Origin of the sequence: Pseudanabaena sp. BC1403 (assembly GCF_002914585.1) — a bacterium.
In the GTDB taxonomy this organism is placed as follows: domain Bacteria; phylum Cyanobacteriota; class Cyanobacteriia; order Pseudanabaenales; family Pseudanabaenaceae; genus Pseudanabaena.
In genome coordinates, this window is record NZ_PDDM01000012.1 from 1 (window position 1) to 115,343 (window position 115,343).

103 protein-coding genes, 1 tRNA gene, 3 pseudogenes and 1 other annotated feature are annotated in these 115,343 nt (G+C 42.5%); of the genes and pseudogenes, 47 read left to right on the forward strand and 60 right to left on the reverse strand.

Annotated elements, in window-relative coordinates; translation table 11 throughout:
- Positions 1–225: 225 nt before the first annotated feature.
- From CQ839_RS12120 to CQ839_RS12140, 5 genes are all read right to left on the reverse strand, one after another.
- On the reverse strand, positions 226–1,053 hold the full coding sequence (locus tag CQ839_RS12120; protein WP_103668547.1) for an A24 family peptidase: 828 nt from the start codon (positions 1,051–1,053) through the stop codon (positions 226–228).
- A gap of 195 nt (positions 1,054–1,248) precedes the next feature.
- On the reverse strand, positions 1,249–1,647 hold the full coding sequence (locus tag CQ839_RS12125; protein WP_103668548.1) for a DUF4189 domain-containing protein: 399 nt from the start codon (positions 1,645–1,647) through the stop codon (positions 1,249–1,251).
- A gap of 327 nt (positions 1,648–1,974) precedes the next feature.
- Positions 1,975–4,575 carry a bifunctional aconitate hydratase 2/2-methylisocitrate dehydratase gene (acnB, locus tag CQ839_RS12130; protein ID WP_103668549.1) on the reverse strand — a complete coding sequence of 867 codons (2,601 nt, stop codon included), beginning with the start codon at positions 4,573–4,575 and terminating at the stop codon, positions 1,975–1,977.
- A gap of 237 nt (positions 4,576–4,812) precedes the next feature.
- The gene (locus tag CQ839_RS12135; protein WP_181016186.1) at positions 4,813–6,441 is read right to left on the reverse strand and encodes a sensor histidine kinase; all 1,629 of its coding nucleotides are present in this window, start codon (positions 6,439–6,441) and stop codon (positions 4,813–4,815) included.
- A complete protein-coding gene (locus tag CQ839_RS12140; RefSeq protein ID WP_103668551.1) occupies positions 6,434–7,822 on the reverse strand; it encodes a TldD/PmbA family protein in 1,389 nt (462 codons plus the stop codon). The genes CQ839_RS12135 and CQ839_RS12140 overlap by 8 nt, the downstream gene beginning before the upstream one ends.
- A 207-nt stretch (positions 7,823–8,029) precedes the next feature.
- Here CQ839_RS12140 and CQ839_RS12145 point away from each other — a divergent pair, with 207 nt between their 5' ends.
- Positions 8,030–8,218 (forward strand): hypothetical protein, encoded by a 189-nt coding sequence (locus CQ839_RS12145; RefSeq protein ID WP_103668552.1) that lies wholly within the window; start codon positions 8,030–8,032, stop codon positions 8,216–8,218.
- The gene (locus tag CQ839_RS12150) at positions 8,215–8,766 is read left to right on the forward strand and encodes an Npun_F5560 family protein (protein ID WP_103668553.1); all 552 of its coding nucleotides are present in this window, start codon (positions 8,215–8,217) and stop codon (positions 8,764–8,766) included. Before CQ839_RS12145 ends, CQ839_RS12150 begins: the two co-directional genes overlap by 4 nt.
- A gap of 173 nt (positions 8,767–8,939) precedes the next feature.
- Here CQ839_RS12150 and CQ839_RS12155 read toward each other — a convergent pair whose 3' ends face one another.
- Positions 8,940–9,902 carry a hypothetical protein gene (locus CQ839_RS12155; RefSeq protein WP_103668554.1) on the reverse strand — a complete coding sequence of 321 codons (963 nt, stop codon included), beginning with the start codon at positions 9,900–9,902 and terminating at the stop codon, positions 8,940–8,942.
- A gap of 204 nt (positions 9,903–10,106) precedes the next feature.
- On the opposite strand from CQ839_RS12155, the gene clpB reads away from it, so the two are divergent.
- Both clpB and CQ839_RS12165 read left to right on the forward strand, forming a co-directional pair.
- Positions 10,107–12,779: an ATP-dependent chaperone ClpB gene (gene clpB / locus CQ839_RS12160; protein ID WP_103668555.1), complete on the forward strand. Its 2,673-nt coding sequence runs from the start codon at positions 10,107–10,109 to the stop codon at positions 12,777–12,779.
- A 152-nt stretch (positions 12,780–12,931) separates the two neighbouring features.
- Positions 12,932–13,285, forward strand: coding sequence for a DUF565 domain-containing protein (locus tag CQ839_RS12165; RefSeq protein WP_103668556.1), 354 nt, complete (start codon positions 12,932–12,934; stop codon positions 13,283–13,285).
- A 77-nt stretch (positions 13,286–13,362) separates the two neighbouring features.
- On the opposite strand, the gene CQ839_RS12170 is transcribed toward CQ839_RS12165, so the two are convergent.
- The 5 genes from CQ839_RS12170 to CQ839_RS24825 form a co-directional block, all read right to left on the reverse strand.
- Entirely contained in the window at positions 13,363–13,845 is a 483-nt protein-coding gene (locus CQ839_RS12170; RefSeq protein ID WP_181016187.1) for a cob(I)yrinic acid a,c-diamide adenosyltransferase, read from the reverse strand.
- A 401-nt stretch (positions 13,846–14,246) separates the two neighbouring features.
- Positions 14,247–15,638 carry a hypothetical protein gene (locus CQ839_RS12175; protein ID WP_103668558.1) on the reverse strand — a complete coding sequence of 464 codons (1,392 nt, stop codon included), beginning with the start codon at positions 15,636–15,638 and terminating at the stop codon, positions 14,247–14,249.
- Between the two features lie 7 nt (positions 15,639–15,645).
- Positions 15,646–16,089 carry a hypothetical protein gene (locus tag CQ839_RS12180; protein ID WP_103668559.1) on the reverse strand — a complete coding sequence of 148 codons (444 nt, stop codon included), beginning with the start codon at positions 16,087–16,089 and terminating at the stop codon, positions 15,646–15,648.
- Positions 16,086–19,058, reverse strand: a complete 2,973-nt coding sequence (locus CQ839_RS12185; protein ID WP_181016188.1) for a tetratricopeptide repeat protein — start codon at positions 19,056–19,058, stop codon at positions 16,086–16,088. The genes CQ839_RS12180 and CQ839_RS12185 overlap by 4 nt, the downstream gene beginning before the upstream one ends.
- Complete coding sequence (locus tag CQ839_RS24825) at positions 19,051–19,191, reverse strand: hypothetical protein (RefSeq protein WP_181016189.1); 141 nt, start codon at positions 19,189–19,191, stop codon at positions 19,051–19,053. Before CQ839_RS24825 ends, CQ839_RS12185 begins: the two co-directional genes overlap by 8 nt.
- 254 nt (positions 19,192–19,445) lie before the next feature.
- Between CQ839_RS24825 and CQ839_RS12190 the strand changes: the two genes are divergently transcribed.
- Together CQ839_RS12190 and CQ839_RS12195 are read left to right on the forward strand one after the other, a co-directional pair.
- Positions 19,446–19,868 carry a putative toxin-antitoxin system toxin component, PIN family gene (locus CQ839_RS12190; RefSeq protein ID WP_103668561.1) on the forward strand — a complete coding sequence of 141 codons (423 nt, stop codon included), beginning with the start codon at positions 19,446–19,448 and terminating at the stop codon, positions 19,866–19,868.
- Between the two features lie 5 nt (positions 19,869–19,873).
- Positions 19,874–20,089: a toxin-antitoxin system HicB family antitoxin gene (locus CQ839_RS12195; protein ID WP_103668562.1), complete on the forward strand. Its 216-nt coding sequence runs from the start codon at positions 19,874–19,876 to the stop codon at positions 20,087–20,089.
- A gap of 136 nt (positions 20,090–20,225) precedes the next feature.
- On the opposite strand, the pseudogene CQ839_RS12200 reads toward CQ839_RS12195, so the two are convergent.
- From CQ839_RS12200 to CQ839_RS12215, 4 genes and pseudogenes are all read right to left on the reverse strand, one after another.
- Positions 20,226–20,354: pseudogene (locus CQ839_RS12200) on the reverse strand (Txe/YoeB family addiction module toxin); the annotation flags it as partial.
- Positions 20,335–20,598 carry a hypothetical protein gene (locus CQ839_RS12205; protein ID WP_103668563.1) on the reverse strand — a complete coding sequence of 88 codons (264 nt, stop codon included), beginning with the start codon at positions 20,596–20,598 and terminating at the stop codon, positions 20,335–20,337. The pseudogene CQ839_RS12200 and the gene CQ839_RS12205, both read right to left, overlap by 20 nt.
- Before the next feature lie 68 nt (positions 20,599–20,666).
- Positions 20,667–20,981: a helix-turn-helix transcriptional regulator gene (locus tag CQ839_RS12210; protein WP_103668681.1), complete on the reverse strand. Its 315-nt coding sequence runs from the start codon at positions 20,979–20,981 to the stop codon at positions 20,667–20,669.
- A gap of 13 nt (positions 20,982–20,994) precedes the next feature.
- Positions 20,995–21,327: a type II toxin-antitoxin system RelE/ParE family toxin gene (locus tag CQ839_RS12215; RefSeq protein ID WP_103668564.1), complete on the reverse strand. Its 333-nt coding sequence runs from the start codon at positions 21,325–21,327 to the stop codon at positions 20,995–20,997.
- A 121-nt stretch (positions 21,328–21,448) separates the two neighbouring features.
- Between CQ839_RS12215 and CQ839_RS12220 the strand changes: the two genes are divergently transcribed.
- Positions 21,449–21,964, forward strand: coding sequence for a molybdenum cofactor biosynthesis protein B (locus CQ839_RS12220; protein ID WP_103668565.1), 516 nt, complete (start codon positions 21,449–21,451; stop codon positions 21,962–21,964).
- Between the two features lie 146 nt (positions 21,965–22,110).
- On the opposite strand, the gene CQ839_RS12225 is transcribed toward CQ839_RS12220, so the two are convergent.
- Both CQ839_RS12225 and CQ839_RS12230 read right to left on the reverse strand, forming a co-directional pair.
- Positions 22,111–22,887: a RibD family protein gene (locus CQ839_RS12225; protein WP_103668566.1), complete on the reverse strand. Its 777-nt coding sequence runs from the start codon at positions 22,885–22,887 to the stop codon at positions 22,111–22,113.
- A 145-nt stretch (positions 22,888–23,032) separates the two neighbouring features.
- Entirely contained in the window at positions 23,033–23,599 is a 567-nt protein-coding gene (locus CQ839_RS12230; RefSeq protein WP_146048737.1) for a hypothetical protein, read from the reverse strand.
- 417 nt (positions 23,600–24,016) lie between these two features.
- On the opposite strand from CQ839_RS12230, the gene CQ839_RS12235 reads away from it, so the two are divergent.
- Positions 24,017–24,574, forward strand: a complete 558-nt coding sequence (locus CQ839_RS12235) for a photosystem I assembly protein Ycf4 (RefSeq protein ID WP_258040714.1) — start codon at positions 24,017–24,019, stop codon at positions 24,572–24,574.
- Positions 24,575–24,778: 204 nt separating this feature from the next.
- Positions 24,779–25,561 (forward strand): peptidylprolyl isomerase, encoded by a 783-nt coding sequence (locus CQ839_RS12240; RefSeq protein ID WP_103668569.1) that lies wholly within the window; start codon positions 24,779–24,781, stop codon positions 25,559–25,561.
- Positions 25,562–25,602: 41 nt separating this feature from the next.
- On the opposite strand, the gene CQ839_RS12245 is transcribed toward CQ839_RS12240, so the two are convergent.
- Positions 25,603–26,061 carry a hypothetical protein gene (locus tag CQ839_RS12245; protein ID WP_103668570.1) on the reverse strand — a complete coding sequence of 153 codons (459 nt, stop codon included), beginning with the start codon at positions 26,059–26,061 and terminating at the stop codon, positions 25,603–25,605.
- A gap of 112 nt (positions 26,062–26,173) precedes the next feature.
- Between CQ839_RS12245 and CQ839_RS12250 the strand changes: the two genes are divergently transcribed.
- The 3 genes from CQ839_RS12250 to CQ839_RS12260 all read left to right on the forward strand — a co-directional run bounded on the left by CQ839_RS12250 (position 26,174) and on the right by CQ839_RS12260 (position 32,445).
- Positions 26,174–27,781 carry an Hsp70 family protein gene (locus tag CQ839_RS12250; RefSeq protein WP_103668571.1) on the forward strand — a complete coding sequence of 536 codons (1,608 nt, stop codon included), beginning with the start codon at positions 26,174–26,176 and terminating at the stop codon, positions 27,779–27,781.
- Between the two features lie 101 nt (positions 27,782–27,882).
- Positions 27,883–28,392 (forward strand): hypothetical protein, encoded by a 510-nt coding sequence (locus CQ839_RS12255; protein ID WP_258040715.1) that lies wholly within the window; start codon positions 27,883–27,885, stop codon positions 28,390–28,392.
- Positions 28,393–28,452: 60 nt separating this feature from the next.
- Entirely contained in the window at positions 28,453–32,445 is a 3,993-nt protein-coding gene (locus CQ839_RS12260; protein WP_103668573.1) for a response regulator, read from the forward strand.
- A gap of 40 nt (positions 32,446–32,485) precedes the next feature.
- Here the strand turns inward: CQ839_RS12260 and CQ839_RS12265 are convergent, their stop codons facing one another.
- The 7 genes from CQ839_RS12265 to ispF form a co-directional block, all read right to left on the reverse strand.
- Complete coding sequence (locus tag CQ839_RS12265; RefSeq protein WP_103668574.1) at positions 32,486–33,451, reverse strand: ABC transporter permease; 966 nt, start codon at positions 33,449–33,451, stop codon at positions 32,486–32,488.
- Positions 33,452–33,597: 146 nt separating this feature from the next.
- The gene (locus CQ839_RS12270) at positions 33,598–34,677 is read right to left on the reverse strand and encodes an ABC transporter permease (protein ID WP_258040716.1); all 1,080 of its coding nucleotides are present in this window, start codon (positions 34,675–34,677) and stop codon (positions 33,598–33,600) included.
- Positions 34,670–36,172, reverse strand: a complete 1,503-nt coding sequence (locus CQ839_RS12275; RefSeq protein ID WP_103668575.1) for an ABC transporter ATP-binding protein — start codon at positions 36,170–36,172, stop codon at positions 34,670–34,672. The genes CQ839_RS12270 and CQ839_RS12275 overlap by 8 nt, the downstream gene beginning before the upstream one ends.
- 128 nt (positions 36,173–36,300) lie before the next feature.
- Positions 36,301–37,518 carry a BMP family protein gene (locus CQ839_RS12280; protein WP_258040717.1) on the reverse strand — a complete coding sequence of 406 codons (1,218 nt, stop codon included), beginning with the start codon at positions 37,516–37,518 and terminating at the stop codon, positions 36,301–36,303.
- 371 nt (positions 37,519–37,889) lie between these two features.
- Complete coding sequence (locus tag CQ839_RS12285; RefSeq protein WP_258040718.1) at positions 37,890–38,588, reverse strand: hypothetical protein; 699 nt, start codon at positions 38,586–38,588, stop codon at positions 37,890–37,892.
- Positions 38,589–38,866: 278 nt separating this feature from the next.
- A complete protein-coding gene (locus CQ839_RS12290; protein ID WP_103668683.1) occupies positions 38,867–40,663 on the reverse strand; it encodes an ABC transporter substrate-binding protein in 1,797 nt (598 codons plus the stop codon).
- Positions 40,664–40,759: 96 nt separating this feature from the next.
- Positions 40,760–41,239, reverse strand: coding sequence for a 2-C-methyl-D-erythritol 2,4-cyclodiphosphate synthase (gene ispF, locus CQ839_RS12295; RefSeq protein WP_103668577.1), 480 nt, complete (start codon positions 41,237–41,239; stop codon positions 40,760–40,762).
- 199 nt (positions 41,240–41,438) lie between these two features.
- Here ispF and xdhA point away from each other — a divergent pair, with 199 nt between their 5' ends.
- The 4 genes from xdhA (at position 41,439) to CQ839_RS12315 (ending at position 47,668) form a co-directional block, all read left to right on the forward strand.
- Entirely contained in the window at positions 41,439–42,857 is a 1,419-nt protein-coding gene (gene xdhA / locus CQ839_RS12300) for a xanthine dehydrogenase small subunit (protein WP_258040719.1), read from the forward strand.
- 69 nt (positions 42,858–42,926) lie between these two features.
- Positions 42,927–45,257, forward strand: a complete 2,331-nt coding sequence (gene xdhB / locus CQ839_RS12305) for a xanthine dehydrogenase molybdopterin binding subunit (RefSeq protein ID WP_103668578.1) — start codon at positions 42,927–42,929, stop codon at positions 45,255–45,257.
- Positions 45,254–46,249, forward strand: a complete 996-nt coding sequence (locus CQ839_RS12310) for an XdhC family protein (protein WP_103668579.1) — start codon at positions 45,254–45,256, stop codon at positions 46,247–46,249. Before xdhB ends, CQ839_RS12310 begins: the two co-directional genes overlap by 4 nt.
- A gap of 204 nt (positions 46,250–46,453) precedes the next feature.
- Positions 46,454–47,668 (forward strand): hybrid sensor histidine kinase/response regulator, encoded by a 1,215-nt coding sequence (locus CQ839_RS12315; protein WP_103668580.1) that lies wholly within the window; start codon positions 46,454–46,456, stop codon positions 47,666–47,668.
- 57 nt (positions 47,669–47,725) lie between these two features.
- On the opposite strand, the gene CQ839_RS12320 is transcribed toward CQ839_RS12315, so the two are convergent.
- From CQ839_RS12320 to CQ839_RS12345, 6 genes and pseudogenes are all read right to left on the reverse strand, one after another.
- The gene (locus CQ839_RS12320; protein ID WP_103668581.1) at positions 47,726–50,296 is read right to left on the reverse strand and encodes a TIGR03960 family B12-binding radical SAM protein; all 2,571 of its coding nucleotides are present in this window, start codon (positions 50,294–50,296) and stop codon (positions 47,726–47,728) included.
- A gap of 15 nt (positions 50,297–50,311) precedes the next feature.
- A complete protein-coding gene (brnA, locus tag CQ839_RS12325) occupies positions 50,312–50,542 on the reverse strand; it encodes a type II toxin-antitoxin system BrnA family antitoxin (RefSeq protein ID WP_103668582.1) in 231 nt (76 codons plus the stop codon).
- Entirely contained in the window at positions 50,523–50,795 is a 273-nt protein-coding gene (locus CQ839_RS12330; RefSeq protein ID WP_103668583.1) for a BrnT family toxin, read from the reverse strand. The genes brnA and CQ839_RS12330 overlap by 20 nt, the downstream gene beginning before the upstream one ends.
- Before the next feature lie 216 nt (positions 50,796–51,011).
- On the reverse strand, positions 51,012–51,818 hold the full coding sequence (locus tag CQ839_RS12335) for an endonuclease domain-containing protein (protein ID WP_103668584.1): 807 nt from the start codon (positions 51,816–51,818) through the stop codon (positions 51,012–51,014).
- Between the two features lie 219 nt (positions 51,819–52,037).
- Positions 52,038–52,337: pseudogene (locus CQ839_RS12340) on the reverse strand (B12-binding domain-containing radical SAM protein); the annotation flags it as partial.
- 66 nt (positions 52,338–52,403) lie between these two features.
- The gene (locus tag CQ839_RS12345; protein WP_103668585.1) at positions 52,404–53,111 is read right to left on the reverse strand and encodes a Uma2 family endonuclease; all 708 of its coding nucleotides are present in this window, start codon (positions 53,109–53,111) and stop codon (positions 52,404–52,406) included.
- A gap of 168 nt (positions 53,112–53,279) precedes the next feature.
- Between CQ839_RS12345 and CQ839_RS12350 the strand changes: the two genes are divergently transcribed.
- On the forward strand, positions 53,280–53,852 hold the full coding sequence (locus CQ839_RS12350) for a Uma2 family endonuclease (RefSeq protein ID WP_103668586.1): 573 nt from the start codon (positions 53,280–53,282) through the stop codon (positions 53,850–53,852).
- Between the two features lie 40 nt (positions 53,853–53,892).
- Positions 53,893–55,101, forward strand: coding sequence for a bifunctional phosphopantothenoylcysteine decarboxylase/phosphopantothenate--cysteine ligase CoaBC (gene coaBC / locus CQ839_RS12355; protein WP_103668587.1), 1,209 nt, complete (start codon positions 53,893–53,895; stop codon positions 55,099–55,101).
- 40 nt (positions 55,102–55,141) lie between these two features.
- Here the strand turns inward: coaBC and CQ839_RS12360 are convergent, their stop codons facing one another.
- A complete protein-coding gene (locus tag CQ839_RS12360; RefSeq protein ID WP_103668588.1) occupies positions 55,142–56,737 on the reverse strand; it encodes a hypothetical protein in 1,596 nt (531 codons plus the stop codon).
- Positions 56,738–56,869: 132 nt separating this feature from the next.
- On the opposite strand from CQ839_RS12360, the gene corA reads away from it, so the two are divergent.
- The 6 genes from corA to CQ839_RS12390 all read left to right on the forward strand — a co-directional run bounded on the left by corA (position 56,870) and on the right by CQ839_RS12390 (position 62,470).
- Positions 56,870–58,021 carry a magnesium/cobalt transporter CorA gene (gene corA / locus CQ839_RS12365; RefSeq protein ID WP_103668589.1) on the forward strand — a complete coding sequence of 384 codons (1,152 nt, stop codon included), beginning with the start codon at positions 56,870–56,872 and terminating at the stop codon, positions 58,019–58,021.
- Between the two features lie 196 nt (positions 58,022–58,217).
- Positions 58,218–58,982, forward strand: coding sequence for a 16S rRNA (uracil(1498)-N(3))-methyltransferase (locus tag CQ839_RS12370; RefSeq protein WP_103668590.1), 765 nt, complete (start codon positions 58,218–58,220; stop codon positions 58,980–58,982).
- A 294-nt stretch (positions 58,983–59,276) separates the two neighbouring features.
- Positions 59,277–60,050, forward strand: a complete 774-nt coding sequence (locus CQ839_RS12375; protein WP_219817774.1) for a 2OG-Fe dioxygenase family protein — start codon at positions 59,277–59,279, stop codon at positions 60,048–60,050.
- Between the two features lie 124 nt (positions 60,051–60,174).
- A complete protein-coding gene (locus CQ839_RS12380) occupies positions 60,175–60,603 on the forward strand; it encodes a secondary thiamine-phosphate synthase enzyme YjbQ (RefSeq protein WP_181016192.1) in 429 nt (142 codons plus the stop codon).
- Positions 60,604–61,947: a gluconeogenesis factor YvcK family protein gene (gene yvcK / locus CQ839_RS12385; protein ID WP_103668592.1), complete on the forward strand. Its 1,344-nt coding sequence runs from the start codon at positions 60,604–60,606 to the stop codon at positions 61,945–61,947.
- Between the two features lie 67 nt (positions 61,948–62,014).
- Positions 62,015–62,470, forward strand: coding sequence for an ATP-binding protein (locus CQ839_RS12390; protein WP_103668593.1), 456 nt, complete (start codon positions 62,015–62,017; stop codon positions 62,468–62,470).
- Positions 62,471–62,541: 71 nt separating this feature from the next.
- On the opposite strand, the gene CQ839_RS12395 is transcribed toward CQ839_RS12390, so the two are convergent.
- The 11 genes and pseudogenes from CQ839_RS12395 to rplS all read right to left on the reverse strand — a co-directional run bounded on the left by CQ839_RS12395 (position 62,542) and on the right by rplS (position 69,375).
- Positions 62,542–62,736, reverse strand: a complete 195-nt coding sequence (locus tag CQ839_RS12395) for a hypothetical protein (protein WP_103668594.1) — start codon at positions 62,734–62,736, stop codon at positions 62,542–62,544.
- A 59-nt stretch (positions 62,737–62,795) separates the two neighbouring features.
- Positions 62,796–64,727, reverse strand: coding sequence for a transglycosylase domain-containing protein (locus tag CQ839_RS12400; RefSeq protein ID WP_103668595.1), 1,932 nt, complete (start codon positions 64,725–64,727; stop codon positions 62,796–62,798).
- Between the two features lie 105 nt (positions 64,728–64,832).
- A pseudogene (hisE, locus tag CQ839_RS12405) lies at positions 64,833–65,105 on the reverse strand (phosphoribosyl-ATP diphosphatase); the annotation flags it as partial.
- Positions 65,106–65,253: 148 nt separating this feature from the next.
- The gene (gene rplL / locus CQ839_RS12410; RefSeq protein ID WP_103668596.1) at positions 65,254–65,643 is read right to left on the reverse strand and encodes a 50S ribosomal protein L7/L12; all 390 of its coding nucleotides are present in this window, start codon (positions 65,641–65,643) and stop codon (positions 65,254–65,256) included.
- Positions 65,644–65,726: 83 nt separating this feature from the next.
- A complete protein-coding gene (gene rplJ, locus CQ839_RS12415) occupies positions 65,727–66,254 on the reverse strand; it encodes a 50S ribosomal protein L10 (protein ID WP_103668597.1) in 528 nt (175 codons plus the stop codon).
- A gap of 74 nt (positions 66,255–66,328) precedes the next feature.
- Positions 66,329–66,463 (reverse strand) — a sequence feature (ribosomal protein L10 leader region).
- Positions 66,464–66,571: 108 nt separating this feature from the next.
- A complete protein-coding gene (rplA, locus tag CQ839_RS12420) occupies positions 66,572–67,285 on the reverse strand; it encodes a 50S ribosomal protein L1 (RefSeq protein WP_103668598.1) in 714 nt (237 codons plus the stop codon).
- Positions 67,286–67,384: 99 nt separating this feature from the next.
- Positions 67,385–67,810: a 50S ribosomal protein L11 gene (gene rplK / locus CQ839_RS12425; RefSeq protein ID WP_103668599.1), complete on the reverse strand. Its 426-nt coding sequence runs from the start codon at positions 67,808–67,810 to the stop codon at positions 67,385–67,387.
- A 57-nt stretch (positions 67,811–67,867) separates the two neighbouring features.
- Positions 67,868–68,515: a transcription termination/antitermination protein NusG gene (nusG, locus tag CQ839_RS12430; protein WP_374101377.1), complete on the reverse strand. Its 648-nt coding sequence runs from the start codon at positions 68,513–68,515 to the stop codon at positions 67,868–67,870.
- Entirely contained in the window at positions 68,512–68,763 is a 252-nt protein-coding gene (gene secE, locus CQ839_RS12435; RefSeq protein ID WP_103668601.1) for a preprotein translocase subunit SecE, read from the reverse strand. Before secE ends, nusG begins: the two co-directional genes overlap by 4 nt.
- 76 nt (positions 68,764–68,839) lie before the next feature.
- A tRNA-Trp gene (locus tag CQ839_RS12440) sits at positions 68,840–68,912 on the reverse strand.
- Positions 68,913–69,012: 100 nt separating this feature from the next.
- A complete protein-coding gene (rplS, locus tag CQ839_RS12445; protein WP_103668686.1) occupies positions 69,013–69,375 on the reverse strand; it encodes a 50S ribosomal protein L19 in 363 nt (120 codons plus the stop codon).
- A gap of 283 nt (positions 69,376–69,658) precedes the next feature.
- On the opposite strand from rplS, the gene CQ839_RS12450 reads away from it, so the two are divergent.
- On the forward strand, positions 69,659–69,931 hold the full coding sequence (locus tag CQ839_RS12450; RefSeq protein ID WP_103668602.1) for a hypothetical protein: 273 nt from the start codon (positions 69,659–69,661) through the stop codon (positions 69,929–69,931).
- Between the two features lie 143 nt (positions 69,932–70,074).
- Here the strand turns inward: CQ839_RS12450 and CQ839_RS12455 are convergent, their stop codons facing one another.
- From CQ839_RS12455 to CQ839_RS12465, 3 genes are all read right to left on the reverse strand, one after another.
- Entirely contained in the window at positions 70,075–70,929 is an 855-nt protein-coding gene (locus CQ839_RS12455; protein WP_103668603.1) for a tRNA (5-methylaminomethyl-2-thiouridine)(34)-methyltransferase MnmD, read from the reverse strand.
- Positions 70,929–71,711 carry a rhodanese-related sulfurtransferase gene (locus tag CQ839_RS12460; RefSeq protein WP_103668604.1) on the reverse strand — a complete coding sequence of 261 codons (783 nt, stop codon included), beginning with the start codon at positions 71,709–71,711 and terminating at the stop codon, positions 70,929–70,931. The genes CQ839_RS12455 and CQ839_RS12460 overlap by 1 nt, the downstream gene beginning before the upstream one ends.
- A gap of 162 nt (positions 71,712–71,873) precedes the next feature.
- Complete coding sequence (locus tag CQ839_RS12465; protein WP_103668605.1) at positions 71,874–72,425, reverse strand: TetR/AcrR family transcriptional regulator; 552 nt, start codon at positions 72,423–72,425, stop codon at positions 71,874–71,876.
- A 252-nt stretch (positions 72,426–72,677) separates the two neighbouring features.
- On the opposite strand from CQ839_RS12465, the gene CQ839_RS12470 reads away from it, so the two are divergent.
- From CQ839_RS12470 to CQ839_RS12500, 7 genes are all read left to right on the forward strand, one after another.
- Positions 72,678–73,280 carry a glutathione S-transferase family protein gene (locus CQ839_RS12470; protein ID WP_103668606.1) on the forward strand — a complete coding sequence of 201 codons (603 nt, stop codon included), beginning with the start codon at positions 72,678–72,680 and terminating at the stop codon, positions 73,278–73,280.
- 4 nt (positions 73,281–73,284) lie between these two features.
- Positions 73,285–73,878, forward strand: a complete 594-nt coding sequence (locus CQ839_RS12475) for a pyridoxamine 5'-phosphate oxidase family protein (protein ID WP_103668607.1) — start codon at positions 73,285–73,287, stop codon at positions 73,876–73,878.
- A gap of 2 nt (positions 73,879–73,880) precedes the next feature.
- Complete coding sequence (locus CQ839_RS12480) at positions 73,881–74,534, forward strand: cupin domain-containing protein (RefSeq protein ID WP_103668608.1); 654 nt, start codon at positions 73,881–73,883, stop codon at positions 74,532–74,534.
- 34 nt (positions 74,535–74,568) lie between these two features.
- On the forward strand, positions 74,569–75,099 hold the full coding sequence (locus tag CQ839_RS12485; RefSeq protein WP_181016190.1) for a protein tyrosine phosphatase family protein: 531 nt from the start codon (positions 74,569–74,571) through the stop codon (positions 75,097–75,099).
- Between the two features lie 36 nt (positions 75,100–75,135).
- Positions 75,136–75,558, forward strand: coding sequence for a nuclear transport factor 2 family protein (locus CQ839_RS12490; RefSeq protein ID WP_103668609.1), 423 nt, complete (start codon positions 75,136–75,138; stop codon positions 75,556–75,558).
- Positions 75,559–75,722: 164 nt separating this feature from the next.
- Positions 75,723–76,919, forward strand: coding sequence for an SMI1/KNR4 family protein (locus CQ839_RS12495; RefSeq protein WP_103668610.1), 1,197 nt, complete (start codon positions 75,723–75,725; stop codon positions 76,917–76,919).
- Between the two features lie 300 nt (positions 76,920–77,219).
- Positions 77,220–78,062, forward strand: coding sequence for an Rpn family recombination-promoting nuclease/putative transposase (locus CQ839_RS12500; RefSeq protein WP_103668611.1), 843 nt, complete (start codon positions 77,220–77,222; stop codon positions 78,060–78,062).
- Between the two features lie 104 nt (positions 78,063–78,166).
- Here the strand turns inward: CQ839_RS12500 and CQ839_RS12505 are convergent, their stop codons facing one another.
- Positions 78,167–80,440 (reverse strand): DUF1796 family putative cysteine peptidase, encoded by a 2,274-nt coding sequence (locus CQ839_RS12505; RefSeq protein ID WP_103668612.1) that lies wholly within the window; start codon positions 80,438–80,440, stop codon positions 78,167–78,169.
- 390 nt (positions 80,441–80,830) lie between these two features.
- Between CQ839_RS12505 and CQ839_RS12510 the strand changes: the two genes are divergently transcribed.
- Positions 80,831–82,033 (forward strand): phosphoglycerate kinase, encoded by a 1,203-nt coding sequence (locus tag CQ839_RS12510; protein WP_103668613.1) that lies wholly within the window; start codon positions 80,831–80,833, stop codon positions 82,031–82,033.
- 51 nt (positions 82,034–82,084) lie between these two features.
- On the opposite strand, the gene CQ839_RS12515 is transcribed toward CQ839_RS12510, so the two are convergent.
- Both CQ839_RS12515 and CQ839_RS12520 read right to left on the reverse strand, forming a co-directional pair.
- Positions 82,085–82,891, reverse strand: coding sequence for a COP23 domain-containing protein (locus CQ839_RS12515; RefSeq protein ID WP_103668614.1), 807 nt, complete (start codon positions 82,889–82,891; stop codon positions 82,085–82,087).
- Between the two features lie 346 nt (positions 82,892–83,237).
- Positions 83,238–84,059: a fumarylacetoacetate hydrolase family protein gene (locus tag CQ839_RS12520; RefSeq protein ID WP_103668615.1), complete on the reverse strand. Its 822-nt coding sequence runs from the start codon at positions 84,057–84,059 to the stop codon at positions 83,238–83,240.
- A 188-nt stretch (positions 84,060–84,247) separates the two neighbouring features.
- On the opposite strand from CQ839_RS12520, the gene CQ839_RS12525 reads away from it, so the two are divergent.
- The 4 genes from CQ839_RS12525 (at position 84,248) to purD (ending at position 91,696) form a co-directional block, all read left to right on the forward strand.
- Positions 84,248–85,480, forward strand: a complete 1,233-nt coding sequence (locus CQ839_RS12525; RefSeq protein ID WP_103668688.1) for a dicarboxylate/amino acid:cation symporter — start codon at positions 84,248–84,250, stop codon at positions 85,478–85,480.
- A gap of 61 nt (positions 85,481–85,541) precedes the next feature.
- Positions 85,542–89,297 (forward strand): PAS domain S-box protein, encoded by a 3,756-nt coding sequence (locus CQ839_RS12530; RefSeq protein ID WP_103668616.1) that lies wholly within the window; start codon positions 85,542–85,544, stop codon positions 89,295–89,297.
- Positions 89,298–89,554: 257 nt separating this feature from the next.
- Complete coding sequence (locus CQ839_RS12535; protein WP_103668617.1) at positions 89,555–90,172, forward strand: chromophore lyase CpcT/CpeT; 618 nt, start codon at positions 89,555–89,557, stop codon at positions 90,170–90,172.
- Positions 90,173–90,424: 252 nt separating this feature from the next.
- The gene (gene purD, locus CQ839_RS12540) at positions 90,425–91,696 is read left to right on the forward strand and encodes a phosphoribosylamine--glycine ligase (protein ID WP_103668618.1); all 1,272 of its coding nucleotides are present in this window, start codon (positions 90,425–90,427) and stop codon (positions 91,694–91,696) included.
- A gap of 98 nt (positions 91,697–91,794) precedes the next feature.
- Here the strand turns inward: purD and CQ839_RS12545 are convergent, their stop codons facing one another.
- Positions 91,795–92,328: a hypothetical protein gene (locus CQ839_RS12545; protein ID WP_103668619.1), complete on the reverse strand. Its 534-nt coding sequence runs from the start codon at positions 92,326–92,328 to the stop codon at positions 91,795–91,797.
- An 883-nt stretch (positions 92,329–93,211) separates the two neighbouring features.
- Here CQ839_RS12545 and CQ839_RS12550 point away from each other — a divergent pair.
- Positions 93,212–93,601: a Rieske (2Fe-2S) protein gene (locus CQ839_RS12550; RefSeq protein WP_258040721.1), complete on the forward strand. Its 390-nt coding sequence runs from the start codon at positions 93,212–93,214 to the stop codon at positions 93,599–93,601.
- Positions 93,602–93,806: 205 nt separating this feature from the next.
- On the opposite strand, the gene fabF is transcribed toward CQ839_RS12550, so the two are convergent.
- The 4 genes from fabF to CQ839_RS12570 form a co-directional block, all read right to left on the reverse strand.
- A complete protein-coding gene (fabF, locus tag CQ839_RS12555; RefSeq protein ID WP_103668620.1) occupies positions 93,807–95,060 on the reverse strand; it encodes a beta-ketoacyl-ACP synthase II in 1,254 nt (417 codons plus the stop codon).
- A gap of 84 nt (positions 95,061–95,144) precedes the next feature.
- The gene (gene acpP, locus CQ839_RS12560; protein ID WP_103668621.1) at positions 95,145–95,381 is read right to left on the reverse strand and encodes an acyl carrier protein; all 237 of its coding nucleotides are present in this window, start codon (positions 95,379–95,381) and stop codon (positions 95,145–95,147) included.
- A 193-nt stretch (positions 95,382–95,574) separates the two neighbouring features.
- Positions 95,575–96,450: a glutaminase gene (locus tag CQ839_RS12565; protein ID WP_103668622.1), complete on the reverse strand. Its 876-nt coding sequence runs from the start codon at positions 96,448–96,450 to the stop codon at positions 95,575–95,577.
- A 221-nt stretch (positions 96,451–96,671) separates the two neighbouring features.
- Positions 96,672–97,241, reverse strand: a complete 570-nt coding sequence (locus CQ839_RS12570) for a phycobiliprotein lyase (RefSeq protein WP_219817775.1) — start codon at positions 97,239–97,241, stop codon at positions 96,672–96,674.
- 288 nt (positions 97,242–97,529) lie between these two features.
- On the opposite strand from CQ839_RS12570, the gene CQ839_RS12575 reads away from it, so the two are divergent.
- From CQ839_RS12575 to CQ839_RS12615, 9 genes are all read left to right on the forward strand, one after another.
- Positions 97,530–98,318, forward strand: coding sequence for a pentapeptide repeat-containing protein (locus CQ839_RS12575; RefSeq protein ID WP_103668623.1), 789 nt, complete (start codon positions 97,530–97,532; stop codon positions 98,316–98,318).
- Between the two features lie 154 nt (positions 98,319–98,472).
- On the forward strand, positions 98,473–100,125 hold the full coding sequence (locus CQ839_RS12580) for an iron uptake porin (RefSeq protein WP_103668624.1): 1,653 nt from the start codon (positions 98,473–98,475) through the stop codon (positions 100,123–100,125).
- 168 nt (positions 100,126–100,293) lie between these two features.
- Positions 100,294–100,743: a cupin domain-containing protein gene (locus tag CQ839_RS12585; RefSeq protein WP_103668625.1), complete on the forward strand. Its 450-nt coding sequence runs from the start codon at positions 100,294–100,296 to the stop codon at positions 100,741–100,743.
- A 73-nt stretch (positions 100,744–100,816) separates the two neighbouring features.
- A complete protein-coding gene (locus CQ839_RS12590; protein ID WP_103668626.1) occupies positions 100,817–101,578 on the forward strand; it encodes an SDR family NAD(P)-dependent oxidoreductase in 762 nt (253 codons plus the stop codon).
- Between the two features lie 173 nt (positions 101,579–101,751).
- Positions 101,752–102,774, forward strand: a complete 1,023-nt coding sequence (locus CQ839_RS12595) for an AEC family transporter (protein ID WP_103668627.1) — start codon at positions 101,752–101,754, stop codon at positions 102,772–102,774.
- Positions 102,775–102,948: 174 nt separating this feature from the next.
- On the forward strand, positions 102,949–103,887 hold the full coding sequence (locus CQ839_RS12600; protein ID WP_103668628.1) for a phosphoglycerate dehydrogenase: 939 nt from the start codon (positions 102,949–102,951) through the stop codon (positions 103,885–103,887).
- 21 nt (positions 103,888–103,908) lie between these two features.
- Positions 103,909–104,559: an HAD family hydrolase gene (locus CQ839_RS12605; RefSeq protein WP_103668629.1), complete on the forward strand. Its 651-nt coding sequence runs from the start codon at positions 103,909–103,911 to the stop codon at positions 104,557–104,559.
- Between the two features lie 84 nt (positions 104,560–104,643).
- Positions 104,644–106,053 (forward strand): ABC transporter substrate-binding protein, encoded by a 1,410-nt coding sequence (locus CQ839_RS12610; protein ID WP_103668630.1) that lies wholly within the window; start codon positions 104,644–104,646, stop codon positions 106,051–106,053.
- Positions 106,054–106,126: 73 nt separating this feature from the next.
- Positions 106,127–109,108, forward strand: coding sequence for an ATP-binding protein (locus CQ839_RS12615; RefSeq protein WP_103668631.1), 2,982 nt, complete (start codon positions 106,127–106,129; stop codon positions 109,106–109,108).
- 66 nt (positions 109,109–109,174) lie between these two features.
- On the opposite strand, the gene purH is transcribed toward CQ839_RS12615, so the two are convergent.
- The 6 genes from purH to CQ839_RS12645 all read right to left on the reverse strand — a co-directional run bounded on the left by purH (position 109,175) and on the right by CQ839_RS12645 (position 115,260).
- Positions 109,175–110,734: a bifunctional phosphoribosylaminoimidazolecarboxamide formyltransferase/IMP cyclohydrolase gene (gene purH / locus CQ839_RS12620; RefSeq protein WP_103668632.1), complete on the reverse strand. Its 1,560-nt coding sequence runs from the start codon at positions 110,732–110,734 to the stop codon at positions 109,175–109,177.
- A gap of 128 nt (positions 110,735–110,862) precedes the next feature.
- Positions 110,863–111,555, reverse strand: a complete 693-nt coding sequence (locus tag CQ839_RS12625; RefSeq protein WP_103668633.1) for a glutathione S-transferase — start codon at positions 111,553–111,555, stop codon at positions 110,863–110,865.
- A 264-nt stretch (positions 111,556–111,819) separates the two neighbouring features.
- Positions 111,820–114,201 (reverse strand): TrkA family potassium uptake protein, encoded by a 2,382-nt coding sequence (locus tag CQ839_RS12630; protein WP_103668634.1) that lies wholly within the window; start codon positions 114,199–114,201, stop codon positions 111,820–111,822.
- Between the two features lie 76 nt (positions 114,202–114,277).
- Positions 114,278–114,520 carry a type II toxin-antitoxin system HicB family antitoxin gene (locus CQ839_RS12635; protein WP_103668635.1) on the reverse strand — a complete coding sequence of 81 codons (243 nt, stop codon included), beginning with the start codon at positions 114,518–114,520 and terminating at the stop codon, positions 114,278–114,280.
- Between the two features lie 10 nt (positions 114,521–114,530).
- Positions 114,531–114,968 carry an HNH endonuclease gene (locus tag CQ839_RS12640; RefSeq protein WP_103668636.1) on the reverse strand — a complete coding sequence of 146 codons (438 nt, stop codon included), beginning with the start codon at positions 114,966–114,968 and terminating at the stop codon, positions 114,531–114,533.
- Positions 114,958–115,260: a hypothetical protein gene (locus CQ839_RS12645; protein ID WP_103668637.1), complete on the reverse strand. Its 303-nt coding sequence runs from the start codon at positions 115,258–115,260 to the stop codon at positions 114,958–114,960. Before CQ839_RS12645 ends, CQ839_RS12640 begins: the two co-directional genes overlap by 11 nt.
- Positions 115,261–115,343: the final 83 nt, after the last annotated feature.

Sequence of the window (115,343 nt, forward strand, 5' to 3'; positions counted from 1 at the left end):
CTTTCCCTCCGCTTGTCGTCGCTATTATCTTCTCCCTCTCCCTGATTCCTAATTGTTTTTTTACTTATTTTGAGAGCGGAATGTGGGCTCGAAGAATCACAAGAAATTAAAAAAGAGTGCTGCGCAGCACTCTTTTTTAATTTCTTGTGATTCTTTATGATCAAAACCTGACAATAAAAATACGGCGTTAAAAAAGTCAGCGTTTCGCGTCGCCTTTTTTTATTGTCAGGTCAGTCCAAACCAACCAAGATAAGCTGAAAGAATCGACTTACCAAAGAACAGAGAAATTGCACCACCTAGAGCTAAAAAGGGGCCAAATGGGATTGGTTGCTGTTTTCCTAAATCTTTAGTAATTATGGCGATCGCCCCAACAAGAGTACCGATCGCTGAAGCAATCAAGAGCGTCAGCAAAACATTTTGCCAACCTAACCACATGCCGATCATGGCAGCTAGTTTGGGATCACCTCCACCCATTGCTTCTTTTTGCAGAAAAATTTTGCCTGCAATTCGCATGATATCTAAAAGCCATATACCGAGTACAGCTCCACCAATACCAAATAGCAACAATCTAGGAAATGCTAGGCGATCGCCATTACTAAGCGAGGCGATACTAACTTGATAAATTAGCCCTAAGAACAATCCTGATTGCGTTAAGGAATTAGGTAATGTCATCGTATCAATGTCGATCATTGCAAGCGCTAACAGCCAACTGAGAAACGCGGCATAAAAACATAAGGTCAGAATTGGTATAGAAGTTCCGAAATATGCAGCCACACACCAAAACAGAAACGCTGTTAGAGCCTCGATCGCAGGATATCGCCATGACACAGGCGTATGACAATAACGACATTTGCCCTTAATCAGAAACCAGCCAATAATCGGAATATTGTCGCGTGGCGCAAGCTGGCGCAGACAATGGGGACAACGAGAGGGCGGATGCAGAATTGATAAGCCCGCAGGAACGCGATAAATTACCACGTTTAAGAAGCTCCCAATACAAGCCCCAAGCGCGATCGCAAAACATTGTAAAACAAGAGATTCGATTAATATCAAAAAATTTAAAACAGGTTGTTAAATCAATAATATATATGTTGCCATCTGATTTAAAGCAATTTTCGAGCAGCCGAACCAATAAATTTTTGGAAAGTGTTGCAAAGCGACACTTTTAAAAAATTTATTGGTTCGGTTTGAGCACAAAGCGCTGTCTAAATAAATAGAATAGGTCAAGCGTCGCTTTTCTTATTCTATTTATTTAGGCAAGCATATCGTGCGGGTTACCCTGCAATCTACGCCATCATAATCACGGCAGACTTGGCGAGCTTTAGATTCTGCTTGTCTACTACTAGTTGACCAAGCTGTCCCTGCTGCTCCATTACTACCCTCTGCGATCGACATACAGGCATTACGAGTCCACATCAGTACTTCACAATCTCCTGGAGCAGAGCTAGCTTCACATTCTTGCAAAGCTCTATTTTCAGCAGCAGCACGAGTTGTATAATTCCAAGAATAGCCTTTGTCTTGAGTGGAAGGAGAGCGGGCAATCGCTCCATAGCTATTTTGAGCTAATGCCTCTAGCGCGCCTGCCGAAATTGTCGGAATGATAACGGCAGCAGCTAGTACTATAGAATTCCAGAATTTTTTAGACATACTCAATCCTCTCTAGACTATTGTTGAAGCTTTATATTTTGTATATTACCCCGCAAGTTATATTTCGCTTAACTCCGTTAGTATATTTGTAACACATCAGCCGAGAATTAAAAGCAGAGAATGTTTTCCTAGAAAGCATTTCAGCCATTTCTAAATCAAACAATATTCTCAATAAAGCCGCAAAAATAGCTCTTATTGAGAATACTCTTTAGCCTATCTGCTATAGCAATGTAAGTTTTGCTTAGGACATAAAACCCAAATTAATAAAGGCGGAGCTTTGCTCCGCCTTTATTAATTTGGGTTTTGATTTGTTCTAGGCAAAACAAACTACTTCGCCGCGACAGGCATACCCAAAATGTCCTCAATACGAGGCATATCCTCTAATGCAATTACCCGACCTTGATCTTCAAAATTGGAGATTTGATCGAAATTTAGATAGCGATAGAGTTCACTGGCGAAAGGATCGATCTTACGAGTCACGATCGCTTGATACTCCTCCACTGTCGGAATCTTACCTAGCAAGGCACAAACTGCTGCTAGCTCAGCAGAGCCGAGATAGACTTGAGCATCCTTACCCATGCGGTTATTAAAGTTGCGAGTGGAAGTAGAGAAGACTGTCGCGCCATCGGCAACACGGGCTTGATTACCCATACAGAGAGAGCAACCAGGGACTTCTGTTCTGGCTCCAGCCACACCAAAAGTGCTGTAAATCCCTTCTTCTTTAAGTTGGAACTCATCCATGCGTGTCGGTGGTGCTATCCAGAGACGTGCTTTCACGGCGGCTTCCTTTTCGAGAACCTTAGCGGCGGCACGATAGTGACCAATGTTGGTCATACAGGAACCGATAAACACTTCATCCACGCGATCGCCTGCTACTTCCGAGAGTAACTTCACATTGTCAGGATCGTTGGGTGCAGCCACAATTGGCTCCTTGATTTCATTGAGATCGATCTCGATGATTTCCGCATATTCCGCATCGGGATCAGCTTCCATAAGCACAGGATTAGCCAGCCATTCTTCCATTTTGGCGATACGGCGCAAGAGCGTTTTCGCATCGCTGTAGCCGCGAGCGATCATGTTCTTCATCAAAGCAACATTCGATCGCAAGTATTCGGCAACTGTCTCGGTACTGAGCTTAATCGTGCTGCCAGAGCAGGAACGCTCGGCTGTGGCATCGGTGAGTTCAAAGGCTTGCTCTACTTTGAGATCTGGCAAACCTTCAATTTCCATGATTCGACCAGCGAAGACATTTTTTTTATTCTTCTTCTCAACGGTCAGCAACCCTTTTTGAATGGCAATATAGGGAATCGCATTCACGACATCGCGCAGGGTAACACCAGGTTGCAACTCACCTGTGAAGCGCACTAATACGGATTCAGGCATGTCGAGGGGCATAATGCCCAAGGCGGCGGCGAAGGCGACTAGTCCTGAACCTGCGGGGAAGGAAATACCCAAGGGAAAACGAGTATGGGAATCGCCACCAGTGCCGACTGTATCGGGCAAGAGCATTCTATTTAACCAAGAATGGATAATGCCATCATTGGGACGCAGCGCCACACCTGCACGGGTTGCAAAGAAATCAGGAAGTTCTTTATGGGTTTTGATGTCGGTGGGTTTAGGATAGGCGGCTGTGTGGCAAAAGCTCTGAAGCACTAAGTCAGCGCTAAATCCTAAACAGGCGAGTTCCTGCAACTCGTCACGGGTCATTGGGCCAGTTGTATCTTGAGAACCAACGGTCGTCATCAACGGTTCACAGGAAGTATAGGGGCGGACACCAGCGACACCACAAGCTTTGCCCACCATTTTTTGAGCGAGGGTGTAACCTTTACCTGTGTCGGTAGGTGTGGAGGGAAGAATGAAAATATCGCTGGCGGGTAAACCGATCGCTTGACGAGTTTTGGCAGTGAGGCTGCGACCGATCAATAGAGGAATTCTGCCACCAGCACGAACTTCGTCGGCGATCGTGTCAGGAGTGAGGCTAAATGTGGAAATCGTTTCGCCTGCGGAGTTAGTGATTTTGCCTGCACGAGTATGGATCGTGATCACATCGCCTGTTTCTAATTTAGAGACATCGCATTGAATCGGCAAAGCCCCAGCATCTTCAGCAGTATTAAAGAAAATCGGAGCGATCGTGCTTCCGAGAATCACACCGCCCGATCGCTTATTGGGGATAAAGGGAATATCGTTGCCAATGTGCCACAACACCGAGTTAATCGCTGATTTGCGAGAAGAACCTGTTCCCACAACATCGCCGACAAAGGCGACAGGATGACCTTTTTCTTTGAGTTCAGCAATGGTTTTCAGACCAGTGGGCATCATTGATTCCAACATGCAGAGCGCATGGAGGGGAATGTCAGGACGTGAGAAGGCTTGAGATGCAGGTGAAAAGTCATCGGTATTGATTTCGCCTGTGACTTTAAATACGGTCACGGTCACAGTTTCAGGCAAGGCAGGGCGACTGGTAAACCATTCTGCTGCTGCCCATGACTCGATTACGCTTCTGGCTCTAGCATTAGTCTTGGATAATTCCAAAACTTGATTGAAGGCATCAAATACCAGCAAAGTCTTTTTGAGAGCAGTTGCGGCAAGATCTCCTAAATCATCATTCTCTAGCAAATTGATGAGGGTATGCACGTTATAGCCGCCGACCATAGTGCCGAGCAATTCCACAGCTCTTGACGGTGTAACTAAAGGTGATGTCAATTCACCTTTAGCGATCGCAGTTAGCCATCCTGCTTTGACATAGGCAGCCTGATCGACTCCTGGGGGAATGCGATCGCGCAGTAACGATAGTAAAAACTCCTCTTCACCTGCTGGAGGCTTTTGCAATAAATCACAAAGTGCCGAAGCTTGCTGGGCATTCAAGGGCAGAGGGGGAATCCCTTGCTGGGCGCGTTCGGCAACATGGTCACGGTAGGCTGATAACATACGTCGTTATTTCTGATTCTGTAATTTGAGATATGGCAGATTGCGAGAGTTAAGTACCTCGGCACAATTAAAAAGTCAGAGCCAAAAATCTACACCGCCCGCACAGCGGGCGGTGCAGATTTTTGGGTTCTAGCTATTTATGACCATTTGGGGCACACTCTCATAATCTGCTGAGGATAGCTATATTATTGATCCTATTAAACTTTGGCGCGGAAATTATGTTTACGTTGACATGTTTTAGGTTTTGCAGAGATTGGGATTCAAAGTAAAATGAAAACTTGTGCCAGATGAACAAGATAAATCTAAGCTAGCTCGCAATTGTTGAGTCATAATACGTACCAGTCTTAAACCAAGAGAAGCAGTTGCTTTAAAGTCAATATTCTCAGGAATCCCAACTCCATTATCACGAATGATTAAATGCAAGTTGTCATCATCCAGCGATTTATATAAAATCACTTCAATTAAGCCTGTATTATTATTTGGGAATGCATATTTAAAAGCATTTGTTAATATTTCATTGACTATTAATCCTATGGAAATTGCCGTATCAATATTCAATTGAGTTGGCTTAATATCTAGCTTTAATTCAACTTGGCTAGTATTAAAACTTGTAGAACTATAGAGATTACCAACTAGACGCTGTAGATATTCACAAAAATCAACCTTATCCACATCATGAGATTGATATAATTGCTCATGAATTAACGACATTGTATGAATACGTCGTTGGCTATCGGAAATTGCTCTCAAAGCTTCTGCATCATTTATATAACGAGCTTGCATTGATAGCAAGCTATCAACTACACTAAGATTGTTTTTAACCCGATGATGTACTTCTCTTAATAGTACCTCTTTGTCCGCAAGTGAAGATTGCAAACTTGATTCAACTTCTTTTAACTTCGTGATATCAGATGCCGCACCAATTGTTTGTTTAACAGTACCATCTGCATTACGAAAAAAAACAGTTTCTTGACTATAAAACCATTTCCACTTGCCATGAATATCTCGCATTCGATATTCAAAGAGAAACAAATCTTCAGGATTTTCTTCCAGTCTTCTATTCTGAATAAGTTCGTAATGCTCTTTTACTCTTTTTAAATCATCAGGATGAATAACTTTATTTAGTAGTAAGTTACCCATTGACTGAATCTCTGAGGGAGTATATCCCAAAAGGTGAGTAATAGCTTGATTGCAGTATATATTGCGATGTTCTTCGATATCGTAAATATAGAGAATGTTAGGAGTGGTATCGGCAATTCGTTGAATAAATTGTTGACTGCTTTTAAGAGCGAGTTCTGCTTGCTTGCGGGTTAGCGCGATCGCAACATAAGTAACAATTGTCTGTGTTAACTGGACTTCTTCTTCTGTAAATTGCCTTGGTACATCAAAATACGCGACAATATCCCCCAAATGACGACGTTCGTATTCTAGTGGAAATACTGCTATGGCTCCAATACTCTCAGCTTGGCATATACTTTGTAAGATGCGATCGCTAGGAAGTATTGCGCAGTAAGGAAAAGGTCTGAATGTGAGTTCAATTTGATGAGATAAAGCTCCAAAGAATGCTTCAATAGATTGCTTGTAGTCTTGACTAATTCCTACTGATTCCAGATATTTTAAACAATGATTAGAGTCTTTAGCAATTACGGCCGAACGCGAAGTTCGTAGAGCGGTACAGATTCCATTTATCGCAATTTGATAAATTTCATTAACTGATTGCGCAGAATTTAAGGCTGATACAAAGTCGTACATCAGTCTTAAGCGATTGAGCTGCAAATTCAAGCGATCTTCTGTCAGTTGTTGATCTGCGATCGTTTGGACTAATTGAAGATTAACTTCTTTGAGTTCTGTCCCTACTTTAGCCATGAGCATTACCTCCGACGATCGCATTCTTAATTCTTAAGCTTGGCGAACCACAACCAACCGCTAAGCCACTTTGCCCTCCTTTGCCACAACCGCCTGACTCGTCCCATGCAAAGTCATTGCCAATCGCCTCAATATCTTGCAATGTCTCAAAAGCATTTCCTGAAAGCGTAACATCTTTGACAGGCTCAGCGATTTTACCATTGCGAATCATCCACGCTTCACCTGCGGTAAAGGTAAACATCTCTCCATTAGTCATCCCGCCTTGCCAGTTTTTGGCATATACACCAAGCGGAATATCGTTAAACAAATCGACGACAGATGTTTGACCTCGCCCAATCCAAGTATTCGTCATTCTCACGATTGGTGGATAATGATAATCCAAACATCGCGCATTACCAGTTACTGTTTCACCCAATTTACCTGCCGTCTCCCGCGAGTGTAATCTTCCAACTAATACACCATCTGCGATTAACTGGGTTGTCGTCGCAGGCACACCTTCATCGTCATAAATATAACTACCGCGATGGTCAGCAGTAGCAGCTCCGTCAAAAATTTGTAAATCAGTCGAGCCAAATCTTCTCCCAATGCTCATGGTTTCTAACATGTCAGGATTTTCATAGAGCATATCCGCTTCTGAGAGATGCCCAAATGCTTCATGCACAAACAATCCTGCCAAAATCGGATCAATCACTACTGTGTAAGTATTACCTTGCACAGTAGGTAAATCTAGCGCACTGACAGCGCGTTGAGCCGCACCAATTACTTGTTGATCCAAATTGAGCAAATCCCTATAAGCCATTCTTGAGCCGAAAGTTTCGCGACCAGTTTGGATTGTTTCCCCATCCCTTGCGATCGCGGAGCATCGTAATTCCCAGTCAGCCCATTCTTGCTCGATCATCGTACCTTCGGATGTAGCAAAGACTACCTGCTGCGTGCAGTCTCCATAGCGGACGGCGGTACTAACTACGCGATCAGAAACCGATCGCAAAATATCTGTGTAGTGAGCGCACAAATTCTTTTTATCAATGAGTTCAATTTGATGCGGATTTTCTTTAATTAGCGATACCTTCGCTTGTACAGGCTCGACGACCGCAAGCTCTGTTTCTTCATTGCCAACCCATTTTGCCGCTGCGATCGCTTCTTGTAGTTTAGCTTCTAAACTATGTAGATCATTAAAACTTGCAAATCCCCACCCACCTCGATGGCAAGCTCTCACTTGACCACCAATCGAAATACCCGTACTCAAAGTTTCAACTTTACCACTGCGTAAAAAAATATCCACCCCTTGCGATCGCTCTAACCGAATCGCAAAAAAATCGACATGGGGTTTATATTTTTGTACTAAGCTCGAAATTTCCTCTTTAAATTGCCATATGTTCATATATCAAGCTCACAAGAAAAGCTTTTTATGCATTTTAATTGAAATTATCGCACAAAAAAATCATTTTAGTGGATAAATAATGTTTGCCCTATGCAATTCTAAATTATGCAACCGATTTTGTTTTTTAGCACCTACGGTGCTAAAAAACAAAATCGGCTTTGAGGGAAGTTTGCCGATGGAGAACTTCCCTCAAAGCCGATTTTAAAAATGAGAATTGTTAATTTGCTATACAGTAATCCTGCTTATGAAACTAATCCTGAGTTTTCTCGCGCCGCAGGTACTGGCAAACTAATTTTTAAAGTGAGAATTGCTGTCGGCAACAAATATAAATTGCCAATTGAGTACTTCTATGATATATATCTTAGCCTAAATTCCCTAAATGAATTGCACCTATGAATGCCACAGTAAATGCACTCGCGAATGCCTCAGAAGACATGACAGCCAACCTTCAGAAGGAAATTAATTTACTTAAGGTTGATCTAGAACAAAAGGATCTGTTAGTACAGCAGCTTTCTGAAGAGCTTTTTCGTTTGGTAAAGGGAAATACAGCCTTTTTGCCAAATGCGGAGGTACATGAGCATCATTCAGAAGAGATGCGCTGTTTGGCAGAAAAGCTGGCAATGGTCGAAAATCAATTAGTTTTGTCTCAAGCCCTAATCCAAGATCGAGATCGCGAAACCTTAGAATTGCGTCACACCATCCAAGAAATGAGCGATCGCAATCGGATGCTAGAGCAAGTAGTACAGGAGTTACCAAATATTTATCGCGCAAAGTTTGCCGAACGGATTGTTCCAATCAAACAAAAGATTGAAGCACTGCAAAAAGAAAACCGCCAATTGCATATTGAGCTGCAAAGCCTCAGTTTCCGTCTCTCAGGTCGTACCCGCCGTCCTGCGGCTCAACAACGCCTTGAACTACCCAGAGTTATACCTGCACTAGGCTAAAGAGAACCCAAATAAAGAAAGGCGGCGCTTCGCGCCGCCTTTCTTTATTTGGGTTTTAGGCAATACTTTGGTTAAAAACTTTAGTTTGGAATAATTGGCAAGTAGGAGAGAGCACCCAAAAACCTCGGTGGTTTCTTGAAAAAGAAAAGGGGCGACGATGCGCCCCTTTTTCTTTAAAGCAGCTCTTTGAGCTTCACTTGATATTCTTCAGGAGTAATACTTCCTGCTTTCAGTTCCTCATTTAGCAACTGAACTTGAGGCTCGATCGCTTGTTTTTTCGCCGCAATTTCATCAGCTTTGGTTTTGTAAACAGCTTCACCCTCTTTCTTCGCTTGCTTAAAAGCTTGGCGGAGACTAAAGGTATCCATCTCGCCACCAGATGCATAGTATTCGTTGGCAACTTTGCCAAGCGCCCATGTACTTGCATAAGCAGTAGTTGCACCAACTACCATGCCAAAAACAGGAACAAGTTTAGCGAGATTACTAACTGCGATCCTTGTACCCGTAATTCCTAAACTCCCGAATAGAGCTTTACGAAGATTTTCGTTGGCGCGATCGTAACCCCAGCTTTGACCGATCGCTTGAGCGAGATCAAGTTGATTCCAATAGATCAACATATCGAAGGCGATCGCGATCCCAGGAATGGGGAAAGCACCTAAAACTGCGTTCAAAAAACAAGCATCAGTAGTTGCACTCTCAACCTCAGTAGCCCGTTTATCAGGATCATCGATTTGACGCACCTGTTCCGAGATAGAAGATTTGGTGGAGCGACGCTCTAGGGTCTCCAGCCATTCTTGTTTGCCCCAAAGCCTAGAACTCGTGAAAGTTGCACCAATTTTATCTAAAAGCTCTTTTTCTTCTGAACTGCACTCACCATCGATATTTGCCATCGCATAGGCAGACTGATAAACCATCTCCTGCGCGATCTCGCTGGTGATTTGGGTCAATAATGTATCGATTGGCTCATCTTCTTCATTCAAGAGGCGATCAACGGTAACGCCTTCAGGTAGATGGATTTCTTCAAAAGTATCGGCAAGACTGGAAAACTCTTCTTCAAGCAGTTTACCGTCGGCTTTTGCCATGCTTACCAAAACCTTAAAGCTTGCCAAAACTTCTTGCTGATTGACTACGGACATCGAAGGCTTTCTCCTTTCCAGAAATTATCAATGATGGTAACAGCGATCGCGATCTAAGTTTGTATAAAGCTAGTCTAAGAGAGTACGCCCTTTCGTCGCATAGTCTCACAAACTATTTAGGTTTGCTATAGACAAGAAACTATATTGTAAACTTATTTTAACTAACGTTAGCAATCACACTTAAGCCTGCTGTAACCAAAGTCAATGCAACCAACCGATCCGAAAAAATTTACCGAAAAAGCATGGGAAGCGATCGTCAAGTCGCAAGAGGTCGCAAGGCGATCGCAGCATCAACAACTTGAAGTCGAGCATTTGCTGATGGCGCTCTTGGAGCAAGAAGATGGCTTAACCACAAATGTATTTGCGGCGATGTCTGTACCAATGGCGCGGGCGCGGCGACAGGTTGAAGAATTTTTGCGACGACAGGCTCGTGTGGCGAGTCCAGAGCAGTTGTATTTGGGGCGCAGCTTGGAGGTATGGCTCGATCGTGCTGAGGAGAGTCGCAAGGGCTTTGGTGATGACTTTATGGCAGTTGAGCATATGCTGCTGGGCTTAGCCGATGACGATCGCATCGGTAAGCGGCTATATCGGGATTTAAGCATTGATCGCAAAAAATTAGAAGAAACAATCAAATCACTACGGGGTAGCCAGACCATCACCGATCAAAATCCTGAAGCAAAGTATGCGGCTTTGGAAAAATATGGTCGCGATCTTACAGAACAGGCGAAGCAAGGCAAACTCGATCCTGTGATTGGTCGTGACGATGAGATTCGGCGGGTGGTGCAGGTATTATCGCGGCGGACTAAAAACAATCCTGTGTTGATTGGTGAACCAGGGGTTGGTAAAACAGCGATCGCAGAAGGACTTGCCCAGCGTATTATTCGTGGCGACGTACCAGAATCTCTCAAAGACCGCACAATTATTAGCATGGACATGGGGTCGCTGATTGCAGGGGCAAAATATCGGGGGGAATTTGAAGATCGCCTGAAAGCAGTTCTAAAAGAAGTTCTCAATTCCGATGGTAAAATAGTGCTATTCATTGATGAATTGCATACTGTGGTGGGTGCAGGAGCCACACAGCAGGGCGCAATGGATGCAGGAAATATTCTCAAGCCGATGTTAGCACGGGGTGAATTGCGCTGTATTGGAGCAACGACCTTAGATGAATATCGTCAATACATAGAGAAAGATGCAGCTCTAGAGCGTCGTTTTCAGCAAGTTTTAATCGAGCAGCCGACAGTCGAAGATACAATTTCGATTTTGCGTGGTTTAAAAGAGCGCTACGAATTACACCATGGCGTAACTATTTCTGATTCAGCGCTAGTAGCAGCGGCGACTCTCTCTAATCGCTATATTACCGATCGTTTTTTGCCAGATAAAGCGATCGATCTTGTGGATGAATCAGCAGCCAAATTAAAAATGGAAATGGATTCCCGACCACTAGAGCTAGATGAAATTGATCGTCGGATCAGACAGCTAGAGATGGAAAGATTTTCTTTGCAAAAAGAAAAAGATGCCACCGCAGTCGAACGAATGGAAGCAGATGGCAAAGTAGTCTATAAGAACAAGAGCAGCAAAGCCGTACAGGATCGACTAGAACGCCTTGACAATGAGATGAATGAATTAAGCGATCGCTTTACCAGTCTCAATGATCGTTGGCAACTTGAAAAAGATGCCGTGACGAATTTACGTTCACTAAAAGAACAAATCGATCAAACCAAGCAGCAAATCGATCAGATGGAGCGCGAGTTCAATCTTAACAAAGCCGCCGAACTCAAATATGGAAAATTAACTGAGTTAGAGAAAAATCTTGATGAAGCTGAGTTAGAAATTAGCCTTGCGGGTTCTGAAGGTTCTCTGTCTCGTGAGCAAGTTACTGAAGATGATATTGCCGAAATTGTAGCGCGTTGGACTGGAATTCCTCTTAACAAATTATTACTGTCAGAACGGCAGAAATTACTGACTCTAGAAAAACACCTCCATGATCGCGTTATTGGTCAAGAAGAAGCGGTAACTTCGGTGGCTTCAGCCATCCGTCGAGCCCGTGCGGGGATGAACGATCCCAATCGCCCGATTGGTTCATTCCTATTTTTGGGCCCCACAGGCGTGGGCAAAACTGAGCTGGCTCGCACCCTTGCCGAATTTCTATTTGATTCCGATGCCTCGATGGTGCGGATCGACATGTCGGAATATATGGAGAAACATTCGGTTTCGCGATTAATCGGTGCGCCTCCTGGATATGTCGGCTATGAGGAAGGCGGACAATTCTCTGAAGCCGTGCGTCGCCATCCTTACTCAGTAGTACTATTTGATGAGGTCGAGAAGGCGCATCCTGATGTATTTAATATTCTCTTACAAGTTCTCGATGATGGGAGGATTACCGATAGTCAAGGGCGCTTGGTGGATTGCAAAAACACGGTGATCATCATGACCAGTAATATCGGTAGCGATCGCATTCTTGAAGTATCAAAGGATTTATCCAGCGATCTTGATGGCGACTCTCGCTATGATGAAATGCGCGATAAAGTCCTTGATGTCCTTCGCAATCACTTCCGTCCTGAATTTCTCAATCGTATCGATGAGACAGTGATCTTCCATGCTTTACGGCGCAATGAAATTCGCTCGATTGCCGCGTTGCAAATTAAACGTATTGAGAATCGACTTAGCGATCGCAAGATTTCTTTAAAACTAAGCGAAGAAGCGAAAGACTATATTGCTGCGGTTGGCTATGATCCTTCCTATGGTGCGCGTCCTTTAAAACGAGCGATTCAAAGGGAAATCGAAAATCCGATCGCCAATAAAATTCTAGAAGGAACTTTTGCGGAAGGTCATCAGATTTCGATCACGGTTGAGGATGACAAACTAGTTTTTAGCTAGTATAGAACTTACGTAAAACGACTTGAAAGCCTCATTCATTCGTAGGGGCAATTCATGAATTGCCCCTACGAATCGTGATTGATGCAAGCATCTAGGACTAGCGGCGCGAAATGCCGCTAATCGTTACCATATAACGAAGTTGAGAGATTTTTATGCAAAATACTCGTCTTAGTACAATTGTCAGTGTTAGCGCTACGAGACTATCGCAATGGTCACGGAATCCTTGGCGGCGCACATCTTTTATCTTGATTAGTCTATTGCTAGGCTTCTTTTTAGCATCGGTTATCTCCACTGTGTCTGGAGCAAAATCTGAGCAAGATATCGTGAGCGCAGCCATTGTAGTTTTGATTGTGGAGCTTACTAATCGCTATGTTTATAGTACTAAAAGAGTAACTTCTGTTGATGGAAGCTTAGCCCCAAGACTACTGACTACTGAAATATTGAATTCTATTAAGTTAGGCTTGGTATATGGACTATTTCTAGAAGCCTTCAAGCTTGGCTCATGATTAAGAAAGAGAGATTTCTTAACAAAAAAACTTTAAAAAGTGCTGCTTCGCAGCACTTTTTAAAGTTTTTTTGTAGTCTAACTGCGTCGGTGGGTGACTTGATCAGCGTAGTCGGCAATGCGAGAAGGCATTGATGCGCCTGTCAAGATGATATTGACCTTGGGCGATCGCGTTTCTAGCACCTCTAGCAATTCTTCCTCTGTAATTAGCGATCGCGCCACAAGCAAATTCGCTTCGTCTAAAATAACTAAACTTGCATGTTCTAACTTAATCGCAACTTTGGCATATTCCCATAGCTCCAGTACCGCCAATTTCTCGACATCCGTCAATTCGATATCATCTTGTGACAAGTCGCGCTGAGCTTCACAACGGAGCCATTCCAAGTTTTCGACCAGCCGCCGAGGATTTTTCAAGCCTTGATTAATCCCTGTTTGAAATAGTTGTACTAGTAATACCTGTGTGCCTTGACCCGCTACCCGCAAGCCTTGCGCGATGATATCAGCGTAGAGATTACGATGGGGCGCGATAAACACCTGCACATTGCCTTTAATTGGGGTCACGATAGATGCGCTTTTAGGCGATTTGAGATCTGTTGGATTAGTTTTGGTCTGATTCTGGTTGTTTTTTGTTGGATTCGTCTTAATCTGAGCCGTCTTAATTTGAGCCACCATAAACAAATCTAGTGTTTAAATTTCCACTATGCATCATAGCAGACACTAGATGTAGAAATTGTTCCCCCTGAGCTGCAATGGCGTTGGGATGGTCTAGATCTATGTCTAGGGCAAAGTTTTCGCGATCGCAAATTTTTGATAAGTAATGCGATCGCCATAAACACCTTGACGCAAGCGAAAAAAAGCAATCGGATTCTAGTTCTGAAAAAAAGATTTGTGTAGCGATCGCTTCAAGCTCTCTGGGATGTGACGATCATTTTAATTTGGGAATGGGTTAGCTTAAAACTGATTTAAGGATTTTTAGAGTTGCGCGATCGCAACTTCAGCCAAATGACACCGCCAAAAAATATGCCAATTATTATGCTCCCAAAAAAGACTGCACCCATGTAAATTAAAAAATGTGTATCGGATTTTGTCGGAATGAGATTGGCGGGGAACTGAGCAACAATGATGCTTGCGGCGACTTGGCTTGTGCCTAAGCCTGTACCAACAGCAAAGATGGTTTGATTGAGGTTGCGATCGCTTTTGGCTTGTTCGATGTTGATGATGCCTTCGATATTGCGAACGGAGTTTTCGAGGGATTTTTGGGCTGGGCTGAGACTGGCGAGATCGGCGGTAATTTGCGGGAGATATTTGTCGGTGACGATCACGGTGAATTTCTCTAGGAATGGCTGATCGATATCTTGCTTGGGCTCTTCAAATTGTTGAAGCTGCTTTTGATAGTTTTTGAGATTGGTCTCGATGGTGTTTTTTTGATCCTCTAAATAGATCAATTCTTCGGCATAGGTGGTCATCAAGTTTAAGGTGGATTTTAAATCTTGTTGGAGTGCAACTAAATCAGTTTTGGTGCTGTCATCAGTGATCGCGATTTGGATATGTTTCGCATCTTTTTTGAGCCTAGCTTTGGATTGGCGACTAAGATCGTATGCCCAGATGATTTTGTGGCGATATAAAAATAGGCGCATTAAGCTGGGATAGAGATTGGAAATTTTAGAATCAATTGTGTCAAGACTGAGTTCATGGGGAAAGAGGCTAATGAGGAGATGTTTGCTTTGGCTGAGATCCCCGCGATCGGATGGTAGTTGCCATAGTTCATAACAGTTTGCGCCTAAGAGTTTAACTTCAGTAGTTTTGAGTTCCGTTTTTAAATCTTTTTCCCAATCGGGATGATCGAATATTTGTAGTTGTGTGTAGATTTGTTTGGCTGTTGTCGTTGGATCTTGAGTGACTGAAGTTAGTTGCGCCCAAGCAAACCAAGTTTGACCGATGTGATTAGACGCTTTGTTCTGACAGTGGAGATTGGAGAGGATATTTTGTTGGATTTGTGAGAAATTTTTGATGTCACGAGGTTCGTCTTCTAAGACAGTATCTTCGCGATCGCTTGAACAGTTAACTTGTAGAGCATAGGTGTCACCAAGTTTGACGGGATAATAATAACCATCAAGAGGATTTATAAAGTCTTGGCAACGCTCTGTAGCTAAGAGTTCTATGCAATCAGAATTTTCTAATTCTATTTGACTAGCAGCTTCTAGTTGTTGGACTGTCAGTTTCTTGCCATAGATTCTTCGCCAAAAATTCTCGCGGTTTTGCTCGACTCTTTCGTCACTCTGTCCTAGTCCTTCGGCAAGGTCATAGACAAATAGATCGATTGTTGGATAAATAAGTCTGTTGGTTTCTGTCATCAGAGTATCAGGAGGGCAGATTAAATATAAACCAAGGCGCAGCTTCTACTGAGTTGGCAGATTCTAAAATAGATGTGGTGACTTTGGAAAGTGTTTGATCGTCAGTTTTGATTAGCTGTTTTACATATGATTCTAGGGGTGTTTCATCGCGAAAATGGCTGATGTTGTCGAGCGTTAAGCTTTCAGGATTTTGTAGTTCATCGACGGCATTTGGTTTAACTCTTGTTCCTTTGTTTCGTTCTTGTGGAGAATCTAGCAATTTACGGGCAGTTAAGTATGGTTCTTTAAGGTCGGGATTTTGACGAGCGATCGCATCAAGCTGTGCGATATGCTGATCGTGATTTGCGCTGCTCTGATTGAGTTGGGTTTGGATTTCAGCAGGGAGGGGAGCAGATTGATTGGCTAAGGCTGCTAAAAATGCTTTGAGGGTAACGGCTTCGTAGTCTTTCATAGTCCTGTGATGGTGAATGCTGACCAATGATAGAGGTGGCTGTAGGGGTGCGAGTCCGTTGATGCAGACATATCATCAAGGCGATCATACAACCAAGGAATCAAACTATGGTTAGGTGGTAGATGTTTAATTTCTTGGTGATACCAGTTGCTTAGGTCTTCGCAAGTTGCATTGCGTAACCAATGTTTTGCAGTGGCGAGGGCTGTGGCGGCAGAATTTCCTGCTAAGTAATAGCGGTGGAATTCGATCATGAGTAGAGCGCTAGATATAGATTCGACTGTCCAGAGGGTGCTGACGACATTGGCAACACCGCTATACATGAAGGCGCTTGCAATTCCAACGTATTCTGCTACCTTGGGAATATTGGTTAAATCTTCTTCACCATTACTATATTGGATGGGATTAATGTAACTGATAAGAACTTGGTTGCCAGTAATAGCAGTTTCACAGGCAGAAAGACAAGCAAGTTTATATGTGCTGAGGTCAAGGGTTGCAATTTCTCGAAGGGTTAGGCGATCATTTTTGCTAAGAGCAAGGGCGGATTCGATTGAATTGAGAGAATCATAATAACCATGTCCCGTAAAGTGCAAGACAGTATGGGGGGTGGGATTTTTGGAAGTAATTTGTGCAACTACTTCTTTGAAGGTAGTTTCAGCTTTAGCTCTGCGAGTTGGCTGGGAAAATTTAGCATACATCTGATAGATAAGTTCTGATTCTGCTTCGGCAGCAGTGAGTTGTGGCAGGTTTTGCTCTGCGCCATTGTCAAGTTTGACTGTACTATCAGGATTTTCTATGCTGAGCAAGTGATTATGGCTTGGGTTGCTTCGGTTACTAAAGTTGATGCCAACTTTGATACTGGGTAAATATGAGATAGTGTATTTTGGATTGAAGAGACTGTCTAGGGGGAATAAGTGTAAGTCTCCGTGAGGGATAAGAAGTAAATGAGTGCAGTGAGAATAGCTTTTTAATGATTCTTCAATAGCTGTAATGCATAGTATGGTTTTGAGGTTATTAAAGCGATCGCACATCTGGATACGCCAAGGATGATTTTTGTCTTTTCGTTTGGACTCTTGGTCAGATTTCCTTGCTTTGCCACCATAGTTAGCATAGTCCTTTTGCCATACGGTAATCCAGTTTTTGAGTTCGTTGACTCGGACAGCATTTGGTTCTATGGGGATTGCAGGTAAAGTGAGGACGATTTCAGATGAATCATTAAGAGCAAGCAAAAAAGTGGTGATGGTGTTGTCTCCGTAATGCCAGTAGATAATTGCAGTGGTAGGATGTTGATGGAGGAAGGCACACATTTTTGCGTAGGTGGGACTTGGCTCATTGCTATTTGCCAAGAGTAAAGCACTCAAGAAATCATTTTTGTTTTTTTCCGCAATTTCTAAGGCTTCAATTAATTTGCCTTGTTGTACATACAGTTCGACAGTTAAATCATTAAATCGTGGTCTAAATTTCTGCTCAAATTGTTCTTTATGACATCCTGATTTTTGTATCAATCTTGCATTCAGAAAACTAGTTCCTTCTCTCAACAGACTTTCTGCTTTTTCAGACTCACACAATCCTAAAAAGACGCGAATTAAGTCCTGCAAAGTTTCTAGATGGACACTTTCCAATTCTTCTGTGGCTGTAAGGCTTCCTATTGCTATTTCGTAGCTAGAAATTGACTTCCTCCAAAAAATGAAAGTATCTTTCTGCTGTCGCCCATAAAAATAATGAGCATTTCCTATTGCCCGATGTAGTTGTCCACAACCTTCTAAATCAATTTCTTGAATAACGTATTTAAAACCTTCATTAATACAAGCAATCTGTCCTTGAAAACCACGCTGATTTAAGTTGAGATTTTGCATTGCTAGTGGTAATAAACAAGCACCTATTGACTTGTCAATCTGATGTAGCGCAGCAGTGCCGCGATTAATCCAAGCCATCCAATTTTTGGGATTTATCGTTAGGGAATTATCATATGCTTGGATAGACTCTTCGTATTGCCCTAATTGAGCTAGAGCAATTCCTTTGCCATTCCAAGATTGATGATTAGGTACAATCTTAATAGCACTTTCATATGCTTCGATAGCTTCTTCCTCATCTCCTAAGGAGGATAATGAGCTACCTTTACCGTGCCAAGCCCAATAGACATAATCTGGATTGAGAGCTATAACTTTATTAAATGCCTCTATCGCCTTTCTATAATACTTAAAGTTATAAAGATGAACGCCTTGGTTATACAAAGCCTCATGGTAGTCAGGTTTAATTTCAATGGCTCGATTATAAGCTTTGAGCGATTCTTCGTAACGCTCTAGCTTAGCTAGAGAAATTCCTTTACAATTCCACGCTCTATAGTTATTGCTATCAAATTTAATGACTTCATTATAAGCTTCAAGAGAATCTTCATGACGATTTAATTTGTCCAAAGAAATTCCTTTGTTAAGCCAAGCTTGATAATAGTTAGGATTGATATCAGTAGCTCGATCATAGGCTTCAATTGACTTCTCATACTGTCCTAGATCAGTATAAGAAAAACCCATCCCATTCCAATATTTTGGTCTTTCATCTGGATTTGAAGGTATTTTGATAGCAGTATGATAAGCTAATATTGCTTGTTCATGCTCTCCTAATTTAGCTAAAGAATATGCTTTATTTGCCCATAAACCAGAAATATTAGGATTAATTTTGATAGCTTTCTCGTAAGCAGTAATTGAATCCTTATATCTTTTAAATTTATAACATAGACAGTTACCTTTACTATTCCAAGCATTATAGTTTTTAGGGTTGCATCGAATAGCATGGTCAAAAGCTATGATGGCTTCTTCATATTTTTTTGAATCTACTAGAGAACGCCCTTTTGTATACCAAAAAGAATCATCTTTATGATGCCAAGAGTGATTATCTATATGCCTTTCCCCTGAAGCTTTAGACTTTTTTTTAGGAGTTGATTTTTGACCGCCAAATCCAAAATTCTTAGACATTCTGTTTATCCCAATTAGCCGCCACACCTTGCAGGACTTGCAGAGATAACTGCTCATATCCGCGATCGGTTAACGGCACAAGAGACGGCGATCCGTCCGACTTACCACCAAACAAACCCTTCAACCAACTCATCACGCACCCAGCCTCACTATAAGCTCCTAAAATTTTAGCAATTTTTTCCGTAGGGGCTAAGCATTCCCGCAAATGTTTATAAATTTTTAGATGCCCTCAAATTGGGAATGCTTAGCCCAAAGCCTCACACATTAACCCAAAATCCCCAACCGCAGGAATAATTTATCGGTAAAAGCAAAGAAGGTAGAGCATTTGTGTATAGAGATAATGCTTATCAAGTATTAGTATGGCGGCATATATGCTATCATGTCACCATGAAATCCCGAATTGTCGTTGATACTAGCGTTTTAATCAGCGCTCTAATAGGCTCCACTGGAGCAAGTCGAGAGTTGATTAGGCTCTGCCTTCAAGGAGAATATCAACCACTGATGGGAAACAACTTATTTTTAGAATATGAGTCAGTAGTTCTGCGAGAAGAAATCATTACCCAATGTACTTTGACAAAACAGGAGATTTTTGCCTTACTTGATGCTTTCATGAGTGTCTGTCAATGGATTGATATTTACTATTTGTGGAGACCTAACTTGAGAGACGAAGCAGATAACCATTTAATAGAACTAGCGATCGCAGGTAATGCTCAAATTATTGCCACAAAAAATATCAAAGATTTCTTAAACAGTGATCTCATCTTCCCCAACTTATCCATTCTCAAGCCAGAACAAATCGTTAGGAGATAACACTTATGGCAACTTTAACAATTCGGCTTCCCGATGATAAACATACAAGATTAAAGGAACTAGCTCAGTCACGAGGAATTAGCGTCAATAAGCTTATGGAAGAATTATCAACTATTGTTCTGGCTGAATTCGATACCTACAACAGGTTTAAAGTAATGGCTGCAAGAGGTAATGTCCAAGAAGGTTTACGCATCCTAGATAAATTAGATGCAAAAACATGAGTAAGTTTCAAATATTTGATTCCGTTACCTTAAATCAAGACATTTAGCTTCACTCTGGTGGAATTGCCCCACAAAGGACTGATGGTGCGATCGCATATATATTTTTAGCGGAAGAAAGTTAAGCATTTACACGATTCCCCTTAGCAGGATCGTCCCGCAGTAACTCTTTGATAATTTTACAAAGATTCTTATGCAGGTTCTTATCTTTCTGTCTGAGATCCTCATAAGCCTCCCATGTATTACCCTCAAAAACTAAGTATCTCATCCATCTCTTCCTTACTAGGCTGATAACCTTGCCGTTGCTCATGGGTTGCCATAGAACGAGATATCTGTTTCATAAGAGCATCATTTTGTAAAACAAACAAAGTTTCCTGATGTTGTTCCCAATCCTCAGAACTAATTGCTGTAAAACCTGACTGCTTAGCAAACTGCCAAATTTGCATAAATTTAATCAACGAGGCTTCAGGTGCTTGCTCAATTTCGCGAATTAATTGCTCTTTGATCGTCATACATTTGTCCTCCTTGCCTTTTAAGCATAGCTTATAAATTTTTCTAGAGCTATACATCTAGCGATCGCTTAACCTACACCAGCAATAACCTGTCCAATATCTTGAGGAGTCGCGCCAGTCGCCAACATTGCCCTAATCAATAACTCAATAGAAACAGAAGCATCACCACTTTCAGCTTTAGCAATCCGAGGCTGACTAGAACTCATCTTAGAAGCAAGTTCACTTTGAGTCATCAGCTTTTGCCGACGCTCCTTTAAGCTTTGACTAAGAGCCAACTTAATCTCTACCAAAACAGACTCTTCAGGCGTTAACTCCAAAAAATCTGAAACTGTGCCAACCTTCCAACCCTTAGCCTCTAAACGCGCTCTTTTATCTAAATCCATCGTATTAATCCTGTTAGTCAGCATCGTATTTACTAAGGCGTTTCTTGCAAACTTCAATCACATTCTTGGGAGTCGTTCTCGTTGATTTATTAAAGACCTCCACAATTACAATTGCATCATCATCAATTCGATAAATGATTCTCCAGTTTTTATCAACATCTCTAATGCGTAACTCATGACAACCCTCTCCGATACTTGGCATAGGACGAGAATGAGGTAATCCAAGAGAAACTCCTTGCTGCAATTGCCTGAGTAGAACACCTGTTTCTACCCGAATTTCTTGACTGAAAGGCGGAGTTTTAACTTCTCCATGTAGCCAAACTAAAGGTTTACTTTGATTTCCCATATCGCTTTATATCACATTTGATATATTAGCATGGGTTAGCCTTGTTCTAAATTTTTGTAGTGAGTTTAGAGATAGTGGCGCAAATGCTAAAACATTACAAGGTTATACTTAACTAAAAACTATGAAGCCTTCTCAAAATCCATGTCCCGATCCACCGTCCTATCAAGTCCATTTTGCAGTAATTACCGTCAGCGATACCCGCACACCAGAAACCGACAAAAGCGGTAACTTTATCAAACAGTCGATGATTAATGCTGGGCATCTGCTGGACTACTACACCCTAGTCAAAGACGAACCTGACGAGATTCGCGAGCAAATGTATAAGCTAGCCGCGATCGCAGATCTTGATGCGATTATTCTCAATGGCGGGACAGGGATTGCGCCACGAGATACAACTTACGATGCGATCGCTGCTTTACTCGAAAAGACACTCCCAGGATTTGGCGAGATGTTTCGTTATTTGAGTTGGCAAGAAGTCGGCTCTAGAGCGATCGCCTCGCGATCGGAGGCAGGAATCTATCAAGGTAAGCTAGTCTTTTCGCTCCCTGGTTCGAGTAATGCTGTAAAACTAGCGATCGAGCAGCTAATTTTGCCAGAAATTATTCATCTTGTGCGCCAACTTAAAGGTTTGCATTAACAAATTGATAGCGTAGCCCTGCACGCAAGTGCGGGCTACAAGTTCAAACCCGTTGAAACGGGTTAATTGGAATTATTCTTTAGTCTGCTTCAGCAGACTTGAGCTTTTAGCCAAGAACTTGAGTTCTTGGGTTGCTTGCGTAAGCCCTAAAATTGATAGCGCAAAAACAACTCTGATTCATGGTGGTATAGAGATCGCAACTTGAGATTGGGCAAATCAGTACCACCAAGCCCATAACCAGAACCGCCAACAACAGTCATATTGTCAGCTCCGCCAACTATATGAGGAGATAACGTCAAAAACAACTCATCAGCTAAACCTTGAGAGATTAGCGAATAATTTAGGGCGGGGCCACCTTCCACTAAAAGACGCTTAATCCCAAGTTTCTCAAAAAGCATTGCCAATACTTGTTTTATATCGATTTGGTGATCATTGGTTGGGAATCGAAAAATTTGCGCTTTCTCTTCGAGCCAAGGTTCGACGGAAGTGTCTTGTCCCAGCAAAGCAATTCGCAAATCTTTCCCAGCATTCCAAAACCGATGATCGCTAGGCAGATTACCCGAATTACTAATCACGATGCCGAGAGGCTGAGGCTGCGAAAAGTTCTTTTGACGTTCCTCTAATAGTTCAGGAGGTACTGTAGGGATAAAGGCATCTTGGCGTAGCGTCGTGCCTCCAGCTAAAACAGCATCAAATTGCGATCGCAGTCTTTGCATTAATAGGCGATCGGGACGCGAGCCTAAGCCTGTAAGTTTCCCTTGATAGGTTGTCGCTTTTCCATCGACACTAGACACCATATTGAAGGCAATATATGGACGTTTAGCGGGGCGATCATTCAGTTCAAATTCCACACCTTCCGTTGGGAAAGCTAGTTCTTCAAAGTTATAAATGCGATCGTGAGATGAGTAGAAGCTGTTATACATTTTGTAGCGAGTTTGATTCGGTATTTGCTAAACCAAAAAGAGAGTTGCGGTGCAAAGCGCCGCAACTCTCTTTTTGGTTTTAATTTTGTCCACAGTCTTAAAAGAACAAGCAAAATCGCAGTGCGATCTTGCTTGCCTAAAAAGATTATTGTTTGACCAATTTTACAGGCTGACCATCAGCTTGCAATTCCTTGCCATCTGCGGACAAGGTGTAAGGCTGTTCGGGAGGAGCTTGGGGTGGTTTTTCTCCATTAACGGATTCAACTTGAGAAACAACCTTGCCATCTTTGATTGAAATTTTGCCAGCAGTCTTGATTTCTTGGACTTCATCTTTAGTAGAGACTGCTTTGAGGGTAGCTTCAAAAGTACCTTCGGGTTTAATTGTCCATTTACCTGTAACGGATTTAACACCCTCTTTTTCAGCATCCGCTAAAACTTTAGGGTCTAAAACGACTGTATATTCACCTGCGACCTTGTCAAGACTAGCAGCGGTTGCAGGGCTTTTATCTGGTGCAGATTCAGGAGTCTTTGTGGTGGGAGATGCTGATGCGGTAGTGGTAGGACTTGCCGTTGCTGCGGCTGTAGGTTTAGTGGTTGCCGCAGTTTCTGTTGGTGCTGGTGGTTGCTGGCAAGCTGACATAACCGCAACACAACTAACGGCGATCGCTGCGAGTAGGCTTTGCTTTAAGGAATAATTGAGTGATTTTTTCACGATTAATTTGGAAAGGTAATTGTCGGTAAGTAACGGTTGGAAATTAGTCTTGAGTCACTTGTCTAATCAAGATACTCTACGCATCATTTCTTAGCAAATCTTTTGGTATACAACTGATTGCGATCGCGATCAGCCTGAAGCATAGATATATCCAGCAACTCTCCGTATTAAGGCTATTGGTCATTGATCCCAAATCTCAAAATTGGTTTTGAGAACGAGAATTGCTGCTTGAGTAGCTAATCAAAATTAAATATAAAGCCCCAAAATCTGCACTGCCCGCGTAGCGGGCGGTGCAGATTTTGGCTCTGGGTTTTTAATTTTGATTAGCTACTTACGAGTAGTTTACACATACTAGAGACTGCAAGCCGCTATATACTGTTCCTTGGCATAGTAATTTTTTTAATATTGTTTCAACCGATGGTAACTACAAAATCTCAATCCAATGTTCTGCGATATGACATTGTCGGGTCACGGCGCTTTAGTAACTATTGCTTTGCGGTTATTGTTGCCATAGGTGCGTCGGGCTTTTTGCTAGCAGGAATATCGAGTTTCTTAAAGATTAATTTGCTACCGTTTTCTGATCCCCTACAGTTGGAATTTGTGCCTCAAGGTTTGGCACTTTCCTTTTATGGAGTAGCTGGCACATTGCTAGAGCTATACCTGCTATATGTGATGGCGATCGATTATGGTAGTGGCTACAACGAGTTCGATCGCAACAGTGGCAAGGTGACACTTTATCGACAAGGACGCAGTAAGAGCAAAAATATTGAATTGACTTACAAGATTGCTGATGTACAGGCGGTTCGTGTCGAAATTCGCAATGGTCTGAGTCCTAAGAGAGCCTTATATTTGCGAGTTAAGGGCAAAGGCGATCTACCTCTATCAGAGGTGGGTCAGCCGATCGCTTTAACCGCTCTCGAAGATCGGGCAGCAGAAATTGCCAAGTTTTTGGCAGTGCCCTTGGAAGGGCTATAACTAGATGAGATGCGCCGCATCTCATCAAAGTAGCTAGACATGATTAAATATAAAACCGAAGAATCTGGACTTCCCGCGCAGCGGTCGGTACAGATTCTTCAGTTTTATGAAATGAATAACTAGTTGTGATCGGCAAAGCCGATCACAACTAGTTATTCATTGGAAAGGGAGTATACAATTTACATACGTTATCAAGGGTTAAACATGTTGCGTTGGATTCTTAGTTGTTTTTTAGCAGTGAGTTTTTTGCTCACAAGTTGCACAAATGGCGGTAGTGTCTCGGCAAGCGCTTCGCCAACTGCCTCAGCAAGTGCATCAGCAAAAGCTTCTCCTACAGCAAGCAGCAAGCCTACAGCGATCGCTACGATCCCAGCATCGCCAAAACCTAGTGAAAGTCCTGAAAACTCTCTAGAGGCGGCGCTTGCTAAATTTGTGCAGCTTAAAGGCTCAGCAACGGTGGAATTAAAACTAAAATCTGGAACCGTTAAAATCGAGCTTGATGGTGCTAGTGCACCACTTACCGCAGGGAATTTTGCCGATTTAGTCAAACGTGGACTTTATAACGGCTTAACTTTTCATCGTGTGGTTAAGGAGCCAACCCCATTTGTCGCGCAGGGTGGAGATCCCCTTGGCAATGGTACGGGTAATTTCACAGACCCCGTAACTTCACAGCCTCGTTATATCCCGCTCGAAATTTTGCCTGATGGGGAAAAGCAGCCTGTCTATGGCGAAATTTTACCACCCACCAAAAAGCCAAAGTTACGGCACAACAAGGGCGCGATCGCCATGGCTCGATCGCAGTCTCCTAATTCTGCGTCTTGCCAGTTTTATTTAGCTCTTGATGATATCTACTTTCTTGATGGTTCCTATGCTGTATTTGGCTATGTAACCGAAGGTATGGATTTAGTCGAAAAAATTCAGGGCGGCGATCGCATTGAATCAATAACGATCACTAAAGGTGAAGAAAATCTTAAGCAACCTGCTTAAAAAATCATAAAAAAAGAGCCTGCATTTGCAGGCTCTTTTTTTTAGCGAATACGAATGATTCGTTGCTCGACAATATAGCGATCTCCAAGGTTAACGTTATGGGGGTTATAAATCATCGATGGATTCGCTGTAGGATAGTTGTTATATCCTCCAAGGTTGGCATTATATGGGTTATATACCGATTGATTTGCCGCAGGAAAATTAGGAGAATAGATCACTGTAGGAGCAGAAGGATGGTTCCATGTTTTGCCGTAATTATGGCTAGGGACTATCTCCCGAACAATCACTCCAGAGTTAACATTTCGATGCTGTCTGTAGTTTTGGTAGTAAGGATTGCTATAAGTACGCTGATAATTAGAGCGATAGGAATCGTAGGTGCGATAGGTATTGGTTGAGGGACTTGATCCAAACCTGATGCTAATTGAGACATCTGCAAGTGCCGAGCCTGCAAATGTAGTCATCGCCCCAAGCGTAGCGATCGCGGTCATGATTACTTTCATGGATTTTATGCTCCTTGATATTTCAGAACACAACATAGAGCCGTATCTATAGTGTGTTCGGACGAACACACTATTTAAGATTGCCATATATCTACTTTAACTCAAGCTAAACATGACTGTTGTTGCGATTGATTTTGGAACTAGTAATACTGCGATCTCGATTCTTACAACGGACAGCGATCGCGATACTGCCGCACCAAAAACTTTGCATTTCGATAATATCTCTCATGGTTTTGAGACAAACGAGGGAACGGCTTGGCTAGTGCCGAGTTTAGTCTATGCGCATGGTTCTGAGACGAATTATGGGGAATTTCTATTTGGAGAACAAGCGCGATCGCAATATTTATTAGAAAATCAATCGAAGCGATTGTTCCAAGGATTTAAGCGAGATATTGTTGCTAGTTTTCGATCGCCTGCGCGTGAGATTGATGGCAAGCTTTATGATGCCGAAGCGATCGCGGAAATCTTCTTGACGGAATTATGGCAGCGCTTACTATTACAAGATATCCAACCAACGCAATTAATCTTTACAGTTCCCGTTGGCGCATTTGAGGCATATCTCAACTGGTTTAGTAACTTTGCTGAACGACTAAAAGTTCCTAACTTCCAAATTATCGATGAATCTACTGCTGCCGCTTTGGGCTACGCGATTACTCGACCAAATGCTCTGGTATTAGTGATTGATTTTGGTGGTGGTACGTTAGATTTGAGTTTAGTGCGGACTGCGCCGATCTCTAATGCCACCACTCATAAACAAGTTGCTAAAGCTGAAGCGATCGCCAAATCTGATGCTTATATTGGTGGGATTGACATTGATCGATGGATTGCTGAGCATTTTTTGCGGCAATTAGGAATGACGCGATCGCAGGTTGGCGAAACTAGTTGGCTAAGTATTTTAGAAATAGCGGAACAAATCAAAATTAAATTGTCACTAGTTCAGGAAGTCAGGGCAATTTGGCTAGATACGAACATGATTTCTCACGAACTGCGGCTTAATCAAGATGAATTGACGGAAATCCTCGAACAAAATCAGATGCTTGAGCAGTTGCGCGAAGCTATTGATGAAGTTCTCACCATTGGTCTAAATCGGGGCATTAGCAAGGCGGCGATCGAGCAGATTCTATTAGTCGGTGGCAGTTGCCAGATTGTGGCAATTCAGCAATTGATCACTTCGTATTTCGGCAAATCTAAAGTCAAGTTTGGCAAACCATTTGAAGCAGTTGTTCATGGGGCTTTAGTTTTAGGTCAGGCGATCGCGATCGTAGATCATTTACGTCATAGCTATGCGATTCGCCTTTGGGAACCTTATCTGCATCAATATTCTTTCTATACATTGTTTGAGAAAGGCACAAAATATCCTTGTCAACGCAATGAGCCATTAATTTTGCAAGCCGCGATCGCAGGACAAACCGAAATTTGGCTGGATATCGGTGAGGTTGCTGATATTTCACAGGCTGAGGTTACCTATGATAACTTTGGACGTATGACTAGTAGCCAATTGCTGAAACAATCGGATTTTCGCTCACTAGCGGCAAGTAGTAAAAAATCGGATGGGGATCAAGTTTGTATTGCCAGACTAGATCCTTCAGGACAGTTAGGGGATGATCGCATTGCCGTTAATTTTGAAATCGATGATCGGCGTGTTTTGATGGCGAAAGTAAGAGATTTGCTGACGGATCAGGTACTGATTGATCATCAGGCGATCGCCAAACTAGAATGAATCTTTAAAAAATGACTTTAACCCTCTGAAATTTTGTAGAATCTAGAAAGGCATATTTATCCGTTCTGACTCAAACATTCAGTTGATAGTAGGCATCACTTGTGACTCACACACGCTCAAAACATTCTCGACTGATGATTGCTGTATTACCTGACGAATCTTCAGCTTTTGAAGCTTATCGCTTGCTTCAATGTCATGGCATCTCGCCAGAGCATCTTGCTCTGGTCGGCAAAGGTTACAGCAGCCCCGATAGTGTGGGCTTATTTAATCCCACTTATACCGCATGGCGCTATGCCAAACGAGGCATGTTTTGGGTAGGCGTAATTAGTACTGTCATGGGTGTGATCTTATATCTGATCTTCAGTATCAAATTGCCCAATCTTGAATGGCATCAGGCATTATTGACGATCGCCTCAACCTCTGGACTGATTGGGATTGTAATTGGTGGTTTGATTGGTACTTTATATGGATGGTTTTTTAAAAGCAGCTTGTCGATTTCCTGTCGAAGTTGTTTGGATCGTGGACAATACTTGCTCATGCTAGAAGGCTCCGAAACACTGACTCGGCGAGGGAGAGAAATTCTTGATGACTATACGGTGAAACCACGTTAATTTTTCTTGAAAGCTTAGCAATTTTCATGGTAAACTCTTGCGGAAATGAGTTTTTAAGCCATGTCTAATGCGAAAACTATTTTGATAGTGGATGACGATAAAAATGATCGTTTACTATTTCGTCAATATATTGAGTGTGATCTCGATAATAGCTATCGTATTTTAGAAGCTGAAACTCTTACGCAAGGATTAGAGTTATGGCGATCGCAAAAGCCTGATGCTACATTGGTTGATATTGGTTTGCCTGATGGCAATGGCATAGTCTTAGTTGAGACTATGCGAGACCATGCTCAGAGTAATAACATTGAACAGGCGTTAGATCTCAAACTTCCAGTCATCATGCTTACTGGAAGTGAAGACGCAAGAAATGCTGTGAGCAAGATGCGTTTGGGAGCGTATGAATATTTGATTAAAAATGATATTACCCAATATTCATTACAACAGAGTATCCGTAGTTTACTTGAATACTTTACTCTAGCTCGTCAACTAGAGCGGGTTTGCAGAGGTAAAGAGCTAGTTTCGCAAATAGCTCTAAATATTCGTCAGTTTATTAATCTAGAAGACATTTGTCAGTCTGTAGTTCAGGAAATCAGTAAATTTCTCCAAACCGATCGCACGCTTATTTATAAATTTGATGAGGATATGAGCCGTAGAATTATTGCTGAAGCAGTAGTTCCGCCTTTTCCTGCTTGTTTAGACTTTGGGGGTGAGGATCTCTGTGCCCATCTTTCTGAAGAGCAGTTGAACGAATGTCTAGATGGCAAGATTTTTGCCAATTCTGATATACATAGTGCTGATTTTTTAGAATGCCATGTGCAAATGTTGGATGGCTTTCAGGTTCAGGCAAATGTAATTGCACCAATTCTATTAGCTGTGCCTCTAAGTAATAGCTCAGCTTCTAATAACCAATCAAATAATCAACTCAATAATCGCCAGAACACTCAAACTTTATGGGGATTGCTAATTGTTCATCAATGTTCTAGAACCCGTGATTGGGAAGAAGATGAAATTAAGTTGCTACAGCAATTATCGGTGCAATTAGCGATCGCAATTCAGCAAGCTGAAGTCTATCAAAATCCAAGTGGTTCTCTAGCACTACAAGTCCAAAATAAGACTTCCGAGCTTCAAGCTAGTGAACATAAGTTGCGTTCAATATTAAATGGGATTCCAGACATTATCAACTTAATCAGTATAGATGGAACTTATCTTGAGTCAAAACAGGATAAACCTTCTTATGATTTCATTCCCGCTCATATTCATTCGATAGGGAAGAATATTGTCGATCTCCTACCATTAGAACTTGCGACAACTCAAATCCAAGCAATTCAGCAGGCAGTCTCTTCTGGAGAAATGCTAACTATCGATCAAACTTATCAGACTAGCGACGGGCAGCACTATGAGGAAGTTCGAGTAGTCCCCATAGATAATAACGCCGCTGTTGTCGTTATCCGTGATAATACCGATCACCGTCGTGCTGAAGAGTCATTACGAGTAAGTGAGGAGAAACTCCAAAAAATAGCATTGTCATCACCAGTAATCATCGAAATTTTTGTACAACGCGCAGATGGCTCTGCTTATTTTGAATATTTAAGTCCAGCACATGAGGAGATTCATGAGTTGAAAGTTACCCAAATTCTTCAAAATCCTCAACTTTTTTTCGAGCAGATTCACCCTGACGACATGGCAAATTTTTGGGAAGTTGTTGGCACTAGTTTTGAGACATCATCAATCTTACGGCATGAATGGCGAATCATTACCCCATCAGGCAAGCTTAAATGGCTACGGTCTAATCTGCGCCCAGAGCGTCGTACAAATGGCGATACGGCTTGGTATGGGATTATCTCAGATATCAGCGATCGCAAACAGATAGAAATTAATCTTGAAAAAGAACTAATCCGTAATAAGGCACTTTTGACTAATTCTTTTGATGGAATTCTGATCTTAGATGGTGAGGGAAATCTTGTTGAGTGCAATTCAAGTTTCGCAGCGATGCTTGGTTATTCTCTAGAAGAAACAACTAATCTCAGCATTTATGATATAGATGTGAAATGGACAAGAGAAGAATTAGAAAGGGGAATTCAAGAATTTAACCTTCAGTCAAAAAAAGTGCTGTTTGAAACTCAACATCGTAAAAAAGATGGATCGATATGTGACGTTGAGATTAGTGCCAATTCTGTTGATTGGGATAATAATATTTTCCAATTTTGCATTTGCCGAGATATTACACAACGCAAACTAGCTGAAAAATCATTATTGGCCAGTATGCAGAGGGAGCAAACGCTCAACCAGTTTATTCAATTAATACGTAGTTCACTTGATTTAGAATTTGTATTTAACACTGCTACCAATGCGATCGCGAGTTTATTGAATTTAGAACAGGCAGCTATTATCCAATACATTGACGAGAAAAAAGTTTGGAAATATATTGCCATTTTTCAAGATAGACCAGAAACCAGTGACAGAATTGGATTTGAAATACCTGATCAAGACAACTCTTTTGCAACAAGACTTAAAAACAAAGAGATTATCCAAATCAATGATACTGATGAGATCGAAGATGAGATCAATAGTGAATTAGCCAAAAACAAACCTGGTGCTTGGCTATTAATCCCTATAATTGCAAACGAAAAAATTTGGGGGAGCTTTACGATCCGCAAAGTTCAGAAGCCATATATTTGGGGAGATGATGAGATTGTACTCGCCCAGACGATCGCAAATCAACTTGCGATCGCAATCCAACATGTAAGTCTCTATCAACAATTACAACTAGAGCTAGCTGAACACAAACAAACAGAAATCGCTTTAGAGAAAGCTAAAGAACTAGCCGAAGCCGCCAATAAAGCTAAGAGTGAATTTCTTGCCAATATGAGTCATGAAATCCGTACCCCGATGAATGGAGTTCTCGGCATGGCGCAACTGCTGGCTTCTACACCACTAAGAGATGAACAAAAGGATTTGGTGCAGATTATTTTGGATAGTGGAGATGCGCTGTTAACTGTAATCAATGACATTCTGGATTTCTCAAAAATTGAATCTGGAAATCTCCAGCTAGAGCAGAAAGAATTTAACTTTGAAGATACGATCAATGCCGTTTGTAACCTCTTAAATAAACAGGCTTTTGACAAAAATACTAATCTGCAATGTCACGTTAATAGTATGACCCCAACTACAGTAGTAGGCGATAGCTCACGACTGCGACAAATACTAATTAACCTAATTGGTAATGCGATTAAGTTTACCGAACAAGGCTATATTTCCATCAGCTATGACCGTAAATTTATTACCGCTAATACCTACGAATTTAGATTCTCGATCACAGATACAGGGATTGGCATCGATCGCAATTGCATTGATAAACTGTTTAAACCCTTTACTCAAGCCGATGTCTCGATCAATCGTCAGTTTGGTGGGACTGGACTGGGATTAGCAATCTCGAAAAGACTTGTAGAACTCATGGGTGGAACGATCTGGGTAGAAAGCCGAGGTAATGTCGGTGGTAATCCTCCGTCAGATTGGGTAATCAGATCTAACGAGAATACTCAAGGCTCCACCTTCCATTTCACGATCGCTGTGCCAGTAATTGCCGCAATTTCAACAGTTAAAGCAATTGATAATCTTGGTTCTGCTCTATCCAATGCAAATAAAATCAGCTTTGAGAAGTTCCCGATCAAAATTTTGATCGTGGAAGATAATATTCTCAATCAAAAAATAGTTATCCTTATGTTGAAAAGACTAGGATGTAAAGCTGATACTGTTAACAATGGCAGTGAATGCATGGAGGTTATTGCCGATCAAGATTTTAATCTAGCCTATGACATCATATTCATGGATGTGCAGATGCCTGTAATGGATGGACTAACCGCAACTAGAGCAATTCGTCAAAGTTCATCGTTACGAACACAACCTTGGATTATTGCCCTGACGGCTGACGCTCTACCTGAAGATTATAAAGCTTGTATGAGCGCAGGAATGAATGACTATATGAGTAAACCCATCAATACCAAAGATATCGAGCGATCGCTATTAAAATATCTCAAAAATAATAAAAGCTAAAACCCCAAAGAGGAAAAAGCCCACTTTTCCTCTTTGGGGTTTAGTCCTGATCAAACACTTTTCCTAATGATGCAGGTGGCGTAGTTCTGACTGTATTTAATATCCCTTGTTTAAGCGATCGCGGCAATGCCGATATTAAGCGATCGAGCCATTCTCCTGAAGTCAGCGCCAACATCAAAATCATCAATACAAATGGAGCAGTATTAAATACCTGTGTCGGCACTTCAGGAATTGCACTCTGAGCGACGCTGGCTAAAGATTGCAAAATTCCAAATAGATAAGCTCCTAACGCTACACGCAGAGGATTCCAACCACCAAAAATGACGATCGCCAAGGCAATCCAGCCATAGCCTGCTGTGTGGCGGTGGCTCCATCCCGCTTTAAAATCTAACGAGAAAGCGGCTCCTGCGATCCCCATTAATGCACCACCAAGGAGAGTATAGATATAACGCATTTTAATTACATTAGTGCCTCTCGCGAAGGCAGCAGCTGGTTGTTCGCCCACTGTACGTAAGATTAAGCCACCTTGGGTACGATAGAAATAAAACCATGAACCAAGAATTAAAATATAGCTGCTATAAACTAACAGATCGCTCTGAAATAGAAGTTTCCCCAAAACAGGAATGTTCTCTAAAATAGGGATTTTAAAACTCGGAACCGTAATTCCCTCGACTCTGACAACGGGATTGCCTAAAAAAGAAGATAAATCACTACACATCAGTGCCAATACAAATCCAATTGATACTTGAGATTGCTTGAGGGTAATTGCGCCAACTGCTACGACTAAAGCGATCGCAGCGCCAACTAGCGCCGCCGCCGCAAATCCTAAGAGCAGGCTATTCGAGAACTTCGCTACCGCAAAGCCTGTCATCGCTGACATTAAGATCGTCCCTTCGGCAGATAGGTTAATCACGCCAGCCCGTTCAGTAATAGTTTCGCCAATGCTGGCAAAAATCAGAGGTGTAGAAGTTGCGATCGCTGTAGCCAGAATTGTGATTATATCCATAGTTTTTATAGCGATAGTGACTAAGAGAACCCCCTCTAACTCCCCCTTGCAAAGGGGGAGGATTTAAGTCTCCCCCCTTTGCAAGGGGGGATTAAGGGGGGTAAGAACAGAAATTCATGCTAGATAGGAATCTTCTCGAACACGCACTAAGAATGAGCGGGTTCTTTAGATAACTTTGCTAAACCTTCGCCAAGAATAGCGAATAGTAGCAATGCGCCTTGAATAATTCCAGAAAGTGAAGAATCTAAATTTAGAGATAGAGGTAACTCTAGACTACCAACATTGAGAGAGCTAAATAGAAACGCGATCGGCAAAACCAAAAAGGGATTGTAATTAATCAGCATGACTACTAGCAGCGCTAAAAATCCTAAATTGCTAGAAACATTGGGAATGAGCCGATGGAATACAGCGACTACCTGCAAAGAGCCAGCGATACCAGCTAATGCACCACAGATGACAAAACTGCTCAGCATTTGCGCGATCGCAGGAATTCCCAATACATAGGCAGCTCGTAGATTATTACCCACCGCCTTTAGTTTTAAGCCAAAGTAAGTGGCTCTAATCACGATCGCAGTCACAATCAAGGCAACTATAGCGATCGCTAAGGCGATCGGACTAAAATCCGTATTGCCCACAGTAGGTAAAGCTAAAGCATCGCTAAATGGCTCAGTGCCACTCATCGAGGCAACTCCCGATCGCTTCCACGGGCCAAAGACTAGATAAAGAGCTAATCCCTGTGCGGTGAAGTTCATGCCCAAACCAGCAAAAATCTCGCTGACTTTGCCATAGATATTTAATAATCCTGTTAGTAAGCCCCATAAGCCACCGCCAACAATGCCAAATAATATGGCAAGCGTAATCGCGATCGCAGGGGAAAACCCTTCGGGAATAAGTCTGAGCAATAATGTCGAGGCGATCGCGCCTGCTGTAATTTGCCCTTCGATACCTAAGTTATATAAACCTGCGGTAAAGGTAAAAATCAAGCCACAGGAAGCAAGTAATAAAGGGCAAAGAGTAGAAATAACCCTAGCAAAGCGATCGCTACTGCCAAAAGCTCCATTCCACATACCCATCGCAACCTGAGGTGGTGAGCCACTTGATAGCAAGATCACCGCCGCAATGAACAATAGCGCCGCCACAAAAGCCCCAATCCGAAAGTAGACAACTTTAGGGAATTTTTTGAGAATTTGAAAGTTTTGTGAGAAATTTTGTAAGGGACTATGCAAACTTTCCTCCGATCGCTTGACCTAGTTTATCGACTGTTAAAGTTTTCGCATCAATGAGCTGTGAGACCTTGCCGCCGCAAAATACGAGAATGCGATCGCTATATTGCAAAATCTCATCGAGATCAGAAGATGTGAATAAAATCATCATTCCTTTTTCGCAACGCGCCATCATCTGTTTCCAAATCCATAGGGTCGATTCGATGTCTAATCCTCTGGTTAGCTGTTCCATTAATAGTAGATTTAAATGATCTGGCAAAAGTGATATTTGGGTGCGCTGCTGATTACCTCCCGATAATCTTTCAACCTTAGTAGAGGGTTTCCCACGAATATTAAAAGTCTCAATCGCCTCATGTGCAAACTTGCGTGTATCCCGCCAATTGATTAAAAAGCCTGAATGCGATTGGCGCAACATGAAATGCTCATGGATCGATAGACCTCGAATCAATCCATCCTGTAAGCGATCGGCTGGCAAATAGCCAATTCCTGCCTTCAGGAAATTACTATAGGCGCGATTAGTCATATCCACATCACTAATGCGAATCTTGCCAGCGTTCGGCTTCAGTAAACCAGCACAGGCTAGCAATAGCAATTGCTGTCCATTGCCTTCCAAGCCCGCCAGCCCGATCACCTCGCCCGATTTAATCGTTAATTTGTCAATCTGCAAACTTAAGCGATCGCCATCAATCTGCAAGTCCTGAATTACTAAAGCGGGTTCCGTTTGCTGAATGTTGATCTCATGTTTTGCGGGTATGGCTAGCTCACGACCAAACATCATATCCACTAAAGACGATGCTAACTCATTAGATTCTCGACCTTTGACCTCAGCTTCACCAATCACCTTGCCCTGACGCATCACCATCAGGCGATCGCATAGCTCTTCTACATCTTCTAATTTATGCGAGACAAAAATGATGGATTTCCCGTCCGCAGCTAGTTGCTTGACCGCTGTAAATAAAGCAGTTTTTTGGGATGCCGAAATACCTGTAGTTGGCTCATCAAGGATTAAAGTCTTGACTCCAAGAGACAAAAGCCGAAGTATTTCTAACTGCTGACGCTCTCCTACTGTGAGATTAGCTAGGCGATCGTTAGGAGGTAAGTCAAAGCCAAAAGTTGCGGATAGCTGCCGAAGTTCTCTAATTAAATCATTACGATTGCTGCTAGTTTTAGATCTTTTTTTGCCTAAAGTACTTCTCCCAGCCATGAAATTATCAAGTACCGACAGAGAAGGAAAGTCTAAAGGATCTTGATGCAGCATCCCAATTCCTGCGCAGATTGCATCCGCAGGAGTTTTAATGTCAACTTCCATTCCATCTAATACAATCTTGCCAGAGTCCTTAGTAATAAATCCACTCAGGACTTTAGATAAAGTGCTTTTCCCAGCACCATTTTCACCCAAGATGCCATAGACTGTTCCAGCCTCAACAGTCATGGAAATGTCATGATTTGCCTTGACATTCCCAAAGGATTTATAAATATGGCTTAGTTCAACTTTCATGTTTATCCCATAAGGCATTTTCTCTTGTAAAATTTACCCCACCCTAGCCCTCCCCTTGCAAAGGGGAGGGAACAAGATTTCTAGTTTTCCCCCTTTGCAAGGGGGGAATTAAAGGGGGTGGTTTACATTTATTTACTAGCACCCTCAATACCTTGTATCAAGCTGGTAAAGTACCAAATCTGCTGTGGGGTAGCAGTTTCGCCTTCCTTGAGAAAAGGAGTCCCATCTTGATAGTTCAGAGGTCCCTTAAAAAGACTAATCTTGCCATCGCCCAAACCAGTAATAAATTCCGTCAAGAACTTGTCACCTTCTGGAGTCAAAGCCTTGCCTTTCTCAAATCCCACTCCTGAAGTATCAGGATTATTCAAGTCTTTCCAATTAGGCGCTGCGGCAATAAATTCTCCCGTAAATTTCCCATCCTTAGCCTTTTTGACTTGATCGAGATATGCTGGGCCCCAGTTGTAATAGGGAACTCCAATACAAATTTCTGGAGCAGCATTACAGCCAGTTTTGAGCCCGTAGTGTAGATATTTGACCTTCTTGCCAGCTTCAGCAGCTTTCTTTCCTTGCACCGCCACTTCAGGTGTATCAATACCACTCATCACCACATCAAACCCACTGTTATAAAAATCATCAGAGACCTTGGTCGGGTCAAGTGTCTGTCCAGGAATATTAAACCAGAAGCCAATCCAAACCACCTTAAACTTCAAATCTTCGGGATTTTTTTTGCGATAGGTTTGCCAGCAATACTTAGCCCCCAAATAACTTGCTGATACTAGTCTGCGGGTTTCATCATTGATTAATGGCCCCACAAAACCGATTTTGCCTGTCTCTGAGTTGAGAGCCGCTGCGCATCCAGAGATCATTCTGCCATACTCAATTTGAGGCATGACGTTGCTAATGTTTTTCTGGTTTTTGAAATTTTTGCCTTCTTTCCAAGCATAGTCACCGCTTGCATGAATTATGGACACATTAGGATGCTTTTTCGCAGTTTCGAGAGCATCATCTTTAAAGTCATCAGAGTTGAAAACTACTAGCTTTGCACCCTTAGCAATAAGATCGTCAGCCACCTGAGAAGCTTTGACGTTTGGACGATCGCCTGGATTGACTTTGTCTACATAGTCAAACTGGATGCCCGATTGTTTTTCCATTACATATTTTGAGGCTTCGTAATGACCTTGGTTCCAACCAGAATCATTTTTCGGCCCAACAAAAATCATCGCTGCTTTAAATTCTTTCGCATCGGTCGCAGTTGTAGTTGCCGCAGTAGTTGCTGAAGTTGGCGCAGTGGTTGAAACTGTAGGAGCTGTGGGAGTACTGTTACAAGCTCCAGCAAATATTCCCACTAGTATGGGAGCCCATAAGTGCTTTATAGAAACTATAGAAGAAACCTTATTAGTGAGTATTCCCATAAATTAATGTAATTATTTAGATGTTTCATACCTTTTTACTATTTTATTTAAGGCGATCGCCTATTAGACAAAGGTATTACAGCTTACAGTTTACAGTTTTCACGTTGCTTCTCACTGAAACCAAACTTAATATCAATCCCCAAAAGTGTCGCCACACTTTTGGGGATTGGAAACTAGACCCAGTCAGGTTTTTGAAAATACAAAATGGCGTAGCCATTTTGTATTTTGGGATCAATCATTGCTATATTTTTGAACTCTCAAAACATCAAAGCCATAGCAAGGTTTTAATGTTTTGATGGCTAGTATTAGGGGTTTAGAGAAATCGCAATCTGCTGTTTTTCGTCTATGTTTGTAGATTGCAAATTAGTTAGTGGAATCGCTTGGGAATTGCCAGCGAGCACTGGGACGACGACATCCTTTGTCGGTAGAGTCATTTCTGTGGAAGGATATAGCCACCAAGCAAATAACCTTGTCATCTGGGGCATCAGCAGATAGGTCATCGTTGGCACTGCGATCGCAGTTACGACTGCCACACGCAGAACTAGAGGCAACATCCCCAAAAACTGTTGAAAAACCGCAGAAATTATCGTAATCAACGGGAATACAGCTAGCCAAGTTACCAAAGCCATCTTATGGCGAGGCGGTGGTGCGATCGCGGGTTTCCCAGGTAGCGTAAACCAAGTTTCTAAACCAGTTAACACCTGAATCTGCGGTGGACTCACGGTGAGAAGTTCTGCGATCGCAAACCATTGTTCGCGTTCTGTCGAGGCTTCCCACAGTCGTAAATTGCTTAAGCGATCGAACTTAAAAATGATGCGATATTCTGGGTCATCAGCATTGACTGAACGAAATACATTGCTGCCCAGATAGCCAGAGAATTGTCCACAAGCATTGGTAACTCCAGTCAAAAAGGCTTCAAATTCATCTTTGCATTCTGGTTTAACTCGTCTAGCGATCGTTACCGTAACAGAAGGATCATTAAGTTTTGGCTGAGTTTCCGACATACAGTTTCAATTGGGTTGAGCGTTTAGCCTTTAGTTGCAAGGCTACCTTGTAATAAGTCTCTCTGTCTTCGTTTCAATTTATCTAAGCCCCCTAAATCCCCCAATTCTGGGGGACTTTGAAGGAATGTTATTTTCTTGTTCCCCCAGAATTGGGGGCTAGGGGGCGATTAATTAATGTTCAATCAATCAAACCACAACAAAAATTTTAAAAGTGTTGCAAAGCAACACTTTTAAAATTTTTGTTGTTTCGGGTTGGAGCGCAAAGCACTGTTATTTTTCTAGGACTTCAATTTCAATTGTTCTAGATTCCACAATGCTCCCGTCACGCCAGTGCTCCCAGCTAATGCCGATGGTTGGGCATTCTCAACGCGATCGCGTACAGCAACTAAGTACAGAGGCATTGTTAGATGGATTAGTGGTAATTGCTCCTGTACTAATTGTTGATATTCCGCATAGATAGCTTTGCGTTTAGTTTCATCTAGTTCCTGCGCACCTTGGATCATCAAAGAATGAATTTTCTTTTCCCAGTCAGCAACTTCACGCCCTGGGAAAGGTGGCTCGTCACCAACTGGCCCCTTGTTAAACATATGGGAATCACCATCAGTTGCCCAAAGATTAATCGCGCTATTTGGTTCCGCACCTCCAGTAAAGCCAAGAATTGTCGCATCCCATTGCTTTGAGTTGTCAAGCTTATCGGAGATAATCCGAAAATCAACTGGAGTAAAGTCAATCTTCATGCCAATTTTTTCTAAATCACTCTTAATTTGCGCTCCCATCGCAACCCTACCACCCGCAGGAGCAAGCAAAGTAAAGCGCACTAGATTACCTTGAGCATCGAGAAGTTGTTGTTCAGAATTATATTTATATCCTGCTTGCAAAAGGATTTCTCTAGACTTTTCAGGCTGATAATCATAAACCTTGAGTCCTTTTTCGGGAGGGAAGAAATAGGGACTAGGGATAGAAACTGGTGAATTTTGAGTCTGGGCTAAGCCTCTCGACAGATTGGTAATTATCGCTTCTCGATTGATAGCATAGGCAACAGCGCGACGGAAGATAACATCGTTAAACCATTTTGATTTTTTCGGATCAACAAAGGGTTCATTAGTTTTAGGATTTTTGCCCTTATTGAGGTTGAACATGATGAATGCCTGACCTGTAGAGGGGCCAGCATTATAGATTTTGTAGCGATCGCGCTGTTCAAAACGCTTTAGCAATTGATAGTCTTCGCCGCGTAAGCGATACATATCGAGGTCTTGCGATCTGAAGCGCAGTAGGGCGGTATCTGGAGATTCCACAATCTGCATGACAAATTGTTTGATATAGGGAAATCCCTTTTTCCAGTAATAGGGATTGGGCTTATAGATGATGCGTTCAGAAGGTCGATATTCTTGGATTATATATGGGCCACTGCCAACTAGTTGATTGACAGGTGTTGTAAGAGTCCATGTTTCTAAAAACTTTAGCTTCTGATTAGGAACTTTCGGATCTTCCTTGAGGGTCGGTTCAAAAACATGTTTAGGTAAAATACCAATTCCACCGATGGTGCGTAAAGCAGGTGCAAAGGGTTCGCTCAGAAAGAAGGAAATACGGCGATCGTCGAGCTTTTCAACTTTGGGAAGAGTTTGTGATTGTCCAACTCGCAGGACATCACGAGTGCCAGTGGGAATCTTCTCATTGAAGATCACATTTTGATAGGTAAATAAAACATCATCAACGGTAAGGGGTTGACCATCTGACCATTTCAAATCAGGACGCATCGTGAAAATTAGTTGCTTACCTTCCTGTTGGATTTCCCATTTTTCGGCTAATTCAGGTTCTAAATCTTTGGTCAGTGGATTTTCGGAGATCATCCCAGTGAGCGTATAGCCGATCGCAATGCCACTGTAAGCTTCTTGGATTAAGACAGGATTAAAAGTTTTGATGTCGCCATCAATGGGAACTACTAAGCGATTCTTGATAGTTTCTGGTGCGATCGCACAACCCCAAAGCAGTAGGGAACAGATACTAATCAGTAGTAGTAATACCAATGCCTTCCATTGCTTGACCTTTGCTCGTTTCTGAATACTTTTTCTCACGATCGCCATCTTCCCTAAAAATTCAACAAAACAAAGTAATTTTTTAGTAATTGTGTTGCGGGCGCTTTGCGACCGCAACACAATTACATTTAGCCATTAGCTTTTAACTAATAAAACTACAGCGTGAACTGCGATCGCTTCTTTTTGCCCGATCGCATCCATGCCTTCGTTAGTGGTAGCCTTAACGCTGACACAATCAATCGACAAATTCATTGCTTGAGCTAGGCGATCGCGCATTGCTTTAATATGTGGTTTGAGTTTGGGCGCTTCGGCAATCACCATTGAGTCAAGATTATTCACGCGCCAACCCTGTGCTCCAATTAGCTCCTGTACTTGTTGCAATAGCATGATGCTATCGGCTCCTGCCCATTTAGGGTCAGTGGGTGGAAAATAATGTCCAATATCACCAAGGGCAAGCGCTCCCAGCATGGCATCCATGATCGCATGGGTCAGCACATCGGCATCGCTATGTCCTAGCAGTCCTTTTTCATAGGGAATTTCGACACCACCAAGGATCAGCTTGCGATCGCTAACGAGTCGATGTAGGTCATAACCATTGCCAATGCGGATATTCATAGATGAGTAGCTGAGTTTAACTATTCATAATATAAACCCAATTTCATGCGGTGTTAGTTTTGTCTTTAGTGTGGCGCGGCGTAGCCGCGTCACACTAATTATTCTTTTTTGTATCTTGGCGCACTTTAAGCAAAGTCTATTCGTTAATTAATTGATTTATATCAGCCTGTCAATTTGTTGCTCCAGCAGAGAGATTCCCGTGACTCAACAGGTAAGCCCTATTTCCGTAACTGACTTTACGTTCACCCTCAACGGTGCAATCTCGCGCGTTAACAATCTTGCACCTACGACTACCCTGCTACACTATTTACGCCAAAATGGCCATGTGGGAACCAAAGAAGGATGTGGTGATGGTGACTGCGGTGCTTGTACTGTAACTATCGTTGGTAAAGATAGTCATGGTAAGCCCCAGTATCAAGCTGTAAATAGTTGCTTAGTTCCCATCGGCGCGATCGCAGGACGGGAGGTGATTACTGCCGAGGGTATCGCCAATGGGCAACTGCACCCAGTCCAAGCCGCGATGGTAGAAACGGCAGGATCGCAATGTGGCTATTGCACGCCTGGCTTCATCATGAGTATGTTTGCGGCTTACTACAATGGCAGCCTGAGCAATGACATCTGTATTGAGGGCAATCTCTGTCGCTGCACAGGCTATGTACCGATTCGCAAAGCTGCGCAGCAATTAGCAGCAACAATTCCCGATGATCAATTCAGCTCTGAGCTAGCTCAAAAAACTTGCGATTTGGTTGCGATCTCCTATACAAATGCGCAGCAGCAATTTTATCGCCCCACAAAGCTGTCAGAAGCACTGCAACTACTTCAACAATATCCCGAAGCGACCTTGGTAGCAGGTGCAACTGATTTGGGCTTAGAAATGAGTTGGCATCGGCGGACTTATCCTGTGCTGATTTCCTTGGAAGCTATTGAAGAACTAAAGCAGATTAATCAAACCGATGACCATGTAGAAATTGGCGCGGCGGTTCCCCTCAGTCATATTGAAGATTTGCTGCATGGTGTTTTCCCTAGCCTTGATGAAATGCTGCATTGGTTTGCGGCAAGGCAGATCCGCAATCGGGCGACCTTAGGCGGCAATATTGGCACGGCTTCTCCCATTGGCGATTTGCCACCTGTGTTACTAGCCCTTGATGCGACCTTAAAGTTAGCAAGTGTTGAAGGCGATCGCAGTTTGCCATTAGCTGACTTCTTTAAGGGCTATCGGCAAACGGAACTGAAGCAAGGCGAAATCATCTATTCAGTGACAATTCCCAAAGCGATCGCCTCTGGAGCAACTAAGCGCCTGAGCCAGTCCTACAAAATCGGCAAACGCGGCACTGACGATATCAGTATCGTGGCAGCGGCTTTTGTAATCGATCTAGATGCTGACCAAAAAATTCTCCATGCGCGTCTTGCCTATGGTGGTGTTGCGGCAACTCCAATTAGAGCGATCGCTGTCGAATCGATGCTAGTCGGTCAACCTTGGACAATGGAAACTGTGCGATCGGTAAAGCCTGCTTTGCGTGAAGTATTTACACCTCTTAGCGATCTGCGCGGAAGTGCTGACTATCGCAAGATGCTAGTAGGGAATCTATTTGAGAAGTTTTTTGTTGAACATAGTTGAAGATACCAGTTGAGGCAAAGCCTCAACTGGTATGTGATGGATTTTTTGTAGATATGGAAGGAATACAAAATGACGATTACAGATCAAAAACCCAGTAATAAAAAAAGCCATGAAAGCGCCGCAGGTCACGTTAGCGGCAGTGCTATCTATACAGACGATCAACGTCTCCCCGCAGGAATGCTTTCCCTTTATCCTGTGCTGTCACCCCATGCCCATGCCAAAATCACCAAGCTTGACTGCGCCGCCGCCTACGAAGTTGAAGGTTTGGTGACGATACTGACGGCAGATGATGTAATAGGTGAAAATAATACGGGTGTAATCATTCACGATGAGGTATTGCTGCCCAGAGATGAGGTGAGCTATTGGGGGCAGGTGGTAGTTTGGGCAGTCGGTGAAACTGAAGATGCGGCTCGTCAAGCTGCTGCCAAAGTGATTGTCGAATATGAGCCTCTGCCAGCAATTATTACTATTCAAGAGGCGATCGCGGCGGAGAGTTACCATCTTAAAAAACAGGCGATTAAGCGCGGTGAACCTGAATCGGCTCTTCAAAATTGCGATCGCACCCTTGAAGGTGAACTAGAAGTCGGCGGACAGGATCATTTCTATTTGGAAACCCATACCAGTTGGGCAATTCCTGATGGAGAGAATGGCTATAAAGTCTATAGCTCAACCCAACATCCTAGTGAAACTCAAGTAATCGTAGCGCGGGTATTGGGCTTGCCCAGTAGTCATATTGTCGTCACCTGTCTGCGGATGGGCGGCGCATTTGGCGGGAAAGAATCTCAAGCTAACCCCTTTGCGGCAGCGGCAGCTTTGGCAGCATATAAAACGGGTCGTCCTGCCAGAGTCAGTTTACGCCGACATCAGGACATGATTGTTACAGGCAAGCGGCATAACTTTTTAGGCAAATACCAAGTTGGCTTTACTAACGATGGACTAATTACAGCGCTCAAAGCTGAGCTATACGCAGATGGAGGCTGGAGCCTTGACCTGTCACCACCGATCATCATGCGAGCGATGATGCATATCGATAACGCCTACTACATTCCCAATTTAGAAGTACAAGGATGGATTGCCAAAACCCATCGAGTTTCTAATACAGCCTATCGCGGTTTTGGTGGACCACAGGGCATGGTAGTTTGCGAGGAAGTAATTGATCGCATAGCACGTAACCTTGGTTTGTCGCCCGAAGTCGTGCGCGAACGGAACTTCTATCATGGTACTGGCGAAACTAGAACCACTCACTATGGGCAGGATATAGTTGATAACCGCATCGATCTGGTCTGGACTGAAGCTAAGGAAAAATCTAATTTTAGCGATCGGCAAGCCCAAATCGCCCAATTCAATCAAACTAGCCCCTACAAAAAACGTGGCATTGCGATTACGCCTGTTAAGTTCGGGATTTCCTTCACCAAAACCGAGTACAACCAAGCAGGTGCACTAGTTCTCATTTATACCGATGGCAGCATTCAGGTAAATCACGGGGGTACAGAAATGGGGCAAGGGCTGCATACTAAAATGCTCCAAGTCGCTGCCAAGTCCCTTGGTGTCAAACTCGATCGCTTTCGGATCATGCCCACAAGTACCGATAAAGTCCCGAATACTTCCGCAACAGCAGCTTCCAGTGGCTCCGATCTCAATGGTCAAGCAGTCAAAGATGCCTGTGAAATCCTGCGGAAACGTATGTCAACTGTGGCTGTAAAAATGCTCAATCTCGATGCCCCCGAAGATCTTGTTTTCGAGGATGATTGGATCTATTGCCGCACCTATCCCAGCGCAAGAATCGCGTTTGAAGAAGTCGTAAAGCAAACCTACAACGAGCGGATTAGCCTCTCGGCAAATGGCTTCTATCGCACCCCAAATATTTTTTGGGATGCCAAGCTGAATAAGGGTCGTCCGTTCTATTACTTCTCTTACGGTGCGGCGGTGAGTGAAGTGGAAGTAGATGGATTTACGGGTACATTTAAACTGCGACAGGTGGATCTTGTCCAAGATGTCGGAGAATCAATTAATCCATTAATCGATAAAGGTCAGATCGAAGGTGGCTTTGTGCAGGGGATGGGTTGGCTGACTATGGAAGAATTAGTCTGGGATAAAATCGGTCGATTGCTGACCTGTGCGCCAAGTACATACAAAATCCCCACCGTTAGCGAAATCCCTGAACAGTTCAATGTCAATCTCTTAGAACGCGCCGCTCAAGATGGTGTGATTTTTGGTAGTAAAGCGGTTGGGGAGCCTCCATTTATGCTAGCTATATCCGTAAGAGAAGCCATTCGCAATGCTGTCGCCGCTTTTGGTAATGCTGACTATGTGCCCTTGGCGCTTCCTGCTACACCTGAGGCGACCCTCTGGGCGATCGAGTCGGTGAAGGCGGCTTCTCTATCTGCTTTGCAAGTATGATCTACGCAGAGCTTCTATCATTACTTAGTCAAGGCGCTGTGGTCGTGGCAACGGTAATTAGCACTAAGGGTTCTGTCCCGCGAGAGGTGGGCGCGAAAATGCTAATTACCTGCGATCGCTGCATTGATACGATCGGTGGTGGTGCAGGAGAGGCAAAGGTAATCGTTCAAGCAAGGGAAGTCCTACAAACGGGGGAGAAAAGGCGGATAGAAATTGACCTAACTGGATCGCCCAAGCGTCAGACTGAGGGAGTTTGCGGTGGTTGGATGGAGATCCTTTTGGAGCGATGGCAGGGAGATGCGGCGATCGCGATCGCGCAGCAGATACTGACAGAATTAAAATTAGGGCGAGCTCTTACTTTGGTTACTCCTTTTGGTGATGGATATCCTTCCTTGATTGAGGAAAAAGGAGAAAGGAAAAAGGAAAAAGATTCGGAGGCTTTTATCAAGGAAAAAGATTTGGAGGTTCTTATTGAGGTTTTGGAGCCTGAGCCGATGTTGCTGATTGTGGGGGCGGGGCATGTGGGGGAGCAGCTTGCGCGGGTCGCGCATTTGATCGGTTTTCAGATTGCGATTCAGGATGATCGTCCTGAATGGGCAAACTCAGAGAGATATCCACAAGCTGCTTTTATCTATTCCAATATTGAGCAAGCTTTGGAGGAACTCTCAAACCATTCAAGTCTTCATGTAGCTTTGGTAACGCGAGGCTATCGTTATGATTTGGATGCTTTAATGGCTTTACTAAATCGCGATTTACCCTGTGCCTATATCGGTATGATTGGTAGTGAGAGAAGGGTGATGCAGGTATACGAGCAAACTAAGTTAATGGGAATCTCTGAGGATAAACTTAAATCTATCTATGCGCCGATTGGTCTAGATATCGGTGCTTTAACTCCTGCGGAGATTGCGATTAGCATTGGCGCGGAGTTAATCATGCGGCGGCGTGGTGGTAATGGGCGATCGTTATCGGCAAGTTTGCGTAACCCCAAATAAGAGTGGCGGCGCTTTGCGCCGCCACTCTTATTTGGGGTTTTATGTCCTGATTAAACCTTTTACACCAATTCACATAAGTGTTGTCACACTTATGTGAATTAAAAACCAAACCCCGTAAGGGTTTTAAAAGCACAAAATGGCTATGCCATTTTGTGCTTTGGGATAAAAAGCTGCCATAATTGAGCTTAACTACAGCCTAACTTTATGAGCGATCGCCTTCCAACCGATTCCATTAAAAGCACAGATAAATCTCTTGAAATATCAAGTTTATGTCATTCCTTAGATGGTTGTGTTTTGGTTGTCGATGACAATCCCACCAACTTGAGTGTATTGGTGAACTTGCTGCGAGATGTGGGGCTGCGAGTATTGGTGGCAACTGATGGCGAAAGTGCGATCGAGCAGACTGAATATGTCAAGCCCGATCTGATCTTGTTAGATGTGATGATGCCAGGTATCGATGGCTTCGAGACTTGCGAACGCCTCAAGGCAAATCCTGATACTGTCAAGATTCCGATTATTTTTATGACCGCGCTCTCAGAAACAGTAGATAAAGTACGCGGTTTATCTTTGGGGGCTGTGGACTATGTGACCAAGCCATTCGATCATGAAGAAGTATTAGTCAGAATTCGTACCCATTTAACAATTACCAAACAGCGACAGACGATCGAGTCCCAAAATCTGGAATTACAAACAGAAATTTGCGATCGCAAACGGGCTGAAGAATCATTAACAATTTTTCTCCACGCAGTTTCCCATGACTTGCGAAATCCTGTAACAGGTTTATTGATGGTTTTGGATAATTTAGCGAAGACAGCAAGCAGCGCTGACACAAATATTCTGTTACCAAAATCTACGCTTGAGAGAATGCAACAAAGTGGCAATCGACAGTTAGCATTAATCAACTCCTTGCTGGAGTCCCATGTGAACGATGTCCATGGAATTATCATTCATCCTCAATCTGTGGCGATCATGGAGGTCATCCAAGCTGCGATCGATGATCTGCAACCTCTTTTAGATAAGGAAGAAGCAAAAGTTATTGTGCAAATCGCCCCTGAATTACCACTTGTTTTCGCTGATGCTGCTCATGTTTGTCGAGTCTTTCAAAATCTGATTGCTAATGCGATTAAACATAATCCACCAAATCTCAAACTCACAATTTCGGCAAAGATAAATCCTGAGAATAATCTCCTTTGCGAGGTTTCTGATGATGGCGTAGGTATGACAAATGAACAAAGTGAACATCTATTTGAACTTTACGCTCAGGGTAAGCATCAAACTAAACTTAATCGGCGATCGCTCAGTCTTGGCTTAGGGCTGTACATCTGTCGCCAAATTGTCCAAGCTCATGGTGGTGCGATCGGGGTAACTGGTGAGATTAATATCGGTTCCCGCTTTTGGTTTACATTACCAATGTCATAAAAAACCAATTTTAGTTGGCGTGGCTTTGCCATGCCAACTAAAATTGTTACTAGTTCCTTAACGCATCGACTCGCGATGGACTTTGACTAATTTAACTTCATCTTCTTCAGCAAGATACTTATTCATCATGTAAACAACATACTCAGGTTTGAGATTGCTGTCTGGCTTGCAACTACCCATGAAATGAATTTTCGGAAACTCAGGATCGGGATTAGTGACATTAATTGCAAAAATGCGATCGCGTAATTCCAACATTTGATTTCGTCCCGATTTTGAGACTTTCGGCATTTGGATCGAAGTTGCGGCGAGGACACAGTAACCTGCGCCTTCGAGCAAATCCATAATGTCGGCAGCATTACGCTCTTTGGGCGTAATAAAAGCAAGCGTTAACGTATATTCCGCAACTTCGAGAATGGAATCTAAGGATGGTGAATGGACTTCCACTTCTTCGATCGCATAAATTGGTAAATCATCATCAAGTTCCGCACTAAAGCGTTGTTGAAACTCGGTAATGGGAATATGCGCCGTTAATTCAAAATCCACAAATTCGGCATTGCTGGTTTGACCGAGAGGCAAAGCCTTAGCAATGGAAATACGCGGTAATGGGTTAAAACCCTCAGTATGGGCGACAGGTATCGCCGCACGACGGGCGGCACGTTGGAAGAAACGATGTAAATCCAGATGGGAAATCAGGCTCATGTCGCCGAGCTTGCCAAACTTGAGACGGACGCGCTGTACTCTGGGCGGAACAATCGGCTTCTCCAAAGAAATCGTAGGGATTTCTGGCGGTGGAATCACGATGTTATGTCCAAACTCAGGGCCACAGACTCCACATTCCGAGCAGCCACCAAAGGAGCAATCTGGAATGGTTTGTGCAGCGATCGCCCTTTCCCAGTCTTCGATCAGCCATTGCTTATCGATACCCGTATCAACGTGATCCCAAGGCAAATCATCTTGCATTTTTAACGATGGCGCATCCCATACGAGATCCGCCTCTGCGATCGCCTGCGTCCATGCTCCAAAAGCTTTCTCGGTATTCTCAAACCATGAATCCATACCCGCGCCCAGTTGCCATGCCCGATACACGACTTTACCTAAGCGGCGATCGCCTCGTCCGACAAAATCTTCCATCGCGCTGATGCGAATATCGGTATAGTTGACTTTGACATTAGATAAACGACGAAACTCTTGGCGCAATAATTTCTGCTTCTGCACAAAGTCGCCACTAGACACAGTATGCCATTGGAAAGGGGTATGGGGCTTGGGAGTGAAATTAGAAATGGTGATATTCACCGATAGTTTCTTGCGCCCTTTTTCCGAACATTCATTCTGCAACCATGCCACCGTATCGACAATCCCAATTACATCTTCATCGGTTTCCGTCGGCAAGCCAATCATGAAATAGAGCTTCACCTTGTCCCAACCTTGGGTATAGGCAGTTTTAATCCCTTGCAGCAGTTCCTCATCGGTCAAGCCCTTATTAATCACATCGCGCAAACGCTGCGTACCTGCTTCGGGCGCAAAGGTCAGCCCCTGCTGTTGACGACCATCACCACTGCGTAGCATATGCGCGATATTCTCATCAAAGCGATCGACTCTCTGGCTCGGCAATGAGAGAGTTATATGCTCATCTTTAAAGCGATTTTTAATCTGTACGCCCACCGATGGCAACGCCAGATAATCGGAACAAGAGAGAGAAAGTAAAGAGAACTCGTTATAGCCTGTTTCGCGCAGTGCTTTCTCAATCGTATCCACAACCTTCTCAGGATCGACATCACGGGCAGGACGAGTGAGCATCCCTGGTTGGCAAAAACGACAGCCACGAGTGCATCCGCGCCGAATTTCGATAGTCAAGCGATCGTGAACTGTCTCGACTAAGGGAACTAAACCAATACTATGCTCTGGCATCGGTGTGGCAACCCTACGCAAGGCGCGAGGCGAGACATCACTGCGATTGGGTGCGATCGCGCCAGTCTTGATATCCATGTCATAAAATTCAGGCACATATACGCCATCAACTTCATTAGCCAGCGCTAACAGGGTTTCACGGCGAGTTTTGCCTGCTAATTTGGAATCTTTAAGAACTTCGCCAATTTCAGGTAATAATTCTTCCCCATCACCGAGTGCAAAGAAATCAAAGAAGTCGGCATAAGGCTCAGGATTAGAGGTCGCAGTCTGTCCCCCAGCAAAGATTAAAGGACATTCTTCAATACTCAATTCACTACGTTCTTGCCATGTCATCGGAATATTTGCCAGATCCAACATTTCTAAAACATTAGTTGCGCCTAGCTCATAACTGAGGCTAAAGCCTAAAACATCAAATTCCCGTAGCGATCGCTTTGACTCAACGGCAAATAAATCAGTGTTAGTTTCGCGTAATTTTACCGAGAGGTCGGGTGCGGGGAGATAGGCGCGATCGCATAGCTGCCCATCCTTAGAATTAATAATGCTGTAGAGGATGATATGCCCTAAGTTGGACGCGCCCACCTCATAAATCTCAGGATAAGTTAGTGACCAGCGCACGATCGCATTTTCCCAAGGTTTTCGCACTGCACCAAACTCGTTGCCTAAATAACGGGCTGGTTTAAGGATTTCGGAATTTAGTAACTGTTCGACGGGTACGGGCATAACTAATAATTAATTTTAGGGTTTGATAGTAGCTAAGTGTTCGGTTAAGGAGGTTTGAATAATAGTTTGGGGAGTTACGCCTAAGCGGTTGGCTTCGCGATCTATTAGCTCAATCATCCAGATAGGCAGATCGATAGTAAGTCTTTTTTGAGTACTGAAAGGACGCTTGGCTTTAGATAGATCGAGCATTTCGATAATATCTTCTTCTCCATCGTCAAATTTCTGGTCAAATTCCTTGGCGTTCATATAGGGCAACCTCTTGTATGCGCGATCTGCGGACAGAAATAATCCGAATATTTTGATCTCGGTAGGCAATAACTCCAGACCAATGTTTGTTATTTATTTTACCAATAATTACAAAGCGTGTTTCACCTTGGATTTTGCTGGGAATTTCTAGCAAATCGAGATCGTTCCATAATTCTTGAGCCTTAACAAAATCAATTCCATGTTTAACAAGATTAGATTGACTTTTACTCTCATCATATTCAAAGTTCCTCATGGTAGATCTCTACACTAGTTTCTATCAAAAGCTATCCTATGTTTTATTATTCACTTTTGTTGCCAAATTTTGAACATCATTGACCTGCAATTCTAAATTCAGAACGATTTTGTTCCATTTCAGCGACGAGCAAAAAAATATCAAGAATTATAAACTTCTCTTAGAGTAAGGGTTTTAGAACTGTCAAATTTGGAATTGCTAATGCAATATATACTCCTAAAATAGAGTCAACTGTTCCGAACCATCCAAGCCAATCTTGCGGGGCATTCTTTTTTTGTCGTCTTTCAATCCGCCTAGATTTTTGATGTTTTCTAGAATTTTTGGGATGCAGTATTCAGTCATTTCCTCTCTAATCTTTTGCGAATCAAAGCGAATAGTTCGCCAGCCTACAGTTTCAAGATCATTGTCTCTAAGATTATCTTCTCTAATGCGTTCTTTGGATGAATGCCAAGTGTCACCATCAGTTTCTGCATCTATTTTCCCTTTTTCGCAGTAAATAGCAAAGTCAAGGAGATAGGTTTTATCTTTGATTTTCTCTTCCTGTTGACGCTCCGCATCTATCGAATAACGCTTGAATTCAGCCCAAAGTTTATCTTCTAATGGACTTTCGTCCCAAAGATCATTAATTTCGGCTGCGTTTACTAGCTTTTCCCAAGTTGTAGGAATGAACAATATGCGTCTGAGCCTACGGCTATAGATTGGCTGCGGTAGCTTTTCCATAGGATGTATATTTATTTTGTAATACTGCTTTTGACTTTTGGGGTTTTGCGGTTCATCAGGAAAAAGCTCATATCTGAAAACTGACCGAATTGACTTTATGGAAGCATAGTAATTGATAGCAAATGCCTCATCACGAAAAATCTTTGGCTGATAAATGGCTAACCATTTTGGTTCCCATACATTTCGTTGTTTAAGACGCTCCACTTGATCGGAGGGAATTCGATACCAATTTTGCTCACAGGCAATTTTCATGTCTGATTTTGTTGGCATAATCACTACAAGCACTTCGCCACGCTTTGCCATTTTCTGTCTAGCCCCAATTGTTAAATAATCATAATTTACTAATCACTCATCATCAATACCAATTGATCGTAACTTTGCCAATAATAAATTTACCTGTTTCTCAGCATCGTCAGCCCGTTTTCGCTCGAAATTAGCACGCTGGTTTTCTAAATCAGCCTGTTCATCTGTAGTGAGATAGTGATCGCCTTTCTCATTAAACCAACTTAAACTTCACGCCCGAAGCGATCGCTTTGACTCAACGGCAAATAAATCAGTTTTAGTTTCGCGTAATTTTGCCGAGAGGTCGGGTGCGGGTAAATAGGCGCGATCGCATAGCTGTCTATCCTTAGAATTAATAATGCTATAAAGGATGATATGCCCCAAGTTTGATGCGCCAACCTCATAAATTTCAGGATAAGTAAGCGACCAACGCACGATCGCATTGTCCCAAGGTTTACGAACTGCACCAAACTCGTTGCCTAAATAACGGGATGGTTTGAGGATTTCGGAATTCAGTAACTGTTCTACGGGTACGGGCATGATTTCACGACAATATGAGCTAAACCTATTTTACATTTAGCGCGATCGCGATTTCGTAGTGACGTTTTACTCTTCAGAAATACCGAGCGATCGCAATTTTGCTAATAACAGATCAATTTGTTCTTGTGCAGTATTTGCCCGTTGCCGCTCAATATCAGCCTGTTCATCAGTAGTGAGATAACGCTGTCCACGCGCATCGAACCAGCTTAAAACTTCACGACTAAAGCGATCGCTGGGCAACACACAGCGCCCAATCCCTAAACCAATCTCTGGCATCCACAATGGTTCACCAATCTGTAATTGATAACCGCCATCAACTAATTTGTAAACCTCAAATGGCAAATGTCCATCACGCCGCCAGAATTGAGGATTGTAAATTACATAATATTTAACACCTAATTTTCGGTAAATATCTAATTTCTTCTCATATTCACCACCATAGGTATGAGATACAACTTCTAGCGTCAAAATCGGTGCAGTATCAAATTCTTCCCACATCACATAGCTACTCCGCGAGCCGCCATTTTTACGCCGCTCCACACCTAAGCTCAAAAAGCCATCAGGAACTACTGGCACTCTCGGACTTGCGCCAGTGGTGTGATAGATACCCATATCGACACCAAAGTACCAATCGTCGCGATTTTTCCAAATATACTCCAGTAAGAATAATAGTAAATTCGGTAAAAAATTCTGGTCTTCGTTATCCACAGGCGTATCGTCAGAATCGGGTAATTCGTCACTGGTGGGGAGATGTTTGAGATCGATTTGTAGCATCGGAATAACCTCAAAAGTATCTTAGCTATCTGGTTGGTATTATAGGCGATCGCAAAATGAGTAAAATGAGACCATCACCAAAAATGCGGTTTTTTATGGCATACAGTTCTTGTGTAATCAGTTGCTAATCTTGTCATAATTTGTAATTTGTATAGGAGGCGATCACATATGGTTTTAGCAGCTACTAAGCGATATACCGCGTCAGAATATATAGCTCTAGAGGACAAAGCCGAATTTAAAAGCGAATTTATTAACGGAGAAATTATCCCAATGGCAGGAGCTTCCGCAAATCACAATAAAATCGCCTTAAATGTGTGTCGGCTATTACCTCTAGCAATTGGCGAGCAAACCTATGAGATATTCATGAGTGATATGCGGCTATGGCTTCCTGAATATAATCGTTATACCTATCCTGATGTGATGGTGGTTTCTGGTGAGCCAGCTTTTGTTGATCAAAGACAGATGGAAGTTACTAATCCCTGTTTGATTATTGAGATTCTATCTAGCTCCACCCAAGCCTATGATCATGACAGTAAATTTCGTCAATATCGCTCTATTCCTAGTTTTCGGGAATATGTTTTGGTTTATCAAAATGGCTATGAAGTTGATCACTATGTCAAGGAGTCGGAAGATCGATGGGTATTGATGACCTATAAGGGAGAAGAATCTGTGATTGAGTTGGTATCAATGCGGATGGGAATCAGATTAAGAGATTTGTATAAGCGAGTGAAGTTTGACTGATCAACCGCTTTGTAAATCCGTAGAATAGCTGTAAGGAAGTATGAGTCATGTATTAATTGGAATATCAGGAGGCATTGCCGCCTACAAGGTTTGCGAAGTTGTTTCAAGCTTGGCAAAACACGGCATTGAAGTGCGCGTGATCTTAACGAAATCAGCGACAGAATTTGTCACGCCGCTTACTTTTGCCACACTCTCTCGCAAACCTGCTTATACCGATGCTGACTTTTGGCAGCCTAGCAATGGTAGACCATTACATATTGAGTTAGCAGAATGGGCTGACATATTTTTGCTAGCACCAGTAACTGCCAACACCTTGGCGAAACTCTCTTATGGCATGGCAGACAACCTGCTCACAAATACAGTCTTAGCTTCTACTTGTCCGATTCTATTTGCGCCTGCGATGAATACGACTATGTGGCTCCAACCCTCTGTCCAAGAGAATTGGCATAAATTATTACAAGATAATCGATATACAGCGATCGCACCGACGGATGGGATTCTCGCCTGTGATGCAGTTGGCACTGGAAGAATGGCGGAGCCAGAAATAATTTTGGAATATTTAGAATCTTTTCTATTTACCAAGGGAAAACAAGATTTAAAAGGGAAGAAGATTTTAGTGAATGCTGGCGGAACTCGCGAATTTATCGATCCTGTGCGCTTTATCGGCAATCCATCTACTGGTAAGCAGGGAATTGCGATCGCTAAAGCAGCCATGCATCGTGGCGCAAATGTTACGCTCATAACTGCCTCTAGTGTGTCTCTCTCTATGGGAGAGAGGCTAGGCATGAGGGTAGTTCGCACTGCCGCAGAAATGCACAAAGCCATGCTCGAAGAATTCCCCTTAGCTGACATCACGATCGCAGCAGCAGCCATAGGTGATGTGCGATCGCAATTTCAGAGCGATCACAAGTTACCCAAATCAGAACTTCCTTTAAATCTAGAGCTAGAATATATTCCCGATATTGTTGCCGATCTTGCCAGTCGTAAACGTCCTGATCAATTGCTAGTGGGATTTGCGGCTCAAACTGGGAATGAGTTAGAGGTCTTGTCGGCGGCAAAAGAGAAGTTAGCGCGAAAAGGGCTAGATGCGATCGCGGCTAATGCGGTTAATAGTTCTCAAACTGGGTTTGGCACTGATACCAATCAAGCCACATTTATCCATAAGAATGGCAACACCCAATCCACGCCCCTCTGCTCAAAATTAGAACTTGCCAATCGTCTATTCGATTTTTTGTTAACCAGTGATTAGAAAGAGTAGGGTCAATTCATGAATTGCCCCTACTCTTTCTCTAGTTGGGTATAGTTGCTGGCTCTAGCCCTGTAGCTTTACCAAATTTACGAAGGCGATCGCTTTCGGGTTCCATCCAAGCATAGACAAAATGACTAATGCAATTAATCTTTGGCTGTCTAGCCAATATAGCCCTCGTTTGGATTTCAAAACTAGGATGCCCATCAAATCCCTGTCCCCAAGTTCCTGCCAAAACTGGACAAACTAAAGTCTCAGGCGCTGATTGGCGGACAACTTCAGCGACCTGATCGGCAACACAGCTACCATCACTACAAAGTGCATAGGTCATCGGATGACGCTCCATGTTCTTGGGAAAACGATCCCAAGGCTGCATTCTTGCCTCAAAACGACCTGATTCAGTGCGATTACCATTGGGAAAGAAAACAGTGCCAATGGGAATATTATTTTGCTGAAGAGGAGCTGTGATTGTGTTTACAAAATTAATCACGCCTTTATAGGCATGGTTCGTGGCGATATTCCAGAGTAAACCTTCCGCGATCGCAGCAGTTTCTCTAGGATTTTTAATATTTGTCGGTCTCACCTTAATGTTATCTGTTAGTTTCTTCTCAGTCTGAACCACATCATCAGCCGTCAGATCACCATTTTGGAGATAGATATCCATGAGTTCTCGAACAGTTTTATTGTCAATACTATTCAGCAAAGCTGTTCGCGAAGCTTTTCCATGAATCCATAGCTGCTTGACGTTATCAATCAACTCGCCAGTGGAATTGGTGGGATAGCGAACATAATCAAATACCATTCCGTCGGGATTGCGTTGCATCAGCGCTTTGACTACCGATGTCAGATCAGCTTTGGCGATCACATTGTACGGATCGGCAAATAGATGATCAGCTTCATAGGCATCTTCATAAAAAGCTCGTCCATTACTAACTAAGCTGCGATCAAAATTGGTATTGGCAATACTATTTTCCCCTTTGCCATTAAGTGCTACAGCTCCCGAACGCCCCTTAATTTCGCTATAGCCATAGCCGAAATTCATCGCAAATGACCATCCATAAACTTTGATGCCCCTTGCTCTGCCGATCTCGATCGCTTGTTTCCACAGATCATAGTCCGCAGGTACTTCCCCAGCCTTGACCGACTCTTCCATCACCGATCGCCAAGGCGTAGGATTATCGGCAACAGGCAGTAACACCCGCCCATCATAAAAAACTTCGATAAAAACTTGGTTATAGCCACGATTAGCCATTTTGTCGAAAACATCTTCTAATACACCTGCTTTGACATCATTGGGATATAGCCGCAACCAAGTAGCTTGAGTTTGGGGTGTATTGCGATCGCGACAGGCTTGTAATTCTGATTTGTGTTTTTGAATAATCGCCTGATACTGAGCTTGGGCATTTGGATCACGAGGATTTGTGACTAAAGCCGATTTTCGTAGTTCATGTTTTCGCAAAATTTCCGCAGTACCCACATCACAGGTGGGCTTGCCCCATAAAATCTTGTCAGGTAATGCACCCGCGATCGCATTCCCAGTAAAGACTGTACTTAAACAACAAGTAAAAGAAGCGATCGAAAGCAAATTAAATTTATTAAGCGTTTTATTAATCTCTTTCTGGTTTATTTTATATTTCATAGACTTGAGAAATAGTAAGGTTCGGGATCAGGAAATCGTATAGAAACAAATCCTATCCCATCTAAGTTTTTATAGACGAACTAGGCTTAACAATGTGGCAAACTGACAAGTATATTTCAGACTCTCCTCAACATGCTCCATAACCCTGCCAGATTTAAACCTAGTCCCATCGAAGATGATTCTGAAGAGAATGATGATGAATTAGAGTTTTATGACTTCAATGAACCCGAACCAGGCAGCCCACCTGGAACGCTAATCATTGATGAAGATGCCACTATTCCCAATATTTTCTTAATTGATTACAATGCCGAGGAAGCCCTAGGGGTTCAGCTTGCTACGCCTGAAGAATGTTTCCCTTATCTAGATAGCCACTCAGTTTCATGGGTAGATGTCCAAGGGCTAGGGTCTGAAGATGTCTTGCAACGACTAGGCAAAGTGTTTAACCTCCATGCACTTGTGCTTGAAGATATTGTCAATATTCCTCAACGTCCTAAGGTCGAGAGTTTTGAGGATCAGGAGTTGATCATCCTGCATATGGTGACTAGCCGTGAAGATGGTAGGGGTTTTTATGATGAGCAGGTAAGTTTGATCTTAGGCAAAAACTATATTCTCACCGTCCAAGAGGAACCTGAAAATGATGTATTTGAGCCAATTCGCCAGCGCATTCATCGCAATCGTGGTGTAATTCGATCGCAGAAGTCTGATTACCTTGCCTATGCACTGATTGATGCGATCGTGGATGGATTTTTCCCTGTGCTAGAGGACTACGGCGAACGTCTCGAAGATTTGCAGGACGAAGTAGTGGATAAGCCTACTCGCCAAACCCTCGATAAAATCCATAAAATCAAACGCGAACTATTGTTATTAAGGCGTGCAATTTGGCCGCAGCGCGACGCAATTAATTCGCTAATTCGGGAAGAAAGTCCTTTGATTGATCGTGAGGTACGGGTGTTCTTGCGTGATTGTTATGACCACACTGTACAGGTTATGGATATGGTTGAGACCTATCGCGAACTTGCTGCTAACTTGATGGATATTTATCTGTCATCGTTGAGCAATAGCACCAACGAGATCATGCGCTTTTTAACTGTGATTTCCACGGTGTTTATTCCGCTTACCTTTGTGGCAGGTGTATATGGCATGAATTTTGATACTGAATTAGGAAATATGCCCGAATTGAAATTACCGTATGGTTATGCTCTCTGTTGGCTACTAATGCTATCGATGTCTGGGGGATTGTTATTTTTCTTTTGGAAAAAAGGCTGGCTATTTAGCCCAAAATAAAGTTACTTCAAAACATAAAATGGCTACGCCATTTTATGTTTTACAAACCCTTACAGGGTTTGTTTTTTAATCAACAAAAGTGTCGCCGCATTTTTGTTGATTTGCATAAGATCCGTGAAATCTAACAATCCGCATAATCCGTGATTCAGACTTTATTGTGTTACTTCCTCAACCTCACAAACGCAGACTGCAAAGGGTGACCTTACAAGCACACCAAGTCTCACCAGTTTTACAAATTAATAGCGCGATCGCCCTCACCCCAGAGCAAAGACATTACCTATGCAATGTATTGCGTTTAGAAACTGAATCTGAATTTATTGCCCTCGATCGCCAAGGTGGATGGTGGTTAGCTCAATTGTCAAGAGATCTAAATGTTGCCAATATAATTGACAAACTAGAAAATAACTCGGAATTATCAGCCCAGATTACACTTGGCATCGCTATGCCCAAAGGTAGCAATATCGAATCGGTAATTCGGCAAACTACGGAGTTAGGGGTGCGCCAAATTGTGCCGCTATATAGCGATCGCACGGTCTTGAAACCAGACAATCAAATTGGTAATCAAAAACGCGATCGCTGGCAACGCATTGCCGAAGAAGCTGCTGAACTTTCGATGCGTACCTATGTGCCTGAAATAAATAATCCAACAACATTAACTTCTTGGTGTGAGCATCTTGCTAACGTACCATCACCAATTTTGAAATATATTTGCGTGATTAGTCCCCATGTGACGCATTTACTTACAAGCCTACAAAGCTCAAGTTATTCATTAGACTTTGCTGAAAACAATGGGCAAATAATTATAGCTACGGGCTGCGAAGGCGGCTGGACTACTAGAGAAGAAGAAATGGCGATCGCATCGGGATTTGTCCCAGTGTCTTTAGGCGATCGGGTGTTATCTGCTGTCACAGCACCAGTAGTAGCTTTATCTATAGTCAGCGCATTCATTGACTGTAGATAAGGTGTACCAAAACCCGTAGCTTGCGTCCCACAGCGGCGCAAGCTTATGTACCAAAACCCGTAAGGTTTCGCCTCAGTGGGACGCAAGCTTATATACCAAAACCCGCAAGGTTTCGCCCCGCAGGGGCGAAACCTTGCGGGTTTTGGTTTGTGTGAAAAGTGCTATGGCAACGCCATTTTGAATATGGGTATTATTTATGAATATCTTTCTTTACTCCTTCTTTTTTTATGCTAAATTCTAGTAAAACTTACCAAAAAATCTTTACTAGAATTAACCAATTCAATGCAACAAAAGATGCTATTTCCTCCAATTACTAGGTTTGATTCGCTTGTCAACCCAATTGAAGTAAAAAAAGAACTTGACACTCAGCATTGGAGTATTCGCAATATCTCACAAAGTGTGGATCTATCGGCATGGCGATCATTTCTTCGGGATCTCCCCCCAGATCCATATGTAGAGTCTCGATTTAAACGAATGTCTTGGTTGCACATACTAAGCGATGGTAGCGTCCAAGATATGGGTGAATGTGCTATGGCGCAGAGTGGTAAATACAACGACGCTAGTACAATGGCAAACAAGAATCGCTACTACCAGCCTCTAGAGCGAGCTTTCATTGATCGAGAGGATGTGCAATCATTTGTTGCCGATTGGGCGAAGCTTTGGGGAATAGGAGTAGGAGAGCCGATTCTGATGCAGATCACGGGGGTTAGAGGGCATGGACACATTGATCCCTTGCAAGGGCAGGGTATTCATGCCGACGGATGCACAGCACTGAGTATTGTTTTACTTTCTCGCGAAAACGTATGTGGAGCAACTAATTATCTTTACAATGATAAAGAAGGTACGCAGCCAATTGCCACCGTTGTTTTGAATTCGGGAGACATCCTGCATTTATGTGACGACAGATTGTTTCACAATGTAGATAGAATTGCACAGCAATTTTCAGGTACACCATTTGAACGCTTTGTTATTATCATCAACAGTCGCTTTGTCGATAAGTTCCAAAATGATGAGCTACGAAAATGTTTCCCCAACGCAGTTCTCCATGGCAATCACTATCAACATTAGGGAATAGCAGTAAAATAAAGAGTCAATTTTTTGTGATGGGGCTTTGCCGAGCTACCAAAAAATTGGCTCCTTATTAAATCACAGAGTCCTTATAATGACCAATCAACAACAAACCCTACAAATAATGGTGCAGCCAATAATGGTGCAGCAAACCATTGCGTTACGTACCAATGGGAAAAAACTACACAATATCACCCGCCTAGTGGAAGCAGCCTTAGCTCAATCAGGGATAAAGATGGGGTTATGTAACGTGTTTTTGCGCCATACATCAGCAAGTCTAATTATTCAAGAAAATGCTGATCCTGATGTGTTGGCAGATCTAGAAACATTTTTCACAAAACTGATTCCCGAAGACGCGAGTCAATATCGACATATTTCTGAAGGTGTTGATGATATGCCATCGCATATTCGCAGTACGCTAACTAAAACATCAGAAACGATCCCGATCGCTAATGGTAAACTTGCCCTCGGCACTTGGCAAGGAATCTTTGTCTGGGAACATCGCAATTTGGGTCATACCCGCGAAGTGCTGGTACATATTACAGGATGCTAAATGAAGCCCTCAAAAAAGCCACCAGCAAATCGATATCGTCCAGCCTTTAAGAAAAAAAAGTGGCTGAGAGGGTTTCAGTGGTTTTTACCAGGATTATTTGTAAAGCGATGGCTACTAGTTAGCATCGTTGGTATTGTGCTAATCGTTTTAGGGATTGCCATCTCCGCTAGACTAACCCCGATCTTATTTTTATCCCGCTTGATTGGTAACGCGATCGACACCTTGGTTGCCATCTTGCCACGCAATATGAGTGGTCCAATCGCCTTTGCAATTGGCATCGGACTATTGTGGTTAGGACAAAAACGAGCGCTTGGCTCGATCACGCAAGTTTTGATGCCCAATCAAGACAAAGAACTATTAGAGTTGCTAGTCTCCCATCGCAAACTCAATCGTGGTCCCAAAATTGTTACTGTGGGTGGTGGTACTGGTTTGTCAAACTTATTGCGTGGACTCAAGCAATATAGCGCCAACATTACTGCGATCGTCACCGTTGCCGATGATGGTGGCTCCTCTGGAAGGTTACGCCGCGAGCATGGTGTATTGCCTCCAGGTGATATTCGTAATTGTCTTGCTGCCCTTGCTGATGAAGAAAAGTTAGTAACCGAACTATTTCAATATCGTTTTAAAACTGGGGAAGGATTATCTGGTCATAGTTTTGGTAATTTATTTCTTACCGCGATGAGTGAAGTAACAGGTGATCTGGAAAAGGCGATCGCAGCTAGTTCACAAGTCTTGGCTGTGCGTGGGCGTGTTCTGCCCGCAACTCTTGATCACATGGTGCTATGGGCAGAATTTGAAGACGGACGCTATGTGGAGGGAGAGTCGAATATTCCTGAAGCTAAAGGCAAGATTAAACATATTGGTTGTAATCCAGATAATCCCAAGGGATTACCTCAAGCGATCGAAGATATCAACGAAGCAGATCTGATCATAATTGGACCTGGCAGCTTATATACCAGTATTATTCCTAACCTGCTTGTACCTGAAATACTTCAAGCATTAATTGATCGCAACGTGCCATCGATCTATCTTTGTAATATCATGAGTCAGGTAGGTGAAACTGACGGCTATGCTGTATCTAACTATGTAAGAGTTTTAGATGAGCTAGCAGGTGTGCGATTGTTTGATGTAGTTCTAGTTCAGAAGCATCCACCTTCTGAGCGATCCCTACAACACTATGCCTCCTCTGGGTCACATTTTACGGTTCTAGATCGTGATAGTCTCGCTGCTATAGGCTGTCCTGTTTTGATTGCCAATATCATGCGAGAGAAACCCAACGGAACCGTATGTCATGACTCTGAAAAACTTGCAGGTGTCTTAATGCGCTGGTATAACCGTCAGTAGTTGGATTTCAACCTAAAAATGTCAAAATGTCAGATTATTTTAGAAAGTCAGTCAGATTAAGTCATCAGTGTTAGAGAAATACCACATTCAAGTTAACAGTGATATTTATGCTCTTGCTAAATTGCAAGGGTGGTTTCAGCAATTTCAAAATTTATTACCAAAACCAACTTGGATGCAGTGCAATCTTGTGCTGGTTGAGGTATTTACCAATGTAGTATCTTATGCGCATGAAGGCCTTTCTGAAGAAACGCCCATCGATATTGAGATTACAATCAATGAGATCGAATACTTGCTAGAAATGAGGATTTGGGACTTTGGTGAACCTTTTGATCTGCAAGCAGAAATTGATCGGGCTGCTTTAGAAGCGCAAAAGAGTCAAGAGTTTGAAAGTATTGATGATATTCCCACAGGTGGGCGAGGCTTAATGATCGCAAAGACAGTTGCTGATGACATCAGATATGAGACCTTACCTGACGGACGTAATTGTTTTGTAATGAGCAAAAATTTTGCAAAGCTTATTTAATCCCAGAAGAGGAAAGGCGGTGCAAATCGCCGCCTTTCCTCTTCTGGGATTTGGTATGGAATTGCTATGAATTAGCGCTTAAGCCATAGTACAAAAGCAAACAAACCAACAGGTAAAGTAATGGCATATATCGCGATCGCATTCATTACATCGACTGTTAAATTATTTGCCAATAAGCCCCAAGTGGGCGCAGCATATTTAATTACTGCCGACGCGATCGTTGAATAAACAAATAATCGCAAAATAAACAAAACTTGTTGCAACATAAATTAATCACAAAATTTAAATCAGGCGAGCGGCTCTTTACGCCGCTCGCCTGATTTATTTAGTTTTTCTTTTTGCCACTTTCTTTCTCTTGGATTTCACTTGGCACAGGGAATTGCTCGATCGGTTGTCCAGCTAGCGCCCTTTCCATAAACTTACGCCAAATTGGAACCACATACACACCGCCAGTCACACCATTTGCCATCGGTGAATAATCATCATTACCAATCCAAATAGCTACTGATAGCTGCGGTACATAACCGACAAACCAAGCATCGCGAAAATCTGAAGTTGTACCCGTCTTACCCGCTACAGGTCGCCCGTCACTCATTTGCGCTTCGGTTGCCGTACCGTTGGTAACGACTCCACGCAAGGCATCAGTTAAATAAGAAACTGCGATCGGATCGAGAATTAATTCAGGTTTTGGTGTATTGTCCAGTACTAGATTGCCATTGCGATCGGTTACCCGCGCAATCAACGTAGTTTTGGATTTGTAACCACCACTGGCAAATACAGCATAGGCTCCAGCCACCTCCATCGGCGTAACATCAGCAGCACCAAGCGGTAAAGAAACAACAGGGAGTATTGGACTGTTGATTCCCAATTTTCGACAGAGCGCAACTACATTTTCGTTGCCAAATTCTAGACCTAACTTAATTGCAGGAATATTTCGAGAAACTGCGATCGCCTGACGAATGCTAATTGGCCCTGAGAATTTATTGTCATAGTTACGCGGTGCGTATGGTTCATCGCCATCAGGAATCGTCATTGGACTATCATCAATCGTTGAGTCAGGAGTGTAGTTACCTGAAGCAAAGGCAAGATAATAGACAAAAGGTTTAAACGAAGAACCCAGCTGTCGTCTTGCAAGAACGGCACGGTTATACTGATTTTTGTCAAAGTCGCCAACACCGCCTACCAAAGCTTTTACAAATCCAGTACGCGGATCGACAGCCACTAAAGATAATTGATCTGCATAGGCTCCGCGATCGACTAAATCCTTGTGTCCTTCGGCAGCAACTTCTTCAGCTATACGCTGCATCTTTAAGTCAATAGTCGTCTGGACACGCAATCCACCTTGGAGAACGACATCACGACCAAATTTTTCTTCTAGCTCAGCCGTTACAGCCTGCGACACATAAGGAACACGGCTTGCTTCGTAAGAGATCCCTTGCTTGCGAATAGTTATTTTCTGAGCCTTAGCAGCTTTGACTTCGGATTGAGTTGCCCATCCAAGCTCTAGAAGTCGATCAAGCACTAGCCCCTGACGCTTCTTAGATTCACTATAGTTATCCACTGGATTGAATACTGAAGGCGCTTGAATCGTACCTGCTAACATAGCAGCCTCTCCAAGGGTCAAATCAGCAGCAGATTTACCAAAATAATTTTGTGAAGCGGTTTCAGCTCCATTCGTATTTTTTCCCCAAAATACTTGGTTGAGGTACATCTCAAGGATTTGCTCCTTAGTAAATACCTGCTCAACACGCATTGCCAAAACTGCTTCAGCAACTTTGCGATTAAGACTACGTTCGTTGGACAGAAACAAGTTTTTAACTAATTGTTGCGTTAAGGTCGATCCCCCTTCAACAGTTCCACCTGCATTAAAGTTAGCTAAAATAGCGCGTCCAATACCACTGGGATCAATACCCTTGTGGGTATAGAAGTAAGCATCTTCCATCGCAAGCACCGATCGCTTAAGATGTGGCGAAATGCGATCAAGGGTAACAACTTCGCGGTTGACATCACCATGTAAACGGGCAATTAGTCCACCGTTAATGTCGTAAATATAGGTGGTTTCGACGGGTACATAACCTTTAAGTACTCTCACATCGGGCAGATCGCGAAAACTGAGCGCTAAGCCAACCAGACCACCAGCTACTGCCGCACCACCAATCATGATAATGCCCAGCAGCGTGCCACCAACAGCTTTGAGAGTGCCTTTTAAAATACTGCCTGTAAGAGACTGAGAACGCTCTACACTATTCGATGCCACAGCTATCTACCCTTTGATCAATTCATAGGTAATCTTACTGCATTAATTAAGTATTGCGTACTAAAAACTTAAGGTTGTGACAAGCACAACCTTAAGTTTTGACTTTTAGCGTCGTTGCGCAAGTTTGTCGTATACCAATTGCAGATCAACATGGTGATGTGCGATCGCCACTAACGTGTGATAAAACAAATCTGCTACTTCTGAGGCGATCGCATCTGGATCATCATCTTTACAAGCCATCACCACTTCAGCAGACTCTTCGCCAATTTTTTTTAAAATCTTGTTGTCGCCACCAGCAAATAATTTGCAGGTATAAGAACTTTCTTGGGGATGCTCACGGCGATCGACAATTACCGCAAATAATTCTGAAAGGGGATCGTTCATAATATAAAAGTTCTTATACAAAGTAATTATGATGCGCAAAGCGCCTCACAATCTTAATAATAAAGGCACGCAATGCGTGCCTTTATTGTTTTTGAATGTTCTGCAAAGCAGAACATTCAAGCAAGCTAAATGTTGCCAACAATTACTTGATGGAAACCTTACCACCAGCTTCTTCGATTTGCTTCTTAGCAGCTTCAGCATCAGCTTTAGGCATAGCTTCTTTGATGGTCTTAGGTGCAGACTCAACCATATCCTTAGCATCTTTCAAGCCTAAGCCTGTGATTTCGCGAACGATCTTCAGGACGGCAATCTTCTTGTCAGCAGGAACTTCATCAAGTACCAAGTCAAAAGCAGTCTTCTCTTCTTCTACTTCAGCAGCAGCAGCAGCACCAGGAGCAGCCATCATCATGCCACCAACAGGAGCAGCAGCCGAAACGCCGAAGGTTTCTTCGATCGCTTTGACCAATTCAGAAGCTTCAAGAAGGCTCAAAGACTTTAGTTCTTCAATAATGCTATCGATTTTTGCAGACATAATTTTTCTCTTTAGTTAATTAGATTAGGTTAGTAATTGGTGAACGGTAATTCGTAATTCGTAATTCGTAATTACCAATCCTTCTAAGCAGCTTCTTTTTCGGAAACAGCTTTGATAGCTCTGCCCAGAGATTGAGGAACCTCTTTGATGCCGATCGCGATCTTGGCGGTAACTGAATTGATAGCACCAGCGATTTGCGCGATAAGTACTTCCTTTGAAGGTAGATCTGCGATCGCCTGCAAGTCTTTTGCAGTCAAAGCGCGACCTTCTAAGACTCCGCCACGAAGTTCGGTTTTCTTAGATTCCTTTTGGAATGCTTGGTATGCCTTAACAGCACCACCGATGTCATCTTTGACAAACAGACAAGCAGAAGGTCCAACGAGGAAACCTTCAAGAGGTTTCCATTCAGGAGTTTCAGAAATTGCTTGCTTGAGCAAAGTGTTTTTGGTAGTTCTGCACACCGTACCCGTAGGACGGAGTGAGCGGCGGAGCTTAGTAATCTCGGCAACTGATAAAGTTGAGTAATCGATTACCATGACCATCTGAGTTCCTTCAAACTCTTTGGTCATTTCTCCGACTAGAAATTTCTTTTGGTCTAGGGTCTTACCCATATGGTTCTCACCTCCTTGTGTTTGGAGCTAATTAAATTGCGCTTTGCGCTATCAAATTAGCTGTGTAGATCTTTAAAGTCATTAAAAAAGCCTCGTCTTTTCGCAGACCGAGGCTAAAAAAGTATTCTTTCCAGAATCTTTCTTAAAACACCTCGGCAGGAAATTGAGCCATGAGCACCTGCTGTCTATGGAGATATTCAGTTGTCGAAATTTCTTTCTAGGCTTATTACAACAATTAGACTTAGCTTTTACTTCTTCTTTCAGAATGTTCGCTTTAGGTGAACATTCTGAATTTAAATGACTTTGAAAGGCTTAAATTACGCATCTCCGAACTTGAGATCACGCAGAGCGGTGACATCAACTTCGATCGCAGGCCCCATAGTTGCAGATACATACAGCGATCTCCAGTATCTACCCTTTGCGCCCGAAGGACGATTGCGATCGATCGTTTCTTGCAAAGCTTTGAGGTTGATTAGCAAGTCTTCAGCAGGGAAGGCAGCCTTGCCAAATTGGATATGGACGATCCCTGTGCGATCGGCACGGAATTCTAGCTTACCAGCTTTGAATTCGTTGATTGCGCCACCTAAATCAGTAGTTACCGTACCACCTTTAGGTGAAGGCATCAATCCTCTTGGTCCAAGCAATTTACCAAGCTTAGCCACCTGAGGCATCATGTCAGGTGTTGAAATCAGCAAATCAAAATCCATTCTTCCCTTGCTGATTTCATCGATTAGCTCCTCAGAACCAGCGATGTCTGCACCTGCGGCGGTTGCTTCGGCAACTTTTTCACCACGAGCAATAACTGCTACACGAATTGTTTGTCCCGTTCCTTTTGGTAAAGTTACCGTTGTCCGCAATTGTTGATCAGCGTACTTCGGATCGATACCTAGTCTGACGTGTGCTTCTACTGACTCAGGGAACTTAGCTGTCGCAGTTACTTTGACTAGCTCCAATGCATTGATCGGTGCGTAAGGTCTATCTTCAACCTTGCTTAAAGCTTCCTTAAGACGCTTTGAGATTTTCTTTGCCATGATTACTCCTACGGGGTGCGATCGGAAAAATTAATTCCCTCCCCCAACTAAAATTTTTGTTTGAATTTTATAGATATTGAAAATTGACAAGCCGAGAAACTAAGAGCTAATAGTAACGCCCATGTTCTTTGCAGTGCCTTCAATAATCTTCATCGCTGCATCGATATCATTTGCGTTGATATCAGGCATTTTGGTTTCAGCGATTTGACGAAGTTGATCTCTGGAGATAGAACCTACCTTTTTACGGTTTGGCTCAGCTGAACCAGAGGAGATGCCAGCTGCTTTTTGAATTAAAACTGATGCTGGTGGTGTTTTGAGAACGAAGGTAAAGCTTCGGTCTTCATACACAGATATTTCTACAGGAATGACCATGCCTGCTTGATCAGCAGTACGGGCGTTATATTCCTTACAAAACATCATGATGTTGACACCATGCTGACCTAGAGCAGGGCCAACTGGTGGAGTTGGGCTAGCCTTACCAGCATTAAGTGCCAACTTGATAATTGCTGTAACTTTCTTAGCCATTAATTTTAGCCGTTAATTTTAGCCGTTTAAGAAACTACAAACCTGCGTTTGAGTGAATTAGTTTTGCTTTTGTACCTGAGTGAACTCTAGTTCTACAGGTGTGTCTCTACCAAAGATTGAAAGCAGGGCTTTAAGTTTGCTCCGTTCTGGGCTAACTTCCACCACTTCGCCTTCAAAGTCTTTGAAAGGTCCATTAAGCACTTTGATTTTGTCGCCTTGAGCCATGTTGATTTTGAGAACTGGCTCTTGTTCGACGGTGACACGGAAAATTCTTTCAACCTCTTTCTCGGTGAGAGGACGAGGTTTAACATGTCCTCGACCGCGACCGTAGTGACGTTTTTGTTCTGTGCCGACAAAGTTAATTACATGGGGAGTGCTTTTGACAGCAAGCCATGCATCATCATCAACTTCTAGCTGTCCGATTTCATTTCTGACAGTTTTGATCTGAATCAGAACATAACCAGGGAAAATCTTTTCCTCAGAGGTTGCTCGACTGCCATCCTTTCTCAGTTTGACGGTCGGTGTCTGTGGAATTTCAATTTGCTTGATCCTATCTTCGACATCAAGGGTCTTGATGCGTTGCTCTAGGCTCGACTTAACCTTTTTTTCGCAGCCCGAAGCAATTTGAACGGCATACCAGTTAAATAGTATGTCTTCATCTTCTTGGCTACTAGATGAGTGGTCGATATCCTCGGTAAACATTATTGAAACACCTGCAATGCGATCGCCTTAAACAAAGCATCAATTAGATAAACAAAGGTTGCGACTGCAACGATCATCAAAAGAACGGATGCAGACTCACTAATGAGCTGTTGGCGCGTGGGCCAAACGATCTTGCCGAATTCGGCTTTGGATTCTACAAAAAGTTTAGCTACCCCAGTTGGCTCAGATTTTGCATCTGATTCAACTTTGGATGCTTCTTTTGGTTGCTCTTTTAGGTCGTTTTTCGTCATAGCGGCAACTCTTGCGATTCCTTTGCAATCTTTGTAAATACGATACGTTTAAGTGCAATTCTCTAAAATGGTGAAGCGCGCCCTGGAGGACTCGAACCTCCGACATCAGGTTTTGGAGACCTGCGTTCTACCAACTGAACTAAGGACGCACGTAATGAAAACACGATTTCGATACGCAACCAGTTATATCTACTGTATCAGTTGCTATAAAAAAATAGTATTTGATACTTAGTATAACTGTAGATGGATCTATAGTGGTCGATCAAATCGTTGTTTAAGACGAGTTGCTTTACCAACTAGGTCACGTAAGTAGTAGAGCTTAGCACGACGAACTTTACCACGACGAATCACTTTGATGCTTTCAATTTGAGGAGAATGTAGCAAGAAGGCTCGCTCTACTCCAATTCCTTGAAATACTCGACGGACGGTAATAACAGTGTTAACGCTAGAACCACGTCTCGCAATGATCACGCCTTCGTATGGCTGAGTACGTTCTTTGCCGCCCTCTTTAATCCTAACTCCAACCTTGACAGTATCTCCTACATAAATTGTGGGGAGATCTGTTTTGATATATTCCGCTTCAATTGAGCGGATGATTTCAGAAGCGTTCATGAGGAATGCCAAAAAAGTCGCGATCATCTATGTTAAAGCATGAATGACTTAATGTCTATAATTTTTTGTCAAATTGTCAAATTACTTCTATAGATTATGTTGAATTACTCAAAGTAGCAGTAACTCAGATAGTTTTCACTTTCTAATTGTCTTAGTGTAGAACTCTGTAATACCTCAAGCCACAAAAAAAGATAAACATAACACTCGCTTATTGCTATTTAACTAATAATTTTGCTATAATTTTTTCAGATTTTTAGAAAAAATCTAAATTCAAGGGGGAAAAATGAAAAACTACGCTGAAATGAGTCCAGAACTTGAAAAAACGTTTACTGCATTTGTTAATAATGCAAATAAAACTCATCTCCATCCTGTTCTTGATCGCGACAGGTTTCTAGATTTTATTATTCAATCTCATTCAGAAAACTCTGACCTTGATGTGGTAACACTTCAAGAAAGATTGGAAAGTCAAGGCTTCTCGGAAGAATATGCTTTAGAGCTTTCTATAAAATATGAGTTTGGAAAGGAATTACTAAATAAATTTGTTCAAGCTATTTAGTAGTTGTTTTGAACTCGTTCATTTTAATAGCATTTAATGGCTACTGCCCTCTACGCCAAGAATTGGTTGTGCGTGGCTTCACTCCGCCCCATAAATTCTTGGCTTTATAGTTTCTATTTATTGGGTGAGCAGCGATTAATTAGTTATAGAGGCTTTTTGCGTAAACTAGAGCTTGCAGGAAGCCTACTATTATTCTGTTCGGCTTGACGGATGGCGATAATTTCTGAGGCTGCGCTTTGCAAATTCCGATCGCGATATGGAATCGCCGCACGAGTTTTCAGAAAAGCCGATTCGGTTTCTGAGATTGTCGGCAAAGCAATGGGCGCAAATGCGGCAATGGTACTGGGGGATTTGCGTCCGATAGGAGCGATCGCACCAATTTGCAATCCTGCCATAAGCATGGCGGCGCGGACAGCGGCGGACGAGGAGTAAGTAACAAGATAGCCGTCAGATTTAAGGCTGTTGGCTAAAAGCTGGATAAATTCTACTGTCCAGAGTTGGGGACAATGGGGCGGTGAGAAGGGATCGAGAAAGATGGCATCTGCCCATTTGGTTGGGACTTGGCTAATGGTTTGCCTTGCGTCACCGATTAGTAGTTGTAAAGATAAATTCTCGGTGGTTACGGTTTGAGTTGCGGCGGCGATTTTTAAGATTTGGGCGATCGCAGGTTGCCAGATATCTACTAATCCTGATGCGATCGCTTTTTGTGGGACTTCAAGGTTGTTTTCGAGGGCGATAATGTGGAGGTTGGCGGTGCGATCTGGTAATTCTGATACACAGGCGATCGCGGCGGCGGTATTGTAGCCCAAGCCATAGCAAACATCAAGGATATTGAGTTGAGTTTGGGTGCTGGCTTTTTCGGCGATTTTGGCGGGTATGACAAATTTAGCTTCGGCTTCGTGTTTTGCACCGTGGGAGCTATGGAATGTTTCTTGAAATGTTTCTGACCAAAAGGTGATTGATCCGTCTTCGGTGGGAAAAAGTGAAAGCTTATCCATTAAATTCGATCAATACTGACGCGATCGTCAAAGACAAAACATTCACCTTCCCAAACACTTTCTTCGGGCGGAACTTCTTCGATATATTTAAGAATGCCTCCTTTGAGATGATATACCTCACTAAAGCCTTGAGAAAGCATATAGGCACTAGCCTTTTCACAACGAATCCCGCCTGTACAGAACATAGCAACCTTTTGATGCTTCTCTGGATTTAGTTGCTCTTGCACATATTGAGGGAATTCCCCAAAGGTCTCTAGATTTGGATTAATAGCTCCTTTAAATGTGCCAAATTCTACTTCGTAAGTATTGCGCGTATCAATGACGATCACGTCAGGATCAGCAATCAATTCATTCCAATCTTTTGGCTCCACATAAGTACCGACACGATACCGAGGATCGATGTCGGGAACGCCCAAAGTGACGATCTCTTTTTTGAGTCGTACTTTCATCTTTTGAAATGGAACTCCTTGGCAATAGGACTCCTTATGCTCTAAGTTCTGAAGGCGAGGATCTTTCCGTAAATATTCTAGTACAGCATCGATCGCATCACGACTACCTGCGATCGTGGAGTTAATGCCTTCTTTGGCAAGCAGGATCGTGCCTTTGAGTTGATGAGCGTCACAAAATTCTTTAATAGGATTCCGCAATGATTCATAATCTGGCAATTCCGTAAAATGATAAAAAGCTGCGACAACACAAGGTTCCATCGCCTCTTGCTGATTAGCTTGAATTGTTTGATTAATTTGTGCTTGCAGACGGGTTACTTGTTTAATCCTAGTCATTTGCCCAGAAATTTGCCAGAAATTTATTTAAAAGGCGATCGCTTTTCTATAACTCCAATATAGCGCCTTGCGTTCTAGTTATCCTAATCACCATCGGTTGAAAATCCGCTAAAAAATTGCAAAACCCTTATGGGATTTTGATTACTTCGCTCAGCCCAATATTTAAATATCTCGACAGAGTTGTTGTGGTAACTGTTCAAGGACTCGCTGAAACGGGGCGAAATCTCTCAAACCATGCGACAAAATCAAAGCTCCTTGCATACAAATCATCGCATCTTCGCCGCGCTCCTTTGCCAATTTTTCATCTAATCCTGCGGTGACTAGAACCTTTGTGATCGCCTCAATCCATAGCGAAAAAGCACCACGAATCTCTGCGTGAAACAAATCATCACTCGACTGCTGCATCACCAAAACTGCCCAGAGGCAAGAATTTTGTCCCTCATTAAAAAATTTGCCCACTTCCTCACTCATGGACTTAAATTTAGCGATCGGTGGTTCGGGACGATCGAGGATTTCCAAAATGCTCGTCTCTAGCCAATTGTTGACATGCGTAAGAGCTGTCTCCGCCATTTCTGCCTTGCCTCTAGGGAAATGGTGATAGAGACTAGCTTTCCCCAAGCCCGTCTCTTGTGAAATTTTGGAAAGGGTTACACCCTCATAACCAAACTGACGAAACAGCTTGAGCAAAGTTGGTACATGGGTTTGTCTAGACATAGATTTTTATCAGAGGATTGATGGCGCGAAGCGCCATCAATCCTCTTGGGATATAGCAATATTTACTTATAGTTCTGCAATTTAGGAACCAATTTTTGGTGGCGCGTCTTTGCCGCGCCACCAAAAATTGGTTTTTATTTTATAGCAAAGTCTTTATTGACATTATACCGACCGAACAGTACAGTATCAATATACCGAGCGGACGGTACAGTAAATTTAACTTTGCTCCTCACCAAAAAAATAGGCAAATTAATGATTAAGCTATATGGTCACGAAATCTCTGGGAACAGCTACAAAGTATGTTTGATGTTGTCATTGCTCAATCTTGAGTATGAATGGGTCAGGGTCGATCTAATGAAAGGCGAACATAAATCACCAGAGTATTTGGCAAAGAATCCTTTTGGTCAAGTTCCTTTACTAGTCGATGATGAGACTCAAATTGCTGATTCTCAAGCGATTTTGGTTTATTTAGCGAGAAAGTATAGCGACGAACAATGGCTACCTACTGATGCATTACCAATGGCGCAAGTAGTTCGTTGGTTGTCAACGGCTGCAGGTGAAGTACGTCAAGGACTAGGGAACTCAAGACTATTCTATCTATTTGGAGCAGGCACGAAGATCAATATTGAAAGCGCCACTGAAAAATCTCATTTCATTCTCAAGCAACTTGACCAACATTTGAGTACTAGAACTTGGTTAGAGTGCGATCGCCCTACCATTGCCGATGTTGCTATCTATCCCTATATTTCATTAGCCAAGGATGGCAAAATTGAACTTGATGCTTACTCTCATGTTTTGAGTTGGATGGAGCGATTTCAGAAACTTGATGGCTATGTACCAATGTTAGGAGCTTAAACCTATGCCCAGACAATTTGGCACGATCGCATTCACTCCAGCAGTGAAAGCAATGCAAGAAAAAATGGGTTCCCGTGAGAACTACGAGCGCTTTGTGGAGAAAGGTGCTGACAATAATACGGTTACTCCCGATATCGCTCAGTTTATCGCGAGTATGGAAGGATTTTATCTCGGTACTGTTACTTCCAATGGCTATCCATATATTCAGTTTCGTGGCGGTAAGGCAGGATTTTTAAAGGTTCTTGATGAGAAGACTTTGGGCTTTGCTGATTATCGTGGCAATGTGCAGTATATCTCTGTAGGCAACCTTTCGGAAAATGATAAAACATTTCTGTTTTTAATGGATTATCGGAACCGCCGCCGTTTGAAAATCCTCGGTCGTGCAAGGATTGTGGAAGATGATCCTGTAATCCTTGCTCAAGTCCAAGATGCTGACTATGCAGCTACTGTAGAACGTGCGATCGTCTTTGAAATCGAAGGCTGTGATTGGAACTGTCCGCAACATATTCCTATTCGCTATTCACAAGCAGAGGTAGAAGCAATGCAAGTTAGAATTAGTGAATTAGAGCAACTTCTAGCCGAGACTAAAAACTCATAATTATGAAACTTCATGCAGATTTGAGTCAGCGCGTTGTCATTGAGAGTGAATCCCTTGATTGGGTGGATTCTCCTATGGTTGGTGTCCAGCGCCAAATGCTCGAACGGGATGGCGAAGAAGTGGCTAGAGCAACATCAGTCGTGCGCTATGCTCCAAACAGTCATTTCTCCGCGCATACCCACGGCGGCGGCGAAGAGTTTTTGGTCTTAGAAGGCATTTTCTCCGATGAGTATGGTGATTATCCTACGGGAACTTATATTCGGAATCCTGTTGGGTCAACCCATACGCCTTTTAGCAAAGAGGGTTGCACGATTTTAGTTAAGCTTTGGCAAATGCATCCTGATGACCAACAACGAGTTGCGATCGCTACGAAGCAAACGCCTTGGGCTAATGGCTTAGTCAAGGGATTACAAGTAATGCCCCTGCATAGCTATGGAACCGAAAATGTCGCTCTAGTTAAATGGGATGCGGGTACTCAATTCCAGCCTCATATGCATTTAGGCGGCGAAGAAATCTTTGTCGTTGATGGAGTCTTTGAGGATGAGTTTGGCGCTTATCCCAAGGGTACTTGGTTGCGGAATCCTAGTGGTAGTCGGCATACTCCGTTTAGCAATTCAGGTTGTCTGATTTACGTCAAAGTTGGACATCTGAGCTAATCTATTTTCTATGCTTGTCACTGCTTTTAAAAATATGAAGACCCAAAGTATTTTTTCTAACATTGTTCTATATGGTCGCTCGACATGGCAGATAATGCGATCGCGTCTTAGTCCTAAAAAAGGGATCGAAGATATTCTGAACTATCGATATATCTCGACCAAGTTAGCCACAAGCGGTCAACCAACTGCCGCAGAGCTGGAATTAATTAGTCAAGCTGGCTATAAGACTATTCTCAATTTAGCACCGCCAACTGCGTCCAATGCTCTGCCAGAGGAACAGGCGATCGCAACTAATTTGGGAATGGATTATATCAACATCCCCGTGGTTTGGGATAATCCTACAATGGCAGACTTTAACCAGTTTTGCGATGTAATGGAAAATTATAAAGACCAACCAATTTTTGTCCATTGTGCGATGAATATGCGCGTATCAGCGTTTATGTATCTCTATCGTTACTTGAAGCTAGGAGTCCCTATGTCAGAGGCTCGTGCGACCATGACAACCGTCTGGGAACCCAACGCTACTTGGCAAAACTTCATTGAAACTGCGATCGCCTCTAATTAACGCCTCTAATTAACTATTACCTAAATCTTAAACATCATGGAAACTAAACCACCACTGCCACCATTTACCCTAGAAACTGCTAAAGCCAAAATCCAAGCTGCCGAAGATGCTTGGAATACTCGCAATCCCGATCGCGTTGCCCTTGCCTATACCGAAGACTCCGAATGGCGCAATCGCAATGAATTTGTAAATGGACGCGATGAGATTAGAGAATTCCTCAAGCGTAAATGGGAGAAAGAACTTGATTATCGATTGAGAAAAGAACTCTGGTGCTTTATGGATAATCGGATTGCGGTGCGATTTGAGTATGAATATCATGATGAATCTGGCTCTTGGTATCGTGCCTATGGCAATGAAAATTGGGAGTTTGCCGAAAATGGTTTGATGATGCGGCGCTTTGCTAGTATTAACAATCTGGCTATCCAAGAAAGCGATCGCAAATTTCGCTGGGAACGTTAGATATGTAGAGTTTTTTGCTTAAACCCAAAGCAGTAGAGAAGTGTTGTGTAACACTTCTCTACTGCTTTGGATATTTAGCTATTGCTATATGATGCAAGAGTTGGATGCTAGGAGTGGGTTGCAGTATAATCGTGCTAGATATTTAGATTGATTGGGTATGTAGAATGGAAAAGTGGTACGAACTTTTGAAAAGCATTCAATTTGAAGGCGTTCTAAACGTGATGAGTTTAGAAGACTTACAAGAATTTGAGAAAGATAATAATATGTCTTTCCCAAAGGAATACAAAGAATTCTGTCAAGTATTTGGTTCGGGATTTTTTGGTAATGAGATTAGAATAGATTGTCCTCCTGAGATTGAAAGATCTCCCATTTTGAGATCAGAAATATTTGAGTACTTGGAAAACTTAAAAAAGCTTTCAGATTTTCCTGTTGACAAAGCTGTGCAAATTACTAAATTACTTAAAAATGCTTTGTTTTTTGGCAGTACTGGTAATAGCGAAGTCTTTCTATGGAACTTGGCTACTGAAAACTGCACCGATTCTAATTATGATATCTACATGACCAATTTAGAGTGCTTTGAGTGCGAAGGTGGAGAGATAGAAATAGTGGGCAGAAGTTTCTATACATTTATTAAAGATATTGCTTTGAAAAATCTGCCATTTACTGGCGTTATGAGTAAATACACTTATCCCGACGAAATGTTTCAACCCAGATTCTCTCCTTTATTATCCCGTGGAGTATCGTCTGACTTCACAGTCACAAGGCTTGTAACGAATCATCCTGTAGAGTTTGCTAATTGGCTTTTAGGAAGCTCCCAAGCCCTTACTTGCGCTGATTCAGAAGAAACATGGGCAGCAGCAACTAAGCTTGATTTACTAATTTTAAAGACGGAAGATACAATTCTTCAAATTGAGGTAAAAACCCGTCTTGATCCAAATATTCCCATTCAATTCTTTAATGATTATTTACGGCTTTCCACTCAATTTCCTGATAAAAACATAAGGCAAGTTGTCATTTATTTGAAACCAACTAACTCTCCATTAGTACACCTAACCAGCTATGAGGCATCTAATATAAAACATGATTTCGAGGTAATTCGGTTATGGGAGCAGCCAACAGATTTGTTCTTAACAAGCCATGTACTAACACCATTAGCTGTCTTATCTAATACTCCCGACAAACAAGAAACATTAAGACAGACAGCAAAAATTATCGAGGAAATAGAATATTATAATCAATCGAATGTTAGTTTTGATGCAGCAGTTTTAGCTTGGCTAGTATTAGATGAAGAAGTAGTTAGCCAGATATTACAAATATATAAGGAAATAGACTGGGAAATCGTCACAAAACAACTCAAATAACTGGCAGAACCAAAATGAGGAGTGCGACCTAGAATAGAAGTTTTCTAATCTTTATTTTGGGCTTAAACTGAAAGACGGTGCTTTGCACCGCCTTTTATTTAGGGATTAGGTGGACACCAAAATATTAGCGTAGGGTGCGTTCATGAAATGAAACGCACCAAATAAATCTATTTAGAACCTATTCTATTATCCCAGAGATCTCCATCCAAACAAGCAAGCGATTTTCTCAAACTTGTGAGCGATCTTTTGAGCTATAGATTGAGTCGTTCTCAATCACCCTTGAGATGATAAAATCCCGCAATGATCGACAACATTTGTAAATTCTTAGCAGAAACCTTCCCCACCGACTTTGCCAGTTGGCTATTAGGAGAAGCGATTGCATTCACAAAACTCGAACCATCCGAACTCTCAGTCGAACCAATTCGGGCTGATTCAGTTATATTCCTGAAATCATTAAGAATGATCCTCCACATAGAGTTCCAAACCGACCCCAACAAAAACATTCCCTTCCGCATGACCGATTACCTGTTGAGATTGCATCGTCAATTTCCAGACAGGGAAATCTATCAAGTCGTGATTTACCTCACACCCAGCGAATCAAACCTTGTTTACAAAACCACATTTAACCTTGGCGGACTAAGCCATCAATTTAACGTAATCAGAATTTGGGAGCAGCCCACAGAAATATTTCAGCAATACCAAGGACTATTCCCCTTTGCCACCCTCTCACAAACCAACAACCCCGAAGAAACCTTAAGACAAGTTGCCAGACAAATCGAACAAATTACTGATAAACAAGTACAAAGCAACGTAGCCGCATCGACCGCTATAATATCGGGTATAGCCCTAAATAAAGAAATCATCCAAAGACTTTTAAGGAGCGAAATCATGAAAGAATCAGTAATTTATCAAGAAATCTTGCGTGAGGGTATAGCCGAAGGTGAAGCTAAAGGTCTAGCCAAGGGCAAAGCTGAAACTGCACGGCAAATCGCTATAAACATGATGCGCTCAAACATTTCTGGGGATTTAGTTGCCCAATTCACGGGACTAAGCCTCAAAGAAGTGCAAAAGCTCCAAAAACTGTCTGCAAAACAGCCCAAGCCTCAGAAATCAGCAAAAACAAAGCGATCGCCTAAATCTTAATAGCAGAGTAATCTGGTGAACTAAAAGTTGAACTCATCACGGACAATTTCTGAATTGCCACTAGATTTTTTCTGTAAAGCCGCGCTGAGCGCGGCATTTTTCGTTTAAGGATTAGGTGGACACCAAAATAGATTTTGACTAGAGATGCCAAGAGATTCGAGAATCTCCTTCATAGTTTTAGTACATTCCATCCAATAGTCTTGGCTGTCATACATCCAATCGGGACTGAAGTGGAGATCGTAATGCAGTAGATTTGGGATGTCTCTAAACTCATCAGATGTTTGCTTGGAAATAAGCAGCACTCGGAATGGTTTGCCCTTGCATTTAATCGTTAGCTTCTCGATTAGGTCTAGCACATAGTCGCGATTAGTTACACCAGTACGTACAAATAATACTTCATCACAATGTTCGAGCGTGTATAAAAACCTCTTTGCCCGCGCCGAATAGCGAACACGCATTCTTTCATGAACAGGCTGCATATTATTTGCAGGATCATCCGTATCTTCGACTTCATGCCCAAAGGATAGACCAGACCATTTAGAGTGATAAATGCGATTATCAGTAGCGTTGTAGTGGAGATATGCAGGGTTCCATAGATCTTTAAAATCGTTAACCACCATATCAGTTACATCACCGAGATTAGTGGAACGTGCTAAATCAAAGGGAAATGCTGGCCCATCATATTCCATCTTGTACAGGAGCATTCTCGCAGCACAGCGATCGCCTAACGGCAAAATGGCAATGCGATTAATTTCTGATAGTTTACATTTGTATTTGAGCAACATTGTCGATTTGACAGGTGCTTTGACGCGACTCTCTAAACCTTGCTCGCCAATCATCATTGTCCGAAATGGTGCTTCTGGATTTGCAGGATCGTGATAAACTCCCGCAGGCATAGCAGCTAACGCCGCCCGAATTTCTTTCCACATCGGATGGATGTTATATTCTTCCTCAGATTCATTGATAATCCGAATTGTGCGATCGCCTTCCTTAAGAATTCCTAGATGACCATCATAGTAAAGGATTTCTGCATTTTGAGGAGCAAAAAACTTGAGGGCTGAGCAATATTGCAGATCGACTCCAATCGGAATTTTAACTGTGTTCTCAATTGATCCATTAAACCCAACTGAAAGCAACGGAACTGTGCCTAGCTCATCATTTTTAGCGATATACGACGTACCAAAAGTTAAATCAGCTTTGCGTTTCAGGGCTTCTTGCAATTCCTTCCAAGTTGAAGTGATGTTGTAATCATATTCAGAATTGTTAATGATTCGCAAAGTCTGAGCTTCGGGGTTAGCAAATACTTGAAATCCATATTTATCGACATAGATAGCAATTTCGGTGGTACTGCTATGGGATTTGATGGCTTGTTCTTGTGATCGTCGCTCACGATCAATCTGAAAAATATCGAGATTGATCGCCTCAAACATTAGTTTGTGTCCTGCGGTATTAGGGTGCGCGATATCCAGAGATATACCAGATTTCCAGCCTCCATCGCCATCATCCAAAGCATCTAGCCAGTCGAGAATAGGAACGCCCCAACGCAACATCCGATGGTGGGTATCACGCAAAAGCCAGTTGTGTTCAGGGTTGTAGTCTCCATTGGGGTATAGACCGCCAATTACTGGTATTGCGCCCAAATCTTGGGTCATTTTAATCAGTTGCTGTAATCCGCTTTCATAACGACGTTGGACTGCACGGCGATCGTGGGGACGACAGTAGGCTAAACCTTCGTTTCCTAAAGATAGCGAAATAATTACCAGATCTGGTTTCTCAGGTACAACGACTGAAGCGAAGCGTTCAATTGTACTGGTGACATTTGCACCCAATTGGGAACGGTTTACCAATTGATGACCAAATTTTTCCTTTAGGACTTGCCCTAGTTGATTTGCCCAACCCTTTAGCAACCAAGCACTACAACCCATAGCCACAGAACTGCCGAGAACTAATACTTTGAGCCCATTTTGTGAATGTGTTTCTGGTTTTGTCTCTGGCTCTGAGGCGATCGCATTTTCTAAATATCCATAGGGGAATGGGTGGACATATCCAAATGAAAGATCATCAACAATGATTGTCGAAGTTTTGGAGCCAATGTGTTCTATCTCAATGGGAACCCAGCGATTGGTTTCTTTTTCGCATTCCCATTGAGCTTTCCCATTAGCATCAATTCGCACATACTTATATTCAATTTTCTCTTCAGCATCAGGCAAGGTGAGCGGATCAATTTCCACATCGACCCACCAAATTGGGTAGCGATCGCCTGATGTCCGCAGAGGTAAATATTTTTTGATGTCCCATGATCCAAATTGAGAAATCGAGCCGACGATACCAATCATTTCCCCATTTTGAGTGGGTGCTTTTACCTGAAATCGATACATAGATTATGTCTTTTGTGGATAGGGACTGATTAGTTCCGCCAACTAATACCGAAGCACGAAATGGCTATGCCATTTTGTGCTTTTAAAACCCTTACTGGGTTTGGTTTTTAATTCACAAAAGTGTCATCACATTTTTATGAATTGGTATAACAACCGTTAGCATTTTTAGCGATCGCCTTAAACTTGAACTATTTTTGAACTTAGCATTAAGTTGGACTTGAAGTCTGTTTTAGAAACTACAGCTAGTAATCGAAAAAGATCGTTATTGAATTGCAAAGCAAATTATAAGTAGCTACCTCGTATTTTTTGGGTTTTAAACTGGACGGAATTCGGTAAAATTATTAAGACATTGTAAAAAAGCAACTTTATATACTACAAGTATAAAAATTTATGGCAAAGAAAAGTCTTGCAAGTTTGACTGCTGCGGAATTAGCAGGTAAAAAAGTTTTAGTAAGAGTTGATTTTAACGTTCCTCAAGACGAAACTGGCAAAATCACCGACGATACTCGTATTCGTGCAGCATTGCCAACTATTAAGTACCTCACCGAAGCTGGTGCTCGTGTAATTCTCGCTAGTCACTTCGGCAGACCCAAGGGTGTTACAGAAAGCCTTCGCCTTAATCCTGTAGCAGTTCGTTTATCTGAGTTGCTTGGCAAGCCAGTTGTAAAAACCGATGATTGCATCGGAGATGAAGTTGCGGCTCAAGTTAATGCTCTCAACAACGGCGATGTCGCTTTGTTAGAGAATGTGCGTTTTTACCCTGAAGAAGAAAAGAACGATCCTGAATTTGCAAAAAAATTAGCATCTTTGGCAGACATTTATGTAAATGATGCTTTTGGTACTGCTCACCGCGCCCATGCTTCAACTGAAGGTGTAACCAAGTACATCAGCACCTCAGTTGCTGGTTTCTTGCTTGATAAGGAATTGCAATACTTGAGCGGTGCGATCGACAATCCTAAGCGTCCTCTGGCTGCGATCGTTGGTGGCTCTAAGGTCTCTAGCAAGATCGGCGTAATCGAAACTTTGCTCGATAAGGTTGATTATTTGTTGCTCGGCGGCGGCATGATCTTTACCTTTTACAAAGCTCGTGGCTTGAGCGTTGGTAAGTCTCTCGTTGAAGAAGATAAGCTAGACTTGGCTCGCGCCCTTGAAAAGAAAGCCGCAGAACGTGGTGTAAAGTTCTTGCTCCCAACTGATGTTGTTGTTGCTGATAACTTCAAGCCTGATGCTAATGCTCAAACCGTTAGCATTGACAATATCCCTGATGGTTGGATGGGCTTGGATATTGGGCCTGACTCCGTAAAGGTATTCCAAGCTGCGCTTGCCGAATGCAAATCTGCAATCTGGAATGGCCCAATGGGTGTATTCGAGTTTGATAAGTTTGCTGTTGGTACTGAAGCGATCGCACATACTCTTGCTGATCTTACTGCCACTGGCACAATCACCATCATCGGCGGCGGCGACTCAGTAGCTGCGGTTGAGAAGGTTGGTGTTGCTGACAAAATGAGCCACATCTCAACTGGTGGTGGTGCAAGTTTAGAATTGCTTGAAGGCAAAATCTTACCTGGTATCGCTGCTTTGAACGAAGCTTAATAAGTACTCGGCATAATTAAAAAAAGAGGGGCGCGATGCGCCCCTCTTTTTTTAACGAAAATTATCAGGGTTAAGCTTTCTGCCACCAGTAAAGCCACTATTGTTTATGCTTGCACCAGTACCACCATCACTAGGATCAAGGAATGGCTTCAAGTACAAGTTGCCACTACGCACATTGGATACAGGACGACTTGGTGATAATACTGAGCCAAGGACACCATTAATTCCTTTAAGATCAATGCCTAAACCAAGATCACCAGTGATGTCATTTAAAGAGCGATCGCGTCCGCGATAGGTATTTACGGCTGTAGTTGCTTGGCCACTATCAGCAGTAGCAAGATTGCCAAATACGCGATCGCGAGTGGCGATCGGATCTTGTCCATTTGGCACAGTCAAAACAATCCGACAAGCAGAATTTTTATCGGTGGTAGCGCAGATCACGTTGTATCCATTTTCAGTACTGGTTTTCATTTCCAGCAGACCATCGGGACGGTATGACTCCAAACGACGGCTGATTTCGTTACAGCGCTTTTCAGGTGACCAACCATCGCCCATCGTGCTGGGGGCAGCCCAAGGAAAATATTTTTGGGGTTGGCTCTTAGGTTGATAAACGACAATATATTGACCATCGCGGGACTGGCAGCTAAAACGAGCCGTTTTGTTGTCAGTGGGATTGGCGGCTTTATCGTTGGGATTTTCAGAGGGAAGAGTCGAAGGATTTGAGCTAGGGGTTGTTTCGACAGGGATAATCTGAGCGAGGCTGGGACTTGCTAATAGGGGGAAACCTAACGCGATCGCCGATAAGTAGCCAAGCTGCTTTTTTAAAAATTTTGGTAAATTTTGGGTTGAGTAATTCATAGGATTAGTGGGTGTGTGAGGATAAGTAAACAAATCAGAAATTCCCCCCAGATATACTTTGTGACGCTTGTGTGTTTACGCCTATGACCTTGCGCCTAATTTTATCTTATAGATCTTGCTATAGATTTATGACCAAAGTTTCACAAAATATGTTCCCACTAGAAATTTACAAGGCAGAGTCTTTTGACCTGATTGACTGACAAAACTGTTGAAATCCGCATTTAACTGTAGGGGCAGGTTTTGCTAAAAGCTTTGCTGTAAAACAAACACAGATCTACTAAACCTGCCCCCTACAGAGATCTGTCAGTCAATCAGCTTTTGCCACAAAGCAATTTTTGCTTTGTAATTAGTCATTAATTTCACTTTCTTCAGGTTCTTCCTCAGTTGGCAAAGGAGATCGCAAGATTACAGTATTATGCAATTTACCAATACCCTCGATTTCGACATAAATGCGATCGCCTTCTTGCATTTGCCCCACACCCTCAGGCGTACCCGTGAGAATAATATCCCCAGGCAGTAAAGTCATGATTTGGCTAATGTAGGACACGATATAGTCTGGGGAGAAAACCATCTCCTCAATTGAGGCTGATTGAAAAGGCTTTTTAGTATCATTTACAAAGGTTTGTAGCATGGCGGTAGGACTGATTTCGCGGACAATCCAAGGTCCCAAAGGGCAAAAAGTGTCAAAGCCTTTCCCTCTAGTCCATTGGCTATCACTTCTTTGTAAATCTCTCGCTGTCACATCGTTAGCGATCGTGTAGCCCCAAATGGCTGCGATCGCTTGTTTGGGGGTGAGATTAAAACAATGTGAACCAATCACCAAGGCTAACTCACCTTCATATTCTACCCGTTTAGACTGTGGCGGTAAGGCTATTTTCGATTCAGGAGCTATTATCGTAGTAGTGGGCTTTAAAAATATAATTGGCTCTTTGGGCACTTCTCCACCCATTTCGGCAGCATGTGCAGAATAGTTTTTACCCACAGCCACAATCTTACTCGGCTCACAAGGAGCTAAAAGTTGATAGGTGTCTGGCGCAAGTACATCCCCATTTGGCTCGCCTCCCAGCCAAGGAGCTGTACTGAGTAGCTTTATAGATTGATTTAACTCTAACAGTCCGTAACAGACTTCCCCTTGGGAAGTTTTCACGCGAACATAACGATCCGCCATAGCATCTTGTTTGTATCTAAAAATATTAAGAGAGGCAACCTAGCAGACTTGATTATATAGTAATCACTATCATAAACACAGGAAGGAAAGGCAGTTCATTTTGGACTTTCTTATTTATCTAGCTAAGTTAGTTTGATCTATACGGCTGTAAGTTTTTTATGGCGGCTTTTACATTAGCAATTTGGAATATGAATCTATCTACTTTTATTCTCGTTTCGCTTGCCTTTGGTGTTGCATTTGGAACTTTATTAAATACAACTTTTCCCGAGAATATTGAACTAATCAATCAAAGTTTTTTAGCTCCAGTTGGCGAATCTTTTTTAAGGCTTATTCAGTTTGTAGTTGTTCCCATTGTCTTTTCTTCGTTAATTATGGGATTAACCAGAATCCAAGGTGCTGGACAAGTCGGCAGATATACAGTTAAGCTAATGACCAGTTATCTGATTACCAGTTCAATTGCCCTCAGTGTGGGTATGAGTACTGCCTATTTTTTACAGCCTGGCAGTGGACTGACGGGCTTCTCAGTATCTGAGAATATTAGCATTGCTGAAACGCCATCTCTAATATCCTGGCTAGTTAGCTTGATTCCTGTAAATCCATTAGAAGCTCTCAGTACTGGTAATCTATTACAAATTATTTTTTCGGCAGTTCTATTGGGGATAGGTGTTCAACTTGCTAAAGAGAAAGCAAAACCTTTTGTGGAATTGATTGAAAGTATCTATCACATAAGTGAAAAGACTTTATCCATAATTTTGTATGTTGCGCCTTTGGGAGTATTTGCTCTAATGAGTTCCACAATCGCCACCCAAGGATTAGAACTAGTAGCAAAATTGTTCCTCTATGTTTTGGGCTTAGTAATGGCTTCTTCGATCATGATTTGCTTGGATATGTTAGCTCTGTTTACGCTCAAAGCTGAACCTATAAGATTTTTGCGTAGTCTTTCAGAAGCGATCGCTTTAGCCTTTGGCACAGCTAGTTCCAATGCAGCTTTGCCCGTGGTATTACAAAATATTCAAGAGAACTATGGCTTGCGCGAAGAAATAGCTAGTTTTGCAATTCCTCTAGGTACTGCGCTCAAACGTGACGGCGCAGCAATTTTACAAGGATTTAACGCTCTATTTGTTGCTCAAATCTATCAAGTCCCCTTAACGCCTTCTCTACTAACTGCGATCGCAGTTAGTAGTCTGTTAGTTTCATTTAGCACTCCTGGCGTTCCAGGCTCAGCACTGATCACTATGGCAACTGTGCTATCAGCTTCAGGATTACCCTTAGAAGCGATCGCCTTAGTTGCAGGCATTGATCGCCTCACCGATGGATTTAAAACTGTCGTTAATATTATTGGGAACAGCGTAAATGCCATTATTCTCAGTCATTGGGAAGTTGAACAAGTACCTGATGTCGAGCAAACACCAATTGGATGAAAACAAAACGCAGTTGAGAACAAATATATTTCTGTATAATAGTTACTTAAAAAACGTCTAAATGAGCATTTCTCGCAAGCGATCGCCATTCACAAGTATTCCACTTAGCTCAGTGCTAATTTTCCCATTTGTGGCGATAATTGTGGGTACGGTGGGACTGGTTGGCTATCTGTCTTACCAGAGTGGTCAGCAAGCGATCGAGAATTTGGCTAGCCAACTATTGAGGCAAACTTCAGAACGAATTAGCGATCGCCTCAATAGTTATTTACAAATTTCACAGCAGGTTGTCGCCGCTAATGACTTGGCGGTCAAACAGGGAACGCTCAATATTAATGATCAAGAAAAATTAAGACAGCAACTTTGGCAGCAGATGCTATTAAACCCATCACTGCCCACCAATATTTATTCAAGCGAGGATGGGAATGGGATTGGCTATCTGCGAATTAGCTCTGAAGAATTTCGGAAACTTGCAGAAACAGCCACAGGAAAGAATATTTCCCTTGGCTCTATTTTTTTTTACAAAATTGTTCCCAACCAGCGTCGATACTATTCAACTGACTCCCAAGGCAAACCGCTTCAACTATTTTTACAATTCGATGATGACTTTCGCACTGTTAGTTGGTATAGGCAAGCTAAAGATATTGGTAAGCAAGCATGGACTCCAGTATCTTTAGCACGAGTTCTTCCATTATTACAAACAGTAGCAGTTGCACCTGTCTATGATGTCGCGGGAAGACTATCTGGATTTTTCTCTAGCAACTATTTTCTGTCTGATATTAGTCTATTTCTTACGCAGTTAAAGTTCACTCCTACGGGACAAGTATTTGTCATTGAGAGATCAGGAGATCTAGTGGCGACATCACTTGCTACTGAAGCTTCAGGCATAAGACAAGCAGACAAAAATTTTTCTCGAATCCTCTCTTCAGAAAGTCAAGATAATCTGACGAAGGAAGTGTCTAGACAGCTTCGTCAGAAATTTGGTGATTTTAACAATCTCAAGGAATCTAAACAATTAAGTTTGACTATATCGGGAGCCCGCCATTTTGTGCAGATCACTCCCTATCAGGACGAATACGGATTAGACTGGCTCGTTGTGACGACGTTCCCTGAATCTGACTTTATGTCGGAAATACAGAAGAATGTTTATCGAACGATTCTATTATGTGGATTATCTCTAGCAACTTCCATTGGTATCGGCATTTGGACATCTCGACGCATTTCGCGATCGCTGTTTCATCTCACCCAAACTGCCAAGTCTTTCTCTGAAAATCGTCTAGAACAAACAATGCCAGATACGAGCATTACTGAAGTACAAATCTTGAAAGAAGCTTTGCATCAAATGATAATCGATCTGAATGATGCTGATCAAATGCGCTTAAATTATGAGCTAGATTTAGAAAAACAGGTTGCGGAAAAAACGGCTGCATTAACAGAAGCACAACGCATCTCTCATGTGGGAAGTTGGGAGTTTGATGTGGCAACTGGCAAAAATACTTGGTCTGCCGAACAGTTTCGCATCTTGGGATTTGATCCAAATGTACCATTACCGAGTTATCCAAACTTTTTCGATATCGTACCACCCAATGATCGACCCAATCTTCGGAAAGCTGTAGAAGAGGCGATCTCCCACGGGACACCTTACACAATAGAACATGGTATTATCCGCCCTGACGGTTCAATTTGCTACATCATTAGCCGAGGCGAGGCGATCTGCGATGAAGAAGGGAAAGTGATTAAACTGGTTGGCACGATTACAGATGTTAGCGATCTCAAACAAGTTGAAATTGCTCTACGGCAAAGTGAGTCAAGGTTTCAGCGAATCAAGGATTCTGGCATGGTTGGTATTATCATGACAACTCTAACAGGTGAGATCAGCGAGGCAAATGATGCATTCCTCCAAATAATCGGTTACGACCGTACGGATCTGCTGACTGGAAATCTGCGATGGGATTCAATCACTCCATCTGACTACAGAGATGTCGATGCGGCGGCTGTCGCCCACTTGCTTGCCTACGGATGGGTACAAACCTTTGAGAAAGATTATATCCACAAAGATGGTAATCGGCGCACGGTCTTGGTTAGTGGCGCTCTGATAGAAGGAAGTACCAATCAAGTGATCTCTATCATTGTAGATATTAGCGATCGCAAACAGTTAGAAAAAGAGCTAGCCCACAGCCGCGATTTACGAGAATTAATCTTTAATGAGTCCGCTGATGCGTTGTTCTTAGTCGATAGCGAGACTTCACTCGTAATAGACTGCAATCAGCAAGCCATAAAACTATTTGAAGGAGATTGTAAAAATGATCTGCTTAACATTGTAGGTCAAACTCTCCACAAACGTCAGTTTACAAGACAAGAACTTGATCAGATTGATCAAGAAGTCAACCAAAAAGGCTTTTGCGACTTAGAAGTAGAATATGTTACTCGTAAGGGGCGTAAATTTTGGGGATATCTTTCTCTTAAGAGAATTACTTTTGGAGAACAAAGTTTTAGTCTGGCGCGGGTAGTGGATATCACAGTCCGCAAGCAAACAGAACTCGTCCTAGCCAAAGCTAAAGCAACCGCAGAAGAAGCCACTAGGGCAAAAAGTGCATTTTTAGCAAATATGAGTCATGAAATCCGTACTCCTATGAATGGCGTGATGGGAATGACACAACTTCTAGAAACTACAACTCTTACAGAAGAACAAGCCGATTTTGTAAAAACGATTAAGGATAGTAGTGAATCTCTTCTAACCATTATCAACGATATTCTTGATCTATCTAAAATCGAATCAGGCATGTTAGAAATAGAAAAATGGGATTTCAAGTTAGAGGATGTTGTAAGTAGAGTTTCTCATCTTCTAAATTGTCAAGCGATCGCAAAGCAAATTGATCTCCAATATGAGATTGCGACTGAGATACCTATAGTGATTGGAGACTACGCTCGTTTGCGCCAGATATTACTAAATCTTGTCTCTAATGCTGTTAAATTCACTCAAAGTGGTCAAGTTTTTATTTCAGTTAGCGGAAAGCCTCTAGATGAGGAAGAGGAGGATCAAGATTCTGCCTCATCTATTTTTCTGGCAGAAGAACAAAGGGTCAGGAAGAAATATCAACTAAAATTTGCGATTTCTGATACAGGTGTTGGTATCAAATGCGAGCTCATTGACAGACTATTCCAGCCATTTACCCAAGCTGATGCCTCCATTAATCGGAAATATGGTGGTACTGGATTAGGACTGGCGATCTGCAAACGACTAGTCGAGTTAATGAATGGCAGAATCTGGGTAGAGAGCTTTGGTCGAATTGGTGGTAATCCCCCCGAAGACTGGAAGCCTTTGCTCGATACTCAAGGTTCAACATTTTACTTTGAGATTGAAGTCTTAACTAGTCAAACAATCTATGAACCTTTTGAATCAACAATTAGGGAAACTGCGATCGACAAAAAATTTGCTGAGGAATTTCCTTTAAGGATTCTCTTAGTAGAAGATAATATAGCTAATCAAATGGTTGCTAGTTCACTACTGAAAAAACTAGGTTATCAAATCAATTATATTGCTAACGATGGATTCGAGGCTTTGCAAGCTTTGCAAAATAATGTCTACGATCTGATCCTTATGGATTTGCAAATGCCAAAAATGGATGGTATAACCGCCACAAAGATTATTCGCACTGAATTAATGAGCCAAGTGCCGATTGTTGCTATGACTGCCGATGTGATGCCCGAAGATCGTCAAGCTTGTTTTGATGTTGGGATGAATGATTATGTCAGCAAACCGATTAATATCCCAGAAATTATGCGTATAGTTTCTTCGATAAGTATTGGCAATTCATAAATTGCCAATACTTTATTGTTGATTTTAATTATAAAACTGATATTAGGAGCCTCAGCGCCACAGGCTAAGTAAAAGCCAAAAGAGCAATGACAGCGTTTCACGCTGTCATTGCTCTTTTGGCTTTTGATTTTTCACTGCGAAGGGAGGTAGGATTTCTATATATGCCGCTTTGCTAGCAAAGCGATGCGAAATTAAATATTTAATTTGATTTAATTTGATCTAATTTTACTTATTTAGCTTAGTTAATTTATTAATCCATGACAGTAATTACAAATCCTAACGATGTGTATACCCTTGCTCAATGGCTAGCAGGTGATCATAGTAACTGGGAACAAGCGATCGATAATCCGCCATTTTTTGCCCATATTCGCGTTGGCATTCGCGCGTTACCAAATCCCATTACCGAAGACGGCGTATGGCTATTTCTAGAGCAAGCATACGACTACGAGCTAAACCACCCCTATCGCACGGCAGTTTTACATCTGATTTTTCAAAACGATCGCATTGAAATGATCAACTATCGCCTCAAAAATGCGGAAACTTTCTTTGGTGCTAGTCGCGATCGCGATCGGCTTCAAGCGCTTGATATCGATGCGATCGAGCAGCTAGAAGGCTGTACCCAATGGGTGGATCGTGTTGATCACCAAATATTCAAAGGTGCGGTCGAGCCAGGAAAAAAATGTTGCGTTAATCGTAAAGGTGTCGATACCTATCTCGCGATTGAGTTTGAAGTTACGGAAAACACATATAGCAGCCTTGATCGTGGCTATGATCTAATAACCGATGAGAGAGTATGGGGTTCGATCGCAGGAGCTTTCCAGTTTGTGAAAAAGACAAGCTTTAGCAACGAAATTACCATAGGATCTACTCCTTAAGAGCTACTCCTCAGGTATAATTGATGTCTGAATGATTAATATTATTCGGATTTATAGTCCTGCGTTAGCAGTACATAATTTCTTGGAAATTTGGTCATTTGGAGTTTTCTCATGTTTTGCAAATGAGTCAAGCCAAAATAATTCATTAAAGCTCTGACTTAGTTCGTCTTTTAGAGAATTATTTGGGCTTGGCGTTAGAGCAAAGCACTGTAGTTGAGAAAGCAAAATTAGTGTGAGTATTATAGGTGTAATTTGAAAGTCCTCGTAGTTGGCAGTGGCGGTAGAGAACACGCCCTAGCTTGGAAGCTTCTGCAATCTCCCAATATTGATCGCGTCTTTTGCATACCAGGAAACGGCGGTACAGCAGCCATGTCAAGCTGTCAGAACGTTTCCCTCAGCATTGATGATTTTGAAGGGATTTTAAGGTTTGCTCAAGTACAGGGAGTTGGTTTTACAATTGTTGGGCCCGAACTGCCGCTAGCACTTGGCATTGTTGATTATTTTCAAGCGGCTGAAGCATTAATCTTTGGTCCGACCCAAGAAGGCGCACAGATTGAAGCTAGCAAGTCATGGGCAAAGGCTCTTATGCAAGAAGCTAATATCCCTACCGCCGCCAGTGCCACTTTCACAAGTCTCGAAGCCGCACAAGCTTATATAAAAGAGAAGGGTGCACCAATCGTGATCAAAGCAGATGGTTTGGCAAGCGGCAAGGGAGTCACTGTAGCCATGACGCTGGAAGAAGCCACCGAAGCAATTGATCGCATTTTTGCGGGACAGTTCGGCTCCGCAGGTGAAACCGTGGTAATCGAAGAGTTTATGACTGGGCAAGAAGTCTCTGTTCTCGCAGTCACCGATGGCAAAACCATTCGCCCACTAAGCCCTGCTCAAGATCATAAGCGGCTCGGCGATGGTGATACTGGGCCTAATACAGGTGGGATGGGAGCTTACGCTCCTGCCCCGATCGCAACGCCTGAGTTGATGGCAAAAGTGCAGACCCAAGTTTTAGAACCTACGATCGCAGCTTTGAATGCTAGAGGCATTGACTATCGTGGTTGCCTCTATGCGGGGTTAATGATTACTCCCGAAGGTGAGCCAAAAGTTGTCGAGTTTAACTGCCGATTAGGCGATCCTGAAACCCAAGCTGTATTGCCATTGCTCGACAACAATCTTGATGATTTGCTCATGGCTTGCGTCGAAGGTAACCTAGCTAATTTTCCACCACTTAAATGGAAAAAGCAATCGTCTGTATGTGTCGTCATGGCAGCAGGTGGCTATCCAGACAAGGTAGAGACTGGGCAGTTTATTACAGGTATCGGCAAAGCCGAAGATTTGGGGGCTTTTGTGTTTCAGTCAGGAACGAAACTCAAAAATAATGCTTTAGTGACCAATGGTGGTCGAGTGCTTGGGGTGACGGCTTTGGGCGATGATATTAAAAATGCAATCGCTAATGTATACAACGCCATTGAGTTTGTTGCTTATGATGGCATGTACTACCGCAAGGATATTGCTAGCAAAGCAATTTAAACTCATCCCCCAACCCGTTCTCCTTTGTAAGGAGAACGGGCGCAATATTTCTCTCATTCCCCTCTCCTTTGCAAGGAGAGGGGCTAGGGGTGAGGTTATTAATCTGCCATGCTGAGATTGACTGTAATCGTTAATTTCAACGAAGAGTCGGTATTTGAGTCGTGAATTTGCTGCCAATGGTGATTAATTGGGCGATCGCCAATAGGTTCAGTCAGAACCCTTGCTAACAACTGCAAAAGCTTAGAAGCACCATTACTAATCTCTTGACTAAATGACTCTGTAGAAACAGGCAAATTTACAGGTGATGGAATGGTTGAAATCATCTGAGAATTAGTCGTAGATTGATAATTTCCAGTGGTATTGGAATTAGCATTAACAGATCGGTTGCAATAGCGACGCAAAACCACTTGTAAATTATTTTTAGTTACGCGATCGCCAAAAGCTTCTGATAGTAATTGCCATAATTTATAGCCAACATCACGAATATAAGCAGCATCATAACCAGCTTTTTCAGCAATCTCTGAATAGGTTTTACCCTCCCAAGTCTGACGAAAAATAGCCTCTTGAATTGTACTAAGGCTCTTATTTCCCAAAACAAAATCCACGATATTGAGTGCGTCTTCAATAGTCATCTTTTTCCTCACAGTTCACTAATTATTTGTATTTAGATAATCTCTCTAAAAAATAGCGAGTCAAAATATTTTAAATAATATAATCATTCTAATTTTTGATTCTAAGTCTTGACATGAAGTGGGAACTTTCTAATTAAATCTCCATCTAATCAGGTAAACAAACTCATAGTTTGTACTCAACACATTTACCAATACTTTTCCCAAGTCATTTTTCAATCCAAATATTAGAACTTATTACTCAATTCATAATTGCTCAACACCCATCCGTTAGACTCGCCAAAAAGTTTTAGAGATTAACCCAAAAATCAATACAGATAACAACGTAGAAAACAAAATATTTTGTATGATGTTTCTGTTGACACAGATAAGTTAGCACAGTTTATTTAAACTGGTTATCTATGATAAATGTATAGATGTAAACCTCAAAAACATTTATTAGCAAGGTTCTCAGGGGCTAACATGTTTTTTTAATCTAGCTCTAACTTGTTTTTAACGATAAAAATTATGATGTTTGATGACATCAATCAAGGCATTAACAAACAAGTTCTTGGAACGGAAAAAGTCTGATCTTTTTTTCTAGCATTTTCTGACAAAAGTAAAACTTCTATAGTCGGCACTAACTTCATCATTGCTACCGTACTACTTATTGAGTTAGTACCGACAAATCAAAACCCAAAATAGTAAAGGCGGTTCTTCGCGCTGCCTTTACTATTTTGAGTCTTAATCTCTAGCTGACAATAATTTCAGAATCTAGCTGAGTAACTGCCAATCCACCAAAAGTAAGTGGTGGCGTTTTGTGACACCACTTACTTTTAGCGGTTGATTTTGTCAAAATTCATCATGATTCAAGGACAAACAAGGCTTGTGATATAGTTTTTTGTGCATGAACTATAATCCCGCAAAACAAATGGCTAAAGTCAAAATTGCTTCTACTGCCGATGTCGTTTCTGATAAAGTCCTGAAAACCAAAGCTAATGGACAGGCTGTAATCGTCGCCAAAGTTGGTGATAAATATTGTGCGATCGCAAATAAATGTCCTCACTTTGGATTGCCTTTAGCCAAAGGCAAATTTGAAAATGGTGTAATTACTTGTCCCTTCCATGGTTCTAAGTTTGAAATTTGTACTGGCAAAAATACTGAATGGGTGGATTCCTTTGTTGGTATTCCCTTACCTGATGTCGCAAAAAAAATGATTGCCATGGGCAAAACTTCTACTGACGTGAAAAGCTTCACCGTCACCCAAGAAGGCTCAGATCTATTTATCGACGCATAAAAAGAGAGTTGCGGCGCTTCGCGCCGCAACTCTCTTTTTACCAAAATTCTTCTGTAGGGTGCGTTAGCAAAGCGTAACGCACTCTCCAACACTAGAAGGTGCGGTACGCTTTGGCTAACGCACCCTACAGAAAACTATTTATCGACGCATAACAAAAAACAAAAAAGCTTCCGCGCTTCGCGCGGAAGCTTTTTTGGTGATCGGGCTATTGGTATTTTTTGAAAACTAACGTAACGTTATGACCGCCAAACCCAAAGGAGTTAGAGGTCGCCACATTAATCGTCATCGGACGGGACTTGTTAGGCACATAGTCGAGATCACAGTCAGGATCAGGATTTTCTAAGTTCATCGTTGGTGGAGCAATATTATTTTGCACAGCTAAAACTGTTGCTACTGCCTCAATACCGCCCGAACCGCCAAGTAAATGTCCCGTCATCGACTTAGTAGAACTAACTGCAACTTTGTAGGCATGATCGCCTAAAACTTTTTTGATAGCCTTAGTCTCAGTACTATCATTTGCTGAAGTACTAGTACCATGAGCGTTGATATAGTCCACCATCTCAGGGGTAATATCGCCATCATTTAGGGCGAGAGTCATTGCTCTTACTGCACCTTCACCATTAGGTGAAGGTGATGTCATATGGTAAGCATCACAGGTGCAGCCATAGCCAACGATTTCAGCATAGATTTTTGCTCCACGCGCTAGAGCATGTTCTAGATTTTCAATGATCAAGATACCTGCGCCTTCACCCATCACAAAACCATCGCGATCTTTGTCAAAGGGACGAGAAGCATGGGCAGGATCGTCATTTCGGCGAGACATTGCTCTTGCTGAGGCAAAACCTGCAAAGCCGAGCGGTGTAATCGCTGCCTCAGTACCACCACAGATCATCGCTTGAGCAAAGCCACTTTGGACTAAACGAAATGCATCACCGATCGCATTAGAGCCAGCCGCACAAGCAGTGACTGTACAAGAGTTGGGTCCCTGCGCACCAGTATGAATTGCGGTCAAGCCAGCTGCCATATTGCCGATCATCATCGGGATCATAAATGGACTGCAACGGCTTGGACCTTTGGTGCGAATAATTTCATGCTGATCTTCGAGTACCTGCAATCCACCAATCCCAGTACCTAGCAAAACACCTATCTGAGGTGCATTAAGCGGCGTTATTTCCAGATTAGCATCGCGTAATGCTTGGATACTGGCGCTCACACCAAACTGAGCAAAGCGATCCATACGGCGCGCTTCTTTGGCTGGGACATAGGCAAGTGGATCGAAACCTTTTACTTCACCGCCAACTCGACATTCATGATCGGTTGTATCAAAGCGAGTAATTTCCGTAATTCCGTTTTTGCCATCGACTAGACCTTGCCAGTATTCTTCGACCGTGTTACCGATCGGTGTGATTGCACCTAGTCCAGTGACAACGACGCGAGAGAGGGGCTGAGGGTTTTGCATTTCGTTTGGAATCAGTATGTCAAAAATTTTAAGAACAGAAAAGCTTTGTCGCTGAGCAACAAAGCTTTTATCTAAAACAATTGCTTAAGCAGCTTGTTTACTGTCAATGTAATCAACGGCGTTCTGCACGGTGGCAATTTTTTCTGCGTCTTCGTCGGGGATTTCAACGCCGAATTTTTCTTCCAATGCCATAACTAATTCGACAGTATCGAGAGAGTCAGCGCCAAGGTCGTTCGCAAAGCTAGCTTCAGGCTTAACTTCGGCTTTATCAACGCCTAATTGGGATGCAACGATGTCTTGAACTTGCTCAAAGGTACTCATTTACTTATTCTCTGCTTACAACCAATAAAACTTTTTAGCGTTTTTAATTTTATCGGATAAAGGTAGCTGTATATACACGATCGCAAATAACTATCGAAAAATTCAATTTTTAATCAAATATTTCGGCTGACTTTCACTAAACGTAAACCCAAGATCTGTGCCTCCCGCTAAGCGGGAGGCACAGATCTTGGGTTTACGACTCTTCGCGCCCTAATCCTAAAACATAGTTTTTAATTTTTCGGATTAAAAATAGTCCTGAGACTGAATTACCAGTTGCATCAAGCGCAGGACTATAACAGGAGATCGCTGCTTGATCAGGAATAATCGATAGTAAAGCGCCGCTAATACTTGACTTTGAGGGAACTCCTATATCCTGAGCAAATTCTGCTGATGATTCATACATGCCGCATTCGGTCATAACTTCCAATACGATTGGAATACTAGAAGATCGCTGCGCATAAACTAACAAAGTGCCAATTTTTGCGAGATCTTGCACATTACCTCGCAAACAACAAATTTCTTCATAAACCGCAAGAGCTTTCCTAGGATTAGAAATTATGCCTAGATTTTTAAGTTGATCGGCGATCGCTAAATTACGACGATTAGCAACTGATCGAACTGAAGCTAAAATTTCTAGATCCAGTGTCAAATTTGTGCATGATCGCTGATTGAGCCAATTTTGTAATGTTTCACAAGATTCTAATAGGGATGACAGGGCGATCGCGCCGCTATTAATCATCGAATTTTTGGGTTTGCCTTTAGAAATAGCGTTAAATGGTTCCGATGTTGCTTGGCGATCAACCAACTGAAAAACCTGTTCAGCACCTTTTGTCTCTAATAAGTAAAGCAACAAGAATGGCTTGATTACGCTCATTAACGGAAAAGTTAACTCTGTGTCACCTGCCATCAGATGATCGCCGTTAACTTTTTGGATGGCGATCGCGATCGCCTGTGGATCAGCCTGAGCCAGCAAGGGAATATAGTTTGGTAGGCTGCCTTTAGCTACTTCTTGTCGAGCTAATTTCAGCCATTGTTGAAGATCATTTTCGCGCATAAGATCTTTTTCCATAAGTTATAGCTGTCGCCAAGCGTACTAGGACATAAAACCCAAGAATTGATTGGCGGCGCTTCGCGCCGCCAATCAATTCTTGGGTTTTGATTTGTCCTAAGACAAGTGACTGCAACTATATATCAATTCTCGAAAGTGTGACTACACTTTCGAGAATTACAACTCAAAAGAGAGTTGTGACACTTTGCTTCGCAACTCTCTTTTGAGTTGTAATTTTGAACCTAGTTTTGCCTTGCCAAGTTTCTCTGTAGCATTGCCTCTAAATCTGCCTCCCCAACGCAGCGCCGCTCAGAACAATAGGTCATCAAATAAACGCCGTTATTCATACGTACCGTACTCGCGCGCACACGAAAATCGTCTGTAATAAACCAACAACGTTCTTGCCCCTGATTATTGTCATATTCAGTATCAATAGTCAAAATGCCATCATCACCAAACCAATAGCGACTAACTACAGGGATTCTTTCGACATAGCCTTGATTTCGCAACAATTTGCCTGATCGCCCTACCGCATCATCTGGTACATCTACTAAAATTGCTGCGTGGTCAGGGTTTGGCTCCGCCCCACCCTCTTCATGAGCTTGCCACATAAAACTAGCACCACAAGAGGCGATCGCTAAGTCAACGTTCTGCGATGCACAGATTTTTTGGACTCGATCATCGTCTTTTGCGACTACCTTGACATGAATCTTCGACTCCCCAGATTCGTCAGCGACGCTATCGAAATGATGTACGGTGCGGTGAATAAACCAAACTCCTTCACTTTTTGTGAAGAAGTCCATCATTGTCATCGGTGGTACAAGCACTGAGGCAACTCCTTAAAAATAAAATCCAATAATTTTTACAAGACGCTTTGCAGCGCCTTGTAAAAATTCTTCGTTATTGTTTACTTTAAAGAAAGTTAGCGTAAATTGCGATCGCGAAATCCAGATTTTTGTTTAAACCTATAAAGAACCACTTTTTTGTGGTGCGGCTTCGCCAAAAAAAATTGGTTCTTTGTTTTACTGCTAGTTCAGTTTATGATCACTTTTTCAGAGTTTTAATAAAAATTTTAATAATTTCAAAAGTTTTCAAAAGTTATGTCCAAAATTGCTCAAGAAGTTTTAGCAGCAATCAAAGCAGGGATTTCTTTAAATAAGAAAGATTTGTATCAGATCAATCTCAGTGGATGCGATCTCCAAAAAGCTGATCTGCAAGAAGCAACTCTGATCCGCGCTAATCTAAGTTTGGCAAATTTAAGCGAAGCCAATCTCAGTGGAGCCGATCTGCGTAGCTCTGATCTTCGTAAAGCCATCCTCCAAAAAGCCGATCTCCAAGGAGCTTATTTATATCGTGTCGATCTCAGTGGAGCAGATCTCAGTGAAGCAAATCTGACCGATGCAAAGTTGCAAGGAGCAAGGTATGACAGTAAGACAATTTTTCCTGAGAAATTCGCTTATAAATCCTCAGGTGCGATCGGGCCAAGCGCAAGTTTAAATGGTGCACCACTTAATACAGGTAATCTCAAAAATGCGGATTTGCAAAATGCAAATTTGATGGGTGCGTATCTTGGTGGCGCTGATCTGACTGGGGCAAATTTAGCAGGGGTGCGATTGGTTCAAGCTGATTTGCGAAAGGCTATTTTGACAGGCGCTTATTTGCAAAAAGCCAGATTGAATGGAGCAAATTTAGCGGGGGTTGATCTTCGCGCTGCCGATCTAACTGATGCTGAATTTGAAAGATTTGAAAGTATTGCGGGGGCAGATTTTACCAATGTTCAAGGACTCACTGATGAGATGCGATCGCGGCTTCTCAGTCATCCTCAACAAGAATTAGAGACTCTCAATCAATTTACACTTAAGACTACATTAGATAGCTTAATTAGATAGCTTAAACAGATCTTAAGCGAATAAAAATAGAGAGGTCGAATCGACCTCTCTATTTTTTATTCGCTTTCAAATATCAGCCAAATATTCCTTTGACATCCAAGGCGAACAAGTTTAACCTTATAAATTAGGTGAAGTATGAGGTTAATGTTTTAGGATGTTTAAGGTAAAAAGTTCTTCCGTCAGTGTATCTTGCCTGTCTTTTTTAACAGCTTTGTCCCTGTCGTCAAATCTGGCTCATGCAGAAACAACGACATCTTCAGTAAGTGTTGACCCTTATAAGGCTATTCAACTATCCCCTTCAACTACCCAAGCCCAAAACGTCACCTCAGTATCACAACTTAGTGATGTGAAACCAACCGACTGGGCTTTCACCGCTTTGCAATCTCTCGTTGAGCGCTATGGCTGTATTGCAGGATATCCAGATAGCACCTTTCGCGGCAAGCAAGCTACTAGCCGCTATGAATTTGCCGCAGGTTTGAATGCTTGCCTTGACAAAATTAATGAAATCATCTCCGCTGGACTAGCTGACAAAGTTAGCAAAGAAGACTTAGCAACTCTGCAAAAGCTACAGGAAGAATTTGCTGCTGAACTTGCTACTTTGCGTGGTCGTGTTGATGCCCTTGATGCTAAAACTGCCAAGCTAGAAGCACAACAGTTTTCTACCACGACAAAACTCACTGGCGAAGTCATCTTCTCGGCAACCGCAGGTAGTGGTGGACCAAACGACGCTAGATCCAACGTTACATTAGGCAATCGTACTCGCCTTGTCCTCAATACCAGCTTTACTGGTAAAGATGCCCTCAGAACTCGCTTGGAAGCAGGCAACAACCTTGCTGCTGCTAGTAGCTCAACCAGTCTTGCTGGTCTGTTAGGAACGAACTCAGTCAGAATTGGACCTGGCGCTTCTACCACAGACAACTCTTTTGCACTTAGCCTTCTTGATTATAAATTCCCTATCTTTGACAATAAAGTAACTCTCTACGTTGCCCCAATCAGCTTCCCTGATGAGTTCTTCACCGTACTTTCACCTGTAGCTAGCAATGGTCAAGGTTCAATTTCTCGCTTCGGTCGCTTTGATCCCCTAATGCGAATTGCTGGTACATCTTCGCTATTTGCCTTTGATTGGAAGGTTTCCGATCAATTCAAAATTCAAGCAGGTTACGGTGCATCCAATGCAGCTTCACCTTCACCTGGTGGACAGGGTGGTTTGTTTGGTGGATCAACCATTGCTCTAGTTCAGCTTTTATTCAAACCTGCTGAAAATCTTGATGCTTCTGTTACCTATGCAAATACTTACCATCAGTTTGGAAGTACTGGTACTAGTTCTTTAGGTACTGGATTGACTAGCACAGAATCTATTACTACTAATGGTACTACTGCTGTAAATGGTTCAACCAGAGCTAACTCGATCGCAGGTAATTTAGCTTGGAAAATCACTCCAAAAATCTCTTTCCATACTTGGGGAACCGTGATTTTTGCTGATGCAGTTAACACTTCCGCTTCAACTACCTTCACCAGTTGGATTGCAGGTTTAACCTTCAATGACTTGTTTAGCGAAGGAAGTGCCGCAAGTATTCTATTCGGTCAGCCAATCAAACGAAGTTCTGTTGGAGGTGCTGCTTTGATTGGCACATCTAATGGTAGAGCTATTGACTCGACTCCTTATCACTTAGAGCTTTTCTACCGCTATCGAATCAGCAAAAATATCAGTATTACTCCTGGTGTTTTTTGGGTGTTTAATCCTGAAGGTGCTAGTGGTAACCCAACTGCAACTGTTGGTGTAATTCGCACAACGTTCACGTTCTAATAAATTTAAAGGCACTCTAAGCGTGCCTTTAATATAGCAATCCCAAATAATTTATGAGTGTGCGTCTCAAAGGGGCGCACACTCATAAATTATTTGATCTCACAAATAAATAAGGATTACTATATTTATTGTGATAATTTGATTAAAACTTTGATGGAGTAATCAGCTATGACCACGATCGCAAGCCAAGACCAAAACCTTGCTACGGTAATGAAAAATGATGGTGTTGCCAAAGCTAATACCCATGACAGTATCAATCGTATTTTTAATCGTTTAGAAGATATCAAAAAAGAGATGGGGGAACCATCTTGGTCAGTGCGGCTCATTTATACCGACATGATGAGCGCGGTTATGATTTGTCAAAAACCTGGTGAAAGCAATCGTACTCACTATCATGCTAACGAGGATGAGTGGTGGGTAGTAATGGAAGGTGAACTAGAGTGGGATGTGGATGGACATGGAGCTTATCGCGCTACTAAGGATGACATCATTTTTGTGCCTCGCAAGGTGATCCATAATATTCGTGTTATTGGCGATAAACCCTCGATTCGTTTGGCAATTGGGAAACCTGATGTAAATCATATTTTTGTTGAAGATCACGTTTTTGGTGACAGCTAAATAAGCAATGAAGTGCCGCGTTACACGCGGCACTTCATTGCTCAAAAAACATTTAAATTAGTAAATTCAGTTTATGACCAAACCCCATGAATTTCCCCATGACTTTAAGGGAAAAGTCGCAATTGTTACTGGGGCGAGTAGTGGCATCGGTCAGGCGGTGGCTGAGGCGATCGCTAATTACGGGGCACATACTGTATTCATCTCACGCAGTGGCGCAGAGGGGATCGCTTCAGAACTAAATGCAGCAGGTAAATCGGCATTGTCACTACCTTGTGATGTTTCTGATGAAGCTCAAGTCAAAGATGCGATCGCCACTGTTTCTCAGAGATATGGACAGATCGATATTTTAATTAACAATGCCGCGATTAACCAAATTGCCAAGATTGAGGATATTTCCCTTGAGGATTGGAACAAAGTCATGGCTACAAATCTCACTAGCCAGTTTCTCTGTTGTAAACATGTAGTCCCGATCATGAAGCAGCAACGGAGTGGGAAAATCGTTAATGTCTCCTCGATCGCAGGACATTTTCGGAGTAAATTGTCAGGCATTCATTACGTGGCATCCAAAGCTGGTTCGATCGGCTTTACGAGGCAACTAGCTTACGAGCTCGCCTCTTTTCAAATCAATGTCAATGCTATTTGTCCCAGCCAAACCTACACACCGATGCTAGCGGCAACTTTGCCACCAGAAGCTGAACAAAAGTTAATTGACTCAATTCCTTTAGGCAGGATCGCCTCAATGGAAGAACAAGTTAATGTAATTCTATTTCTAGCTTCGCAACTATCTAGCTATATGACGGGTGCGATTGTTGATGTAAATGGGGGACAGTTATAAAATGCAGGGATTAAGATCTTCGACTTTTTCTCTACCATCTAAAATCTTTGTGCCTGTTATTAAAAAAATCAGGAATCTGTAGATGCGCACTTTATCTTTATACTTGCCTGTTTAACCAATATCCTAATATTCCCTTCTCATCTTTCACAATTATTTCTTATGGTTGAAATTTTATGTTCACGTTAGAAAACCCTCTCGTCTTGCTCTACGTGAGGTTAATTGGATGGACTCTCTTGGGATATGTTCTAGGAAAAATCCTGCCCAAGATTTTCACTACTTATCTTGGTAAAGCTCTGCTATTTGTGGGAGTTCCCATCAGCATTGTGTCTTTCCTGCGTCAAGCTGATCTATCGGGATGGATTATGATTGCTCCGACTACAGCTTGGGTTGCGATTTTAGTAGGTGCAGGACTGGCATGGATTTGGATCGATCTTGGTGTAAGTGATGAAAGATTTAGTAAGTTGTCAAAAGGGATTACGGCTAGAGAAAAAAATCTTGAAACCAATCCCAGCATGGAAGCAACTTTAGAGCATGAAAGTGCATGGACAGGTGCAACCCAAGGCAGTTTCTTACTTGCTATGACCTTAGGCAATACTGCTTTTATGGGGTATCCTGTCAGCCTTGCCCTAGTCGGACCACAATATTTTGCTTGGTCGCTATTTTACGATCTGATCGGCTCTACGATCGCTGCCTATTCCGTCGGGATCGCTCTTGCTAGTCGTTACGGCAGCATGTCTAGCGGGCAAAAGAAGCCAAATCCATTTGTATCAATGGCTAAGACTCCAGCATTATGGAGTTTGCCGATTGGCGTAGGGATGCGATTTATCCCTTTACCCGTGGTAATTACAGCTGGAATGAGTACGATCGCATGGACAACTGTAACTTTGTCATTGGTGATGATTGGGATGCAGTTAAGTCAGTTAAAAACCCTACGTAATGTCAAAAAAGCGCTTACTTGTCTATCGATTAAGATGCTGCTTACTCCACTTGTAGTTGGTACAGGACTAATGTTCTTTGGTGTGACAGGAGAACCACGTATGGCTATGGTTTTACAAATGGCAATGCCACCAGCCTTTTCGACGCTTGTAATTGCCCAAGCCTATAATCTGGATCGCGATTTAACAGTTACGACCTTAGCTTTTGGTGTAGTTCTTTTACTATTCACGATACCTATTTGGCTATGGCTATTTTCTTAGAATCTATTTGCAACTTAAGTTAAGTCTATTTTTATATAAGCCCAAAACAAAAAAACTATTAATTTAACCTAATCTTTGTATGAAAATTATTTGAATATATCAGCCATAGTTATGTAGACTTACTTAGAAATTATTGTCAGAATTGATAAATTCAACCTAGGAAGCAATGAAAATATGTCCAAACTACTGATCAGTACTTCTTCTTTTGATGTAAAAAGCAATCAGGTATTGCAGAATCTCCAAGCTCAAGGCTTTGAAATTGTTTTAAATCCCTATGGTAGAAAACTCAAAGAACCAGAAGTTTTGGAGCTTCTCAGTAATGATATTGTTGGGATGATTGCTGGAGTTGAGCCGCTGACTCGGAATGTTTTAACCGCAACTAAGTCTCTCAAGGTAATTTCGCGATGTGGTATTGGAACTGATAGTGTTGATTTGGAGGCGGCTGAAGAACTGGGCGTTTCAGTGCATATTACCCCTACCGCCCCTGTAATTGCTGTAGCAGAGTTGACAGTGAGTCTGATCCTTTCTCTGTTGAGGCGCACCTCAGAAGCCGATCGCACTTTGCGCGAAGGAAAGTGGAATCCTTTGATGGGCAGACTACTTGCCTCACAAGTAGTGGGATTGTTGGGCTATGGAAGAGTTGGTAATCGGGTAGGACAGATTTTGAAGGCTTTTGGGGCAAAAAGAGTTGCCTATGACATTTTTCGTGATGATTCGCTATTCGCGGATACAGTTTGTATCTCATCTTTAGATGAATTTATCGCACGTTCCAATGTAATCACACTCCATATTCCCTACAACAAAGATAATCATCATTTAGTTGATCGCGACTTTATCAATAAGATGCAAGCAGGAAGTATTTTAATCAATACTTCTAGAGGTGGGCTGATTGATGAGCAAGCATTGTACGACGCGCTAGTCTCTGGGCATTTGGCAGGTGCAGCCCTTGATGTGTTTGAAGAAGAGCCATATTCTGGTCAACTTCGCACCTTGCCTCAGGTCATTTTGACACCCCATATGGGTTCTTACGCTAAGGAAGCCAGAATCCAGATGGAGCAAGAAGCTGCACAAAATCTATTTGATAGCCTTGTAAATTTAGGCCTAGCCAAGTGAACCAAAAACAGGGCAAAAAGCATGACTAGAGACAGTGCTAAGAAATATGATGCGATCGTGTTTGATTTTGACGGAGTCCTAGTTGAGTCAGTGGATGTTAAAACTCAAGCTTTTGGGGCTTTGTATGCCGAATATGGCGATCGCATTGTGGAGCAGGTGAAAGCCTATCATCTGATTCATGGAGGGGTATCGCGATTTGACAAGTTTCGTTACTACCATGAAGTTTTGCTTGGCAAAGACTTGACTAAAGATGAGGAGGCGAGACTAGGCAATCTATTCTCGCAATATGTTGAAGATGCAGTGGTAGATGCGGTTTATGTGTCAGGAGCCTATGAGCTTTTAGAACGAAATTATCAGTCCACACCACTATTTGTGGCTTCGGGAACTCCCGATCAAGAGCTAAAACGCATTGTCTCACGGCGAAATATGGCGCATTATTTTGTGTCTGTTCATGGTTCCCCAGCCAAAAAGGGAGACATTATCCAAGATATTTTGTCGAAATATGATTTTGATCCCGATCGCGTATTGATGGTTGGCGATGCGATCGCTGATTATGAAGGTGCGATCGCTGCGGGTGTAAAATTTGTAGGCAGGGTAATGCAATATCCTGAGACTTATCCCTTCCCAGCAGGAACAACAGTTCTGCCAGACATAGTTGAACTCGTCATATAGGAGACAAGGTGTGCGCCGCTTTGCGATGTACACCTTGTCTCCTAAAGGTTCCAGTTTTGCTTTATTTCTTAATCTTAAAAATCTATGCGTCGTCGTCAGTTTAATCAGTTATCTCTATCTTTAGCAGGTTTGGGTTTGGCAGCCTGTAGTGATTCCACCGTCTTAAATTATCGGGCTCCCGAAAAAAGTTCCAAGTTTCGGGTTTGGTGGATTCAAAGCTTCTATCCTGCGGAAACAGAGGCACTTTCACAAATTGTGGCGGACTGGGAAAAAAAGAATAATACGAAGGTGGAAATCACTTTCTATAATGATGGATCGGTGAATCGTGATGCTGAAAATGCTCTTAATAACGGCAATCCTCCAGATATCTTATTTAGTAATACCGCTGAGTTTGCCCTCTATCCGAAACTAGCTTGGCAAAATAAATTAATAGATGTTACTGATGTTGTAGAACCTGTTAAAAATTTATTTAGCCCGATCGCCCTCAAAGCTGTCGCTTATAAAAACAGACAAAATCCTAATCCTGCTTACTATGCCGTCCCAATTGCTCAACTAGCTGCTGGTCTGCATTATTGGCGAGATATGCTTGCAGAGGTAGGGATGAGTGACACCAGTATTCCTAAGGATTGGAATGGATTTTGGGCATTTTGGGAAACGGCTCAAGACCGCGCTACGAATAGAGGCAAAAAAGATATCTATGGAATCGGTTTACCAATGTCTACCGAAGCTACAGATGTAATCTTCATGTTTGAGCAATTCCTCACAGCTTATGGAGTACAGCTACTAGATGAGAATGGGCAACTAAAAGTTGATAATCCCCAAAATCGCCAAGGTATTATCGCCGCATTAACAAAATATGCTGGCTTCTACCAGAGTAAGCATGTACCTCCTAATGCTTTGCAATGGACAGATGCGGACAACAATCAGGTGTTTCTTAGCCGCAATTCATTCATGACCGCAAATCCAGGATTGTCTATTCCCGCATCTCAGCAGTTTGATCAAGAGGTCTACAACAAAAAATTAGTGACAACAGAATGGCCACTAGCTCCAGATGGCAAGACTCTTAGCAATTTGGTAGCGGTAAAACAGGCGATTATATTTGCTACTCCAAACGTTAAGGAAACCAAAGAAGATGTTGCTAAGGAACAAGCAAGGCAAGTTCTGGCTAAAAGTTTGTTGTCCCACATTATCCGACCTGATAATTTGCTTACCTATTTGAAAGGAGCAGGAGGACGATATTTCCCAACTATGCCAAAATTATTAGAAGATCCTTATTATAAAGATTCTAAAGACCCACATATTTTGGTGGCAACTAAGCAATTTCAAAATACAAGTTCTTTTTATACAGCCCAGAATCCTGCTTATTCAGAAGTGGGCGCTAATAAAATATGGGGACAGGCGATCAAGTCAGTGGCTTCAGGCAAAAATTCACCTGAACAAGCTGCCGATGCTGCGATCGCCCAAATCAAGGCTATTTTCACTGAGTGGAAATAGTAGTAGTATCGATGGGTAGAGGCATACTCATAGTGAAATCTCAGCATCGTTGTTAGTTAAGTGAGTATAGAAGATGAACAACCTATTTAAGAAACGCCTGCTGTTGCAACTTGTGGCATATTTTTCGGTTCTGTCGATTGTCACAGTTTTAGTGGTCGCTGTAAGTGCGAATACTCGCAGTCGTGACGCTCTTAGAAAATCGGTAATTGACCGATTAGCAGTTGCGACATCACTAAAAGAAGCGCAGGTGAATCAATGGGTTGATAACCAACGTCGCGATGTAATTTTGATGACGCAGTTGCCAGATTTGATCTTCAATTCTGAAATAACTTTTACGAAAGATCGCGAATCTCCAGAATTTAAAGCGGCTGTTGACTCTCTGCAAAAGTTTATGGCGGATATATCCGCAGTAAAAGCAAATATTCGACAGATTTCGATTTTGACCAATAACGGCATTACGATTGTTTCCACAGATAAACAAAAAGAAGGAAAATACCAACCGCTCGGAAATACCACTACATACTTTACTCGCGACCAATCACGGATCATTGTCCCTAATTTCTATATCTCGCCAATCTCTGGTAAGGCGGCGATGACTTTTGCTGCTCCTTTAACTAATAAAGCTGGCGATCGCATTGGGGTAGTAGCGGTTGATCTAGATCTCCAAGGGGTAGATGACATCATTCGTGAACGTACTGGACTAGGTAATAGTGGCGAAACCTACTTAGTGGGAAGATTAGCTACGAAGAATGTCCTGATTTCAGGAACGGGAGCCGACAAACAGGATCTCGCCAAAGATATTAAAAGTGATGGTATTTCTGCTGCGGCTTTAGGAAAAGATGGGGAAGGGCTATATAAAAACTATAAAACTATACCTGTATTAGGAAGTTATATTTGGATTGACAACCTTAATTTGGCGTTACTTGCGGAGATATCGCAGGCAGAAGCTTTTGAACCCGCCGATCGCCTTGGTCGTGATATTTTGCTAATCGGGTTAAGCTCCGCAGGTATTTTATTAACGGCAGTGTACTTGATTGCCAGACGGATTTCTCAGCCAATTTTGGCGATCGCTGATGCGGCAAACCAAGTTGCTGGCGGTAATCTTGATTCACAAGCACCCGTCCTTACAGAAGATGAAATCGGGATTTTGGCGATCGCTTTTAATCAAATGACATCACAACTTAAAAATTCAGGGGAACAGTTAGCCGATTACAGTCGTACATTGGAGCAGAAAGTCGAACAGCGTACCAGTGAGATCAAGGCAATTATTGATAACATGGTGGATGGCTTGGTGGTAGTTAATGCTGAAGATCAGATTACTCAGTTTAATCCAGCACTTGCAGGCATGATTGGGATTAGTAGTAAAGCGATCTCTATGGCAACGAGTTATAAAGAAATATTTAAAGTAGAGCAAATCACTAATCTCGTTACAAGTACCAGAGAGAATCCAAAACAAGTTTTTAGCGAAGAGTTTGCCCTGCCTGATCGCCGTACTGGGAAAGCAGTTGCAACTTCGATCTTTGGAGAAGCAAATATTTCGGGGGATCCGCAATTAGAAGTAGATTATTTAGGCACTGTGATTCTGATTCGCGATATTACATCTGAGAAAGAAGTGGATCGGATGAAGACAGACTTCATCTCAACCGTATCTCACGAATTAAGAACGCCGCTTACCTCGGTATTAGGCTTTGCAAAATTAATTCAGAAAAAGCTAGAAGAATCTATACTTCCAATGATTCAAACCGATGACAAGAAAGTGAATCGCAGTGTGCGCCAAGTTACCGAAAATCTTGAAATCATTATCTCTGAGGGGACACGCCTCACCAAGCTAATTAACGAAGTCCTAGATGTTGCCAAAATAGAAGCTGGTAAAATGCAATGGAATATGGAACCTTTGGCAATTACCGAAGTAATTGACCGAGCCTTTTCGGCAACTTCTGCGCTCTTTGAGCAGAAAGCATTAACACCAGTAAGAGAAATTGAAGCAGATTTACCCGATATCCTTGGTGATAAAGATCGCTTGATTCAAGTCGTAATCAACTTAATTTCCAACGCTGTGAAGTTTACGGATCGGGGAAGCATCACTTGTCGGGTTAAGCTAGATGATCAATCAATTATGGTCAGTGTCATCGATCAAGGTGTTGGTATTTCTGAATCCGATCAGCCCAAGGTATTTGAGAAGTTCAAGCAAGTTGGTGATACTTTGACCGATAAGCCTCAAGGCACAGGGCTAGGGCTACCCATTTCCAAAGAAATTATCGCGTATCATGGTGGGAAGATTTGGGTAGAGAGTGAAATTGGTAAGGGTAGTACATTCTCCTTTACAATTCCAATTAACATAGAAAATGAGATTCCTTCAATTAATTTTGACATTTTGATTGAGCAACTCAAGAAAAGGGCAGTTTCAGAAAGTTCATCTCAAACTGATAACCAGAACGCAATCGACACACCCAAAAATATTCTAGTCATTGACGATGATGCGAGTATTCGTAACTTACTTAGACAAGAGTTGGAAGCTAAAGGATATACTGTTCGTGAAGCAGGAAATGGACAAGAGGCGATTACCCAAGTGCGCGAAAGTCGCCCTGATCTGATCACTCTTGATATCATCATGGATGGAATTAGTGGCTATGATGTGGCAGCAATTCTCAGATCTGATCCTGCGACCTTAGACATTCCCATTATTATTGTCTCTGTAATAGATGATAAAAACAAAGGTCGTCATCTAGGTATTGATAGTTATGTGACTAAGCCCCTAGACATGGTGCTATTGCTGAGAGAAGTTGATATTCTTCTATCTAGCAAGGCATCTATGGGCAAAAAGATTTTGGTGGTTGACGACAATTTTGGTTCTATCGATCTATTGATGGAAATGTTGCAAAACCAAGGCTTTTTACCTTCTAAAATCAATCCTCAAGATGATTTGCAAGCCAGTGCGATCGCATCTCAGCCAGATGTAATCATCGCTAGTACAAAGCTAGCGGATCAAGTGCAATCTCTCCGTGCTGAGCAAGGTATGGAACATATTCGCTTTTTATTAATTGCCGACCAATAGAAAAGGGGTGCTTTGTTCCCCTTTTTCTAAAAGTAGGGGCAGTTCATGAACTGCCCCTACTTTTGTTTAATGTAAGAAATGGCGAACGCCTGTAAATACCATAATTAGACCAAGTTCATCAGCTGCCTTGATAGAATCAGCATCACGCATACTTCCGCCTGGTTGCACGATCGCAATAATTCCTGCGGCTGCCGCAGTCCGCACAGAGTCATCGAAGGGGAAAAAACCATCACTAGCTAAGAATGCATCTTTCACACTTTCGCCTGCTTGCTCGATCGCAATTTTGATTGAGCCAACTCGATTCATTTGACCAGCGCCAATGCCAATTGTGGTGCAATCTTTAGTAATAGCGATCGCATTAGACTTGACATGACGACTAATTTTCCAAGCAAAAATTAACTCTTGCAACTGCTCAGGCGTTGGCTGCTTTTGGGTAACCACTTGCCATGTATTCGGGTTTACAGCTTCATCATCGGACTTCTGGACTAACATCCCTCCAGAGATCGTCTTCACTGTCTCATGGGAACCATGCTTGAGATCAGATAGAACTAGCACCCGCAAGTTTTGTTTTTTACCGAGAATTGCAGCAACACTAGGTACGCAGGCAGGAGCAACGACGCATTCTAAAAAGGTTTTATTTAAAAGCAGCGCAGTTTCTTCGTCAATCGGACGGTTGAGGGCGACAATACCCCCGAAAGCAGAAGTAGAATCCGCTTCAAAAGCTTTTTGATAGGCTTCGGCAATAGTAGGTGCGATCGCAACTCCACAGGGGTTGTTGTGCTTAATGATCACCGCACAGGGGAGGTCGTCACTAAATTCAGCGATAATGCTCCGAGCTGCTTCAAGATCGAGCAAGTTATTGAAACTGAGTTCTTTACCTTGCAATTGTTGCGCCGCTGACCACCCTTTGGGCGTTGCGCCAACTTGATACCATGTGGCGGGTTGATGGGGATTTTCGCCGTAACGTAAAGGTTTAGGATTATTACATAGCAAAGTATAGGAAGAAGAGATCGCATTGGGTAAACCTTGTGCTGCTTTCTGTTCTTTTTCTAGGTAATCTGCGATCGCTTTATCGTAGGACTGTGTATGTTGAAAAGCTGCGATCGCTAGTTTTTTGCGAAATTCTAAGGTCGTTTCTCCATTATTTGCTTTTAGCTCATCCAGAAATTCTGGATATTGGCTAGGACTGGACAATACAGCAACATGATTATAATTCTTTGCCGAGGCGCGAATCAGAGTTGGACCCCCAATATCAATATTCTCGATCGCATCTTCGAGGGTGACGTTAGGTTTAGCGATCGTTTCCGTAAATGGATAGAGGTTAACTACTACAATCCGAATTGGTTGAATCTCGTTGTCTGCTAGGTCTTGTTGATGCTCTGGGAGATCCAGTCTTGCCAGAATGCCTCCATGAATGCGCGGATGCAGGGTCTTCACTCGTCCACCTAAAATCTCAGGTGCGCCTGTATAGTCGGAAACCTTGGTAACTTCAAGCTCAGCCGCTTTGAGTGCCTTGGCAGTTCCACCACTACTAATTAGTTGAAAGTTATAGGTGGTCGATAGTTCACGGGCAAGGTCGAGTAGTCCTGTTTTGTCAGAAACACTCAAAAGCGCAAGGGGTTTCATAAAAAGCTCCATATTCGTTATAGGAGTTCGTCAACACTTTGCGTTGACGAACTCCTATGCTATTTTATCGCATTATTAAAACCAAAAAATGTTTGGGCGGGCGAAGCCCACCCAAACATTTTTTGGTTTTAAGGAGTAATCACGATCGCTTCTTGATCTGGAGTCCATACAGGAAACTTTTGCATGACAAACTCAAACATTTCACTGGTTTCGTGCCACTTTAACCATTGTTGTAAATGTTGATAAGAGCTTGATTGAAACCAATCAATATCTACATAAGCAAGCTGTCTTACAAAAGGGAAAATCGCGATATCAACGAGGGTTTGTCGATCGCTAATTAAAAAATTATGAGTTTCATTAGTTAGCGATCGCTGCTGAAGTTGAAGTTCTAAAACTTGAAGAAATTCTTCCGCTTGCTGGCGATAATCTTCCTGCATTTTTTCAGGGAATCGGTTTGGGTACTTATAGCGATCGAGGGCAAGTTTAAACTCGCGATCATTGGTATCGATAAGCTGTTGTGCGATCGCTATAGAATGCTTTGGTAAATCTCTCCAGTTGAGTGGATCGTGCTGTTGCAGCGCCCAGTTCATAATATCGAGACTTTCTTCTAAAACAATAAAATCTTGCTTAGTAAAATCTTGATCAGCAAATATCTGCATTACTGGCGTTGTTCCCTTTGGCGAAATATTGAGCATTTCCTTCGGTTTGTTTTTTAAGGAAACTTCTCTCAGTTCGTAGCTAACACCAGCATAAGTAAGAGCCATTCTTGCGCGAATTGCATAGGGACACCGCCTGAAAGAATAGAGAATTGGAAGGTGCATATACCTATAACAAGAAAAATGATTAGCATAAGTAACTAAGCATAATTAAAAGAACAGTGCCAAGATCTGTAACATCCGCGTAGTGGGCGGCAAAGATCTTGGGGTTTTGTATTTAATTTTGCGTAGCTACTTATGTTATTACTTACAGTGCTTTATGCTCAAACAAGAACCAATAAAATTTTTGAAAGTAAACATCTAGCACTGCTATTTCTTGACTGGTAAGGGAGTAGCTATCTCTTTTGGGGCTAGGTATAAAATCAGTGATTACAACGGATAGATTTTAATTGGGAGGAGTCGCATGAGTTCTTGTCCTAAGCGATAGGCTTGAGTATCATACATTGGTAGCTCGATCGCAGCAGGGAGACTTTGCATAAAGCGTCGAGCAATCTCTAGATCGCAACCTGAAATATTTTTTAGCTTATTTCCAGCATCAAGTAACACACTGGAATTGAGAGGTGGCTTGGCGCGTAACTGCCAACGTTTTGGCAAATGGAGATTGCCCAACTCGATGCGCCTTAGTCCTGAGATAGAAGCTAATAGCGTCAGTCGATCGCCTACTTTCATTACCTCATCATCAGAAGGCATATGAAACTCATGATGTCCATCTGCTTTCGATGCGCTAGTCTTGAGATAAACTGGCACAACGGTATAGCCATAGGCGATTTGCGAGAGATTTTTGCCGATCAATGTATCATTCTCGGCAATGACATATTCAGCAACTAAGACGGTGCGCTGATTGAGTCGAAACAGACTTAACATATTCTCGCCAAAGGCTGCTCCTGCAAAGGCTTCAGCAGAAAGAGCATAGGCACAGAAAGATTGAGAACTTGGCAAAAGTTCCGCTAAGTTTTCGCTGAAGTAGCGATCGTAAGTACGAATCGCAAGGTTCATCTGTCGATTGATTTTCTTGGATGCATCTCGCGCTAGTAAAGCCGCTTCGAGATTGAGCATTTGATCGTCGGTAACGGAGAGAATACTTTTTGCCTTTGCCAGATTGGTTTTCGATAATTCTTCGATGATATTGCCAGTGAACCAAGGCACTTTGTCCGCAAGATCGCAGTCGTGAGGATTCTCACTGACAATCACAAAGGGAATTTGCAGTTTGAATAGAAGATCAGCAATTCTCTGTCCAAGCCGACCAAACCCGATCAGGACAATATGATCGCGGGCGGGCAAAGGTAGCGATCGCTTAAAAAATTCAAACTTAGAACTGAGAATGCTATCGGCTATCAATCCGACTACACCTAAAACGAAGAGTAAGCTGATCAAAGTAATTGACAAGCAAAATATCACCACCCACAAAGGGACTTGGTCTTCACCTAGTCCACCAAAGACATCACCAAATCCACCTAGCAACAAAATCATGCTTGCAGAAATAGCCTTTTGCCATGAAATATTCGGCACATTCAAGAATAAGACTACTGAGCTAATGCCCCAAAGTGTAATTGCGGTAATAAGTCCCCATAGAATCAGGCGGCGCGATCGCACTGCTTGAAACCAAGCGACAAGCTGATGCCATTTTGACTTCCAAAAGACTGAACCAGTAACTTTTTGTAGTAGTTGGTCGATTTTCTGGAAATAGGAAAGACCCTTATGTAAAGGAGCCTCATTTAGTTCTGAATATTGTCGGCTGGTCGTGGAGAAATCATTTTCGACAAATTCAATGAAGGCTACTTTATCGCCAATTTGGACAATGGTATCAGGCTCCCATTGAAAGAATAGGCGCTCGGAATTAGGATCGGCAATACTCAAAAGCCGAGCATTTTTTTTGTGTAGCAGATACGCAGGTGTTCTCAAAAAACGATAGTCATCTGACTTTATAGAGCGTTCTACTACCCGTAATTTGCGATCGCCTAATTGAAATAGTCCTAATGTACCTTCGCCCAAGCCTGCTACCGCAAAGGCTGCGGCAGGAAGATCTACAGGATCTAGGGCTACGAAGTTTCCTAGTTGATCTTTTAGTAATTGATTAAGATTTTGGCGAGAGGAGCGCACGACAATATGCACATTGGGGTTGAGGCGACGAGCGGCGATCGCAGTTTCAATATTTACATTCTCGTTGCTTGTAACTAGCAAGATTCCTCGACAGCTATTGATTCCTGCTTTGATTAATACTTCTGAACGCCGACAATCTCCGACAATTATGGGTTGATCGAGCAATTCTGAGAAGCGATCGAATTCCATAATCTCAGGCTGAACTCGATCGATCGCACAAATTTTCACTTCATATTCGCGATAGGAAAATTTCTTTAAGTTAAATACAGAGTGCTGTCCGAGGCTGCCCAAGCCACAAACGATAAAGCGATCGCACAAGCTCTCATGATCTGAACTTAAATTTATAGTTGGCTTTTGTAGTTCTTTCTCTGCGCTGTTTCTCGATACTTGCTCTTGCTCGAACTCTATTTTCTCGATCCATTGTGGTAATGGCTGTCCAAACCAAAACGCATAAATTCGTGCTGTCTTATAATTTCGATCTTCAAAGTCGTAGCAACATTTTGCGATCGCATCTACTAACAATTGGCGATCGCCAAAATTTGTGGACTCTAGCAAGATATGTAATTCTTTGCGCTTTTGCCTGACTGTGACATTTACTTTGATTTCTAGGTCAAGTAAGCAAGTTTTGATGAGGGGTGCAAGCGATCGCATTCTTTATTCACTTTCTCAATCTAATAATTTCGTCAAAAGCTTAATCATAAACCATGAATATTAATAGAAGGTTATCTTAACTCGTTAGTAAGGGTTTCGGATCGTTGCTATTTGAACCTATATCGAAATGATGTGGTTTTGGAATTGTTCTGTTTTCTGCTGTGGCGGCTTCTAACCATGCAGTTTTAGCAAGAATTACTTCATTGAGTGCTTGCTGAGGAGTTTCTGCGATCGCTGAGCAATATTTCAAGTCAGGTATATCAGCAATATAGGCTTCGTCTGCTTCACTGTAGAAGATATTGATGTGATAGTCTTTCATGGTTATTTTGCTACTCAATCGGATCATCAGTTGGTGGATGTCGGTTGATGGCTATATCTGCAATCCGAATGCTAATCAGGCGATCGCGGTTACAGTCTAAAGCTTTTACGGTGGCGCGTCCTGTTGGTGTAGTGCCTAATAATTGCAGTTTATCGTTAGACCAGACAAAATGATCTTGCCAGCGATCGCTACGGGGATTAAATAGAGGAATTTCTATTCCTGTTTCAGGATCGATCGCAGTACTTTTTGTGTACTTCTGGCGATTGCAATGAAAGCAAGCAAGGGCAAGATTATCGAGATTATCTGTACCGCCTTGAGATTTGGGAAGGACATGATCGATAGTGAATTGAACGAATTGCCATTTTTCTACGGCATGACAATATTCGCACAGTCCGTTTGCGCGATCGCGAACTTGGACTTTGGTGGTTTCGGTTATGTTACGCGCCATGTTGGATTTCTGGCTGAGTTTTGGTGATGTTTTCGAGTAGGAAGTTATTGCGAATCATCCGATTTACAAAACTGAGATAGTCATCGATCGCGGCAAAGTCGTCTAGTTCTTGTTCTTCTGTTTCATTGAGTGAGGTTTCTTCGCGTTTGTCGAGTAGATTCTCGATACGTTCTTGAATGTTTTGTGATGCACGAAAGATCATTACTCCGTCTTGTAGTGTTATAGCGATCGCGCCATCAAGGGGAAGATTTTTGGGTAATGTGGTAAGTGGGGCAATTGTTGAAGTATTCATTTTATTTCTCCTGTCTTACATTTCAGATAGCCAAGCATTAATTTTAGAGACGAGTTCTTCGGTGGTTTGTCCTCCTGTGAATA

Bases quoted from the DNA above. Each gene is read 5' to 3' on its own strand.
- CQ839_RS12125 (WP_103668548.1), bottom strand. From the start codon at position 1,647: ATGTCTAAAAAATTCTGGAATTCTATAGTACTAGCTGCTGCCGTTATC.
- acnB (WP_103668549.1), bottom strand. From the start codon at position 4,575: ATGTTATCAGCCTACCGTGACCATGTTGCCGAACGCGCCCAGCAAGGG.
- CQ839_RS12135 (WP_181016186.1), bottom strand. From the start codon at position 6,441: ATGGCTAAAGTAGGGACAGAACTCAAAGAAGTTAATCTTCAATTAGTC.
- CQ839_RS12140 (WP_103668551.1), bottom strand. From the start codon at position 7,822: ATGAACATATGGCAATTTAAAGAGGAAATTTCGAGCTTAGTACAAAAA.
- CQ839_RS12145 (WP_103668552.1), top strand. From the start codon at position 8,030: ATGAGAATTGTTAATTTGCTATACAGTAATCCTGCTTATGAAACTAAT.
- CQ839_RS12150 (WP_103668553.1), top strand. From the start codon at position 8,215: ATGAATGCCACAGTAAATGCACTCGCGAATGCCTCAGAAGACATGACA.
- CQ839_RS12155 (WP_103668554.1), bottom strand. From the start codon at position 9,902: ATGTCCGTAGTCAATCAGCAAGAAGTTTTGGCAAGCTTTAAGGTTTTG.
- clpB (WP_103668555.1), top strand. From the start codon at position 10,107: ATGCAACCAACCGATCCGAAAAAATTTACCGAAAAAGCATGGGAAGCG.
- CQ839_RS12165 (WP_103668556.1), top strand. From the start codon at position 12,932: ATGCAAAATACTCGTCTTAGTACAATTGTCAGTGTTAGCGCTACGAGA.
- CQ839_RS12175 (WP_103668558.1), bottom strand. From the start codon at position 15,638: ATGACAGAAACCAACAGACTTATTTATCCAACAATCGATCTATTTGTC.
- CQ839_RS12180 (WP_103668559.1), bottom strand. From the start codon at position 16,089: ATGAAAGACTACGAAGCCGTTACCCTCAAAGCATTTTTAGCAGCCTTA.
- CQ839_RS12185 (WP_181016188.1), bottom strand. From the start codon at position 19,058: ATGTCTAAGAATTTTGGATTTGGCGGTCAAAAATCAACTCCTAAAAAA.
- CQ839_RS24825 (WP_181016189.1), bottom strand. From the start codon at position 19,191: ATGAGTTGGTTGAAGGGTTTGTTTGGTGGTAAGTCGGACGGATCGCCG.
- CQ839_RS12190 (WP_103668561.1), top strand. From the start codon at position 19,446: ATGAAATCCCGAATTGTCGTTGATACTAGCGTTTTAATCAGCGCTCTA.
- CQ839_RS12195 (WP_103668562.1), top strand. From the start codon at position 19,874: ATGGCAACTTTAACAATTCGGCTTCCCGATGATAAACATACAAGATTA.
- CQ839_RS12205 (WP_103668563.1), bottom strand. From the start codon at position 20,598: ATGACGATCAAAGAGCAATTAATTCGCGAAATTGAGCAAGCACCTGAA.
- CQ839_RS12210 (WP_103668681.1), bottom strand. From the start codon at position 20,981: ATGGATTTAGATAAAAGAGCGCGTTTAGAGGCTAAGGGTTGGAAGGTT.
- CQ839_RS12215 (WP_103668564.1), bottom strand. From the start codon at position 21,327: ATGGGAAATCAAAGTAAACCTTTAGTTTGGCTACATGGAGAAGTTAAA.
- CQ839_RS12220 (WP_103668565.1), top strand. From the start codon at position 21,449: ATGAAGCCTTCTCAAAATCCATGTCCCGATCCACCGTCCTATCAAGTC.
- CQ839_RS12225 (WP_103668566.1), bottom strand. From the start codon at position 22,887: ATGTATAACAGCTTCTACTCATCTCACGATCGCATTTATAACTTTGAA.
- CQ839_RS12235 (WP_258040714.1), top strand. From the start codon at position 24,017: ATGGTAACTACAAAATCTCAATCCAATGTTCTGCGATATGACATTGTC.
- CQ839_RS12240 (WP_103668569.1), top strand. From the start codon at position 24,779: ATGTTGCGTTGGATTCTTAGTTGTTTTTTAGCAGTGAGTTTTTTGCTC.
- CQ839_RS12245 (WP_103668570.1), bottom strand. From the start codon at position 26,061: ATGAAAGTAATCATGACCGCGATCGCTACGCTTGGGGCGATGACTACA.
- CQ839_RS12250 (WP_103668571.1), top strand. From the start codon at position 26,174: ATGACTGTTGTTGCGATTGATTTTGGAACTAGTAATACTGCGATCTCG.
- CQ839_RS12260 (WP_103668573.1), top strand. From the start codon at position 28,453: ATGTCTAATGCGAAAACTATTTTGATAGTGGATGACGATAAAAATGAT.
- CQ839_RS12265 (WP_103668574.1), bottom strand. From the start codon at position 33,451: ATGGATATAATCACAATTCTGGCTACAGCGATCGCAACTTCTACACCT.
- CQ839_RS12275 (WP_103668575.1), bottom strand. From the start codon at position 36,172: ATGAAAGTTGAACTAAGCCATATTTATAAATCCTTTGGGAATGTCAAG.
- CQ839_RS12285 (WP_258040718.1), bottom strand. From the start codon at position 38,588: ATGTCGGAAACTCAGCCAAAACTTAATGATCCTTCTGTTACGGTAACG.
- ispF (WP_103668577.1), bottom strand. From the start codon at position 41,239: ATGAATATCCGCATTGGCAATGGTTATGACCTACATCGACTCGTTAGC.
- xdhB (WP_103668578.1), top strand. From the start codon at position 42,927: ATGACGATTACAGATCAAAAACCCAGTAATAAAAAAAGCCATGAAAGC.
- CQ839_RS12310 (WP_103668579.1), top strand. From the start codon at position 45,254: ATGATCTACGCAGAGCTTCTATCATTACTTAGTCAAGGCGCTGTGGTC.
- CQ839_RS12315 (WP_103668580.1), top strand. From the start codon at position 46,454: ATGAGCGATCGCCTTCCAACCGATTCCATTAAAAGCACAGATAAATCT.
- CQ839_RS12320 (WP_103668581.1), bottom strand. From the start codon at position 50,296: ATGCCCGTACCCGTCGAACAGTTACTAAATTCCGAAATCCTTAAACCA.
- brnA (WP_103668582.1), bottom strand. From the start codon at position 50,542: ATGAACGCCAAGGAATTTGACCAGAAATTTGACGATGGAGAAGAAGAT.
- CQ839_RS12330 (WP_103668583.1), bottom strand. From the start codon at position 50,795: ATGAGGAACTTTGAATATGATGAGAGTAAAAGTCAATCTAATCTTGTT.
- CQ839_RS12335 (WP_103668584.1), bottom strand. From the start codon at position 51,818: ATGGCAAAGCGTGGCGAAGTGCTTGTAGTGATTATGCCAACAAAATCA.
- CQ839_RS12345 (WP_103668585.1), bottom strand. From the start codon at position 53,111: ATGCTACAAATCGATCTCAAACATCTCCCCACCAGTGACGAATTACCC.
- CQ839_RS12350 (WP_103668586.1), top strand. From the start codon at position 53,280: ATGGTTTTAGCAGCTACTAAGCGATATACCGCGTCAGAATATATAGCT.
- coaBC (WP_103668587.1), top strand. From the start codon at position 53,893: ATGAGTCATGTATTAATTGGAATATCAGGAGGCATTGCCGCCTACAAG.
- CQ839_RS12360 (WP_103668588.1), bottom strand. From the start codon at position 56,737: ATGAAATATAAAATAAACCAGAAAGAGATTAATAAAACGCTTAATAAA.
- corA (WP_103668589.1), top strand. From the start codon at position 56,870: ATGCTCCATAACCCTGCCAGATTTAAACCTAGTCCCATCGAAGATGAT.
- CQ839_RS12375 (WP_219817774.1), top strand. From the start codon at position 59,277: ATGCTATTTCCTCCAATTACTAGGTTTGATTCGCTTGTCAACCCAATT.
- CQ839_RS12380 (WP_181016192.1), top strand. From the start codon at position 60,175: ATGGTGCAGCCAATAATGGTGCAGCAAACCATTGCGTTACGTACCAAT.
- yvcK (WP_103668592.1), top strand. From the start codon at position 60,604: ATGAAGCCCTCAAAAAAGCCACCAGCAAATCGATATCGTCCAGCCTTT.
- CQ839_RS12395 (WP_103668594.1), bottom strand. From the start codon at position 62,736: ATGTTGCAACAAGTTTTGTTTATTTTGCGATTATTTGTTTATTCAACG.
- rplL (WP_103668596.1), bottom strand. From the start codon at position 65,643: ATGTCTGCAAAAATCGATAGCATTATTGAAGAACTAAAGTCTTTGAGC.
- rplJ (WP_103668597.1), bottom strand. From the start codon at position 66,254: ATGGGTAAGACCCTAGACCAAAAGAAATTTCTAGTCGGAGAAATGACC.
- rplA (WP_103668598.1), bottom strand. From the start codon at position 67,285: ATGGCAAAGAAAATCTCAAAGCGTCTTAAGGAAGCTTTAAGCAAGGTT.
- rplK (WP_103668599.1), bottom strand. From the start codon at position 67,810: ATGGCTAAGAAAGTTACAGCAATTATCAAGTTGGCACTTAATGCTGGT.
- secE (WP_103668601.1), bottom strand. From the start codon at position 68,763: ATGACGAAAAACGACCTAAAAGAGCAACCAAAAGAAGCATCCAAAGTT.
- rplS (WP_103668686.1), bottom strand. From the start codon at position 69,375: ATGAACGCTTCTGAAATCATCCGCTCAATTGAAGCGGAATATATCAAA.
- CQ839_RS12450 (WP_103668602.1), top strand. From the start codon at position 69,659: ATGAAAAACTACGCTGAAATGAGTCCAGAACTTGAAAAAACGTTTACT.
- CQ839_RS12455 (WP_103668603.1), bottom strand. From the start codon at position 70,929: ATGGATAAGCTTTCACTTTTTCCCACCGAAGACGGATCAATCACCTTT.
- CQ839_RS12460 (WP_103668604.1), bottom strand. From the start codon at position 71,711: ATGACTAGGATTAAACAAGTAACCCGTCTGCAAGCACAAATTAATCAA.
- CQ839_RS12465 (WP_103668605.1), bottom strand. From the start codon at position 72,425: ATGTCTAGACAAACCCATGTACCAACTTTGCTCAAGCTGTTTCGTCAG.
- CQ839_RS12470 (WP_103668606.1), top strand. From the start codon at position 72,678: ATGATTAAGCTATATGGTCACGAAATCTCTGGGAACAGCTACAAAGTA.
- CQ839_RS12475 (WP_103668607.1), top strand. From the start codon at position 73,285: ATGCCCAGACAATTTGGCACGATCGCATTCACTCCAGCAGTGAAAGCA.
- CQ839_RS12480 (WP_103668608.1), top strand. From the start codon at position 73,881: ATGAAACTTCATGCAGATTTGAGTCAGCGCGTTGTCATTGAGAGTGAA.
- CQ839_RS12485 (WP_181016190.1), top strand. From the start codon at position 74,569: ATGAAGACCCAAAGTATTTTTTCTAACATTGTTCTATATGGTCGCTCG.
- CQ839_RS12490 (WP_103668609.1), top strand. From the start codon at position 75,136: ATGGAAACTAAACCACCACTGCCACCATTTACCCTAGAAACTGCTAAA.
- CQ839_RS12495 (WP_103668610.1), top strand. From the start codon at position 75,723: ATGGAAAAGTGGTACGAACTTTTGAAAAGCATTCAATTTGAAGGCGTT.
- CQ839_RS12500 (WP_103668611.1), top strand. From the start codon at position 77,220: ATGATCGACAACATTTGTAAATTCTTAGCAGAAACCTTCCCCACCGAC.
- CQ839_RS12505 (WP_103668612.1), bottom strand. From the start codon at position 80,440: ATGTATCGATTTCAGGTAAAAGCACCCACTCAAAATGGGGAAATGATT.
- CQ839_RS12510 (WP_103668613.1), top strand. From the start codon at position 80,831: ATGGCAAAGAAAAGTCTTGCAAGTTTGACTGCTGCGGAATTAGCAGGT.
- CQ839_RS12515 (WP_103668614.1), bottom strand. From the start codon at position 82,891: ATGAATTACTCAACCCAAAATTTACCAAAATTTTTAAAAAAGCAGCTT.
- CQ839_RS12520 (WP_103668615.1), bottom strand. From the start codon at position 84,059: ATGGCGGATCGTTATGTTCGCGTGAAAACTTCCCAAGGGGAAGTCTGT.
- CQ839_RS12525 (WP_103668688.1), top strand. From the start codon at position 84,248: ATGAATCTATCTACTTTTATTCTCGTTTCGCTTGCCTTTGGTGTTGCA.
- CQ839_RS12530 (WP_103668616.1), top strand. From the start codon at position 85,542: ATGAGCATTTCTCGCAAGCGATCGCCATTCACAAGTATTCCACTTAGC.
- CQ839_RS12535 (WP_103668617.1), top strand. From the start codon at position 89,555: ATGACAGTAATTACAAATCCTAACGATGTGTATACCCTTGCTCAATGG.
- CQ839_RS12545 (WP_103668619.1), bottom strand. From the start codon at position 92,328: ATGACTATTGAAGACGCACTCAATATCGTGGATTTTGTTTTGGGAAAT.
- CQ839_RS12550 (WP_258040721.1), top strand. From the start codon at position 93,212: ATGAACTATAATCCCGCAAAACAAATGGCTAAAGTCAAAATTGCTTCT.
- fabF (WP_103668620.1), bottom strand. From the start codon at position 95,060: ATGCAAAACCCTCAGCCCCTCTCTCGCGTCGTTGTCACTGGACTAGGT.
- acpP (WP_103668621.1), bottom strand. From the start codon at position 95,381: ATGAGTACCTTTGAGCAAGTTCAAGACATCGTTGCATCCCAATTAGGC.
- CQ839_RS12565 (WP_103668622.1), bottom strand. From the start codon at position 96,450: ATGGAAAAAGATCTTATGCGCGAAAATGATCTTCAACAATGGCTGAAA.
- CQ839_RS12570 (WP_219817775.1), bottom strand. From the start codon at position 97,241: ATGACAATGATGGACTTCTTCACAAAAAGTGAAGGAGTTTGGTTTATT.
- CQ839_RS12575 (WP_103668623.1), top strand. From the start codon at position 97,530: ATGTCCAAAATTGCTCAAGAAGTTTTAGCAGCAATCAAAGCAGGGATT.
- CQ839_RS12580 (WP_103668624.1), top strand. From the start codon at position 98,473: ATGTTTAAGGTAAAAAGTTCTTCCGTCAGTGTATCTTGCCTGTCTTTT.
- CQ839_RS12585 (WP_103668625.1), top strand. From the start codon at position 100,294: ATGACCACGATCGCAAGCCAAGACCAAAACCTTGCTACGGTAATGAAA.
- CQ839_RS12590 (WP_103668626.1), top strand. From the start codon at position 100,817: ATGACCAAACCCCATGAATTTCCCCATGACTTTAAGGGAAAAGTCGCA.
- CQ839_RS12595 (WP_103668627.1), top strand. From the start codon at position 101,752: ATGTTCACGTTAGAAAACCCTCTCGTCTTGCTCTACGTGAGGTTAATT.
- CQ839_RS12600 (WP_103668628.1), top strand. From the start codon at position 102,949: ATGTCCAAACTACTGATCAGTACTTCTTCTTTTGATGTAAAAAGCAAT.
- CQ839_RS12605 (WP_103668629.1), top strand. From the start codon at position 103,909: ATGACTAGAGACAGTGCTAAGAAATATGATGCGATCGTGTTTGATTTT.
- CQ839_RS12610 (WP_103668630.1), top strand. From the start codon at position 104,644: ATGCGTCGTCGTCAGTTTAATCAGTTATCTCTATCTTTAGCAGGTTTG.
- CQ839_RS12615 (WP_103668631.1), top strand. From the start codon at position 106,127: ATGAACAACCTATTTAAGAAACGCCTGCTGTTGCAACTTGTGGCATAT.
- purH (WP_103668632.1), bottom strand. From the start codon at position 110,734: ATGAAACCCCTTGCGCTTTTGAGTGTTTCTGACAAAACAGGACTACTC.
- CQ839_RS12625 (WP_103668633.1), bottom strand. From the start codon at position 111,555: ATGCACCTTCCAATTCTCTATTCTTTCAGGCGGTGTCCCTATGCAATT.
- CQ839_RS12630 (WP_103668634.1), bottom strand. From the start codon at position 114,201: ATGCGATCGCTTGCACCCCTCATCAAAACTTGCTTACTTGACCTAGAA.
- CQ839_RS12635 (WP_103668635.1), bottom strand. From the start codon at position 114,520: ATGAAAGACTATCACATCAATATCTTCTACAGTGAAGCAGACGAAGCC.
- CQ839_RS12640 (WP_103668636.1), bottom strand. From the start codon at position 114,968: ATGGCGCGTAACATAACCGAAACCACCAAAGTCCAAGTTCGCGATCGC.
- CQ839_RS12645 (WP_103668637.1), bottom strand. From the start codon at position 115,260: ATGAATACTTCAACAATTGCCCCACTTACCACATTACCCAAAAATCTT.